The 110746-nt window shown below is 71.5% G+C and carries 107 protein-coding genes and 1 riboswitch (1 of these 108 cut by a window edge); of the genes, 57 read left to right on the forward strand and 50 right to left on the reverse strand.

Going from position 1 to position 110746, the window contains the following annotated elements:
• The coding region (locus ACFYY8_RS34215) for a helix-turn-helix domain-containing protein (protein ID WP_390048243.1) at positions 1 to 386 on the reverse strand (386 nt) is incomplete at its 3' end.
• 110 nt (positions 387 to 496) lie between these two features.
• Between ACFYY8_RS34215 and ACFYY8_RS34220 the strand changes: the two genes are divergently transcribed.
• Both ACFYY8_RS34220 and ACFYY8_RS34225 read left to right on the forward strand, forming a co-directional pair.
• Entirely contained in the window at positions 497 to 1102 is a 606-nt protein-coding gene (locus ACFYY8_RS34220; protein WP_390048245.1) for an energy-coupling factor transporter transmembrane component T family protein, read from the forward strand.
• Positions 1103 to 1168: 66 nt separating this feature from the next.
• Positions 1169 to 2431 carry an MFS transporter gene (locus ACFYY8_RS34225; protein WP_390048559.1) on the forward strand — a complete coding sequence of 421 codons (1263 nt, stop codon included), beginning with the start codon at positions 1169 to 1171 and terminating at the stop codon, positions 2429 to 2431.
• Between the two features lie 53 nt (positions 2432 to 2484).
• On the opposite strand, the gene ACFYY8_RS34230 is transcribed toward ACFYY8_RS34225, so the two are convergent.
• A complete protein-coding gene (locus ACFYY8_RS34230) occupies positions 2485 to 3807 on the reverse strand; it encodes a M16 family metallopeptidase (RefSeq protein WP_390048247.1) in 1323 nt (440 codons plus the stop codon).
• Positions 3804 to 5114 (reverse strand): M16 family metallopeptidase, encoded by a 1311-nt coding sequence (locus ACFYY8_RS34235; RefSeq protein WP_390048249.1) that lies wholly within the window; start codon positions 5112 to 5114, stop codon positions 3804 to 3806. The genes ACFYY8_RS34230 and ACFYY8_RS34235 overlap by 4 nt, the downstream gene beginning before the upstream one ends.
• 255 nt (positions 5115 to 5369) lie before the next feature.
• Between ACFYY8_RS34235 and ACFYY8_RS34240 the strand changes: the two genes are divergently transcribed.
• Entirely contained in the window at positions 5370 to 7646 is a 2277-nt protein-coding gene (locus tag ACFYY8_RS34240; RefSeq protein WP_390048251.1) for an FdhF/YdeP family oxidoreductase, read from the forward strand.
• Here the strand turns inward: ACFYY8_RS34240 and ACFYY8_RS34245 are convergent.
• From ACFYY8_RS34245 to ACFYY8_RS34270, 6 genes are all read right to left on the reverse strand, one after another.
• Positions 7624 to 8367: a L,D-transpeptidase family protein gene (locus ACFYY8_RS34245; RefSeq protein WP_390048253.1), complete on the reverse strand. Its 744-nt coding sequence runs from the start codon at positions 8365 to 8367 to the stop codon at positions 7624 to 7626. The two genes, ACFYY8_RS34240 and ACFYY8_RS34245, sit on opposite strands and share 23 nt — an antisense overlap.
• A 151-nt stretch (positions 8368 to 8518) precedes the next feature.
• On the reverse strand, positions 8519 to 9931 hold the full coding sequence (locus ACFYY8_RS34250) for a choice-of-anchor A family protein (protein ID WP_390048255.1): 1413 nt from the start codon (positions 9929 to 9931) through the stop codon (positions 8519 to 8521).
• A 119-nt stretch (positions 9932 to 10050) separates the two neighbouring features.
• Positions 10051 to 10416, reverse strand: a complete 366-nt coding sequence (locus ACFYY8_RS34255; RefSeq protein ID WP_390048257.1) for a DUF488 domain-containing protein — start codon at positions 10414 to 10416, stop codon at positions 10051 to 10053.
• Positions 10417 to 10668: 252 nt separating this feature from the next.
• Entirely contained in the window at positions 10669 to 13524 is a 2856-nt protein-coding gene (locus ACFYY8_RS34260; RefSeq protein ID WP_390048259.1) for a BTAD domain-containing putative transcriptional regulator, read from the reverse strand.
• A 122-nt stretch (positions 13525 to 13646) separates the two neighbouring features.
• Complete coding sequence (locus ACFYY8_RS34265; protein WP_390048261.1) at positions 13647 to 14663, reverse strand: alpha/beta fold hydrolase; 1017 nt, start codon at positions 14661 to 14663, stop codon at positions 13647 to 13649.
• A 164-nt stretch (positions 14664 to 14827) separates the two neighbouring features.
• Positions 14828 to 15406, reverse strand: a complete 579-nt coding sequence (locus ACFYY8_RS34270) for a TetR/AcrR family transcriptional regulator (RefSeq protein ID WP_390048263.1) — start codon at positions 15404 to 15406, stop codon at positions 14828 to 14830.
• A gap of 110 nt (positions 15407 to 15516) precedes the next feature.
• Here ACFYY8_RS34270 and ACFYY8_RS34275 point away from each other — a divergent pair, with 110 nt between their 5' ends.
• Positions 15517 to 15933 (forward strand): nuclear transport factor 2 family protein, encoded by a 417-nt coding sequence (locus tag ACFYY8_RS34275; RefSeq protein ID WP_390048264.1) that lies wholly within the window; start codon positions 15517 to 15519, stop codon positions 15931 to 15933.
• A gap of 22 nt (positions 15934 to 15955) precedes the next feature.
• On the opposite strand, the gene ACFYY8_RS34280 is transcribed toward ACFYY8_RS34275, so the two are convergent.
• Together ACFYY8_RS34280 and ACFYY8_RS34285 are read right to left on the reverse strand one after the other, a co-directional pair.
• Positions 15956 to 16273, reverse strand: a complete 318-nt coding sequence (locus ACFYY8_RS34280) for a molybdopterin synthase sulfur carrier subunit (protein ID WP_390048266.1) — start codon at positions 16271 to 16273, stop codon at positions 15956 to 15958.
• A gap of 67 nt (positions 16274 to 16340) precedes the next feature.
• The gene (locus ACFYY8_RS34285) at positions 16341 to 17483 is read right to left on the reverse strand and encodes a globin domain-containing protein (RefSeq protein ID WP_390048268.1); all 1143 of its coding nucleotides are present in this window, start codon (positions 17481 to 17483) and stop codon (positions 16341 to 16343) included.
• Positions 17484 to 17953: 470 nt separating this feature from the next.
• On the opposite strand from ACFYY8_RS34285, the gene ACFYY8_RS34290 reads away from it, so the two are divergent.
• Positions 17954 to 18640, forward strand: a complete 687-nt coding sequence (locus tag ACFYY8_RS34290) for a gamma-glutamyl-gamma-aminobutyrate hydrolase family protein (protein ID WP_390048270.1) — start codon at positions 17954 to 17956, stop codon at positions 18638 to 18640.
• Positions 18641 to 18666: 26 nt separating this feature from the next.
• Here ACFYY8_RS34290 and ACFYY8_RS34295 read toward each other — a convergent pair whose 3' ends face one another.
• Positions 18667 to 19284: a class I SAM-dependent methyltransferase gene (locus ACFYY8_RS34295; protein ID WP_390048272.1), complete on the reverse strand. Its 618-nt coding sequence runs from the start codon at positions 19282 to 19284 to the stop codon at positions 18667 to 18669.
• Positions 19285 to 19545: 261 nt separating this feature from the next.
• Between ACFYY8_RS34295 and ACFYY8_RS34300 the strand changes: the two genes are divergently transcribed.
• The 10 genes from ACFYY8_RS34300 (at position 19546) to ACFYY8_RS34345 (ending at position 30865) form a co-directional block, all read left to right on the forward strand.
• Positions 19546 to 19965, forward strand: a complete 420-nt coding sequence (locus ACFYY8_RS34300; RefSeq protein WP_390048274.1) for a hypothetical protein — start codon at positions 19546 to 19548, stop codon at positions 19963 to 19965.
• A gap of 410 nt (positions 19966 to 20375) precedes the next feature.
• Complete coding sequence (locus ACFYY8_RS34305; RefSeq protein WP_390048276.1) at positions 20376 to 20810, forward strand: DoxX family protein; 435 nt, start codon at positions 20376 to 20378, stop codon at positions 20808 to 20810.
• 262 nt (positions 20811 to 21072) lie between these two features.
• Complete coding sequence (locus tag ACFYY8_RS34310; RefSeq protein ID WP_390048278.1) at positions 21073 to 21627, forward strand: CDP-alcohol phosphatidyltransferase family protein; 555 nt, start codon at positions 21073 to 21075, stop codon at positions 21625 to 21627.
• Positions 21628 to 21630: 3 nt separating this feature from the next.
• Positions 21631 to 24132, forward strand: coding sequence for a sugar phosphate nucleotidyltransferase (locus ACFYY8_RS34315; RefSeq protein WP_390048280.1), 2502 nt, complete (start codon positions 21631 to 21633; stop codon positions 24130 to 24132).
• 243 nt (positions 24133 to 24375) lie between these two features.
• Positions 24376 to 24888: an FHA domain-containing protein gene (locus ACFYY8_RS34320; RefSeq protein ID WP_352012556.1), complete on the forward strand. Its 513-nt coding sequence runs from the start codon at positions 24376 to 24378 to the stop codon at positions 24886 to 24888.
• 26 nt (positions 24889 to 24914) lie between these two features.
• Positions 24915 to 25565 carry a MerR family transcriptional regulator gene (locus ACFYY8_RS34325; RefSeq protein WP_390048283.1) on the forward strand — a complete coding sequence of 217 codons (651 nt, stop codon included), beginning with the start codon at positions 24915 to 24917 and terminating at the stop codon, positions 25563 to 25565.
• A 79-nt stretch (positions 25566 to 25644) separates the two neighbouring features.
• Positions 25645 to 26115, forward strand: a complete 471-nt coding sequence (locus ACFYY8_RS34330) for a bifunctional nuclease family protein (RefSeq protein WP_184713884.1) — start codon at positions 25645 to 25647, stop codon at positions 26113 to 26115.
• 144 nt (positions 26116 to 26259) lie between these two features.
• Positions 26260 to 26880, forward strand: a complete 621-nt coding sequence (locus tag ACFYY8_RS34335; protein ID WP_184713883.1) for a MerR family transcriptional regulator — start codon at positions 26260 to 26262, stop codon at positions 26878 to 26880.
• 14 nt (positions 26881 to 26894) lie between these two features.
• Positions 26895 to 26986, forward strand: a riboswitch (glycine riboswitch).
• 159 nt (positions 26987 to 27145) lie between these two features.
• Positions 27146 to 30001 (forward strand): aminomethyl-transferring glycine dehydrogenase, encoded by a 2856-nt coding sequence (gene gcvP / locus ACFYY8_RS34340; RefSeq protein WP_390048285.1) that lies wholly within the window; start codon positions 27146 to 27148, stop codon positions 29999 to 30001.
• 81 nt (positions 30002 to 30082) lie between these two features.
• On the forward strand, positions 30083 to 30865 hold the full coding sequence (locus ACFYY8_RS34345) for a hypothetical protein (protein ID WP_390048287.1): 783 nt from the start codon (positions 30083 to 30085) through the stop codon (positions 30863 to 30865).
• Positions 30866 to 30896: 31 nt separating this feature from the next.
• Here the strand turns inward: ACFYY8_RS34345 and ACFYY8_RS34350 are convergent, their stop codons facing one another.
• Positions 30897 to 31274 (reverse strand): hypothetical protein, encoded by a 378-nt coding sequence (locus ACFYY8_RS34350; RefSeq protein WP_390048289.1) that lies wholly within the window; start codon positions 31272 to 31274, stop codon positions 30897 to 30899.
• 82 nt (positions 31275 to 31356) lie between these two features.
• Here ACFYY8_RS34350 and ACFYY8_RS34355 point away from each other — a divergent pair, with 82 nt between their 5' ends.
• Positions 31357 to 31962 carry an alpha/beta family hydrolase gene (locus ACFYY8_RS34355; protein ID WP_390048291.1) on the forward strand — a complete coding sequence of 202 codons (606 nt, stop codon included), beginning with the start codon at positions 31357 to 31359 and terminating at the stop codon, positions 31960 to 31962.
• 12 nt (positions 31963 to 31974) lie between these two features.
• On the opposite strand, the gene ACFYY8_RS34360 is transcribed toward ACFYY8_RS34355, so the two are convergent.
• Both ACFYY8_RS34360 and ACFYY8_RS34365 read right to left on the reverse strand, forming a co-directional pair.
• Positions 31975 to 32166, reverse strand: a complete 192-nt coding sequence (locus ACFYY8_RS34360; protein WP_352012550.1) for a DUF5999 family protein — start codon at positions 32164 to 32166, stop codon at positions 31975 to 31977.
• 357 nt (positions 32167 to 32523) lie between these two features.
• The gene (locus tag ACFYY8_RS34365; RefSeq protein WP_390048294.1) at positions 32524 to 33129 is read right to left on the reverse strand and encodes a TetR/AcrR family transcriptional regulator C-terminal domain-containing protein; all 606 of its coding nucleotides are present in this window, start codon (positions 33127 to 33129) and stop codon (positions 32524 to 32526) included.
• 160 nt (positions 33130 to 33289) lie between these two features.
• On the opposite strand from ACFYY8_RS34365, the gene ACFYY8_RS34370 reads away from it, so the two are divergent.
• The 3 genes from ACFYY8_RS34370 (at position 33290) to ACFYY8_RS34380 (ending at position 34905) form a co-directional block, all read left to right on the forward strand.
• Positions 33290 to 33691, forward strand: a complete 402-nt coding sequence (locus ACFYY8_RS34370; protein ID WP_390048296.1) for a hypothetical protein — start codon at positions 33290 to 33292, stop codon at positions 33689 to 33691.
• Between the two features lie 255 nt (positions 33692 to 33946).
• Positions 33947 to 34591 carry an NAD(P)H-dependent oxidoreductase gene (locus ACFYY8_RS34375; RefSeq protein ID WP_362781342.1) on the forward strand — a complete coding sequence of 215 codons (645 nt, stop codon included), beginning with the start codon at positions 33947 to 33949 and terminating at the stop codon, positions 34589 to 34591.
• Positions 34588 to 34905, forward strand: coding sequence for a multidrug efflux SMR transporter (locus ACFYY8_RS34380; RefSeq protein WP_352012546.1), 318 nt, complete (start codon positions 34588 to 34590; stop codon positions 34903 to 34905). The genes ACFYY8_RS34375 and ACFYY8_RS34380 overlap by 4 nt, the downstream gene beginning before the upstream one ends.
• A 62-nt stretch (positions 34906 to 34967) precedes the next feature.
• On the opposite strand, the gene ACFYY8_RS34385 is transcribed toward ACFYY8_RS34380, so the two are convergent.
• From ACFYY8_RS34385 to ACFYY8_RS34395, 3 genes are all read right to left on the reverse strand, one after another.
• Complete coding sequence (locus ACFYY8_RS34385) at positions 34968 to 36305, reverse strand: RNA polymerase sigma factor (RefSeq protein WP_390048299.1); 1338 nt, start codon at positions 36303 to 36305, stop codon at positions 34968 to 34970.
• A 185-nt stretch (positions 36306 to 36490) separates the two neighbouring features.
• Positions 36491 to 36892, reverse strand: coding sequence for a hypothetical protein (locus ACFYY8_RS34390; RefSeq protein ID WP_390048301.1), 402 nt, complete (start codon positions 36890 to 36892; stop codon positions 36491 to 36493).
• A 48-nt stretch (positions 36893 to 36940) separates the two neighbouring features.
• Positions 36941 to 38113 (reverse strand): AMP-binding protein, encoded by a 1173-nt coding sequence (locus tag ACFYY8_RS34395; protein WP_390048562.1) that lies wholly within the window; start codon positions 38111 to 38113, stop codon positions 36941 to 36943.
• Between the two features lie 137 nt (positions 38114 to 38250).
• Here ACFYY8_RS34395 and menB point away from each other — a divergent pair, with 137 nt between their 5' ends.
• From menB to clpB, 9 genes are all read left to right on the forward strand, one after another.
• Positions 38251 to 39096, forward strand: a complete 846-nt coding sequence (gene menB, locus ACFYY8_RS34400) for a 1,4-dihydroxy-2-naphthoyl-CoA synthase (protein WP_390048564.1) — start codon at positions 38251 to 38253, stop codon at positions 39094 to 39096.
• 156 nt (positions 39097 to 39252) lie between these two features.
• Positions 39253 to 40908 carry a 2-succinyl-5-enolpyruvyl-6-hydroxy-3-cyclohexene-1-carboxylic-acid synthase gene (gene menD, locus ACFYY8_RS34405; protein WP_390048303.1) on the forward strand — a complete coding sequence of 552 codons (1656 nt, stop codon included), beginning with the start codon at positions 39253 to 39255 and terminating at the stop codon, positions 40906 to 40908.
• A gap of 77 nt (positions 40909 to 40985) precedes the next feature.
• A complete protein-coding gene (locus ACFYY8_RS34410) occupies positions 40986 to 41666 on the forward strand; it encodes a DedA family protein (RefSeq protein WP_390048305.1) in 681 nt (226 codons plus the stop codon).
• 84 nt (positions 41667 to 41750) lie between these two features.
• Entirely contained in the window at positions 41751 to 42221 is a 471-nt protein-coding gene (locus ACFYY8_RS34415; protein ID WP_352012541.1) for a general stress protein, read from the forward strand.
• A gap of 118 nt (positions 42222 to 42339) precedes the next feature.
• A complete protein-coding gene (gene dnaK, locus ACFYY8_RS34420; protein WP_390048308.1) occupies positions 42340 to 44220 on the forward strand; it encodes a molecular chaperone DnaK in 1881 nt (626 codons plus the stop codon).
• Positions 44213 to 44716 (forward strand): nucleotide exchange factor GrpE, encoded by a 504-nt coding sequence (locus ACFYY8_RS34425; protein ID WP_390048310.1) that lies wholly within the window; start codon positions 44213 to 44215, stop codon positions 44714 to 44716. The genes dnaK and ACFYY8_RS34425 overlap by 8 nt, the downstream gene beginning before the upstream one ends.
• Positions 44713 to 45666 carry a DnaJ C-terminal domain-containing protein gene (locus ACFYY8_RS34430; protein WP_390048312.1) on the forward strand — a complete coding sequence of 318 codons (954 nt, stop codon included), beginning with the start codon at positions 44713 to 44715 and terminating at the stop codon, positions 45664 to 45666. Before ACFYY8_RS34425 ends, ACFYY8_RS34430 begins: the two co-directional genes overlap by 4 nt.
• The gene (locus ACFYY8_RS34435; RefSeq protein ID WP_352012537.1) at positions 45666 to 45986 is read left to right on the forward strand and encodes a chaperone modulator CbpM; all 321 of its coding nucleotides are present in this window, start codon (positions 45666 to 45668) and stop codon (positions 45984 to 45986) included. Before ACFYY8_RS34430 ends, ACFYY8_RS34435 begins: the two co-directional genes overlap by 1 nt.
• Entirely contained in the window at positions 45968 to 48601 is a 2634-nt protein-coding gene (gene clpB, locus ACFYY8_RS34440) for an ATP-dependent chaperone ClpB (RefSeq protein ID WP_390048314.1), read from the forward strand. Before ACFYY8_RS34435 ends, clpB begins: the two co-directional genes overlap by 19 nt.
• Positions 48602 to 48646: 45 nt before the next feature.
• Here clpB and ACFYY8_RS34445 read toward each other — a convergent pair whose 3' ends face one another.
• Positions 48647 to 50902: an AAA family ATPase gene (locus ACFYY8_RS34445; protein WP_390048316.1), complete on the reverse strand. Its 2256-nt coding sequence runs from the start codon at positions 50900 to 50902 to the stop codon at positions 48647 to 48649.
• Positions 50903 to 51183: 281 nt separating this feature from the next.
• Between ACFYY8_RS34445 and ACFYY8_RS34450 the strand changes: the two genes are divergently transcribed.
• Positions 51184 to 52506, forward strand: coding sequence for a lanthionine synthetase LanC family protein (locus ACFYY8_RS34450; RefSeq protein WP_390048318.1), 1323 nt, complete (start codon positions 51184 to 51186; stop codon positions 52504 to 52506).
• Between the two features lie 108 nt (positions 52507 to 52614).
• A complete protein-coding gene (locus tag ACFYY8_RS34455; RefSeq protein WP_390048320.1) occupies positions 52615 to 53508 on the forward strand; it encodes a hypothetical protein in 894 nt (297 codons plus the stop codon).
• A 37-nt stretch (positions 53509 to 53545) separates the two neighbouring features.
• On the opposite strand, the gene ACFYY8_RS34460 is transcribed toward ACFYY8_RS34455, so the two are convergent.
• Positions 53546 to 54535 (reverse strand): sulfotransferase family protein, encoded by a 990-nt coding sequence (locus ACFYY8_RS34460; protein WP_390048322.1) that lies wholly within the window; start codon positions 54533 to 54535, stop codon positions 53546 to 53548.
• Positions 54536 to 54640: 105 nt separating this feature from the next.
• Here ACFYY8_RS34460 and ACFYY8_RS34465 point away from each other — a divergent pair, with 105 nt between their 5' ends.
• The 3 genes from ACFYY8_RS34465 (at position 54641) to ACFYY8_RS34475 (ending at position 56260) form a co-directional block, all read left to right on the forward strand.
• Entirely contained in the window at positions 54641 to 55327 is a 687-nt protein-coding gene (locus ACFYY8_RS34465; protein ID WP_390048324.1) for a response regulator, read from the forward strand.
• 63 nt (positions 55328 to 55390) lie between these two features.
• Positions 55391 to 55843: a MarR family winged helix-turn-helix transcriptional regulator gene (locus ACFYY8_RS34470; RefSeq protein WP_390048326.1), complete on the forward strand. Its 453-nt coding sequence runs from the start codon at positions 55391 to 55393 to the stop codon at positions 55841 to 55843.
• Between the two features lie 48 nt (positions 55844 to 55891).
• Positions 55892 to 56260, forward strand: coding sequence for a DUF4440 domain-containing protein (locus ACFYY8_RS34475; protein WP_390048328.1), 369 nt, complete (start codon positions 55892 to 55894; stop codon positions 56258 to 56260).
• An 11-nt stretch (positions 56261 to 56271) separates the two neighbouring features.
• Here the strand turns inward: ACFYY8_RS34475 and ACFYY8_RS34480 are convergent, their stop codons facing one another.
• Positions 56272 to 58221, reverse strand: coding sequence for a DUF6596 domain-containing protein (locus tag ACFYY8_RS34480; protein WP_390048330.1), 1950 nt, complete (start codon positions 58219 to 58221; stop codon positions 56272 to 56274).
• 55 nt (positions 58222 to 58276) lie between these two features.
• A complete protein-coding gene (locus tag ACFYY8_RS34485) occupies positions 58277 to 59935 on the reverse strand; it encodes a penicillin-binding transpeptidase domain-containing protein (protein ID WP_390048332.1) in 1659 nt (552 codons plus the stop codon).
• Positions 59936 to 60344: 409 nt separating this feature from the next.
• Here ACFYY8_RS34485 and ACFYY8_RS34490 point away from each other — a divergent pair, with 409 nt between their 5' ends.
• Complete coding sequence (locus tag ACFYY8_RS34490) at positions 60345 to 60971, forward strand: YigZ family protein (protein ID WP_352012526.1); 627 nt, start codon at positions 60345 to 60347, stop codon at positions 60969 to 60971.
• A 15-nt stretch (positions 60972 to 60986) separates the two neighbouring features.
• On the opposite strand, the gene ACFYY8_RS34495 is transcribed toward ACFYY8_RS34490, so the two are convergent.
• The gene (locus tag ACFYY8_RS34495) at positions 60987 to 62216 is read right to left on the reverse strand and encodes an isochorismate synthase MenF (RefSeq protein WP_390048335.1); all 1230 of its coding nucleotides are present in this window, start codon (positions 62214 to 62216) and stop codon (positions 60987 to 60989) included.
• A 167-nt stretch (positions 62217 to 62383) separates the two neighbouring features.
• Here ACFYY8_RS34495 and ACFYY8_RS34500 point away from each other — a divergent pair, with 167 nt between their 5' ends.
• Complete coding sequence (locus ACFYY8_RS34500; RefSeq protein ID WP_390048337.1) at positions 62384 to 63268, forward strand: GDSL-type esterase/lipase family protein; 885 nt, start codon at positions 62384 to 62386, stop codon at positions 63266 to 63268.
• Positions 63269 to 63374: 106 nt separating this feature from the next.
• Here ACFYY8_RS34500 and ACFYY8_RS34505 read toward each other — a convergent pair whose 3' ends face one another.
• The 4 genes from ACFYY8_RS34505 to ACFYY8_RS34520 are packed head-to-tail and all read right to left on the reverse strand — an operon-like array spanning position 63375 to position 66777.
• A complete protein-coding gene (locus tag ACFYY8_RS34505) occupies positions 63375 to 64583 on the reverse strand; it encodes an MFS transporter (RefSeq protein WP_390048339.1) in 1209 nt (402 codons plus the stop codon).
• 29 nt (positions 64584 to 64612) lie between these two features.
• Entirely contained in the window at positions 64613 to 66232 is a 1620-nt protein-coding gene (locus tag ACFYY8_RS34510) for a DHA2 family efflux MFS transporter permease subunit (protein ID WP_390048341.1), read from the reverse strand.
• Between the two features lie 17 nt (positions 66233 to 66249).
• On the reverse strand, positions 66250 to 66594 hold the full coding sequence (locus ACFYY8_RS34515) for a VOC family protein (protein ID WP_390048343.1): 345 nt from the start codon (positions 66592 to 66594) through the stop codon (positions 66250 to 66252).
• Positions 66595 to 66597: 3 nt separating this feature from the next.
• A complete protein-coding gene (locus ACFYY8_RS34520; RefSeq protein WP_390048346.1) occupies positions 66598 to 66777 on the reverse strand; it encodes a CopG family transcriptional regulator in 180 nt (59 codons plus the stop codon).
• Positions 66778 to 67114: 337 nt separating this feature from the next.
• Between ACFYY8_RS34520 and ACFYY8_RS34525 the strand changes: the two genes are divergently transcribed.
• The gene (locus ACFYY8_RS34525; RefSeq protein WP_390048349.1) at positions 67115 to 67396 is read left to right on the forward strand and encodes a DUF3040 domain-containing protein; all 282 of its coding nucleotides are present in this window, start codon (positions 67115 to 67117) and stop codon (positions 67394 to 67396) included.
• A 34-nt stretch (positions 67397 to 67430) separates the two neighbouring features.
• Here ACFYY8_RS34525 and ACFYY8_RS34530 read toward each other — a convergent pair whose 3' ends face one another.
• Together ACFYY8_RS34530 and ACFYY8_RS34535 are read right to left on the reverse strand one after the other, a co-directional pair.
• Positions 67431 to 69059, reverse strand: a complete 1629-nt coding sequence (locus ACFYY8_RS34530) for a penicillin-binding transpeptidase domain-containing protein (RefSeq protein WP_390048352.1) — start codon at positions 69057 to 69059, stop codon at positions 67431 to 67433.
• Positions 69060 to 69133: 74 nt separating this feature from the next.
• Entirely contained in the window at positions 69134 to 69784 is a 651-nt protein-coding gene (locus ACFYY8_RS34535; protein ID WP_390048354.1) for a lysophospholipid acyltransferase family protein, read from the reverse strand.
• 460 nt (positions 69785 to 70244) lie between these two features.
• Here ACFYY8_RS34535 and ACFYY8_RS34540 point away from each other — a divergent pair, with 460 nt between their 5' ends.
• Genes ACFYY8_RS34540 through ACFYY8_RS34550 form a run of 3 tightly spaced genes read left to right on the forward strand, consistent with a single transcriptional unit; the run spans position 70245 to position 72447 of the window.
• Positions 70245 to 70646, forward strand: a complete 402-nt coding sequence (locus ACFYY8_RS34540) for a GntR family transcriptional regulator (protein ID WP_390048356.1) — start codon at positions 70245 to 70247, stop codon at positions 70644 to 70646.
• The gene (locus tag ACFYY8_RS34545; protein WP_390048358.1) at positions 70643 to 71488 is read left to right on the forward strand and encodes an ABC transporter ATP-binding protein; all 846 of its coding nucleotides are present in this window, start codon (positions 70643 to 70645) and stop codon (positions 71486 to 71488) included. Before ACFYY8_RS34540 ends, ACFYY8_RS34545 begins: the two co-directional genes overlap by 4 nt.
• The gene (locus ACFYY8_RS34550) at positions 71485 to 72447 is read left to right on the forward strand and encodes an ABC transporter permease (RefSeq protein WP_390048360.1); all 963 of its coding nucleotides are present in this window, start codon (positions 71485 to 71487) and stop codon (positions 72445 to 72447) included. The genes ACFYY8_RS34545 and ACFYY8_RS34550 overlap by 4 nt, the downstream gene beginning before the upstream one ends.
• A 19-nt stretch (positions 72448 to 72466) precedes the next feature.
• On the opposite strand, the gene ACFYY8_RS34555 is transcribed toward ACFYY8_RS34550, so the two are convergent.
• Positions 72467 to 73441 (reverse strand): tyrosine-type recombinase/integrase, encoded by a 975-nt coding sequence (locus tag ACFYY8_RS34555; RefSeq protein WP_390048363.1) that lies wholly within the window; start codon positions 73439 to 73441, stop codon positions 72467 to 72469.
• Positions 73442 to 73606: 165 nt separating this feature from the next.
• On the opposite strand from ACFYY8_RS34555, the gene ACFYY8_RS34560 reads away from it, so the two are divergent.
• Positions 73607 to 74587, forward strand: coding sequence for a DUF4037 domain-containing protein (locus ACFYY8_RS34560; RefSeq protein ID WP_390048365.1), 981 nt, complete (start codon positions 73607 to 73609; stop codon positions 74585 to 74587).
• A 110-nt stretch (positions 74588 to 74697) separates the two neighbouring features.
• Complete coding sequence (locus ACFYY8_RS34565) at positions 74698 to 76302, forward strand: ABC-F family ATP-binding cassette domain-containing protein (protein ID WP_390048368.1); 1605 nt, start codon at positions 74698 to 74700, stop codon at positions 76300 to 76302.
• Between the two features lie 5 nt (positions 76303 to 76307).
• Here the strand turns inward: ACFYY8_RS34565 and ACFYY8_RS34570 are convergent, their stop codons facing one another.
• Positions 76308 to 76607, reverse strand: coding sequence for a DUF3817 domain-containing protein (locus ACFYY8_RS34570; protein WP_390048371.1), 300 nt, complete (start codon positions 76605 to 76607; stop codon positions 76308 to 76310).
• Between the two features lie 151 nt (positions 76608 to 76758).
• On the opposite strand from ACFYY8_RS34570, the gene ACFYY8_RS34575 reads away from it, so the two are divergent.
• Positions 76759 to 77586, forward strand: a complete 828-nt coding sequence (locus tag ACFYY8_RS34575) for a MerR family transcriptional regulator (RefSeq protein WP_390048373.1) — start codon at positions 76759 to 76761, stop codon at positions 77584 to 77586.
• Here ACFYY8_RS34575 and map read toward each other — a convergent pair.
• Positions 77573 to 78340, reverse strand: coding sequence for a type I methionyl aminopeptidase (gene map / locus ACFYY8_RS34580; RefSeq protein ID WP_390048375.1), 768 nt, complete (start codon positions 78338 to 78340; stop codon positions 77573 to 77575). The genes ACFYY8_RS34575 and map overlap by 14 nt on opposite strands.
• Positions 78341 to 78402: 62 nt before the next feature.
• Here map and ACFYY8_RS34585 point away from each other — a divergent pair, with 62 nt between their 5' ends.
• Positions 78403 to 78657, forward strand: coding sequence for a helix-turn-helix transcriptional regulator (locus ACFYY8_RS34585; RefSeq protein WP_352012507.1), 255 nt, complete (start codon positions 78403 to 78405; stop codon positions 78655 to 78657).
• Here the strand turns inward: ACFYY8_RS34585 and ACFYY8_RS34590 are convergent.
• The 3 genes from ACFYY8_RS34590 to ACFYY8_RS34600 form a co-directional block, all read right to left on the reverse strand.
• Positions 78654 to 79655 carry a tyrosine-type recombinase/integrase gene (locus ACFYY8_RS34590; RefSeq protein ID WP_390048378.1) on the reverse strand — a complete coding sequence of 334 codons (1002 nt, stop codon included), beginning with the start codon at positions 79653 to 79655 and terminating at the stop codon, positions 78654 to 78656. The genes ACFYY8_RS34585 and ACFYY8_RS34590 overlap by 4 nt on opposite strands.
• 264 nt (positions 79656 to 79919) lie before the next feature.
• Positions 79920 to 80387 carry a hypothetical protein gene (locus ACFYY8_RS34595; RefSeq protein WP_390048380.1) on the reverse strand — a complete coding sequence of 156 codons (468 nt, stop codon included), beginning with the start codon at positions 80385 to 80387 and terminating at the stop codon, positions 79920 to 79922.
• Positions 80388 to 81494: 1107 nt separating this feature from the next.
• Positions 81495 to 82142: a TetR/AcrR family transcriptional regulator gene (locus ACFYY8_RS34600; protein WP_390048382.1), complete on the reverse strand. Its 648-nt coding sequence runs from the start codon at positions 82140 to 82142 to the stop codon at positions 81495 to 81497.
• 81 nt (positions 82143 to 82223) lie between these two features.
• On the opposite strand from ACFYY8_RS34600, the gene ACFYY8_RS34605 reads away from it, so the two are divergent.
• Both ACFYY8_RS34605 and ACFYY8_RS34610 read left to right on the forward strand, forming a co-directional pair.
• Positions 82224 to 83066: an alpha/beta fold hydrolase gene (locus ACFYY8_RS34605; RefSeq protein ID WP_390048384.1), complete on the forward strand. Its 843-nt coding sequence runs from the start codon at positions 82224 to 82226 to the stop codon at positions 83064 to 83066.
• 11 nt (positions 83067 to 83077) lie between these two features.
• On the forward strand, positions 83078 to 84088 hold the full coding sequence (locus ACFYY8_RS34610) for a tyrosine-type recombinase/integrase (protein ID WP_390048566.1): 1011 nt from the start codon (positions 83078 to 83080) through the stop codon (positions 84086 to 84088).
• Here the strand turns inward: ACFYY8_RS34610 and ACFYY8_RS34615 are convergent.
• Complete coding sequence (locus ACFYY8_RS34615; RefSeq protein ID WP_390048386.1) at positions 84056 to 84316, reverse strand: hypothetical protein; 261 nt, start codon at positions 84314 to 84316, stop codon at positions 84056 to 84058. The genes ACFYY8_RS34610 and ACFYY8_RS34615 overlap by 33 nt on opposite strands.
• Before the next feature lie 237 nt (positions 84317 to 84553).
• Here ACFYY8_RS34615 and ACFYY8_RS34620 point away from each other — a divergent pair, with 237 nt between their 5' ends.
• From ACFYY8_RS34620 to ACFYY8_RS34630, 3 genes are read left to right on the forward strand one after another with little or no spacing between them, the layout of a single operon-like run.
• Positions 84554 to 85474: an ABC transporter ATP-binding protein gene (locus ACFYY8_RS34620; RefSeq protein WP_390048388.1), complete on the forward strand. Its 921-nt coding sequence runs from the start codon at positions 84554 to 84556 to the stop codon at positions 85472 to 85474.
• A 16-nt stretch (positions 85475 to 85490) separates the two neighbouring features.
• Entirely contained in the window at positions 85491 to 86234 is a 744-nt protein-coding gene (locus tag ACFYY8_RS34625) for an ABC transporter permease (protein ID WP_390048390.1), read from the forward strand.
• A gap of 7 nt (positions 86235 to 86241) precedes the next feature.
• Positions 86242 to 87045, forward strand: a complete 804-nt coding sequence (locus tag ACFYY8_RS34630) for an ABC transporter permease (protein ID WP_390048392.1) — start codon at positions 86242 to 86244, stop codon at positions 87043 to 87045.
• A gap of 25 nt (positions 87046 to 87070) precedes the next feature.
• Here the strand turns inward: ACFYY8_RS34630 and ACFYY8_RS34635 are convergent, their stop codons facing one another.
• Complete coding sequence (locus tag ACFYY8_RS34635) at positions 87071 to 87388, reverse strand: DUF952 domain-containing protein (protein ID WP_390048394.1); 318 nt, start codon at positions 87386 to 87388, stop codon at positions 87071 to 87073.
• Positions 87389 to 87419: 31 nt separating this feature from the next.
• Positions 87420 to 87746 carry a DMT family transporter gene (locus ACFYY8_RS34640; protein WP_390048396.1) on the reverse strand — a complete coding sequence of 109 codons (327 nt, stop codon included), beginning with the start codon at positions 87744 to 87746 and terminating at the stop codon, positions 87420 to 87422.
• A 117-nt stretch (positions 87747 to 87863) separates the two neighbouring features.
• Between ACFYY8_RS34640 and ACFYY8_RS34645 the strand changes: the two genes are divergently transcribed.
• On the forward strand, positions 87864 to 88847 hold the full coding sequence (locus ACFYY8_RS34645; protein WP_390048398.1) for a radical SAM protein: 984 nt from the start codon (positions 87864 to 87866) through the stop codon (positions 88845 to 88847).
• 45 nt (positions 88848 to 88892) lie between these two features.
• Here ACFYY8_RS34645 and ACFYY8_RS34650 read toward each other — a convergent pair whose 3' ends face one another.
• The 5 genes from ACFYY8_RS34650 to ACFYY8_RS34670 all read right to left on the reverse strand — a co-directional run bounded on the left by ACFYY8_RS34650 (position 88893) and on the right by ACFYY8_RS34670 (position 95370).
• Positions 88893 to 90086 carry an Ig-like domain-containing protein gene (locus ACFYY8_RS34650; RefSeq protein WP_390048568.1) on the reverse strand — a complete coding sequence of 398 codons (1194 nt, stop codon included), beginning with the start codon at positions 90084 to 90086 and terminating at the stop codon, positions 88893 to 88895.
• Between the two features lie 209 nt (positions 90087 to 90295).
• Positions 90296 to 91273 (reverse strand): alpha/beta hydrolase, encoded by a 978-nt coding sequence (locus tag ACFYY8_RS34655; RefSeq protein ID WP_390048400.1) that lies wholly within the window; start codon positions 91271 to 91273, stop codon positions 90296 to 90298.
• Positions 91274 to 91432: 159 nt separating this feature from the next.
• Positions 91433 to 93652: an ATP-dependent RecD-like DNA helicase gene (locus ACFYY8_RS34660; RefSeq protein ID WP_390048401.1), complete on the reverse strand. Its 2220-nt coding sequence runs from the start codon at positions 93650 to 93652 to the stop codon at positions 91433 to 91435.
• 78 nt (positions 93653 to 93730) lie between these two features.
• The gene (locus ACFYY8_RS34665; RefSeq protein WP_390048403.1) at positions 93731 to 94429 is read right to left on the reverse strand and encodes a hypothetical protein; all 699 of its coding nucleotides are present in this window, start codon (positions 94427 to 94429) and stop codon (positions 93731 to 93733) included.
• Positions 94426 to 95370: a DUF5996 family protein gene (locus ACFYY8_RS34670; RefSeq protein ID WP_390048405.1), complete on the reverse strand. Its 945-nt coding sequence runs from the start codon at positions 95368 to 95370 to the stop codon at positions 94426 to 94428. The genes ACFYY8_RS34665 and ACFYY8_RS34670 overlap by 4 nt, the downstream gene beginning before the upstream one ends.
• Before the next feature lie 234 nt (positions 95371 to 95604).
• Here ACFYY8_RS34670 and ACFYY8_RS34675 point away from each other — a divergent pair, with 234 nt between their 5' ends.
• The 3 genes from ACFYY8_RS34675 to ACFYY8_RS34685 all read left to right on the forward strand — a co-directional run bounded on the left by ACFYY8_RS34675 (position 95605) and on the right by ACFYY8_RS34685 (position 98402).
• The gene (locus ACFYY8_RS34675) at positions 95605 to 96960 is read left to right on the forward strand and encodes a serine hydrolase domain-containing protein (RefSeq protein WP_390048407.1); all 1356 of its coding nucleotides are present in this window, start codon (positions 95605 to 95607) and stop codon (positions 96958 to 96960) included.
• A gap of 63 nt (positions 96961 to 97023) precedes the next feature.
• A complete protein-coding gene (locus ACFYY8_RS34680; RefSeq protein WP_352012490.1) occupies positions 97024 to 97638 on the forward strand; it encodes a helix-turn-helix domain-containing protein in 615 nt (204 codons plus the stop codon).
• Entirely contained in the window at positions 97638 to 98402 is a 765-nt protein-coding gene (locus ACFYY8_RS34685; RefSeq protein ID WP_390048409.1) for an SRPBCC domain-containing protein, read from the forward strand. The genes ACFYY8_RS34680 and ACFYY8_RS34685 overlap by 1 nt, the downstream gene beginning before the upstream one ends.
• A 22-nt stretch (positions 98403 to 98424) precedes the next feature.
• Here ACFYY8_RS34685 and ACFYY8_RS34690 read toward each other — a convergent pair whose 3' ends face one another.
• Positions 98425 to 99594, reverse strand: a complete 1170-nt coding sequence (locus tag ACFYY8_RS34690; protein ID WP_390048411.1) for an erythromycin esterase family protein — start codon at positions 99592 to 99594, stop codon at positions 98425 to 98427.
• Between the two features lie 90 nt (positions 99595 to 99684).
• Between ACFYY8_RS34690 and ACFYY8_RS34695 the strand changes: the two genes are divergently transcribed.
• A complete protein-coding gene (locus tag ACFYY8_RS34695) occupies positions 99685 to 100368 on the forward strand; it encodes a MerR family transcriptional regulator (protein WP_390048413.1) in 684 nt (227 codons plus the stop codon).
• A gap of 34 nt (positions 100369 to 100402) precedes the next feature.
• On the opposite strand, the gene ACFYY8_RS34700 is transcribed toward ACFYY8_RS34695, so the two are convergent.
• A complete protein-coding gene (locus ACFYY8_RS34700; protein WP_390048415.1) occupies positions 100403 to 100792 on the reverse strand; it encodes a MerR family transcriptional regulator in 390 nt (129 codons plus the stop codon).
• Between the two features lie 65 nt (positions 100793 to 100857).
• On the opposite strand from ACFYY8_RS34700, the gene ACFYY8_RS34705 reads away from it, so the two are divergent.
• A complete protein-coding gene (locus tag ACFYY8_RS34705; RefSeq protein WP_390048417.1) occupies positions 100858 to 102075 on the forward strand; it encodes an MFS transporter in 1218 nt (405 codons plus the stop codon).
• An 11-nt stretch (positions 102076 to 102086) separates the two neighbouring features.
• Here the strand turns inward: ACFYY8_RS34705 and ACFYY8_RS34710 are convergent, their stop codons facing one another.
• Entirely contained in the window at positions 102087 to 104045 is a 1959-nt protein-coding gene (locus tag ACFYY8_RS34710; RefSeq protein ID WP_390048419.1) for a GTP-binding protein, read from the reverse strand.
• A gap of 380 nt (positions 104046 to 104425) precedes the next feature.
• On the opposite strand from ACFYY8_RS34710, the gene abc-f reads away from it, so the two are divergent.
• Together abc-f and ACFYY8_RS34720 are read left to right on the forward strand one after the other, a co-directional pair.
• Positions 104426 to 106069, forward strand: a complete 1644-nt coding sequence (gene abc-f / locus ACFYY8_RS34715) for a ribosomal protection-like ABC-F family protein (RefSeq protein WP_390048421.1) — start codon at positions 104426 to 104428, stop codon at positions 106067 to 106069.
• 68 nt (positions 106070 to 106137) lie between these two features.
• Positions 106138 to 107091, forward strand: coding sequence for a phosphotransferase (locus ACFYY8_RS34720; RefSeq protein ID WP_390048423.1), 954 nt, complete (start codon positions 106138 to 106140; stop codon positions 107089 to 107091).
• Positions 107092 to 107162: 71 nt separating this feature from the next.
• Here ACFYY8_RS34720 and ACFYY8_RS34725 read toward each other — a convergent pair whose 3' ends face one another.
• From ACFYY8_RS34725 to ACFYY8_RS34740, 4 genes are read right to left on the reverse strand one after another with little or no spacing between them, the layout of a single operon-like run.
• Entirely contained in the window at positions 107163 to 107963 is an 801-nt protein-coding gene (locus ACFYY8_RS34725; RefSeq protein WP_390048425.1) for an amino acid ABC transporter ATP-binding protein, read from the reverse strand.
• Positions 107960 to 108607, reverse strand: coding sequence for an amino acid ABC transporter permease (locus ACFYY8_RS34730; protein ID WP_390048427.1), 648 nt, complete (start codon positions 108605 to 108607; stop codon positions 107960 to 107962). Before ACFYY8_RS34730 ends, ACFYY8_RS34725 begins: the two co-directional genes overlap by 4 nt.
• Positions 108608 to 108630: 23 nt before the next feature.
• A complete protein-coding gene (locus ACFYY8_RS34735) occupies positions 108631 to 109449 on the reverse strand; it encodes a transporter substrate-binding domain-containing protein (RefSeq protein ID WP_390048429.1) in 819 nt (272 codons plus the stop codon).
• A 52-nt stretch (positions 109450 to 109501) separates the two neighbouring features.
• Positions 109502 to 109921 (reverse strand): ArsR/SmtB family transcription factor, encoded by a 420-nt coding sequence (locus ACFYY8_RS34740; RefSeq protein WP_390048431.1) that lies wholly within the window; start codon positions 109919 to 109921, stop codon positions 109502 to 109504.
• A gap of 471 nt (positions 109922 to 110392) precedes the next feature.
• On the opposite strand from ACFYY8_RS34740, the gene ACFYY8_RS34745 reads away from it, so the two are divergent.
• Positions 110393 to 110746, forward strand: the 5' portion of a protein-coding gene (locus ACFYY8_RS34745) for a hypothetical protein (protein WP_390048433.1). 147 nt of this gene lie beyond the right edge of the window; only the first 354 of its 501 coding nucleotides appear in the window; the start codon lies at positions 110393 to 110395; the stop codon falls past the right edge of the window.

A 110746-nucleotide genomic window follows, 5' to 3' on the forward strand; every position in this document is an offset into this window, starting at 1 on the left:
CGGGCGAGTTTGCGCTGCAACCGCAGCAGCCGGGCCTGCTCGGCCTCGCGCAGACCAGGCGCGTGGAGCAGTTCCCCGGTGGACAGGGCGGCCGATACCGCAACCCCCCGGTCCACCCCGATCACCTCACCCGTGCCCGGTCCGGGAATCGGGGCGGGGATCGCGGCGAAGGCGACATGCCAGCGCCCGGCCCTCAGCCAGTCGAACGCGGCGCAGGCCTCGGTGAGCTGACGGCACTGCTCGGCGAACCCCGGAGCGCTTTTCCGGCCCGGCCTCCAATGCCGGTGCTGCTCGACGGCGAGATTCCACACGAACCGGGCATGCCCGCAATGCTCGGCCAGCGCCTGCTCCTGAGCAGGCGTCGGACAGAGCCGGTAGCGGGACACGCCGATCAACCTACCGAACCCCACCGACAAAACCCGGAGATCACCATGCGGCACCGTTCCGCGCTTCCTGCCCGCCCTGAAGGACGGGGCATCCGCGCTGGAAGTGCCTGGTGAACTTGCTCACCGGCGCCTACGTTCCCGGGGACTCGTTCCTGCACCGCCTGCCCGCCGGGGCCAAACTCCTCGGCCTGGCCCTGTCGTGCACCGCGCTCCTGCTGCTGCGCCCGCCCGTGGCGCTGGTGGGGGCGGCGCTCGTCGTGGCGCTGCTGTACGTGCTCTCCGGGGTCGGCGCCACGGCGGCCTGGGCGCAGATCAGGCCGGTCCGCTGGTTCGCCGTGGTCCTGTTCGCCATGCAGTACCTGCTGGACGGCTGGGCGGGGGCGCTGTCGTCCGTGCTCCGCGTCCTGCTCGCCGTCGCGCTGGCCGGGCTGGTCACGCTCACCACACGCACCGCGGTCATGATGGCCACCCTGGAACGCCTGCTGGCCCCCGTCAGGTTCGTCGGCGCCGATCCCTTCCGCCTGTCGCTGCTGCTCTCCCTCACCCTGCGCAGCGTGCCCGTCGTCGCCGGGCTGGCCACCCGGGTCAGGGAGGCGCAGCGCGCCAGGGGCACCGAGTGGAGCGTGCGGGCCTTCGCCGTACCGCTGGTGGTGAGCGCCCTGCGGCACGCCGACACCCTGGGCGAGGCTCTCAGCGCCCGCGGTCTGGACGACTGACCACAGATCTCTATAAAAGCGGAAAAATCCAGATCCTCCTCGGCTATCGTGTGGGCGATCTTGACGGTGACCGTCACCACGCGTCCGGAGGGAAATGTGGCCGAGGGCTTTCCTGACCGTGGATTCAAGGCCTACTGGTCGGCGATCGGAGTCTCGCAGTTCGGCACCGCCGTCAGCATGGTCACCATCCCGCTGGTCGCCGTGCTGACCGTCGGGGCCACGCCGGGGCAGATGACCTGGCTGGTGGTGACGGAGCTCGCGCCCGCGATGCTCGCCGGGGTTCCCGCCGCGGCCTGGGCCGACACGCTGCACCGGCGGTTGCCGCCGCTCATCGGCTGCAACGTCGTCCAGGCGCTGGTCATGGGGGCGATCCCGCTGCTGTGGTGGCTGGGCTCGCTGAACTATCCGGCGCTGCTGGCCCTGGTCGGGGTCTCCTCACTGGTCCGCGGCCTGCAGTCGGCGCTGTCCAGCCCGATCCTGGTGCAGATCGTCCCCAGGGAACACCTCGTCGACGCCAACGGGAAGACGAACGCGACCCGCAGCGTCGCCGACATCGGCGGCCCCGCGGCCGGCGGGATGTTGATGGCGGTCCTCGCCGCCCCCCTGGTCGTCCTGGCCGACGCGTTGTCGTTCCTGCTCTCCGCGGCGCTGCTCACCCGGGTCAGGACGCCGCCCCCCTCCGAGCGGGCCCCGAGGGAGAGATCACGCGGCACCCTCGGTGAGGTCGTACGGCTGGCCCGCGCTCTGGGCCGCCGGTCCGGGGTGCAGGCACTGGCCACCCTGTGCGTCGCCCAGGGGATCATGCAGCCGATCCTCGTCCTGTTCCTGGTGCGGGAACTCGGCCTGGGACCGACGCCGATCGGACTGCTGCTCGGCCTGGGCGCGGTCGGCGGCGTCGGCGGGGGACTCCTGCTGGGCAGGGTCATCGGCCGTCACGGCCCTGGACGGACGCTGGCGCTCGGCACCGCCGTCTCCATGTGCTCCCTGCTCGCACTGCCCTTCTCCGGCCCCGGCGTCTCCGGAGCCGCCGCGGTCGTCCTGTTCGAACTCGCGGGCAGCCTCGGCGGCACCGTCATGGCCGCCACGGTCTACGGAACCCTCCAGAGCGCGGCCAAGGACGGTGAGGTGGCCAAGGTGATGGCGCTGGCGGGCACCTTCCTGCAGGTCGGCGGCCTGGTGGGTTCCTTCGCCGGGGGAGCGCTGGCCACGGTGTTCGGGCTGCGCGCCGCCACAGGGACGGCCGCCGCCCTGATGCCGCTGCTCCTGCTGCCCCAGCTCGTCCGCTGGTACACGGCCCGGTGGCGGATCGACACGGCCACCATCGGTTGAACCTGAGGTCGAACCCACGGTCCCGCCCAGGGCGCTGCGGGACCGTGGATGTGTCACCTGGTCTCGACGGGCATGACCGAGGTGAGGCTCCGCTCGACGCGCTCGGCGTCCCCGAGCAGCACCGCCGTGGCCCGGCCCGGTCCCATGTAGGTCGAGGCCACGCGGTGCACGTCCTCGACCGTGGCCGCGGTGAGCCGTTCGACGCGCCGCGCCAGGTGGTCCAGCCGCAGGCCGAACCCCGCCAGCGTCCCGGCGAACCTGGCCAGCCCGGCCTGGGTGGCCGTGGCGACCTGCAGCGTGCCGATGGCGTACCGCCGGGCCTGCTCGACCTCCTCAGGCTCCGGCGGCAACGTGGCGATCCTGCCCAGCTCGTAGAGGGTCTCGACCAGCGCGGGAGCCGTCACCTCGGTGGAGACGTCGACGGAGAGCATCACGGCGGAACCGCCGAGCGAGTGGTCGACGATCGAACCGGGGCCGTAGGAGTACCCCTTGTCCTCGCGGATGTTCTCCGTCCAGCGGGAGGAGAAGTAACCACCGAAGATCAGGTTGGCCAGCTGCATGGCGGCGCTGTCCGGGTGGTCCCGGCCGGGGGCCGGCAACGCGAACCGTATCGACGACTGGAGCGTGCCCGGCCGGTCGACCAGCAGCAGCGGTCCCGGCACCGGTGACGGGGCGGGCGGCATCGTCACCTTGTGCCCGCTCCCGGCCCACGCCCCGAGCCTGCGCCCGGCCAGTTCGATCGCCTCGTCGGGGTCAAGGTCGCCGACCAGCACCAGGACGGCGCCGTCGGGACGCATCCGCCGCTCGTGCAGGGCGCGCACCTGCTCGGCCTCGACCGCGCCGACCCGCTCAGGATCGGGTGTCTCCACCGCGTACGGATGGGTGCCGTAGACCCGCTTCAGCAGCTCGGCCCTGGCCAGCGCGGGCGGCTGGCTCAGCGTCACCCGGAACCGGTCGGCGAGCCTGTCCCGCTCGACGGAGAACTCATGGTCGGGGTGCCGGGCGTCGCAGAGCGCGTCCGCGAGCACCTCCAGCAGCCGGTCGAGACCGGAGGCCAGGCAGTCTCCGCTGACCAGCCACCTGTCGGGGCTCGCCCCGCAGTCGAGACTGCCGCCGACGGCCTGCGTCTCCTCGGCGATCACAGCGGCCGAGCGGGTCCCCGTGCCGGAGAACAGCGTCTGCGCCAGCAGGGCGCCCTCGGCGATGTCCACCTCCGCCATAGGCACCCAGAGCCGCGCCTCGACCAGCGGCGTGGTACGGCGGGCGATCGCCACCACGGTCAGCCCCGAGGGCAGCACCGCCTCCGCCTGCGGCGGCAGGACCAGAGGAACGGCGGGCTCCAGATCGGGCAGGGGCCGTACGGCCTGGGCGCTCATCGGCCCCTCCCCGCCACGACCTCGACCGAGGCCCGCCGGTCCGGGACCAGCCTGGCGGCGGCCGCGCCGACCTGCTCGGCCGTCACCGAGGACAGCAGCGCGGGCAGCTCGTTGAGCAGCGCCGGATTGCCTCGCTGCAACTCCAGCACGGCCAGCCGTGTCGCCCGGTCGATCATCGTGTCCCCCTCGCGCAGCAGCAGAGCGGTCATCCGCGCCTGGACGCGCGACAGTTCCTCGGGGGCCGGGCCCTCGGCGGCCAGCCGCTCGGTCTCCTCGCCGATGACGTCGAGCGCCTGTTCGGCGGACCCGCCCGCGGGCAGGTTGGCCTGCAGCAGCAGCGCCGTGGGGTCGAGGACGTCGAAGGGGTCGCCCATGAACCCCACGTAGCCGCTGACGCCGGTGGCCAGACGGTCCCCGAGCACGAGCCGGGAGACCAGACGCGAGGAGGCGCCGTCGGTGAGCACCTCGGACAGCACCACGTACGGCAGATAGCCCGTCAGGTCGGAAACCGGGTCGGGCACCCGCCACGCCGCCGCGACCGCGGGGGTCGGCGCCGCCGCGTCCACGTAGGAGTGATGCCGGGCCGCGGTGAGATCGGGCTCCGCCAGAACGGGCGCGGGCGGCGCCGGGCGCGCGGGCACGTCGCCGAAGTGCCGCCTGACGAGCACCTCGGCCTGTTCCACGGAGAAACCACCGGTGACGCACAACACGGCGTTCCCGCAGGCGTAGTACCGGTCGAAGAACTCCTCGGCCTCATCGACCCCGGCCGCGTCCAGGTCGGTGAAGGAGCCGTAGCCGTCGTGCGCGTTGGGGAAGGTGTCGAACATCACAGGGGGGAGCCGCAGCCACGGGAAACCGCCGAAGGGACGGTTGAGGACGTTGACCCGGATCTCCTCCTTGACCACGTCCACCTGGTTGCGCAGGGTCTCCGGGGTGATCCGCGGAGCGCGCATGCGGTCGGCCTCGAGGAACAGCACCCGTTCGAGGGCGTTGGCGGGAACCGTCTGGATGTACCTGGTGTAGTCCAGGTGGGTCGAGCCGTTGAAGGTGCCTCCGGCTCCCTGGATGTGCCGGAAGTGCGCGAGCTTCTCCAGGTTCTCCGACCCCTGGAACATGAGGTGCTCGAACAGGTGGGCGAATCCGGTACGGCCCTGCGGCTCGGACCGGATGCCGGCGCCGTACACGACGGCGACCCCGGTCACGGGGCAGTCCGGCTCGGGGGCGAGCACGACCCGCAGCCCGTTGTCCAGGGTGAGGCGCTCGACCCGGTAGCCGGTGCGCGGCCGGATGAGGTTTGACGTCGGCATTCGCGGCTACCCCCCGACCTCGGGCGCGTGCCCGAAGAGGGGGGTCAAGCCGTCCTGGCCGATCGGTTCTCCCGCTGCCATGGTGTCCTTTCGTGATCGCCGGGCAGATGCCTCCCCAGTCTTCCCAGTCGGAGCCCGGGGCGGAAGTGGCTCCCTGATCACGTCTGGATTGTCCGTTTCCCGGACAGTCGTGCGAGACTTTCGAGAGCGAGGTCCGCCAGCTGCCGGGCGGCACGTGAGGAAAGAAGGTCCGGGATGGTCAGGAAGGCTCCGCGAGAGGACGTCAACGAGGACGGGCTGGAGGTCGGCCCGCCCAAGGAGTGGGCGGCGGGCATCCCCGGGGTGACCCGGTCGCTGCTGACGTCCTATGCCCAGATGGGCGCGGGCCGTACGTTCCTCACCCTGGCCCGTGTCAACCAGAAGGACGGCTTCGACTGCCCCGGCTGCGCCTGGCCGGAGGGCGGGCATCGCAGCCCGGCGGAGTTCTGCGAGAACGGCGCCAAGGCGGTCGCCGAGGAGGCCACGACCCGCAGGGTCACCCGTGACTTCTTCGCCGCCCACACCATCGGAGATTTGGCCCGGCACACCGACTACTGGCTGGGCCAGCAGGGGCGGCTCACCGAGCCGATGTACAAGCCGGAGGGCGCGGACCGCTACGAGCCGATCACCTGGGAGCGGGCCTTCGGCGTCGTCGCCGAGGAACTGCGCGGGCTCGGCGGCCCCGACGAGGCGGTCTTCTACACCTCGGGCCGCACCTCGAACGAGGCGGCGTTCGTCTACCAGCTCCTCGTGCGGCGTTTCGGCACCAACAACCTGCCCGACTGCTCCAACATGTGCCACGAGTCGAGCGGTTCGGCCCTCACCCAGACCCTGGGCATCGGCAAGGGCACGGTCTCACTGGAGGACCTGCACCGCGCCGACCTCGTCTTCGTGGTCGGCCAGAACCCCGGCACCAACCATCCGCGCATGCTGTCGGCTCTGGAACGGGCCAAGCGGAACGGGGCGCGGATCGTCGCGGTCAACCCGCTGCCCGAGGCGGGACTGCTGCGCTTCAAGAACCCGCAGCGCCCCTCGGGGCTGGCAGGGCGCGGCACGACACTGGCCGACCGGTTCCTGCAGATCCGCCTCAACGGTGACCTGGCGCTGTTCAAGGCGCTGTCCCGGCTGCTGCTCGAGGCCGAGGACGCCGCCCCCGGCACGGTGGTCGACCACGCGTTCGTCCAGGAGCACACCCACGGCTTCGAGGAGTGGGCGGCCGACACCCGTGCCCTGGACTGGGCGGAGGTCGAGGAGGCGACCGGGCTCGACCGCGGGGCCGTCGAGGAGACCGCCCGCGACGTGCTCGGCGCGAAGTCGGTGATCGTCTGCTGGGCGATGGGTCTCACCCAGCACAGGAACTCCGTCGCCACCATCAGGGAGGTGGTCAACTTCCTGCTGCTGCGCGGCAACGTCGGCCGCCCCGGGGCGGGGGTCTGCCCGGTCAGGGGCCACTCCAACGTCCAGGGCGACCGGACGATGGGCATCTACGAGAAGCCCTCCGCGGCCTTCCTCGACGCGCTCCACGACGAGTTCGGCTTCGAGCCGCCCCGCGAGCACGGCTTGGACACCGTCGAGGCGATCAGGGCGCTGCGCTCGGGCGAGGCGAAGGTGTTCTTCGCGATGGGCGGCAACTTCGTGGCGGCGACGCCGGACACCGAGGTGACCGAGGCGGCGCTGCGCCGCGCCAGGCTGACCGTGCAGGTCTCCACGAAGCTGAACCGCTCCCACGCCGTCTGCGGCGAGCGGGCGCTGATCCTGCCGACGCTGGGCCGTACCGAACGCGACAACGACCGGTTCGTCACGGTCGAGGACTCCATGGGCATGGTCCACGCCTCCCGGGGCAGGCTCAGGCCCGCCTCGCCGGACCTGCTGCCCGAGGTGGCGATCGTCTGCGGCCTGGCCCGCGAGCTCTTCGAGGACGACCCGCATGTGCCCTGGAAGGAGTTCGAGGCCGACTACGACGCGATCAGGGAGCGCATCGCGCGGGTCGTGCCCGGCTTCGGCGACTTCAACACCCGGGTCCGCGCTCCCGGCGGATTCGCGCTGCCCAACGCGCCCCGCGACGAGCGGCGTTTCCCGACGGCGACGGGCCGGGCCACCTTCACCGTCAACCCGCTTGAGGTGCTGCGGGTCCCCGAGGGACGGCTGCTGCTGCAGACGGTCCGCAGCCACGACCAGTACAACACCACGATCTACGGCATGGACGACCGCTACCGGGGGGTGAGCGGCGGGCGCAGGGTCGTCTTCGTCAACCCGGACGACCTGGCCGAACGCGGCCTGGCGGACGGTGAGACGGTGGACCTGGTGAGCGAGTGGCCGGACGGCGAACGCAGGGCGGAGCGGTTCCGCGTCATCGCCTACCCGACCGCTCGGGGGTGCTGCGCGGCCTACTTCCCCGAGACCAACGTGCTCGTGCCGCTGGACTCCGTCGCGGAGACCTCCAACACCCCGACCTCCAAGAGCGTGGTCGTCAGGCTCGTCCGGCCCGACTGAGCACCGGGCGGCGGACGTGGACCGGCTCCCCCGGGCGGAGCATGCGAAACAGCGGTATGGCGTTGTGCAGCGGCACCCGCACGCACCCGTGGGAGGCGGGACGGCGCGGCACGAGCGTGGAGCCGTGCACGGCGATGCCGCCGTTGAAGTAGACCGGGTAGTACATCGCCCCCAGGGGGCCGGTCGACCAGCCGCGCACCCGCTCGCCGACCGTGAAGTCGCCGGGCGGCGTGTCGGCGAACCCGCAGTGCCCCCGGTCGCAGTAGGACTTGCGCGCACCGGTCGAGACATGACTGACGAGTACGGCCTTGCCGTCCCGCCACACCGTGAGCAGCCGGCGGGTCAGGTCGATCTCCACCCGTGAGGGGCTCCCCTCGGGCACCAGCGGCCTGATTCGCGCGGGGCTGGCCATCGCCCGCCAGGTGGCCGCGTCCACCCGGTCGAGGGCGGGCAGCCCGTTGGCCTTCTGGAAGGCCCACACGGCCATGCGCAGGGCGGAGTCGTACTCGGGACCGGGGGCGCCGGGGGCGAACCCCAGCTCGCGCAGGCGCCTCTTCACCTGGCGGACCTCCTGCAGGGAGACGCCGAAGCGCAGGGCCTGCGGTGGCTTCCCGGCCGCCGCGGGAGGCGTGTCGTCCGCGTGGGCGGGTCCCGTGGACACGAGCGCGGCCGGGGTGAGGGCGGTGAGCACGACCAGAAGACAGCGGCCGACGGTACGCATGGTTCACGCCTGTCCGTTGCCGGGAGCGGATGTTCCCGGTGATCTTCCCGCAACGGCATGGAGTTGACGGGTTTTCCAGTGGTGTTCGTGCCGGGAGGGACGTGGCCCGGCGGGGGGTGCCCGCCGGGCCCGTGGACCTCCCCGTGGACCTCTACGACAGGAAGCGGGAGGTCATCATGCGCAGGAGCGGGCGCTTCTCATGGATCGCCCCGGGACCCCGGCCATGGCACACCGGCCGGTGGCAGCCGGACCAGTGACGGCCGCCGTCGAAGTGGTGCCGGTTGTGGGTCCACACCTTCCCGGCCTGTCCTCCCGTTCCACCCTCCACCGGAGGCTTGGGCGGACGCGGGGTCCGGGTGGGACTCGGCGTGGGCGTGGGCGTCGGGGTCGGAGTAGGGGTCGGGGTCGGAGTGGGCGTTGGCGTTGGTGTCGGCGTGGGCGTGGGCGTGGGAGTAGGTGTCGGGGTGGGCGTGGGAGTAGGGGTCGGGGTCCCGCAGTCGGGAAGGTCCCCGTTGAAGGGGTAGGCGTGGATCTCGTATCCGCCGTTCCCCGTGTGCGTGAGAGAGCCGTTGACGAACAGCCGCCCGTTGAAGCCCGGCATGCTCAGCGTCGTGGTGCTGGCCGGGTCGGCCACCAGGACACTGCCCTGGAAGTTGCCGCTGCCCTGCAGGTTCACCGTGGTCGCGTCGGGGAAGTTCCACAGCGACCGCTCACGCAGCGCGTTCCACGGGTCGGCGTCGGCGATGTCGCCGCTGAAGGTGTTGATCGTACGGCTGGCACCCAGCATGTTGATCAGGACGGTCGCGTTCGCGGGGATGCCCTCGAACACGATGCCCTGCATGGAGCCCCCGGGGCCGGTCAGGTCGAAGTCGACGTTGAAGACCTGGAGCGCGGAGGTGCCGTCACCGGTGAACAGGGTCTGGGCGCCCTGGTTCACCGCGGTCCCCGTCGGCGTGCTCGGAGGGTTGCCGGTCGAGTCGGCGTAGCACCGGCTGGCCTGCTGCAGCGCGGGCACCAGGTCCAGATAGGGAGCCGCCGCGTCCGGGTCCTCGACGAGGGTTCCGGTGACCGTTCCCGTCAGAGGACCCGCGTGCCGTACCACCCCGCCATCGGCTAGGAGGCGCTGGCCCGGGGCGACGGTGACCGATCCGCCGGTGGTCAGGAAGTCGGCCCCGTCGGGGGGCGGCACCCGTGAGCCGACCCCCGCGATGCCCACGTTGTAGGCGGGGGAGGCAGTGGCGTTCTTGTTCTGGTCGAAGTCGCCCAGCACGACCGCCCGGCCCTCGGCCTCGGCCGCGAAGCCCCGGACCAGGAAGTCGCCGCCGACGAAGGTGTTGATGGCGTTGTCACGGCCCGCGAACGGCCCGTTGTTCACCGGGGGGAAGGGGGAGGGGCAGCTACCCGGTACACAGGGGCCCAGGCCGAAGGGCAGCGTCGCGGCCATGACGGCGGGAAGCGCGATGACGCCTCCCACCACGACGGCGAGAACCCCGGCACCTCCCGTCAGCAGCGAAGGGCGGCTGAAAACCCGGCTTTTCCCGGGCCGTCGCATCTTTGGGAGCATGATCGATTCCTTTTTCCGAACGAGTCCTCCTCATCCTGAGCGGGAACATGATCATTTCCGTGATGGAATCCCCCTGGTTGGTCACTGTTTGCGATCTACGGGGAAAAGCAAGGTGAAGATCAGTGCGGGACCGTGGCGAGCAGGTGCCGCAGGTGGTCCCGCAGGACCACGGCGTTGTTGTGCTCGGTGTCCCGCGCCGAGTACAGCAAAGTGACCGGCCCCTTCCTCGCGGCGTCGAGCAACGGCCGTACGGCCTCCGGGTTGGCCTCAAGCTCCCGCAGGTAGCGGTCACGGAACTCGGCGAACCGCTCGGGACGATGCCCGAACCATGTCCTCAGCTCCGGTGAGGGCGCGACGTCGCGTGTCCAGCCGTCGAGCTTGAGGTCCTCCTTGCGCACGCCCCTCGGCCACATCCCGTCCACGAGGAAGACCGCCCCCGTGGCGGGTTCGGGATCGTACGCCCTGCTGATCGTGATACTCCCCATCCTCCGGACCTACCCGCCGCCGGTGCCGTGAAGCCGTACGAGGGGTTATGAGGATTTTGTGAGGGATCTGCCAGAGGAGGTTCCTAGATTCGTCCTCGCCTCACCGAAACGCCTCACCGAGACAAGAAAGACGAGGACGAATGGACATGACCATGTGTGCCGTCACGCGGGGACCGTCGGACCCGGCACGGACGTTCGCCGGACGCGGGGGCGCCGGCCACGGGGACGCGGTGCGGGACGACGGCGTCCGCATCACCTGATCCGGGCCGGGGAGGGGTGGACGGGGGTGTGCGCCCCTCCCCGGTTCTCAGCCTCGGCCAGGCGCAGCCGTACGGCCGCGGCCCGGTCGTCGTCGAGCTCGGCGAAGATCTCCGCGGCCTCCCGCCAGTGCGCCCGCGCCGCCTCGTGGTCGCCGGAGTCGCGCAGGACCTCGCCGAGCAGGTCCAGGATCTCGGCCTCGTCCAGACGGTCGTCGAACTCCCGCATCACCCGCAGCGCCTGCGACAGCAGGGCGGAGGCCTCCTCGTGCCGGCCGAGCCCGGCGTTGGCCGTGCCCAGCACGCGCAAGGCCTCACCCACGCGATAACGGTCACCGAGCTCGGTGTAGCCGTCGAGCGCCGCCCGTGCGCCGGCCAGCGCCTCGTGATGGCGGCCGAGCTCGTTGTCGTTCCTGGCCAGGTCGCTGAGCGTCTCGGCCTCAAGACGCCGGTCGCCGCTCAGCCTGGCGATCTCCAGCGCCCGGCCGTAGCACGACGCGGAGTCGGCGAACCTGCCGAGCCTGAAGTAGGTGGCGCCCATGTTGACCAGGACGTCCCCCTCAAGCCCCGGCTCCCCGATCCGCCGGGCCACCGCCAGCGCCTCCTCGTAGTGCGCGACGGCCTCCTCCGGCCTGCCGAGCAACGCGCTGACCCAGGCCAGGTGGTTGAGGGCGAACCCCTCCTCGTACGGCTCGCCCGCCCGTCCGCTCGCCTCGGCCGCGACGCGGAAGACGGTGGCCCAGGCCTCTCCGGGCACGTGCAGGTCGAGGAAGGAGGCCAGCAACCGGGGAATCCGCCAGGCGGCCTCGTGCCGGTCGAGCGACGCCGCGCGCCGGGCGGCGGCCATCAGGTTGGGCAGTTCCTCCTCGTACCAGTCGACCGCCTCCTCGGGGCCGCCGAAGCTCGGCAGGCTGAGCCCGGGAGGAACCGGCCCGTGTCCCGAGTCCCACACGGCGGGCGGCAGGTGCTCGGCGGCGGCGCGGGCCGCGTGCAGGTACCAGTCGAGCACCCGGCCGAGCGCGGCCTCCCGCTCCCGCCGGTCCTCTCCCTCCCCGGCCCGTTCCGCGGCGTAGTCGCGCAGCAGGTCGTGGAAGTCGTACCGGCCGGGGAAACGGGACCTGAGGAGATGGTCGGCGGTGAGCCGGTCGAGCAGCGGGGTGACCTCCGCCAGGCCCGCGCCCATCAGCGCGGCCGCGGCCCCTGAGCTCACCTCGGGCCCGGGGTGCAGGCCGAGGAGCCGGAACAGCCGTGCCGCGTCCTCCTCAAGCGCGCCGTAGGTCCACGAGAAGACCGTGCGCAGGTCGGTGTGCCCGCCGTCCCCGGCGTCGAGCGCCGACAGCCGGGTCGCCTCGTCCCGCAGGTCGGCGACGAGCCTGCCGAGCGGCACGGCGGGGAAACGCGCCGCGCGCTCGGCGAAGATGCGCAGCGCCAGCGGAAGACGGGCACACCGTTCGACGGCCTCCGCGACCGCCTCCGGCGCGGCGGCGACCCGGTCCCGGCCGAGGACCCCGGCCAGCAGTTCCGTCGCCTCCCGCTCGGACATCTGGTCGAGTACGACGCGCCGCGCGCCGTACTCGACGACGAGGCCGCGCAGCTGGTTGCGGCTGGTGACGACGACCACCCCGCCGGAGCCGGGGATCAGCGGGCGGATCTGCTCGCTGCTGCCCGCGTTGTCGAGCATCAGCAGCGTCCGCCTGCCGCTCAGCAGCGTCCTGAACAGGGCGGAGCGCTCGTCGAGACCGGCGGGAATCCGGCCCGCCGGGGTGCCGAGGGCCCGTAGCAGCGTCTCCAGGGCCTTGGCAGGGTCGACGGGCGGTTCGGGGCCGTAGCCGTGCAGGTCGAGATAGAGCTGCCCGTCGGGGAAGCGGTCGGAGATCCGGTGCGCCCAGTGAACGGCCAGGGCGGTCTTGCCGGACCCCGCGGTCCCCTGGAGGGAGACGATCCTCGGCCCCGTCGTGGGAACGTCCTTCCCGAGCAGCAGGTCGAGCGCGGCCAGCTCGGTCCTGCGGCCGGCGAAACCCGGCGTGTCCGGCCGCAGCTGCCGGGGGACGGGAACGGGGACGGGGGCCTCCTCACGCGGCGCGGCGGCGGGCGCCCGCGGAGAGCGGTCGGGTGACTCACCCGTCAGGATCGCCTGGTAGGCGGCGCGCAACGAGGGGGCGGGATCGACACCGAGTTCCTCGGCCAGCAGCTCACGCAGCGAGTGGTAGGCCTGGATCGCCTCGGCGTGACGCCCGCAGCGATGCAGCGCGAGCATCAGCAGCTCCCAGAACGGCTCCCGCAGCGGGTGGGCACGGGTCAGCTCGCGCAGCGTGGTGACCAGCTCGGCGTGCCCGCCGGTGCGCAGCCCGATCTCCAGGCGCTCCTCCTGCAGGCGCAGCCACTCCTCGGTGAGCGGCCCGACCTCCTGGTCGTGGAGCACGGCCGAGTCCACGTTGGACAACGCCGGGCCCCGCCACAGCCCCGCCGCCTCGGACAACGCCCGCGAGGCCGTGGCCAGGTCGCCCGCGGCGGCGGCCCGGCGCCCGCCCTCCGCCAGGGAGCGCAGCCGCAGCAGGTCCAGGGACCCGGCGTCGACCTCGGCCCGGTAACCGTCGGGAAGGGTACGGATGACCTCACCGGGTTCCAGTTGCCGCCGCAGCCGGTTGACGTAGCTGTGCACGGTCGCCCTGGCCCTGGCGGGGTCGTCCGTCTCCTCCTCCCACAGCCAGGAGACAAGCCGGGAGACCGGGACGGTCTCACCGGGGCGCAGCAGCAGACCGGCCAGCACGACACGCAGCTTGTTGCCGCCGACCGGCACCTCCCGGCCCTGGGAGATTACGGTCAGCGGGCCGAGTACACGAAATCTCACACCATCACCTGTGACGCGGAACCGGACGAGCCCGCCGTCCGGTCCTCGGACGGCGGAGGCGGCGCGCCACACGCTACCGCCGCACGGCCCCACATGCCTCCTCGTACGGCGGGGCCGGCGGCTCAGGCGTCCCGGGCGAGCAGTTCCTTGAGCGCGTCGTCGATGAAGGCGGTGTCCACCGGGTTGAGGCCGCCACCCGCGAAGTGCCCCCACGACCCCGGGATCACCCGCAGTTCGGCCGAGGGCATGTGGGAGACCTCCCACTCGTTGTCCTCCGGCGGGAAGTAGAGATCCTGCCGGCCGGGCATGATGATCGCGGGCATCCTGATCGAGGACAGCGCCTGCTCGGTGCCGCCGGCCCCGGGGGTCTTGCCGATGTCGGCGTTCTGCCAGGTCCACAGCATGGTGAGCAGGTTGTTCGCGTCGCGTTTGACGAACAGCCCCTCCCAGAAGCCGACGAGGAAGTCCTCAAGCGAGCCGTAGTCGAACGGGTCCCGCTCGTAGGTCCTCTCCCGGTAGAACTGCTGGGAGAAGCCCCAGCCCGCGTAGACCCGCGCCAGCGCCCGCAGGCCGGTCCAGGGCTCTTCGGTGTACCAGCCGTGCCTCCAGGCGGAGTCGGCGGTGAGCGCGGCCTTGACCCCCTCAAGGAAGACGATGTTGTGCAGACTGGTCCTGGCCGAGCCGCAGAAGGGCAGGATGCGCCGCACCATCTCGGGATGGCTGACCGCCCACTGGTAGGTCTGGCCCGCTCCCATCGACCAGCCGGTGACCAGCGCGAGACGCTCGATGCCGAACACCTCGGTGACCAGGCGGTACTGCGCCTCGACGTTGTCGTACATCGTCACGTCGGGGAAGCGCGCCCTGTCGTGCGGCGGCGGGGTGTTGCTCGGCGACGACGACAGGCCGTTGCCGAACATGTTCGGGATGATGATGAAGTATCTCGACGGGTCCAGGGCCATGCCCTCGCCGATCAGCCACTCGTTGTCGTAGTGCTGGCCCGAGTACCACGTGGGGTAGACGATCGCGTTGCCCTTGTCGGCGTCGAGCTCGCCGTACGTCTTGTAGGCGAGCTTCGCGCCGGGTAGCGTCGCGCCGTTCTGCAGCCGCACGTCCCCGAGCTCGAACACGTCGTAGTCCATCGTGGCCTCCCTCGCCGACCACCGGTCCCGGCCGTCCCAACCCCCTCATGGTAACCGGGACACTCCGGACAATCAGGAGGCAGGCAGGGATCTGACCTGCCCTTTCCTCACGCCGTACCCGCCCCCGCGCCCACCGCGCCACAAGCCCGCGGCGCGGTCCGGGGTCACCTGGGGCGGAGCCCGTCGAAGACGACGGCGAGGGTACGGCGCCGCAGGTCGGCGTCCCAGCCCGCGTGCAGCGCCCCCTGGCAGAGGGCGGTGAGCAGGGCGAGCACCTCGTCCGGGCGGGCGTCGGCGCGCACCGCCCCGGCCCGCTGCGCGCCGGTGAGGAGCCTGCCGATCTCCTCGCCGAGGAGCCGCAGCGAGTCGGCGATCCCGACGGCGGTCCCGGACTCGGCCAGGAGGGCGACGACCGTCCTCTTGCCCGCGGCCTGCTCGACGATCCCCGCGACGAAGGAGAACAGCGCCGTCGCGGGGTCGGCGCGCTCGGCGAGTTCCCCGGCCTCCGCCGAGAGCCGTGACAACAGGTCCTTCATGATGGCCGCGAGCAGGTCCCGTTTGGCGGGGAAGTGCTTGAAGACCGTGCCGACCGCGACCCCGGCACGGGCGGCGACCTCCTCGGTCGAGGCCGACGGCCCCTTCTCGGCGAAGACCTGTTCGGCGGCGGCCAGGATCCTGGCCCGGTTGCGGCGGGCGTCGGCGCGCAGCCCCCTGACGTCCCCCGGTGGTTTCGGCGTGCTCATCGGGTCGGTGTCCCTCCGGCGTCTCCGGCGTTGACAAAGTGAGTCTCGACTCACCATATTGAAAGTGAGTAGGGACTCATCTTATCCGCCGTAACGGAGGGAGAACCGTCATGTCCGGTCCCCACGAGCTGTTCGAGCGCATGCGGTCGCACTGGTTCGGCCTCGCAGAGGGGGAAGCGGAGGGGGAGGGGGACCTCCTGGCGGACGACGTCGTGCTGGAGATGCCCTTCGCGCCGCCCGGTACCCCGGGGCGCGTCCAGGGGCGTGAGGAGGTGCTGGCCTTCGTCACCCCCCGCAGGGCGGCCCTGCCCGCGCGGCTCGACGGCTTCCGCCTGCTGGCCGTCCACGAGACCGCCGACCCCGAGGTCATCGTCGTCGAGTACGAGCTCACCGGGGTCGCCACCCGTACCGGGCGCCGCGCGAGCCTTCCCTTCGTGGGGGTTCTCAGGGCGCGCGACGGCCGGGTGGCGCTCTGGCGTGAGTATCAGGACACCGCGGGCATCGCGCGGGCCCTCGGAGCGGGCTGACCCCGCGTGGGGAAGGGCGCGCTCAGCGCACCCGGGGCAGAACGGGGAGCAGGTGGACCTCGGCGGCCGGGGGAAGAGCGCAGGCGAGCCCGCCGAGCCCCTTGGCGTTCTCGCCGCAGACGAACACGCTGATGTGACGGCGCATCCGCCCGTGGTCGTCGCGGAGCCTGCGCTCGAGCGACGGGTGGGTACGGCAGAGCGTGTCGAGGGCGGCCCCCAGAGTGGGGCGGCCGCCGTCGCGGTCGGCGACCGCGAAGACGCGAAGCTCGACCATGTCGCCCGCCCAGCGCCCCAGGGCTGAGGGGAACACGAAGGTGACGAGTGTGGCGGACCTGGTCAACGTTCTTCCTTTCCGATGCGGCCTCATGCTGTCACGGCACGGGACGCCGCGTCCCGCGCTCAGCCGGTCAGGTATGGGAGTGGGCGTCCCGGCGTCGTCCCTCCTGGGGGCGGTCCCGGTGGATGTCCGCGGGCGGGACCCCGCCGCGCTGGAGCCTGAGGATCGTCTCCTCGACCATGTCGTCAGGTCCGCAGACGTAGACCTCGTGCCCGGCCCACGGCCGCAGGCGGTCGACGACCTCGGGCAACCGCCCCCGTTCACCGCCGTAGCGGGGCTCGTCGGAGACCACGGGCACCACTTCGAGCCTGGGCACGCGTGAGCGCATCCTCATCAGGTCGGGCAGGTCGTAGAGCTCGCGTGAGGTGCGGGCGCCGTACAGCAGGCGGACACGGGGCGGGGCGGCGTCCGAGGTGATCACGTGTTCCACGATGGCCTTCAGCGGGGCCAGGCCGGTGCCCCCGGCGACGCACAGGACGTCACGTCCGCGCTCTGGCGGCGTCATCGTGCCGCCCGGCGCGCCGAGCGTCACCGTGTCCCCGATCCGGGTGTGCCCGACGAGGGCGGAGGAGACCCAGCCGCCGGGGACGGCCCTGACGTGCAGGCGGACGGTGTTGTCCCGCCTGGGCGCGTTGGCGATGGAGAACGGGCGCCACACCCGCGGCCAGCGCGCGGTCTGCACGTCGACGTGCTGGCCCGGCAGGTACGGCAGTGGTTCGTCGGGCCGCAGGGTTATCACCGCGATGTCCGGGGCGCGCAGTTCGTGACCGATCACCTCGGCGGTCCACCAGGCGGGCGAGGTCCGGGCGTCCTCCTCGGCGGAGGTGATCATGATGTCGGCGGCGGCGGTGTAGGCGGCCAGCCACGCGGCCTCCGTCTCGGGGCTCCACACCTCGGCGGCGAAGCGCCGCACCGTGGCCAGCAGGGCGTTGCCGAGCGTGGTGTAGTGCTCGGGGAGCACGCCGTACCTGCGGTGGCCCCGGCCGAGTTCGCCGAGGAACGACGACAGGCCGTCGGGGCTGTCGAGGCTCCACACGATCCTGGTCAGCGCGCCGAACAGGCGGTCGCGCTGGACGTCCATCGCCGGGGGGAACATGGCCCGCATGTGCGGGTTCTCCGCGAACAGACGGCCGTAGAAATACGCGGCGGCCTTGTCCGCGACGGGTTCGATGACGGCGAAGCTTTCCTTCACGAGACGCGGATTCAAGGACATGGACGGAACCCACCCTAATTGACCGGATCGAATGTCCGATCACGCAGACCTACCTCCTGACGGACCCGGGTGATGAGCGTCCTGCGGCCCCGGCGCACCAGAGCGCTCGAATTTGAGTCTTCCATCACCATGTGAGGCTCACAACGTGTTCTCAGCAATATGGCGGAAATTCAAACTATCTGTAATTGCGAGACTATTTTTGGCGATCGTGCTATAGGGGTGGCCTGGGTAGTCAAAAATCGCATTTATCCGAAGTTTGTTATTTATCCCTTGTGTGGGTTTTTGCCGTGTTGCCTGGTGTGGCCCGTCCCGCCCCCGGCGTGGCGACGGCGCGGTGAGATGACACTGAGACCTTCAAAAGCGTGACATAACCGAAATAGGGTGCGCCATGATGGGGGAGTTGCTGAAGACGGGACGGGTGCCGCCCGGAACGGGGACGCCGCCGTCGCATGGCCCCCTTGGAGTTCCACATGCCCCGACCCCTGATCGGTGTCACCGCTTACCTTGAGGCCGCCCGCTGGGGCGACTGGGTCCGCGAGGCCGTCCTGTCGCCCCCCTCCTACGTGCGCGCGATCGAGAAGGCGGGCGGGATCGCCGTACTGGTCCCGCCGACGAACCCGGCCGCGGCCGGCGACCACGTGCGGCGTCTGTCCGGACTGGTCCTCGCGGGCGGCGGCGCGCTCGACCCCTCCCTGTACGGCGCGGCCCCCGAGGGCCGCGCGGGGGCGCCCCAGCCCCACCGGGACCGGTTCGAACTCGCCCTCGCCCGCGCCGCCGTACGGGAGGGCCTGCCGCTGCTGGCCGTGGCCAGGGGCATGCACGTCCTCAACGTCGCCCAGGGCGGTTCGCTGATCCCGTGGCTCTCCGGCGAGGTCGGTCACGACCGTCACTCCGCCGCGGGCCAGGAGCACCTGATCCAGATCAGCGTCTCAAGCGGCCTGGGCAAGGCGGTCGGCGACCACGCGGAGGTGACCGCGCCGCACCACCAGGCCGTCAAGAGGCTGGGAGAGGGACTGCTCGCCGTCGCGTGGGCCGACGACCAGATCGTCGAGGGGGTCGAGCTTCAGGGGCACCCCTTCTGCGTCGGCGTCCAGTGGCATCCGGAGCGCACCGGCGACAACCGGCTGTTCGAGGCACTGGTCCAGGCGGCGCACTGAGGGTGCCCGGGGGTGTCACAGAGGCGTCACCGGTCGGAGGCGCCGGCGGTGTCGAGGGCCCGGGGCCTGCGCACGTGGTAGACGAAGGCCGGGGGAAGGTTGCCCCAGACGGTCCTGCCGACGACGACCTCCTCGAAGGTCTCGTGCAGACGGCGCCGGAAGCGCTGCGCGGGCCGCATGCGCTTGGCGAAGCTGTAGGCGAAGGTCGTGAAGGCCGTGTGCGGGCTCATGGTGGCCACGACGGCGTCCAGCAGGCGTGTCTGGGTGTCGGCGGAGAAGGCCGCCCAGGGCAGGCCGCTGATGACGGCGTCGGCCTTCTCAAGACCGCGCTCACGCAGCATCTCGGGCAGCCGCGCCGCGTCGCCGACCACCACGTCCACCTTCGGGTGCCGCTCCGACAGGAACGAGGCAAGCGCGGGATTGATCTCCACGGCCAGGTGGTGACCCCTGCCGTTCAGCCGCCGCTGGATCTCCGCGGTGAACGCCCCCGTCCCCGGGCCCAGCTCGACGATCACGGGATCGCCCCGCTGGGGGACCGGGGTGGTCACCGTCTCGGCCAGCCGCCGTGAGCTCGGCGCCACCGCCCCAACGGTTCCCGGGGAGCGTAGCCACTGCCCCAGAAAGAGCGTGGTGTCTTTGGTCATGCTGTGAAGGGTAGAGGCTGAAGCGGGCGGAATGACCCCGTAATCCGATTGATTTTCCTTCCGTCATGAGGATGAGAGGGCCGACCTACCTCAGGAGGAGAGGCGCGGGCGCCGTGAACGGGTTCCGTTCCGGCTCCGTCCCCGGAGCACGGCGAATCCGCCACACGGCGGATCGGCGGGTACCCCTGGAGGCTGACGACCCGGCGGATCCGCGCGGCCACGATGTGTTCCTGAACAGTCATTGCAGGAAGGACACATCTCATGCAGGAGGGCATCACCCGGCCGCTCGCGGCACCGGAGCGCTCCGTCTCCGCGGGCCTGCTGTACGGCCTGCGCGTCCTGGTGACCGCTCAGGCGGTCGGTCTGATCGTCGCGGCCTCCTTCGCGGGCCAGGCCGTACAGGGCGGAGCCGATCTGGCCGAGACCCACGTCATGGTCGGGATGGTGGTGCACCTGATCGCACTGCTGCAGACCGTCGCGGCCGTGCTGTTCTGGCGGCCGGGCCGAGGCGCGGGATGGCCCGCGGCCGCCAGCGCGGGCCTGCTCCTGATCGGCATGGGGCAGCACTTCACCTGGGACCTGCTCGGCACGCACGTGCCCAGCGGGCTCACCCTGTTCGGGCTGACCGTGGCCCTGCTCATTTGGGTCTGGTCGCCCCGCGCCGCGGCCCGCGGCCGCTGAGGCGCGGCGCGGGCGGGGGACCGGGCGAGGACGGCCCCCCGCCCGCGTGCCTCACCCCGATCCCCGGAACCCACGAAGGCCCGGGACGCACGATGGCCGATCCATCTCGTGCGTCCCGGGCCTTCGCCGTGCCGCCAGGGCCGTCCGGAGACGAAGGTCGTTGACAACGACAGTTGCGAATAGTTGGATGTTATGTGGGTCAAGGAACATCCGTGGCTGGGTCCGTCACCCGCCGTCCTTGTCGCCCGTTCGGTGACGATCGAAGTGCTCGTGCTGTGAAAGCACAGTTCCGGCCCCATTTTTGGCGTTTGTGCAGCGCCGTACTATGCCCAAATAGTTCAACGTTCAACCAAACGTCGACCTGTGGGTGCCGGTTCATCAGTGAACTACATCGCAACAGGAGAAAAGTCATGCTGGAGAGAATCGGGCCTTACACCCTTTTGCTCGCCCGGGTCGTCATCGGCATCGTGTTCATCGCGCACGGCCTTCAGAAGCTCCTCAGCAGCGGGATCAACGAGGTCACGGCCGGGTTCACCCACCTCGGCATCCCCCTCGCCGCCGTGGCGGCCCCGGCCGTCGCGGGCAGCGAGGTCCTCTGCGGCCTCGCCTTCATCCTCGGCGCCGCCCTGCCTGTCGCGGGCGTCATCCTCGCCCTCAACATGGTCGGCGCCTACGTCTTCGTCCACGCGGGCAAGGGCTTCTTCTCGCAGCAGGGCGGATTCGAGTACGTCCTGGTCCTGTTCGCCATCTGCCTGGCGATCGGGTTCAGCGGCGGCGGGGCGCTGGCCCTGGACAGGCTGTGGAGGCGTGACCGCTCCCCGGTCGCCGTGGGGGCCGCGAACTGAGCCGTTCCGGCGGGCCGTGACCAGGTCCGCCGAATCCTCCCCGGGTGCGGGACGGGCGACACGCCCGGCCCGCACCCGCGGCACACTCCCCCCACGACCTCGAAGGATCTTCACAAGGTTCATGCCGAAGCTGTGAAGAGGCCTGTAGCGCCCGTCACCTGCGGGATGCCCCGGCGAACGCAGTAGGGTCGGCTTCAGGTACGGGGAGGGAGACATTCGGGTGAATCCGGAAGCATCGGGTGCCGAAGACCGCATTTTGACGGTGCCCAACGCGCTGAGCCTGGCCCGGCTTGTCGGAGTCCCGGTCTTCCTGTGGCTGGTCCTCGGGCCGAAGGCCGACAGCTGGGCCGTGGCACTGCTGATGCTGGCCGGCCTGTCCGACTGGCTCGACGGCAAGATCGCCCGCGCGTGGAACCAGACCAGCAGGCTCGGCCGCCTCCTCGACCCGCTGGCCGACCGCCTCTACATCCTGGCCACCCTCTTCGGCCTGGCCATGCGCGGGATCATCCCCTGGTGGCTGGCCCTGGCGATCCCGCTGCGCGACGTCATGCTGCTGGGCATCCCGCCCGTCCTGCGCCGCCTGGGGTACGGCCCCGCGCTGCCCGTGCACTTCCTCGGCAAGGCCGCGACGGCCAATCTGCTCTACGCCTTCCCTCTGCTCTTCCTCGCCCACCACGACGCCTGGTACGCCGGGCCCGCCCGCATCGTCGGATGGTCGCTCGCGATCTGGGGCACAGGCCTGTACTGGTGGTCCGGGGTGCTCTACTGGGTACAGGTGCGTCAGCTCATACGCGGAGCCGGACGCATTAAGAGGTGATGTGTGAAGGCCGTCGTGATGGCGGGCGGGGAGGGGACTCGGCTGCGGCCGATGACCGCCAACCAGCCCAAGCCACTGCTACCCGTGATCAACCGGCCGATCATGGAACACGTGCTGCGCCTGCTGAGGCGGCACGGGTTCACCGAGACCGTGGTGACCGTGCAGTTCCTGGCGGCGCTGGTCCGCAACTACTTCGGTGACGGCGACGAGCTCGGCATGAGCCTGTACTACGCCACCGAGGACACCCCTCTCGGCACGGCGGGCAGCGTCAAGAACGCCGCGGACAAGCTCAGGGACGAGCCCTTCCTGGTCATCTCCGGCGACGCGCTGACCGACATGGACCTCACCGACATGATCCGCTTCCACCGGGAGAACGGTGCGCTGGTGACCATCGGGCTCAAACGGGTCCCCAACCCGCTGGAGTTCGGCATCGTCATCGTCGACGAGCGGGGCAGGGTCGAGCGCTTCCTGGAGAAGCCGACCTGGGGCCAGGTCTTCTCGGACACCGTCAACACCGGCGTCTACGTGATGGAACCCGAGGTCCTCGACGAGATCGCCGCCGGCGGGGTCGTCGACTGGTCCGCGGACGTCTTCCCCCGCCTGCTGGCGCGCGGCGCCCCGCTGTACGGCTACGTCGCCGACGGTTACTGGGAGGACGTCGGCACCCACGAGAGCTACCTCAGGGCGCAGGCGGACGTGCTCTCCGGGCGGGTGAAGGTGGACATCGACGCCTTCGAGGTCTCCCCGGGCGTCTGGGTGGCCGAGGGGGCCTCGGTCGACGCCGACGCCGTGCTCAAGGGCCCCCTGTACGTCGGCGACTACGCCAAGGTCGAGGCGGGGGCCGAACTGCGCGAGTTCACCGTGCTCGGCAGCAACGTGGTGGTCAGGGAGGGCGCCTTCCTGCACCGCGCCGTCGTCCACGACAACGTCTACGTCGGCCCGAGCGCCCACCTGCGCGGCTGTGTCGTCGGCAAGAACACCGACCTGATGACCGGGGTCAGGATCGAGGAGGGCGCCGTCGTCGGCGACGAGTGCATCATCGAGGCCGAGGCGTACGTCTCCTCGGGCGTCAAGGTCTACCCCTTCAAGACCGTGGAGGCCGGGGCGGTCGTCAACACCAGCGTCATCTGGGAGCCCAGGGGCCAGCGCAGCCTGTTCGGCCCGCGCGGCGTCTCCGGCCTGGTCAACGTGGAGATCACCCCCGAACTGTGCGTACGGCTCGCCAGCGCCTACGCGACCACGCTGAGGAAGGGCGCCTCGGTCATCACCTCCCGGGACTCCTCCCGCGCGGCCAGGGCGCTGAAGCGGGCCGTGATCAGCGCGCTGACCGCCAGCGCGATCAACGTGCTCGACCTGGAGGCGGCCCCGCTGCCCGTCTCACGCTTCCACACCGCCAGGGAGAACGCGGTCGGCGGGATCGCGTTGCGCACCACCCCGGGCGACCCGCAGAGCGTGGACATCGTCTTCATGGACGAGCACGGCGCCGACCTCTCCCAGGGCGCCCAGCGCAAGCTGGAACGGGTCTTCTCCCGCCAGGAGTTCCGCCGCGCCTTCCCCGGGGAGATCGCCGAGCTGAGCTTCCCGGCCAGGGCGATCGAGGACTACACCTACGAGCTGCTGCGCTGCGTGGACATCACCGGGGTGCGCGACGCCGACCTGAAGGTCGTCGTCGACTGCGCGGGCGGCACCTCCTCACTGGTGCTGCCCAGCCTCCTGGGCAGGGTCGGCGTCGAGGTGCTCACCGTCAACAACCGCCTGGACGACGCCTCGCCGACCGAGACCCTCGCCGAGCGCCGCCGGGCCCTGCAACGCCTGTCCGAGCTGGTCGGCTCGGCCAGGGCGGCCTTCGGCGTGCGCTTCGACCCGGTGGGGGAGCGGATCGCGCTCGTCGACGAGACGGGCCAGCTGATCAGCGAGGAGCGCGCCCTGCTGGTCGTGCTCGACCTGGTCGCCGCCGAGCGGCGCGGCGGCAGGGTGGCCCTGCCGGTCACCACGACCCGGGTGGCCGAGCAGGTCTGCCGCTTCCACGGCGTACAGGTCGAGTGGACCTCGACCGCCCTGGACGCGCTGACCACCGCGGCCAGGGCGGAGGGCATGGTCTTCGCCGCGGACGGGCGGGGCGGCTTCGTGGTACCCGAGTTCGGCCCGACGGTCGACGGCCTGGCGGTGTTCCTGCGGCTGCTCGGCCTGGTCGCCAGGACCCGCCTTTCGCTCAGCCAGATCGACGCCAGGATCCCGCAGGCCCGGCTGCTGCGCCGTACGGTCCCCACGCCGTGGGCCGCCAAGGGCGTGGTGATGCGCTCGGTCATCGAGGCCGCCGAGCTGTACCGGATAGACACGACCGACGGGGTGCGCGTCGTGGCGCAGGACGGCAGCTGGGCGCTGGTGCTGCCGGACCCGGCCGAGGCGGTGACCCACCTGTGGGCGGAGGCGGGGGACGTCGACTCGGCGCAGAGCCTGATCGAGCACTGGGCCAGGGTCGTGGAGGGGGCGGCGGCCACCTGAGGTCCCCTGGGACCCCGGTGGGGAGAGCGCGAAAACCCAGCGCGGCGGCATGGACCGGGGCGCCGCCCGGCGGTAACTTTGTCCTCGACCGAACCCGTCTTCGAGCGTCGGACTTGATCTTTCTCGCTATTCGGTGTATGTTGCGGCATTCGCAGTCTGAGCAAATACTTGAGAAGCGATGAAGCGAGGCGCGCGTACCGAGAACCGTTGCCGCGTCCTCGCGGTAGGAGGCCGAGCCGATCGATGCCGAGCGTCTACTGCACGCAGTGCGGTCATGCCAACCCTGAGGACGCCCGTTTCTGTTCACGATGCGGGTCGCCGCTGACCAGGTTCGACTCCCCGGGAGACAGTACGTCGACGATCTCCCTGTCCGGGATCGAGGCCTACGAGGCGGAGACGGGAGAGACGCTTCTCGCCGAGCGGCAGGCCGTCGAGCAGCTGCCTCCGGGCGCCGCGCTGCTCGTCGCCATGCGCGGCCCCAACGCGGGCAGCCGCTTCCTGCTGGACAGCGACCTGACCACGGTCGGCCGTCACCCCGAGAGTGACATCTTCCTGGACGACATCACCGTCTCGCGGCGTCACGTCGAGTTCTACCGGCGCGGCGGAGGGGTGTTCACCGTCCGTGACGTCGGCAGCCTCAACGGCACCTACGTCAACCGCGAGCGGATCGAGGAGGTCCCGCTCTACGGCGGCGACGAGGTGCAGATCGGCAAGTTCCGGCTGGTCTTCCTCACCCGTGGCGCCGCTGGAGGATGATGAGCTCCCAGGCGGCTCGTTCGCACATGAGCATCGGGGAGGTGCTCGCCCTGTTGCAGGGCGAGTTCCCCGACGTCAGCATCTCCAAGATCCGTTTCCTGGAGGGCGAGGGGTTGATCGAGCCGGAGCGCAGTCCCTCCGGCTACCGGAAGTTCAGTTACGCCGACGTCGAGCGGCTGCGTTACATCCTCGGCGAGCAGCGCGACCGTTACCTGCCGCTGCGTGTGATCAAGGACCGGCTCGAGGCCGCGGACCGCGAGGACCGGCCGGTCACCCCTCCGCGGGCCCTTCCCGGCGAGGCGCCGCCGGAGATCCGTCTCACCCGCAAGGAACTGCTCGCCGCCGCCGAGCTCGACGAGGAGACCCTCACCGAGCTTGAGGACTTCGGCCTGCTGGCCGCGGTCGCCCGCCACTACGACGCCGAGGCGCTGGCCGTGGCCCGCAGCGTGGGGGCACTGGCCGCCTTCGGGCTCAGGGCACGCCACCTGCGGGTCGTCAAGGCCGCGGCCGAGCGGGAGGCCACCCTCGTCGAACAGGCCATCGCGCCGTTGCTTCGCCGCCGGGGCCCGGGGGCCATCGACCGGGCCGACGAGGCCGCCAAGGAGATTTCTAGTCTTCTGCTGGAATTGCACGCCTCGCTCCTGCGTTCCGCCGTGCGTGGGGGCTTGGGCCGGTGAGAACCTGACCAGGCACTCGTCCCCTCACGAGTGTTACGTTGAACAAACCGGTCATAATCCAGCGAAGACGGAGCAGCCCGTGTTGCAGATGGAGGTCGTGGGCGTTCGGGTTGAGATGCCCTCAAACCAGCCTATTGTCCTGCTGAAGGAGGCACATGGGGAGCGGTACCTGCCGATCTGGATCGGCATGACCGAGGCGACGGCGATCGCGATGGCCCAGGCCGAAGAGCCGCCGCCCCGGCCACTCACCCATGACCTCTTCCGCGACGTGCTCGACGCGCTCGGCGTCCGGCTGAGCACCGTGAACATCGTCGCACTCCGTGATGGGATCTTCTTCGCCGATCTCGTGTTCTCCAACGGGGTCGAGGTGAGCGCCCGCCCCTCCGACTCCATAGCCCTGGCGTTGCGTACGGGAGCCCGTATCTTCGCCAGTGAGGACATCGTCAGGGAGGCGGGGGTGATCATTCCCGACGACCAGGAGGACGAGGTGGAGAAGTTCAGGGAGTTCCTTGACACGATCACGCCCGAGGACTTCGGTCGCGCGGGGTAGGTATTTCGGTGCATTTACGCTTCACGACGCGCCGGGGAGGGTCGTTGACTGATCTTGGCCCCAGTCCTACGGTGCAAGTGAAACCCGCGGCTGTGCGCAAACCCCCAGATCAGGCCGTGGGATGAGAGAAAGCCGGAGGTCCGCGTGGCGGTCAGCAGCGGCGAGGGTAGAAACGCCGACCAGGATGACCCGGAACGGCGCGGGGAGGCACGTCAGCGTGCGGGCGAAGAGGGCCTGCTGTTCGACGGGCAGCCGGTGAAACTGCCCGCCGACATCGGATACCGCGGTCCCACCGCCTGTGCCGCGGCCGACATCACCTATCGGCAGCTGGACTACTGGGCGCGCACCGGTCTGGTCGAGCCCACGGTCAGGGCCGCCCACGGTTCGGGTTCCCAGCGCCTGTACGGCTTCCGCGACATCCTGGTGCTCAAGGTCGTCAAACGGCTGCTCGACACGGGCGTGTCCCTCCAGCAGATCCGCATCGCCGTCCAGCACCTGCGGGACCGCGGCGTCAACGACCTGGCCCAGATCACCCTCATGAGTGACGGGGTGAGCGTGTACGAGTGCACCTCACCCGACGAGGTCATCGACCTGCTCCAGGGAGGGCAGGGCGTCTTCGGCATAGCCCTCGGCCGCGTCTGGCAGGAGGTGGAGGGCTCCCTGGCCGACCTGCCAGGAGAGCGCGCGGAGTCCGGCCAGAGCCCTTTAGGCGATCACCACGCGGATGAACTGGCCCGTCGTCGCCGGGCTCGCCGCACCGGGTAAGGTTGTCTCGCTGCTGACTCTGCGCGGGAGAGACCCCGGCATGATCGGGGCGCCGAAGGAGCAACCTCCCCGGAATCTCTCAGGCACCCGGTACCGCGCGGGCGAGGCGACTCTGGAAAGCAGGCACGCCCGCCAGGCGCGTCTCACCGACGGGGAAAGCCTTCCACGCACCGGAAGGTGAAGCTCTCAGGTCGCGATGACAGAGGGGGAGATCCGGCATACGCCCGCGCCCAGCGCCGGTCTCCAACGTCTCGGGAGGCTTCCCATGACCGACCTGTCACCGCTCAGCGAGCTGACCCCCCCGCCGTTCGCCACCCGTCACATCGGGCCCGCGGACGCCGACCAGACCCGCATGCTCGAGGCGGTCGGATTCGCCTCGACCGCCGACCTGGTCGCGGTGGCCGTCCCCGAGGCCATCAGGGCGAAGGACAGGCTCAACCTCCCGCCCGCCGCGAGCGAGACGGAGGCCATCGCCGAACTGCGCGCCCTCGCCGGGCGCAACACCGTGCTCACCTCGATGATCGGCCTGGGCTACCACGACACGATCACCCCGGCGGTCATCCGCCGCAACCTCCTGGAGAACCCCGGCTGGTACACCGCCTACACGCCCTACCAGCCCGAGATCTCCCAGGGGCGCCTTGAGGCCCTGCTCAACTTCCAGACGGTCGTCTCCGACATGACCGGTCTCGACGTGGCGGGCGCCTCCCTGCTGGACGAGGCCACCGCCGCCGCCGAGGCGATGACGCTGGCCCGCAGGGCGGTGCGCGGCTCCTCGAACGTGTTCGTCGTCGACGCCGGCTCGCTGCCGCAGACCAAGGCCGTGCTGCGCACCAGGGCCGAGCCGCTCGGCATCGAGCTGGTCGAGAGCGACTTCACCGAGGCCCTTCCCGACTGTTTCGGTGTGCTCGTGCAGTACCCCGGGGCCGACGGCGAGATCAGGGACTTCCGCGCCGTCGCCGAGGCCGCCCACGCGCGCGGCGCCCAGGTGGTGGCCGCCGCCGACCTGCTGGCCCTGACCCTGCTGGCCGCCCCCGGAGAGCTCGGCGCCGACATCGCGATCGGCTCCTCGCAGCGCTTCGGCGTCCCGCTGGGCTTCGGCGGCCCGCACGCCGCCTACATGGCCGTCCGCGACGGCCTGCAGCGGCAGATGCCCGGCCGCCTGGTCGGCGTCTCCCAGGACGCCGACGGCCGGCCCGCCTACCGCCTGGCGCTGCAGACCCGTGAGCAGCACATCCGCAGGGAGAAGGCGACCAGCAACATCTGCACCGCGCAGGTGCTGCTCGCGGTCATCGCGGGCATGTACGCCGTCTACCACGGCCCCGAGGGCCTTCGCAGGATCGCCAGGCGCGTCCACCGGCACGCCGTCGTGCTGGCCGCGGGCCTGCGCCACGGAGGCGTCGAGGTCGTCCACGACGCCTTCTTCGACACCGTGCTCGCCCGGGTGCCCGGCCGTGCCGCCCGGATCGTGGCCGCGGCCCGCGACAACGGCGTCAACCTGCGCCTGGTCGACGCCGACCATGTCGGCGTCACCTGCGACGAGCGGACCGAGCAGCTCCACCTGGAGCAGGTCCTGGCCGCCTTCGAGGTCAGCGGCGCCGTACTGACCGACCTGGACGCCGCGGCGCACGACGCGCTGCCCGAGGGGCTGGCGCGCACCGGCGACTACCTGACCCACCCGGTCTTCCACAGCCACAGGTCGGAGACGGCCATGCTGCGCTACCTGCGCAGGCTCCAGGACAAGGACGTCGCGCTCGACCGGTCGATGATCCCGCTCGGCTCGTGCACCATGAAGCTCAACGCGACCACCGAGATGGAGCCGATCACCTGGCCCGAGTTCGCCGGGCTGCACCCCTACGCCCCCGCGGAACAGGCCGAGGGCTACACGGAGCTGGTGCGGGAGCTTGAGAGCTGGCTGGCCGAGGTCACCGGCTACGACGCGGTCTCCATCCAGCCGAACGCGGGCTCCCAGGGTGAGTTCGCCGGGCTGCTGGCGATCCGCGCCTACCACCACGCCCGCGGCGAGGCCCATCGCGACGTCTGCCTGATCCCCTCCTCCGCGCACGGCACCAACGCCGCCAGCGCGGTCATGGCCGGCATGCGGGTCGTCGTGGTCGCCTGCGACGACAACGGCAACGTGGACCTCGCCGACCTTGACGCCAAGCTCGGCAAGCACCGCGACCGGCTCGCCGCGATCATGGTGACCTACCCCTCGACGCACGGCGTCTACGAGGAGACCATCACCCAGATCTGCGAGCGGGTGCACGAGGCGGGCGGCCAGGTCTACGTCGACGGCGCCAACCTCAACGCCCTGGTCGGCCTGGCCAAGCCGGGCGAGTTCGGGGCGGACGTCTCCCACCTGAACCTGCACAAGACCTTCTGCATCCCGCACGGCGGCGGCGGCCCCGGCGTCGGCCCCGTCGCGGTCCGCGCCCACCTCGCCGGCTACCTGCCCGGTCACCCGCTGCACGACGACTCGCCGGTCGGTCCGGTCTCCGCCGCGCCGTACGGCTCGGCGGGCATCCTGCCCATCTCGTGGGCCTACGTCAGGATGATGGGCGCCGAGGGGCTCAAGGCGGCCACCGAGCAGGCCATCCTGTCGGCCAACTACCTGGCCCGCAGGCTCGCCCCGCACTACCCCGTCCTCTACACCGGCCGGGGCGGCCTGGTCGCCCACGAGTGCATCGTGGACCTGCGCCAGATCACCAAGGAGACCGGCGTGACCGTGGACGACGTGGCCAAGCGCCTGGTCGACTACGGCTTCCACGCTCCCACCATGTCCTTCCCGGTGGCCGGCACGCTGATGATCGAGCCGACCGAGAGCGAGGACCTGGCCGAGCTCGACCGGTTCTGCGAGGCGATGATCGCGATCAGGGGGGAGATCGAGAAGGTCGCCTCCGGCGCCTACGACAGGACCGACAACCCGCTGCGCAACGCCCCGCACACGGCCGCCTGCCTGCTGGCCGACGACTGGGAGCACGCCTACTCGCGGGCCGAGGCGGCCTACCCGCTGCCCTCGGTGCGCGAGGCCAAGTACTGGTCGCCGGTCCGCCGGATCGACCAGGCGTACGGCGACCGCAATCTGGTGTGCGCCTGCCCTCCGCTTGAGGCCTACGAGGACTGATTCGCACCGTTAAGATCCACCTCGTGGACAGGGCTCCGGGCCACCGGGCCCGGGGCGATTCCTTACCCGGAGGGACCCTGCATGCCAGAGGTGGACACCCGACCGCTGGAGACCGCACGGCGGCTGGCCGAGGACGGTGATCTGGACGGCGCCGCGGTGATTCTCGCGGAGCTGGCCGCGGACCCCGAGGGGCCCGACCGCGCGCAGGCGGCGGTCGGGCTGGCGGTGGTGCTCGAGGAACGAGGGGACGCGGCTGACGCCAGGGCGGCGGCCCGCGCCGCGCTGGCCACCGGCCATCCCGAGTTCGCCGGGCAGGCCGCCTGCCTGCTCGCCAGGAGTTTCGAGCGCGACGACCTGCCCGACCAGGCGCGGGCGGCCTGGCAGGCCGCGCTGGGCACCGGGAACGCCGCCTGCGTCCCGCTGGCGCACATGGGCCTCGCCAGGCTCGCCGTGGGCCCCGTGGAGGCGGAGGAGGCACTGAGGGCCGCGCTGGCGACCGGAGAGCCGGAGATCTCCTCCCTCGCCGCCCAGCGGCTGGCCGAGATCCTCCTTGAGGAGGGGGAGGCGGCCGAGGCGGCGGGAGTGCTCGTCGAGGCGCTGTCCGTGCCGGACGTCGCGGAGGCGGCGAGGCTGCGGGTGCTACTCGGCATCGCCCATCTCGAACTGGCCTGCGCCGAGCTCACCGGGGCGGTCGAGGAGGGCGGCGACGCCGAGACCGGGGCGCTGGCCATCGAGCTCCTGGCCCGCACGCTGCCGCTCAGAGGGCGTGACGAGGACGCCGAGAGGGTGTGGCGCTACGGTCTGGACAGCGAGGACGAGGAACTGGCCGAGGAGGTCAGGCTGCGGCGCAACCGGGGCGCCTGAGCCTCCGGTCCGAGTCTCCGGTCTGGGCCCTTCAGTCGCGGTGGCGCAGCCCGCCGAGGGCGTGGGCGATGTTGATCACCACGATGCCGCCCCAGGCGACCAGGATCCCCACGGTCCCGCCCTCGGCGGCGACGGCGGTCAGCGGGATGGCCAGTCCCAGCGAGCCGAGCGCGATCGGGACGGTGCTGTTCCCCTTGCGCCGCGGTACGGGGTGAGGGCCCTGGGGGTGTGGATAGTGCTGGGGGTGATGGCCCGTGGCCTGCAGCTCCGCCCGCACCCTGGCGGCGATCGTCGAGTCGAGGCGTTCGACGAAGGACTCGACGAGCGCGGCCTCGTACTCGGGGCCGAGGTCACGGCGGGCCTCGATGGTCGCCCGTACGTCCTGTCGGATATCGTGATGATCCTGCACCCTGAGATTGTCCGCCCCGCAGCGGGCCCGGACATCAGCCGTTAGGACTAGATCGGTGTCCATCCGGAGTACTGCCTCGTCCGTGGAGATCGGCACCGTTCACGGCCCGGCCGTGGCCGAGATCGACGAGGCGGCCGATCCGCGTTTCCTGCTGGTGCTCACCCACGGCTCGGCCGGGGGAGTGGACGCGCCCGACCTGCTGGCCGTACGGGACGCGGTGACGCCGATCGGCGGGGTGGTCGCCCGGGTGCTCCAGCCGTTCAGGATGCGAGGGGCCAGGGCTCCCGGATCGGCGGTCAGGCAGGACGAGGCCTGGCTGGAACTGGTCGCCGGGCTTCGCGGGCTCCGGCCCGGCCTGCCGCTGGTGCAGGGCGGAAGGAGCAACGGGGCCAGGGTGGCCTGCCGTACGGCCTCGCAGGCGGGGGCGACGGCGGTGGTCGCGCTGGCCTTCCCCCTGCATCCCCCCGGTAAGCCGGAGAGGTCGCGCGCGCAGGAACTGCGCGCGGCGGGGGTCGACGTGCTGGCGGTCAGCGGTGACCGTGACCCGTTTGGAGTCCCCGAGGCGGCGGACACCTCGCGCCTGGTGGTGCTGCCCGGTGAGGGGCACGATCTCAAGAGGCATCCCGACAGGGTGGGCGAGGTGGTCGCGCACTGGCTCGGCGCGAGGATGCGCGCCGCCGCGGAGTGATCGGTCAGGCGATCAGGCGACGCCGGCCAGGGGCCGGTGCGGCTCGATGACCCCGCCGTCGGGCAGGATCTCACCGGTGTCGTCGAACAGCACCACACCGTTGCAGAGCAGACTCCAGCCCTGCTCGGGGTGGGCGACCATCGTACGGGCGGCTTCGCGGTCCAGCGCCTCGGCGGGCGGACAGGACGGCTGGTGCGGGCACATCGGCGTGCCTCCGGATCTCTATCGTCGGCTCGCTGGATCCACATCGGACAGCGGGTGGACACCGTGTCCCCGATGGGAATCCGTTCCCATCGCGTGACGGGTGACGAGCATCTGGTGTGGACATGTGGGTCGTGCGTGCCTCGAACGGGGTGAGGTCCGCACGTTGGTCAAACTCAAGTGTGCGATCTGGATCTCACCCCGGGACATAGCCCGTTAGGACTGTTTGCGAACTCTGGAGAGTGGTCCTTCAGGGCTCTTCCGGAGGTGTGACCTATAGCACAGGATGCCTCATAGCGGACATCTGGCCAAGCGAAACGCGCCATCTGGCAGGTAAAAAAGGATCGGCCTCGCGTTTCTTTACCGTTCAGTCTCCGTTCGCTTTCCGTTGAGCCCCGCCAGCAGGGCGTTCAGCCCGTGCTCGAAGTCGGTGTCGGCCGCCGCGGAGCCTCCGCCGGCCGACGGGGGACGCCACGGTTCGGCGCCGTCCGCCGGGGAGTCGGCCCATCCGGAGCGCTGCACCTCGACCGCGACCGCGCCGAAGACGTAGGCCCGCAGCGTCCGTACCGCCTGCGCCGCGTCGGGCAGTCCGGCGTCGGCGAGCTGCTCGGTCTGCTCCATGAGGGCGATCGCCGCGCGGCCCTTCGGGGGCTTGGTCAGCGCCAGCGCCAGCACCCCGGGATGCTCCCTGAGCGCGTCCCTGCTCGCCCTGCACCACGCCCTTGCGCTGTCCTGCCAGGTGCCCGCGGGCTCGGCGTGGACGGCCGTGACGTGCTCGGCCAGGGCGTCCATGAGGGCGTCCTTGCCGCGCGGCAGATGGTGGTAGATGGCCATGGCCTCGACCTGGAGCGCGTCGCCCAGGCGCCGCATCGTCAGTCGCCGAAGCCCCTGGCTGTCGGCGATGTGCAGGGCGGCCTCGATGATGCGTTCCCTGGAGAGCGGGACGGGTGGTCGCTTGGCGGGCATGGGCCGCATCCTGCCATCGGTGACCTTACTGTGTAAAGGGCGCCGCGCCGTACCATCCGGGGCGGGCCGGTCCCTGAGTGGGTGGTCCGGGGGCCGACGGCGTAGGCTACAGCCGTGATCCGCCGGGAGGTTCCCGGCAACGGGTGAGAGAGGGCAGACGATGGCGTTTTTCCGACCGGGCGTGAGCCGGGAGGCGGAGGTCCGTCACCACGCCGACCAGGAGGTCGGGAAGAGCTTCCCCGAGTTCCTTGAGAAGGCGCGCACGGCCGAGGCCGAACTGCGCCGGGTGCAGGCGGCCGGGGCGTCCCCGGAGGAGCTCAGGGCCGCCGGGCTGGTCTTCGACGCGGCGCTGACCGAGGCGCTGCGCGCGGCCGAGGCGGGCCAGCGGGCGACCTTCGGGCCCAAGGCCTACGACGACAGGATCCGCCGCCGCAAGGGCAGGGCGACCCCCAAGGGGGCGGAGTGGACCGCCGAGGTCAACCGGCTGCGCACCCTGCGCGAGGAGAACCGGCTGACCGGCATCGCCCGCGTCCCGCGGCCGGTGACCACCGTCGTCCGCTGACTCCTCGTGTGAACGGCCTGCCGGGTCGTTCACACACCGGGCGGCTCCGGGACACCGGGGCCGCCTTTCTCATGCCCGGACGCCTCGGCGTGCGGCTTATCAGGGCTCCGGGCGCTTCTCGTCGCGCTGCCGTGTGCGGTGGCGGGCGCCGCCCTCCGTCCGGCCGGGCTCCGGTCAAATGGACATCGTGTCCGCTTATCGCTATGGTGATTAAGCGGACATGACGTCCGCTTTGGGCATTGAGATCGGAGAGCCGTGAGCCGCCTGCTGCACCTGGACGCCAGCGCCCGCCGTGCGTCCTTCTCCCGCACCCTGTCGGGGATCTACGCCGCCGCGTGGCGCGCGGCCAACCCCGAGGGCGGATACACCTACCGTGACCTGGCCGCCGACCCCGTCCCGCACATCGGGCAGGCCTGGACGGAGCTGTGCGACCGTGTCCTGGCCGGTCAGATCACCGACATCGGCCGCTACCACGAGGTGGTGAGCACCCCGGAACAGGCCGAGGCCTGGGCGGTGGTCGAACCGCTGCTCGACGAGCTGGTGGCCGCGGACGTCGTGCTGATCGGCACGCCGATGTACAACTTCTCCATCCCCTCGGCGCTGAAGGCCTGGATCGACCAGGTGACCTTCCCCAAGATGAAGCTCACCGGCCGGACGTTCGTCGTCGCGGGCGCGCGGGGCGGCGCCTACGGTCCCGGCACCCCCAGGGAGCCCTTCGACCACGAGGAACGCTATCTGCGTGACTTCTTCCTCGGGCACTTCGCCGTCGAGGACGTCACGTTCGTCCACGCCGAACTGGTCAACTCCCTGGTGGACCCGGCCCTCGCCGACCGGCGGGCCGTGCACGAGCGGTCCTACGCCGCCGCGCGGGAGCTGGCCGGGAAGCTGGCCGTCCGATGAGCTGGCTGCTGCTCATGGCGGCCGGGCTGGTGGAGATCGCCTGGTCGCAGAGCATCAAGCCGACCGAGGGGTTCACCCGGCCGCTGCCCACGCTGGTCTGTTTCGCGCTGGGGGCGCTGGCGGTGTGGCTGCTGTCGAAGGCCATGCAGCAGGGGCTCCCCGTCGGCACCGCCTACGCCGTCTTCACGGGCATCGGCGCCGTCGGCGCCATCACCCTGGGAATCGTGCTGCACGGCGATCCCGTCGGAGCGGGGCGCGTCGCGGCCCTGGCGTTGATCGTCGGCGGGGTCGTGCTGGCCAGGGCGCTCGCCTGACCCCCGGGCATGCGTGAGGGGCGCCGCGGACCGGTGGTCCACGACGCCCCTCACGGGCGGGTCTAACTGGCCCAGTCGAGCAGCGGGCGGGTGTTGCTCGGGTGGCGCAGCTTCGACAGCGACTCCTTCTCCAGCTGGCGGATGCGCTCGCGCGTCAGGCCCAGGTGCTTGCCGATCTCGTCGAGGGTGTGGGGCTTGCCGTCGACGAGGCCGAAGCGCAGGGCCATGATCTTGGCCTCCCTGGGGGAGAGGTTGCCCAGCACGCCGCGCAGCTGCTCACCCAGCAGCTGACGGTCGACCACCTCGGACGCCTCGGGCGAGTCGACGTCCTCGATGAGGTCGCCGATGGTGGTCTCGCCGTCGTCGCCGATGGTCGCGTTGAGACTGATCGGCTGGCGGCTGGTGCGCAGCAGCTCCTCGATCTGGTCGGGGGTCCTGTCCAGCTCGACCGCCAGCTCCTCCGGGGTGGGCTCACGGCCGAGACGCTGGTGCATGTCGCGCTCGACGCGCGACAGCTTGGAGAGCATCTCCAGCACGTGCACGGGAAGGCGGATGGTGCGCGCGGAGTCGGCGAACCCACGCTGGATGGCCTGGCGGATCCACCACATGGCGTAGGTGGAGAACTTGTAGCCCTTGGTGTAGTCGAACTTCTCGACCGCGCGGATCAGGCCCAGGTTGCCCTCCTGAACCACGTCGAGCAGCGCCATGCCACGGTCGGTGTACTTCTTGGCGACCGAGACGACCAGGCGGAGGTTGGCCTCAAGCATGTGGTCCTTGGCGCGGCGGCCGTCCTCGGCGATCCATTCGAGGTCGTCGCGCATGGCGGCGGGCAGGCCGGGCTCGGCCTCAAGCTTGGACTCGGCGTACAGCCCCGCCTCGATCCGCTTGGCCAGCTCGACCTCCTGGGCGGCGGTGAGCAGGGTGCGCCTGCCGATCGACTTGAGGTAGGTGTGCACCGAGTCGCCCATGACCGAGGACTGGTCGTCCAGGTCCATGGTCTGCTCGGCCTCGAGTTCGGCCTCCTCGGGGGTCCACTCCTCCTCGCCGATCTCCGGCTCGGCCTCGGCGGGGGCCCCGGCGCTCTCGGCCTTCTTGGTGGTGGTCCTGGCGGCCCTGGTGGTGGCCTTGGCGGGCGCGGCCTTCGTCTTGCGGGTGGTCCGGCGCCCGGCGGTCTTCTTGGACGCGCCGGTGAGCGCGGGCTCGTCCTCGGCGGCCAGGACGACGCCGGCCTCGGTGAGCTCCCGCAGGATCGAGCGGCCCTCCGTGGGACTGGTCCCGGTCTCCGCGAAGGCGTGACGCAGCTCCGCGAGCGAAAGGTGACCCTGGACTCGCCCTCGGTCAAGGAGCTTCTCAAGGGGCGTCGGGGCCTCCGATGAGGTCGCCACGGCGGTTTGGGGCATGAGGACACCTCCTCCATCACGGAGTCGTCTGCTTACAGATTGTCGGGTGGGGCGGCCTGCGGGCCGCTCAGCGCACCAGTACCAATAACCCCAGTCAAGAACTTTATGTTCCCGACTTGACGGGGAAAATAAGATGGGCGGATCGTCCCGAGGCGGTCCTTCCCGTCATCAGCCGTGGTCAGAGGCTATTCGGTCCCCTCCACCCGGCTCCCGGAGGGTCCTGCCGGGTCGTCGGCCTCGGGCATGGGGAAGGGGCTCGCCTCCTGCAGGCGCTGCTCGGTCCAGTAGGTCGTGACCGACCCAGGGTCGGGATTGACGTCCCTGGAGACCACGGACCCGTCGTCGGGCACCGATGTAGGCGCCGAGGAGGGCGCGGACGTCGGCTCGGAGCGCGGTGTGTCGTCGTCGGCCCGCGGCTGCGCCGTCTGCTGCGTCGCCGGTGACACGGCGGACCCGGAGCCGGACTCCACGACCCTCCAGATCTTCTCCACCCGGCCGGCGGAGGCGGCGGCCGTCACGGAGACGCCGCCCACGAGGATCACGCCGACGACTCCAGCGGAGACCAACGCCTTGCGGGTGATATGCATGGGGTCGTCCCTTCTGTCGCGGCTGTCTGTTTGACGTGCCGGGTCTCCTCACGGTTCCCGATCACGACCATAACGGAGGGCGGCGAGATTCGGCTTGCCATTGGGCAGAAGTGGTATTTCGGACATCACGACCAGCTCGGCGGGGGCGGCGCAGGCGGGGAGCCGTTCCTTGACGAAGGCCCGCAGATCGGCCAGGGGCGGCGGGTCGGGGGAGACGACGACGGCCACGACACGCTCGCCCCACTCCGGATCGGGGCGGCCGACCACGACGGCGTCGGTGATCGCGGGGTGCTCCGCAACGGCGGCGGCGGCCACGGCGGCGACGACCTTCTCGCCGCCGGTGTTGATGACGTCGTCGCAGCGGCCGAGCACGTGCAGGCCCCCGTCGTCCAGGACGCCGAGGTCGGAGGTGACGAACCAGTCGCCGTCGAGGGCCGAGGCGGTCAGCTCGGGCCGTAGCCGGTAGCCGGAGAACAGCACCGGGCCCGCCACGCGAATCCGCCCGTCGTCGCCAATCTTGAGATCTACATTGTAAAGGGGGGCGCCGTCGTAAACGCACCCGCCGCAGGTCTCGCTCATTCCGTAACTGATCACCACCCGCGCACCCGCGGACCTGGCCTCCTCGACCAGCCCCGGCGGCGGCGCCGCGCCCCCCAGCAGGATCGTGTCGAACACCGACAGGTCGGCGTGCAGCAGCCGCCGCAGCTGCGTCGGAACCAGCGAGACGTGCCGGGCGCCGCTGGAGAGCACCGCCTCGGGGGAGAAGCCCCCGTGCACGATCGGCTCCGTCCCGCCGACCAGCGATCTGACCAGGACCTGAAGCCCCGAGACATGGGAGGGGGGCAGGCAGCAGAGCCAGCGCTCACCGGGCCGGGCGCCGAGACGGCGCAGCGAGGCCGAGGCGGAGGCGCGCAGGGCCGCGGCGGACAGCTGGACTCCCTTCGGCGCCCCGGTCGTGCCGCTGGTGGCGATGACGACGGCCACCTCATCGGGCACCCCCACACCGTGCTCGCGCCGTTCACCGTTGACGTGGGTGGGGCGCAGCGCGTCGAGCGCGGCCCGCAGCGCGGCGGCGGGCAGGGCGGGCGACAGGGGCAGCACCGCGGGGCCGCCGTCGAGCGCGGCGTCGACCGCACTGAACAGCTCCGGTCCCGGCGGCAGCACGAGCGCGTGCAGCTCCCGCCGCCCGCAGGACGACTCCGCGTGCACAGGACCGTTCATCACAGTCGTAAGGTTAGTGCCGGGAAAGCGGACGGCAGCCGGGCGGGTCTCGGCGAGGCGGAAGGGGCGCAGTCATCGTGAGCACGGAGCAGGCGGTGCCGGGCACGGACGAGCGGGCGACGGGCGAGGCCAGGCCCATGCCGGAGAGCGTCCAGGTGCGCGCCGCCGACTGGAGGCGCTCCGGGGACTACGAGGACATCGTCTACGAGACCGCCGAGGGCATCGCGAAGATCACGATCAACCGGCCGGAGCGGCACAACGCCTTCCGTCCGACGACGCTCTTCGAGCTCAGGGACGCCTTCAACGTCGCCCAGGAGGACTCGGAGATCGGTGTGATCATTCTCACCGGCGCGGGCGACCGGGCCTTCTGCTCGGGCGGCGACCAGAAGATCCGCGGTGACGACGGCTACGTCGACAAGTCGACCCCGCACGTGGGCAGGCTGAACGTGCTGGACCTGCAGGTGCAGATCCGCCGCTGCCCCAAGCCGGTCATCGCGATGATCGCCGGCTACGCGATCGGCGGCGGCCACGTGCTGCACGTCTGCTGCGACCTGTCCATCGCCGCGGACAACGCGGTCTTCGGCCAGACCGGGCCCAAGGTCGGCTCCTTCGACGGCGGCTACGGGTCCTGGCTGCTCGCCGAGACCGTCGGCCTGAAGCGGGCCCGTGAGATCTGGTACCTGTGCCGTCAGTACGACGCGGAGACCGCCCTCGGCTGGGGCCTGGTCAACACGGTCGTCCCGCTGGAGCGCCTGGAGGAGGAGACGGTCACCTGGGCCAGGGAGATGCTGGAGAAGTCCCCGCTGGCCCTGCGCATGCTCAAGGGCGCGCTGAACGCGGTCACCGACGGCGCGGCGGGCATGCAGCAGTTCGCCGGCGACGCCACCCTGCTCTTCTACATGAGCGAGGAGGCGCAGGAGGGCCGCGACGCCTTCAAGGAGAAGCGCACCCCCGACTTCGGCAAGTTCCCGCGCAGGCCGTGAGCCGCAGGCGATTCCAGCGATGAGGCGAAACCGGCCCGTCCCCGCAGCGCGCCGCCCCGGCGCGGTGAGGACGGCGCCGGTCCGCCGCCGGCCGTCGTGTCCGTCTTTTCGGGCACGACTTTTCTCAGTACGACGACGACCAGAGGAGGCAGTGCGGTGAATCCCGCCACCGCGCTCGCGACCGTGCTGGTCGACGAACTCGTACGCTGCGGTCTCACCGAGGTGGTGCTCGCACCGGGCTCACGCTCGGCCCCGCTCGCGCTCGCCGCGCACGCCGACAGCCGCGTACGGCTGCACGTGCGCATCGACGAGCGCTCGGCGGCCTTCCTCGCCCTCGGACTGGCCAAGCGCGGCGGCAGGCCGGTCGCGCTGATGTGCACCTCGGGCACCGCCGCGGCGAACTTCCACCCCGCGGTCGTCGAGGCGCACGAGTCCGGGGTGCCGCTGCTGCTGCTCACCGCCGACCGGCCGCCCGAGCTGCGCGACACCGGCGCCAGCCAGACCATCGACCAGATCAAGCTGTACGGCACCGCGGTCCGCTGGTTCAGCGAGGTCGGCGTCCCCGAGGACCGGCCTGGACAGGTCGCCTACTGGCGCTCCCTGGCCTGCCGCGCCTACCAGCGTTCACTCGGCCCGGCCGACCCCGGCCCGGTCCACCTCAACCTCGCCTTCCGCGAGCCGCTCGTCCCGGACGGCGACGTCTCCTGGAGCGAGTCCCTCGAGGGCGACGCCAACGGGCCGTGGGTCCGCGCCAGGGTCGCGCCTCCGGCGGCCGCGCTGCACCTGCCGCCGACCCGCAGGGGCGTGCTCGTCGTCGGGGACGGCGCCGCCAACATGCGCAGATACGTGGCGGCGGCCGGCATGGCCGGATGGCCGGTCCTGTCTGAGCCGAACGGCGGCGCCCGCTACGGCGACCACGCGGTCTCGACCTACCACTTCCTGCTCAGCACCCCCGAGTTCGCCGACCGGCACCGTCCGGACGTGGTGGTCACCCTGGGCCGTCCCGGCCTGTCCAGGCCGCTGCTGAACTGGCTCAGGCACGCCGAGGAGCACATCGTCGTCGCCCCCGACCTGTCCCGCTGGCCCGACCCGACCCGTTCCGCGACCCAGGTGGCGCAGGCGGTCGAGATCCCGGTCGCGGCCGGGGACGACGACTGGCTGCGCTCGTGGCGGCGCGCGGACACGGCGGCCAGGACGGCGATCGACGAGGTGCTCGACGCGGGCGGGCTCAGTGAGCCGCGCCTGGCCAGGGACCTGGCCGAGCAGCTGCCCAACGGGGCGCTGCTGTTCTCCGGCTCGTCCATGCCGATCCGTGACCTCGACCAGGCGATGCGCCCGAGGAGAGGGCTGCGGATCCTGTCCAACCGGGGCGCGGCGGGGATCGACGGCGTGGTGTCCTCCGCGATGGGCGCGGCGCTGGCGCACAACGGCCCCTCCTACGCGCTGATGGGCGACCTGACGTTCCTGCACGACCAGAACGGGCTGATCCTCGGCCCCCGCGAGCCCCGCCCCGACCTGTGCCTGGTCGTGGTGAACAACGACGGGGGCGGGATCTTCTCGCTGCTGCCCCAGGCCGCGCTGCGCGACCCCTTCGAACGGGTCTTCGGCACCTCGCACGGAGTGGACCTGTCCCACGTCGCGGCGGCGACCGGCACGCCGTACACCTTCGTCGGGGAGGCGGAGCAGCTGCCCAAGGCGTTGCGCGGGGAGGGGGTGCGCATCGTCGAGGTCCACACGGACCGGGAGCCGAACGCGGTGCTGCACGCCGTGCTGCGCGACGCGGCCCACACCGCGATCCGCGGCGTCCTGTGAGGGCCCGGCCGCGGCCTCTGTGAGACACCGGGTGAGACCGGGCGGGACCGCGAAGACGACGCAATAGGGTGACGGGCATGCATGTCGACGAGTTGCTCCAGGCGATTCCCGCGGTGTGGATCTACGTCCTGGTCGGTCTGGTGATCGGGATCGAGAGCCTGGGCATTCCGCTGCCCGGCGAGATCGTCCTGGTCAGCTCCGCGCTGCTGGCGGCCAAGGGCGTGGTCGACCCGCTGTGGGTCGGCGTCTGCGCCAGCGTCGGCGCGATCGTCGGCGACTCGATCGGCTACGCCGTCGGGCGCAGGGGCGGAAAGCCGATGTTCGACCGGCTCGGGCGCAGGTTCCCCAAGCACTTCGGGCCGGAGCACATCGGCAGAGCCGAACGATACTTCCACCGCTACGGCATGTGGACGGTCTTCCTCGGCAGGTTCGTCGCGCTGCTGCGCATCCTGGCGGGACCGCTGGCCGGGGCGCTGCGCATGCCGTACTGGAGGTTCCTGGTCGCCAACGTGCTCGGCGGGATCGTCTGGGCGGGCGGGACCACCGCGGTGATCTACTACCTGGGCATGGCCGCCGAGCGGTGGCTGCGGGGCTTCTCCTGGGTCGCGCTGGTCGTCGCGCTGCTGTTCGGCGTCGCGACCACGCTGTTCGTCAAGCGCAGGGCCGCACGGGCGGTGGCCGAGACGGCCGGGGAGCCCGGGGTGGCCGAGGGGGATCCGGAGGCCGGGCAGGCGGGCAGCCCGGTCGGCGCGGGCTGATCTGCTACCAGACCTGGGGATGTGCGCCGGGCCGCGGGCCGGTCACGCTGAGTCGGTACGGACTCACCGTGGAGGGGAGGCGGCATGCTATCCGACCAGACCTTGACCGGCTATGAACCGGTAGCCACCTACGGCCGTTACGAGGAGGCCCAGCGGGCCGTCGACTACCTGTCGGACCAGCGTTTTCCCGTCCAGCACGCGATGATCGTCGGGATGGACCTGCGGATGGTCGAGAAGGTGCTCGGGCGGCTGACCTACCTGCGCGCCGCGGGGATGGGGGCGGCGACCGGTGCCTGGATCGGACTGCTGATCGGCCTGTTCTTCGCGATCTTCACCCCCGGCAGGTTCCCCTGGATCCTGGTCCTGTGGAGCGTGATCTGGGGTGTGGTCGCCGGAGCCATCTTCGGGCTCATCGCCCACGCCTTCACCGGCGGCAGGAGGGACTTCCTCTCGTCGAGCGCCATCGTCGCCAACCGCTACGAGCTGCGGGTGACGACGCCCCAGGCCGCCGAGGCCCGCAGGCTGCTAGAGACCGGCATACCCCAGCACACCTAGGGCGGCGACCGCCCGCGGGGTTCACGCCGGGTCGCGCCTCAGGGGCCCGCCCGTCAGGCCTGAGGACGCGGCCCCGCGCGCCGTACGGCCGTCGCGGGAGGCCCAGAAGGAGATCAGCATGGCTAAGGCAGTCGGGATCGACCTGGGGACGACCAACTCGGTGATCGCCACGATGGAGGGCGACAAGCCCACGGTGATCGCCAACGCCGAGGGGTCACGGACGACCCCGTCGGTCGTCGCCTTCACCGAGGACGGCGAACGCCTGGTCGGGCAGCTGGCCCGCCGCCAGGCGATCCTCAACCCGAAGGGGACGATCTACTCGGCCAAGCGTTTCATCGGACGCCGCTACGACGAGGTCACCACCGAGATGCACGCCGTGTCGTTCGACGTGGTGTCGGGGCCGGACGACGCGGTCCGTTTCGACGTGCGCGGCAAGATGTACGCCCCGGAGGAGATCTCCGCCCTGATCCTGCGCAAGCTCGTCGACGACGCCTCCAAGTTCCTCGGGGAGAAGGTCACCGAGGCGGTCATCACGGTGCCCGCCTACTTCAACGACTCCCAGCGCCAGGCCACCAAGGACGCGGGGAAGATCGCCGGTCTCGAGGTGCTGAGGATCGTCAACGAGCCGACCGCCGCGGCCCTGGCCTACGGGCTTGACCGCAAGGAGAACGAGACGGTGCTCGTCTTCGACCTGGGCGGCGGAACGTTCGACGTCAGCATTCTGACCATCGGGGACGGCGTCGTCGAGGTGCGTTCGACCGCGGGCGACACCCACCTCGGCGGTGACGACTTCGACCGGCGCATCGTCGACTACCTCGCCGACGAGTTCCAGCGGGACACCGGCGTCGACCTGCGCGCCGACCCCCAGGCGCTGCAGCGGCTCTTCGAGGCGGCGGAGAAGGCCAAGGTCGAGCTGTCCTCGGTCTCCCAGACGCAGATCAACCTGCCCTTCATCACGGCCGACGCCTCGGGCCCCAAGCACCTGAACACCACGTTGCGCCGGGCGACGTTCGAGGACATCACCTCCGACCTGCTGGAACGCTGCAAGGGGCCGGTCGAGCAGGCCATGGCCGACGCGCGGCTGAGCACCGGGGACATCGACGAGGTGATCCTGGTCGGCGGATCGACCAGGATGCCCGCCGTACAGGCCCTGGTGCGCAGGATGACCGGGGGCAAGGAACCGAACATGACGGTCAACCCCGACGAGGTCGTCGCGCTCGGCGCGGCGGTGCAGGCGGCCGTCATCAAGGGCGAGCTGAAGGACGTCGTCCTGCTGGACGTGACGCCCCTTTCGCTCGGCATCGAGACCCTCGGCGGCATCATGACGAAGGTCATCGACCGCAACACGACGATCCCGGCCCGCCGTTCCGAGGTGTTCAGCACCGCGGAGGACAACCAGAACGCGGTGGACGTCGTGGTGCTGCAGGGTGAGCGCGAACGCGCCGGGGACAACCGGGTGCTCGGCCGCTTCAGGCTGGAGAACATCAGGCCCGCGCCGCGCGGCGTGCCCCAGGTCGAGGTCACCTTCGACGTCGACGCCAACGGGATCCTGAACGTCTCGGCCAAGGACAAGGACACCGGCGCCGAGCAGCGCATCACCATCAGCGAGAGCTCGACCCTCGACACGGGCGAGGTCGAGCGGATGGTCGCCGACGCCGAACGGCACCGGGAGGAGGACCTGCGGCTGCGGCAGGTCGTGGACGCGCGCAACGAGCTTGACAGCGTCGCCTACCAGGTGGAGCGGCGGCTTTCCGAGCTGGGGGAGGCCGTGCCGGTCCACGAGAAGGCGCGGGCCGAGATGCTCGTCTCCGACGCCAGGGAGACGGTCAGGCAGCAGGAGACACCGATCGACCGGCTGCGCTCGCTGACCGGTGAGCTGCAACAGGTCTACCAGGGCCTGGGCACGGTCTCGGCCTCCGCAGGCCAGAGCGCTCAGGGGGCTCAGGGCGGCGGCCGGGACGACGACGTCATCGACGCGGAGTTCACGACCGATGAGTGAGGCACCCCGCGACGACGAGACCGTGAGGCAGGAGCCCGACGGCCTCCAGGAGCGCGTCACCGAGCTTCAGGACGAGGTGACCGAACTCCAGGACCGGTGGCGGCGCGCCCTGGCCGACCTCGACAACCTGCGCAAACGGGTCAGCCGTGACGCGGCCCGGGTGCGGGAGGAGGAACGGGCCAGGGCGGCGGCCGAATGGCTTCCGGTACTGGACAACCTGGAACGTGCCCTCGAACACGCCGGAAACGACCCCTCCTCCATCGCCGAGGGGCTGCGGGCCATCCACGAGCAGGCGCTCGACGTGCTGGCCCGCCTGGGCTTCCCACGCCGCGACGACACCGGCGCGAGGTTCGACCCCACCAGGCACGAGGCGGTCGGCGTGCTCAGCCAGGAGGGCACACCGGACGGGACCGTCCTGCACGTGGTGCAGCCCGCCTACGGGGACGGTGAACGGCAACTGCGGCCCGCGACGGTCGTCGTCTCCAAGGCGGAATGATGCCGGCAGCCCGGGACTTCTACGAGATCCTCGGCCTGCAGCGCAACGCGAGCCAGGAGGACATCCAGCGCGCCTACCGCAAACTCGCGCGGGCCAACCACCCCGACGTCAACAAGGACCCGGAGGCCGAGGACCGCTTCAAGGACATCTCCGAGGCCTACAGCGTCCTGTCCGACCCCAAGACCCGCCGCCGCTACGACGCGTTCGGCCCCGACTTCCGCCAGGTCCCCGAGGACGTGGACCCCGAGACCTGGGCCCGTGCCGGGGCGGGACGCGCGGGGGCCGGGCGGGGCGGCCGGGGGAGCGGCTGGCCCGGTCAGGGCCCCTCCGGTTTCGGGGAGGGCGTCGACATCGACGACCTGCTGGAGGGACTTTTCTCCGGCAGGGCGGGCGGCGCGGGCAGGGCGGGCCCCGGATGGGGGCCCATCCCCGGCGCCGACCAGGAGGCCGAGCTGGAACTGAGCGTCGAGGACGCCTACCGGGGCGGCCGTAAGTCCCTCACCGTCGGAGGCCGCAGGATCGAGGTCCGCATCCCCGCCGGGGTGACCGACGGCCGGCGGATCCGCCTGGCGGGCCAGGGCGGCAGGGGCGGTGACGGGGCACCCCCCGGAGACCTCTACCTGATCGTCAGGATCGCGCCGCATCCCCGTTACCGGGTCGAGGGACGCGACATCCACGTCCGGCTCCCGATCACGCCCTGGGAGGGGGCGCTCGGCGCGGCCGTCGCCGTCGAGACACCCGGCGGCGAGACCAAGGTCAAGGTGCCGCCGGGCACGTCGAGCGGGCGGCGGCTGCGGCTGCGCGGCCGGGGCATGCCCAGCCCGAGGGAAGGCCCCGGCGACCTGTTCGCCGAGATACAGATCATGGTGCCGCCCCGGCCGACCGACGAGGAGAGGAAGCTGTTCGAGCAACTCGCGGCGGCGTCGGAGTTCGACCCGAGGAGGCGGTGATGCCCTACGCCCTGACCAGGCCACGGCGCCTGGACATCGAGTCGTTCGCCCGCCTGACCGGCACGCATCCCGACCTGGTGCGCCGCCTGGTCGTCCTCGGCGTGCTCGACGCGCAGCGGGACGCGGCGGGGGAGCTGTGGTTCCCGCTCTCCCAGCTGCCGGCCATGGCCAGGGTCCAGCGGCTGCGCGCCGGGTTCGCCCTCAACTACGCGGCCCTCGGCCTGGTGGTCGACCTTCTGGACCGCATCGCCGAGCTGGAGAGCGCCGCGCGTGGGCGCTCCCGCACCCCGGGAGGACCGAAGTGGACGTCAACCAGCTGACGCAGAAGTCGCAGGAGGCGCTGCACGACGCGCAGACCAAGGCCCTGCGCCACGGGCACGCCGACGTCGACGGCGAGCACCTGCTGCAGGCGCTGCTCGACCAGCCGGACGGGCTGATCCCACGGCTGCTCCTGAACGCCTCCGTCGACACCGACCGGCTCGGCGCCGACCTGGAGGCGGCGCTGAACCGGATGCCGAGGGTCAGCGGGCCGGGCGTCGAACCCGGCCAGGTCCGGGTGACCCAGCGCCTGTCCCGGCTGCTGGAGACGGCCAAGAGGGAGGCCGACCGGCTCAAGGACGAGTACGTCTCCGTCGAGCACCTGCTCGTCTCCCTGATCGAGGAGGGCGAGACGACGCCCGCCGGGCGGCTGCTGCGCCAGCAGGGACTGACCAGGGACTCCTTCCTGCAGGCGCTCACCGCCATCCGCGGAAACCAGCGCGTCACCTCGGCGATGCCCGAGGTCGCCTACGAGGCGCTGACCAAGTACGGGCGGGACCTGGTGGCCGACGCCGCCGCGGGCAGGCTCGACCCGGTCATCGGGCGCGACGCCGAGATCCGCCGCGTCATCCAGATCCTGTCCCGCAAGAGCAAGAACAACCCGGTGCTGGTCGGCGACCCCGGAGTCGGCAAGACCGCCATCGTCGAGGGACTCGCCCAGCGGATCAGCAACGGTGACGTGCCCGAGGGACTGCGGGACAAGGTGGTCTTCAGCCTCGACATGGGCTCCCTGGTCGCCGGGGCGAAGTACCGGGGGGAGTTCGAGGAACGGCTCAAGGCCGTGCTCACCGAGGTGGTGGCAGCAGAGGGCCGCATCCTGCTGTTCGTCGACGAACTGCACACGGTCGTCGGGGCGGGCGCGGCAGAGGGCGCCATGGACGCGGGCAACATGCTCAAGCCCATGCTGGCCCGCGGCGAGCTGCACATGATCGGCGCGACGACGCTGGAGGAGTACCGCAAGCACATCGAGAAGGACGCCGCCCTGGAACGCCGCTTCCAGCCCGTCACGGTCGACGAGCCCTCCGTCGAGGACGCCGTCTCGATCCTGCGTGGCCTGCGCGAACGGCTGGAGGTCTTCCACGGGGTGACGATCCAGGACGCCGCCCTGGTGGCCGCCGTGGTGCTGAGCCACCGCTACATCTCCGACCGTTTCCTGCCGGACAAGGCCATCGACCTGGTCGACGAGGCCTGCGCGATGCTCAGAACCGAGATCGACTCGATGCCCGCCGAGCTCGACGAGCTCACCCGCAGGGTGATGCGCCTGGAGATCGAGGAGGCCGCGCTGGGCAAGGAGGAGGACCAGCAGAGCCTGGCCCGCCTCGACGAGCTGCGCAGGGAGTTGTCCGACCTGCGCGCGGAGGCCGACGCCATGCGCGCCCAGTGGGAGGCCGAACGGCACGCGCTGCGCGGCGTCCAGGGATTGCGTGAGGAACTGGAGAACGTGCGCGCCGAGGCGGAGCGGGCCGAGCGTGACTACGACCTCAACCGTGCCGCCGAGCTGCGGCACGGCAGACTGCCCGAGCTGGAACGGCGGCTGAAGGCCGAGGAGGAACGCCTGCGCAGCAAGCAGGGGGTCTCCAGGCTGCTGCGCGAGGTGGTCACCGAGGAGGAGATCGCACTGATCGTCTCCAGGTGGACGGGAATCCCGGTGAGCCGCCTGCAGGAGGGCGAGCGCGAGAAGCTCCTGCACCTGGACGACGTCCTGCACGAGCGGGTGATCGGCCAGGACGAGGCCGTGCAGACGGTCTCCGACGCCATCATCAGGGCCCGCGCGGGGATCAAGGACCCGCGCCGCCCGATCGGGTCGTTCATCTTCCTCGGACCGACCGGGGTGGGCAAGACCGAGCTGGCCAAGGCGCTGGCCGCGGCGCTGTTCGACACCGAGGACAACATGATCCGCATCGACATGAGCGAGTACCAGGAGCGGCACACGGTCAGCCGCCTCGTCGGAGCCCCGCCCGGTTACGTGGGCTACGAGGAGGGCGGCCAGCTCACCGAGGCCGTGCGGCGCAAGCCGTACTCGGTGGTGCTCTTCGACGAGATCGAGAAGGCGCACCCCGACGTGTTCAACACGCTGCTGCAGGTCCTCGACGACGGGCGGCTCACCGACGCGCAGGGCAGGACCGTCGACTTCCGCAACACCGTGCTGATCATGACCTCCAACATCGGCTCGGTCTACCTGCTTGAGGGCGTCACCTCGAGCGGGGAGATCAAGCAGGACGCCCAGGAACTGGTCATGGCGGACCTGCGTTCGCACTTCCGTCCCGAGTTCCTCAACCGCGTCGACGACATCGTGATCTTCAAGCCGCTCACCGAGGAGGAGATCGAGCGCATCGTGGGCCTGATGTTCGGCGACCTGCGCGCGCGGCTCGGCGAACGGGGCATCCTGCTGGAGGTGTCCGAGGACGCCACCGGATACATCGCCGAACGAGGCTACGACCCCGTGTACGGCGCCCGCCCGCTGAGGCGCTTCATCGCCAAGGAGGTCGAGACCCGCATCGGGCGCGCCCTGCTGCTCGGCGACGCGCACGAGGGAGCGGTGATCCGGGTCGGCATGGCCGAGGGGGAGCTCGTGGTCACCGTCGCCCAGGAGACCGAGACGGCCAAGGTGGCCTGAAGCTCACCGGCCAACCATCGGTGGCGAAGGCTTGAGGAGCACCGGCTAGGGGCCGCCCCTGCCGAGGGTGAGCCTGGTCAGCTCGACACGCGAGTGGATGTCCAGCTTGCGGAAGATCTGACGCAGGTGGAAGGCGACGGTGTGCTCGCTGATGAACATCTGCTCGGCGGCCTGGCGGTTGGTCAGCCCCTCGGAGACGAGGCCGCAGACGGCCAGCTCGGTGCCGGTCAGGCTGTCCCAGCCGGAGACGGGGTGGTCGGTGGTGACCCAGTGGCGGCGGCGTTCTCCGAGGGCGCGCAGCCTGCCGCGCACCCGGGCCGCGTCGCGCAGCGCCCCCACCTCGTCGTAGCGGGACAGCGCGTCGTCGAGGGCCCGCACCGCCAGGTCGCGGCAGCCGCCGTCGGAGCCGAGCAGCACCCCGAGGTCCTCGGCGGCCGAGGCGCGGGCCCACGGGTCGGTGTGCTCGTCCACGGCGCGGCCGAGCGCCTGCCGGTCGCGTTCACGCAGGCCTCGGGCGTGGACCGCGGAGATCGCGGGGTTGGGCAGGCCGGGGTTGCGGCGGGCGACGTTCTCGGCGGCGCCGACCACGGCGTCGGCCCTGCGTGTGTCGTCGACGGCCATGGCCACCCGCACCAGCCAGGCGGCGGCGGCCGGTTCGCTGGTCAGTGCCCCGGTGTGCCGGGGCAGCGCGTCGTAGACCCGGCCGAGGGAGCTCATCCCGCCCGCGGCCCCGTCCAGGGCCTCGCTGATGCGGCCCGCCGCCAGTTCCGAGCGCAGCCGCGTGTACGGCGGCGCGTCCCGCGCTCCTCGCGCCAGCTCGCTCTCCAGGCATCTGATCGCCCTGGGCAGGTCTCCCGCCCGCAGTGACGCGGTGCCGAGCACGGACAGGGCGGAGGAGGTCAGGGACGGCACGCGCAGGGCCTCGGCGGCGGTCAGGCCGGTCTCCGCCCGTGCGATCGCGCTGCCGAACCGCCCGGCGGCCAGGTCGAGGCGGGCGCGCAGCAGCGGGATCTCCACGGCCCACTCGGGGTGGCGGGCCGCCTGCGCCTCCGCGTCGGCCGTGACGGCCTCGGCCTCATCGAGCAGACACAGGTCGATGAGCATCGTGGCCAGTACGGCCCTGGGCCCGGGGTGGTGGCCGGTGCCCGGCCGCTCCACGGCCTCGCGGGCCAGGTCCAGGCCGTGGGAGAGCCTGCCCTCGTCCCAGGCCAGCAGGGCGGGCAGCATCAGCGTCTCGGCGTTCGCGCCGCCGTTCACCCGGTGCCGCCCGGCGACCGGTACGGCCCGTTCGATCTGGCCGTGCAGCGCCCGCCGTATGGGGGCGGGGACCGTCTCGACGACCGAGCGCCACAGCAGTTCGTGCCGGAAGGTCAGTTCCTCCGGGGTGGCGACGAGCACGCCCGCGGCCAGGGCCTCCTCAAGGGCGGGCAACAGGGCGGCGGGAGTCTCGCCGAGCATCTCGGCGGCGTAGGCGGGGGAGAAGGACCGGCCGAGTACGGCCGCCGCCTCCAGCAGGTGCCTGGTCCTGGTGCTGACCTCCTCAAGGCGCCGCCGTACCGCGGTGTGCACGCGGCGGGGCAGCGTGGGGCCGGTCAGCCTGGCGAGACCGCCCTCGACCTTGACCGCGTCCTCCTCGCGCAGCCCGGTGAGCAGTTCGACGAGCAGGAACGGGTTTCCCCCCGCCTGCGCCGCCAGGGCCGTCAGCTCCTCGTCCGGCGGCGCCCCGAGCGTGTCGGCGATCACCTGGGCCACCGCCCGCCCGCGCAGGGGGCGCAGCGTGACCGTCGCGGCCCCCTCGCGCCGCAGCAGGCCGAACAGGCGGGCGTCGTCGGTGCCCTCCACGGGACGGCGGGCCAGCAGCCAGGTCAGGGGGCGGCCGGTCAGCTGGGCGGGCAGCGCGCGCAGCGCCATGAGTGTGGCGGGGTCGGCCCAGTGCAGGTCGTCGAGGGTCACCAGCAGCGGCCCCCGCTCCGCGCGCCGTTCGAGCGCGCCCCGCACCTGACCGGCCAGCCACATCAGCAGGCTCGGCCCGTCGGGCATGGCGTTCCTGGTGACGGCGGCGGAGGAGGGGGACTCGTCGAGGGCGGACAGCAGCGGCCCCAGCGGGGTCAGCCTGCCCAGCATGTCGGCCCTTCCTGAGGCGACGGCCGTCCCCAGGCCGGAGGCGGCGGCGCCCGCCTCGGCGAGCAGGAGGCTCTTGCCCGTTCCCGGCTCGCCTTCGACGAGGATCACGTTGCCCGGGGCTCCCGCGGTCTCCAGCAGCCGCAGGACCGTCGCCCACTCAGGGGCCCGGCCGCGCATCGTCCTGTCCGAGATCCGAGATCATATAGGCGATTTTCTACCCAATGTCCACTTCCATCATGCCCCTGGGTGGCGAAACGGCTCGTCAAGAGAGGTTCAGGGTTGGGAGTGGACGGGTGTGATCGCCCGGTTACCGCATATCGCCTCCGGTGCGTGAACGCGCGTAGTAGCCTGCCTTCGAGACCCGGGTAAACGTCATCCACCTCGCATGTTCCGGTATTACCTATTGATCCTGTAGGAAAAGGGGGTAAACTGGTGGTCCCCCGCACGAAGGAGCCGCCATGAGCCCGGAACCTGGGACGGAGAGCCCCCTGCGCGCGGCGACCGAGGCCGCGAGATGGATCCGCTCCGCGGCGGTCGACGACGAGCGGGGACGGCACTGGAAGGCGAACCCCGACCCACGGGGCAAGGCCGCCCTGACCGGCCATCCGCTCTCGCTCTACTCGGGTGCGGCGGGTATCGTCCTGTTCTTCCTCGAACTGGCCGCGGCGACCGGCGACGAGGGCTACCTCGACGACGCCAGGGCGGGCGCCCGCTACCTCGCGGCCACCTGGCGCGAGCAGGCAGACCTGTCCCTGCACCACGGCCTGGCGGGGGTGATGTTCACCCTGGCGGAGGCGGGATGGGCCGTCGGGGAGGAGGCCTTCGAGGCCGAGGCGGTCGCGGTCGCCGACCACGTCGTGCGCAGCGCCCGTTCGATCGACGGGGGCCTCGGCTGGACGGGCGACCCGGCCCAGCGCGGCGACGGCGGCGTCATCCTGGCCCTGCTGCACGCCTCCGGCATCCTGGGCGTCCCCGCCTACCAGGAGGTCGCCGTCGAGGCGGGCAGCCGCATCGCCGAGCTCGCCGTACCCGGCCATCGCTTCGGTCACGGCGCGTGCGGCGACCTGCCGCTGGACGCCGTCACGCCCGGCTTCCTGTCCGGCACCGCGGGCACCGCCTTCCTGCTGGCCCGTCTCTACGGCCTGACCGGGCAGACCCGCTTCCTCAGCGCGGCGCGCAGGGGGGCCGACTTCGTCCGCGCGGTGAGTGCCGTGAGCGAGCGGTGCGCTCTGGTCCCGCACCACATCCCGCAGGGCCGCGACCTGCACTACCTCGGCTTCTGCTCGGGTTCGGCGGGCGTGGCGCGGATGTTCTACGAGCTGTACCGGGTCGCGGGCGACGCCGGGGACCTCGACTGGGTCGAGCGGCTGGCCAGGGGCATCGTCCGCAGCGGCGTCCCCGGCCGCCAGACCGAGGGCTACTGGAACGTGGCCTGCCAGTGCTGCGGCACCGCGGGCCTGGTCGAGCTGTTCGTCGGCCTCTGGGCGGCGACAGGCCGCCCCGCCCACCTGGAGTTCGCCTGCGAGCTCGGTGACAACCTCATCGGCAGGGCCGCCGGGCACGACGAGCGCGGATCGCGCTGGTACCAGGCCTACCGCAGGTTACGCCCCTGGGAGGTCACCGCGGACACCGGTTACATGATCGGGGCGGCGGGCATCGGGGCGGCGCTGCTCCACCTGGACGCGACCGCGCGCCCCGAGGAGGTGCGCAGGCTCCTGCTGCCGCCGGACAACCCCTTCCCCGCCATCCCGTTCCCGGCGGCGACGCTCCGCAGACCCTGACCGTCTCACCGACCTGTGCCTCGTGACCGTCAAGGGACGGCCAAAACTCGTGACCATGATTGGTGATTCCCCGTGAGCGCTGCCGAAGCCCTGCCTAGCGTCGATGACGTGCTGACATTCGACGACCTCCTTCCCGACCTCGCCCGCTCGACCGTGGCCGTCGAACCGCCCCGGGCGGCACCGGGCCACTGGGCGGGCGCCCCCAGCGCGGTCGCCGCCGACGGGCTGATCTACCTGGCCTACCGGCTGCGCAGACCGGTCGGCGAGGGACGCGGCTACGCGGTCGTCGTCGCCAGGTCCCACGACGGAGAACGTTTCGAGACCCTGGTCACGATCACCCAGCAGGAGATGGACACCGAGTCGCTGGAACGTCCCACACTGGTGCGCACCCCGCAGGGCCGCTGGCGGCTCTACCTCAGCTGCGCCACCCACGGCACCAAGCACTGGCGGGTCGAGGTGCTCGAAGCGGACGACCCCGCCGGGTTCGACCCCGCGGTACGCCAGGTCGTGCTGCCCGGCGACCCCAAGACCGGCGTCAAGGATCCCGTCATCGTACGGCGCGGCGGCCTGTGGCACCTGTGGGCCTCCTGCCACCCGCTGACCGACCCCGACGAGGCCGACCGCATGGTGAGCGACTACGCGACCAGCGTGGACGGGATCGAGTGGACCTGGCAGGGCACGGCGCTCAGCGGAAGGCCGGGGATGTGGGACGCCCGCGGCGCCCGGATCTCGGCCGTCCGTTTCGTGGGCGAACGGGTCGTGGCCCTGTACGACGGCCGGGCCTCGGCGCTGGAGAACTACGAGGAGCGCACGGGGGTGGCGACCGGCACCGACCCGGCGGAGCTGACCCCCCAGGGCACCGGCCCGGCCGCGTTCTCCCCGCACGCCGGCGGTGGCCTGCGCTATGTGAACGTCGTGGACCTGCCGGACGGCGGGCGGCGGCTCTACTACGAGTACACCCGTGCGGACGGTGCCCACGAACTGCGCACCGAACTACGCTGAGCGGCGGGTTCCCGGGGCTCTCCCGGGAACCCGGCACTCACACCTGCGGGCGCCCGTTCCTGGCCTGGCGCTGGCCGTCGGGACGGGTGCCGACCAGGCCGCCGGAGCGCTCACGGGGCAGCAGCCAGTCGCTGAAGTCCTCCCCGGTCACCCGTTGCAGCAGCGCCACATCCTCGGCGAAGTGGCCGATCAGCCGCTCGCGCTGCTCCCAGGTCAGCGGACGCCGGGCGCGGGCGCGCTGCTGCAGGCGCCGTTCGAGGGGGTCGGTGAGGGCGCCGCTGATCCGGGGCGGCAGGAACCGGCCGACCGCGGTCCCGGTGCGGAGCACCCTCGACAGAGCCCGGTGGGTGCGGGTCGGCTCGGGGTGCGCGGTCACGTTCTCCCTGGGCACCTCGGTGATGAGCCCGGGTTCGACCCCCAGGAAACGGCAGATCCGGTCGAGGGTGGCGACGGGCCTGTCGACCAGGTCCCGGTACCGGAAGATCAGTACCTGCTCGCGGGGGAACAGCGTGAACAGGTGCTCGAGCTGCTCGCCGTACCGGCCGAGCGCGAGGTAGTGCCAGAACGGCGCCCAGCCCGCCGCGATCCTGCGCTCCTCCTCGGCGCAGGCCTCGACCACGTCGCCGACCGGCTCAAGCCCGGCCGACCACAGGTGCGTCCAGTTGGAGTGCGCCCGCTCGACCGGGTCGCGCAGCGCCGCGATCAGCCGGACGCCGGGGATGGTCTTCCTGATGCGCCGCTGGGCGGCCCGGTCGTAGAGGTAGAACGGGGTCGACTCCCCTCTGGGCACCCCGGTCGGCGCCTGTGCGAACAGCGCCTCGTAGTCCTCACGCCGCCAGAGGTGCTCACGGTAGGTCTGGGCGTCGCCCGGCCCGCCCCTGGTGGGCGGCGGGCCGTCGCTGAGGAAGAACTTCGGTTCCTTCACGGAGGAGAGGAAGAGCCCGGGATGACGGGACAGCGCGGCGTGCAGGGCCGTCGTCCCGGACTTGGGGGCGCCGATCGTGAGGAAGTCTGGCAGCGGCATCATATTACCCCTAATTCCTACTTATTTTATGGTAAATATAGTCCTTCCTGGGGCGAAGACAAGCGCCCGGGTGGTCCGGGGGAGGCCTGGTTGGCTAGCCTGACCGCCATGACGACCCCCTCGCAGCCCTGGACGGTCGGCGTGCTCATCGCCGACGACGACCCGCTGGTGCGCGCGGGCCTGTCGATGATGCTGCGCGGAGCCTCCGACATCCGGGTGGTCGCCGAGGCCGGTGACGGCACCGAGGTGCTGCCCCTGGTCGCCCGGCACGCTCCCGACGTCGTCCTGATGGACATCAGGATGCCCGTCATGGACGGTCTGAGCGCGACCGAGGCACTGCGGGCCAGGGCGGGGGCGCCCGAGGTCGTCGTCCTGACCACCTTCGACGCCGACGAGCACGTGCTGCGCGCGCTGCGTGCCGGAGCCGCGGGCTTCCTGCTGAAGGACACCCCGCCGGAGGAGATCGTGGCCGCGGTGCGCCAGGTGGCCAGAGGCCTGCCCGTGCTGTCCCCGGCGGTGACCAGGCGTCTCATCGCCCGGGTCGCCGACACCGGCCGCGACCGGCACCGTGCCCGGGCCCTGGAACGCCTCACGACGCTGAACGACCGCGAGCGCGAGGTCGCCCTCGCTCTCGCCGGAGGCAGGTCGAACGCCGAGATCGGGGCGCTGCTGCACCTCAGCGTCCCCACGGTCAAGACCCACGTCTCCGGCGTCCTGGCCAAGCTCGGCCTCAACAACCGGGTCCAGATCGCGTTGCTCGTGCACGACGCGGGACTGCTCGACGACCGGGAGTGAGAGGCGGCCGCCGTACGCCCGGCCGTCATGACGGTGAAACGGCCGGGCGGCTAGCATGACCGCATGGAACCCCGGCACATGCGGCTCGTGCTCGGCGGGGGCTCCCTGGTCAGCCAGGTCGGCCGTGATCTGCGCGCGGCGACCGAGGCCCAGCTGACGCCCTTCGACGTCACCACCCAGCAGGCCGCTGTCCTGCTGCACGCCGCGCGGCACGAGAGCAGCCCGAACCAGCTCGCCGCGCAGCTCGGCACCGACACCGCGGGCATGACCAGGCTGCTCGACCGCCTGGAGGCCAAGGGCCTCATCCTGCGGAGCCCCCGTCTGGGTGATCGCAGGTCCGTCGTCATCGAGCTCACCGGGGAGGGACGGGAGCTGGTTCCCCGCCTGATGCCGGTCTTCCGGCACATCGCCCACAGGCTCCTGGAGGGCTTCTCCGACGATGAGGTCGAGCAGCTGCTGGCGCTGCTGCAGCGGATGCTCGGCAACCTCGGCGGCCCGGCCACGGCCAATCAGTGAATCTACTTTGTAAAGGGCACAGGCCCGTACAGGGAAGGAAGGGAAGCAGTGGCACACGAGGCCGTCTGGGCGGTCATCACCGCGATGTACGAGGCCTACCTGCGCGGTGACCGGCCGGGGATCGACCGGCTCCTGCATCCCGAGGCGACCATCTGGGACTCGGCGGAGCAGGTGCTGATCACCAGCAGGGAGCAACTGGACAAGGTCCGTGACGCCCGCCCGCAGGACGGTCCCGCCGAGACGGGGCTACACGTCCACGACGAGGTCGTCGACGTGTGGGGCGACACGGCGCTGGCCAGATACCTGCTGCGCGTGGACTTCGCGCGGGGCGCCCCGGAGGTCGTGCGGACCACCGCCGTGCTGCGGCGCTCCGGTGACGAGTGGCGCATCGTGCACCTGCACGAGAACGCGCTCTGACCTCGCCCGGGTCATCTGGGCCTGAGCCGGCGCAGCGTGTAGCCCTCACCCGAGGGATCGAGTGACCGGGTCGCCCGCTTGAAGAGATACTCGGCCCGTTCGTAGGACAGCCGCCCGCGTCCCGTCTCCGGGCACAGGTCCGCCGGAGCGGGCCGCCTGGACGGCCCGGGTCTGCGGTCGGCGAGGAACAGCGGGCCGTGGGCCCTGCCGGCCACCAGGCGGGGCAGCAGCCGCGCCGTCCCCGAGCGCCAGCCGATCCAGACGCCGCCCGAGAGCGCCCGGCGATCCTCCAGGTCCAGGTCCTCGACGTTCAGCGCCAGTACGGCCCGCACTCCGGCGGCCGACTCGTGCAGCAGCCGCCACAGGGTCAGCTCCCGCACGGGCAGGTCGTCGCGCCCCCAGAGCGCCGCCAGCCGCGCCGGGTCGATCATCTCGGCGGGCGGCCCGGTCTCGGCGCGCCGGTCGAGGAGGGCGGACAGGTCTCCCAGCGAGGCCCAGGCGCAGAAGGAGCGGACGGCGGAGCGGTGCCGGTTCCACGTCCTGGCGGCGGAGCCGCCCCAGGCCGTCTCGAACACCCGCGCCACGTGTTCCGGGGTCATCGAGGTGAGCGGGACGCGCTCGCCCAGGGCCAGGCACAGCCGCCGCAGCGTCTGCCCGTAGGAGCGCGAGGTTCCCGAGTCCAGGTCCTCACGCGCCAGGAAGCCCCGTACGGCCTGGCCGAGCGTGGGACCGTCCGTGCCGGGGAGCGCGAACCCCTCCGCCCGGCGGAGCAGGAAGTCCCGTTCGGCGGCGTTGCCGGTGAGACGGGCGGCCCGTTCGAACTCCAGCCGCGCCTCCTCGTACCGTCCCAGCCTGGCCAGCAGATCGCCCCTCACCCCGGGCAGGAGGTGGTAGTCGCGCAGCGCGGGATCCCCGGTGAGTGACTCGACCAGGTCGAGCCCGGCCTGCGGGCCGTGGGCCATCCCCACCGCCACGGCCTGGTTGAGCCGCACGACCGGGGTGGGCAGCAGCAGGGCCAGCGCCTCGTACAGACCCGCGATCCGCGCCCAGTCGGTCTCCTCGGCGCTCGCCGCCTGCGCGTGGCACACGGCGACCGCGGCCTGCAGCACGTACGGCCCCGGCGTGCCGCCCGCCTGCCTGGCCCGTAGCATCGCGGCGAAGCCACGGTGGATGAGCAACCGGTCCCAGCGCCCCCGGTTCTGCTCGTGCAGCTGGACGGGCTCACCGGAGGGGCCGGTACGCGCGGCCTCGCGGGAGGCCTGGATCTCCATCAGGGCGACCAGCCCGTGCACCTCCGCCTCGTACGGCGCCAGCTCGGCCAGCAGCCTGCCCAGGCGCAGCGCCTCAAGGCAGAGCGCGGGACGCGTCAGGTCGTCCCCCGAGGTCGCCGAGTATCCCTCGTTGAAGATCAGGTAGACGACCTCCAGCACCGAGGCCAGCCGCCCGGCCAGCTCGGGGCCCCGCGGCAGCTCGAACGGCACCCGCGCCTCGGCGAGGACGCGTTTGGCCTCGGCGACACGGCGGGCGATCGACCGCTCGTCGGTCAGGAAGGCCCGTGCGATCTCGGCGGTCGTCAGGCCGCCGATGAGCCGGAGGGTCAGCGCCACCCGCGCCTCGGTCGCCAGGATCGGATGGCAGGAGACGAACATCAGCCGCAGCACGTCGTCTCGCTCGGGGTCCGGCGGCTGGTTCGCCTCCCGGGTGAGGCGTTCGTCGCCGAGTTCGAGGCGCCGCGCGCGCCGGATGTGGTCGACGGCGCGGCGTTTGGCGACGGCCGTCAGCCAGGCGCCCGGGTTGTCGGGAACACCGGAGTCCGGCCATTGTTCGAGCGCGGAGACGAGCGCGTCCTGGGCCAGCTCCTCGGCGAGGCCGACGTCGTGCACCAGCCTGGTGAGACCGGCGACGATCTTCGCCGATTCGAGTTTCCAGACCGCGTCGACCGTGCGATGGACGTCCGTCACGGCATCGATGACAGCATCCGTCACCCCGGCTCGCAAACCGGCGAGCGCTGGAGGGCTACCGCAGGGCGTTCAGGAAGCGGGCCGCGACCGGGGCGGCCGTCGCTCCGCCGCCGCCGCCGTTCTGGACGAAGGCCGCGAAGGCCAGGGAGCCGCGGTAGCCGATGAACCAGGCGTGGGAGCGGCCTCCGGCGACCTCGGCGGTGCCGGTCTTGCCCGCGGTGCCGGGGGGCAGGCCCGCCGCCGCGGCGGTGCCCTGGGTGACGACGGCGCCCATCATGTCCCGCAGTTGCGCGGCCACCTCGTCTCCGATCGGCACCTCGGGCGGTGAGTCGGCAGGGGGCCGTTCGGTCATGACCGCCGGTTTCCACACGCCGGTCGCGGCGGCCGCGGCGACCTCGGCCATGCACAGCGGACTGGCCTGCACCGAGTTCTGCCCGATGGCGTCGGAGCCGAGCTCGTTCATGTCGGTGTGCGGCCTGATCCGGCAGGAGCTGAGGCCGGGCTTCTCCCTGAAGCCGAACCGGTCGGCGGCCTCGGCCCGCAGGCCGCCGTCCCGCAGCCGTTCGTAGGACTGCTGGACGAAGGTGGTGTTGCAGGACAGGGCGAAGGCCGTGGTGAGAGGGAGGACTCCGCGGTCGGCCGGTTCGGCGTTCGTGAAGCGCCTGGCGTTGGGGATGGTGTAGGCGGCGGGGCAGGGGACCGGGGACTGGGAGGTCAGCCCGGTGCGCAGCAGCGCGGCGGCGGTCACCACCTTGAACGTCGAACCGGGCGGGTAGAGGCCGTTGAAGGCGCCCTTGCCGCCCAGGGTGTCGGCCACCGCCCGCACCTGGCGGGTGCGCAGGTCGATCGCCACGAGGGCGGCGGGCGCCTGCAGGCCGTCCAGGGAGCGGGCCGCGGCGCTCTGCACATCGCGGGAGATCGTGGTGCGGGTGGCCTCATCCCGTTTGGAGGGGGAGGCCAGCAGTACCCGTCCCGAGGGGAGTTCCCGCAGCTTCAGCTCGGTCGTGGCGCCGTCCAGCCCGGTGAAGTAGTCACCCGCCCTGCTGCCCGCGGGGAACGGCAGGCCCTCGCGGGTGAGCGTGGCCGGTCGTCTGACCTTGGTCTCGGTGAGCCGCAGGCTCTTTCCCTCGCCGAGTGAGGGGTGCATCGTCTGCGGGGTCCAGCGGACGCGCCAGAGGCCCGCGTGCCGTACCAGGTGCAGCGCGGAGGAGAACGGCCACGGTCCGAGGCCGGTGATCTGCCGTACCCCCCGGAAGGGCACCTCGGCTTCGAGCGCGCTGCGCCGCCGCGGCGTCTCCGGGGTCAGGGACGGCGGCGCGGCGATCCGCAGCTCGGCGTCGAAGCGTCGGTGTCGCTCGGCGAAGTCGGCGGGGGGAGCCGAGACGAGGCCGGCCATCGCGGCCAGGTCCCCGGCCTGCCAGGCGGCGAGGTACCTCACCGCGACCTCCTGCGGGTCCCCGGCCTGAGCAGTGGCCTGAGCAGTGGCCGGGGTGGTGGCCGGGGTGGCGGCCTGAACGGCGGCCGGGGGCGCGACGGGCGGGGACGACGACGGCGCGGGGGTCTCGGCCGGCTCGAAGACGAAGGTCCCGTTGGCCCTCGGAGTCGGCGTGGGCGACGGGGAGCCGCCGCCCGTGACGATCAGCGCCCCGTACACGCCGAACCCGGCGATCGCGAGCGCCAGGGCGATCAGGGCGAGGACCAACCGGCCGCGCATGTCCTCCTCCGGAGGTCTCGACGGGGGCACGCGAACGTCCGGAAATGGCCTCGTCCACCGTCCGTACGGCTGCGCGCCCCTGATTGTGCACCATATAGTGTGAAATTCATAATCCTGGAACGTGCTGAATATCGCCGTGGACGAAACAGCTGGGATACGCGGCCAAATTCCCTTACATCAAGCTTTCTCCGGGAAATTCAGACATCTGCTAGTAAGAGATGGCGTTTCCCCAGTTCATGGAAAGGCGCGCGGGAAATCGGGAACCTGACAAGCGGAGTTCCCGCGCCTAGCCCCGATGGTGTGACCGTCCGTGACAGGGCCGGAACGCCCTCGGGCTTCGAGCCGGCCAGTCGGGGCGTGGGTCGGGGGCGCCACGAATCTACTTTGTAAAGGGGAGTAGCCTGAGGGAATGGCCCAGCCGTACCTGACCCCGGAGGGCGTCACCGAGCACGAGATCGAGATCAAGCGGTCACGGTTCATCTGCGCCCTCGCCCCCGTCCGCTCCGAGGAGGAGGCGCGCGCCTTCGTCGCGGCCCGTAAGGGGCTCTACGCCGACGCGACCCACAACTGCTCGGCCTACGCGGTCGGGGGAGAGCTGGGCGCCCGCAGGGCCGACGACGACGGCGAGCCCGGCGGCACCGCGGGCACCCCGATGCTGGAGACCCTGCTGCGCCGGGGGATGGGCGACGTGGTCGCGGTGGTCACCCGTTACTTCGGCGGGGTGAAACTGGGGGCGGGCGGCCTGGTCAGGGCGTACGGCTCCGCGGTCGGCAAGACCCTGGACCTGGCGCCGCTGGCCGAGATGGTCCCGGCGAGGGTGATGACGGTGACCGTCGACCACGTCCGCGCCGGGCGCCTGGAGAACGACCTGCGCGCCTCGCCGTACGAGGTCAGGCAGGTCGGTTACGGCGCGGAGGTCTCCTTCCAGGTCGCGGTGCGTGAGCGTGACCTGGCGGCCTTCCCCGACTGGGTCGCCACCCTGACCTCGGGCGGCGCCGAGGTCGAGCGGGGTGAGGCGATCCACCTGCGGGCCTGACTCCGGCCCGGGTGGTCAGCCCTCCAGGGCGTACTGCATCACCCGGAACTTGGCCTGGGCCTCGGCCAGTTCGGCGGCGGGGACGGAGTCGCCCATGATGCCGCAGCCGGCGAACAGGCGGGCGCGGGAGCCGTCGACGCGCGCGCACCGCAGCGCGATGCCCCACTCTCCGTCGCCCTGGGCGTCGATCCAGCCGACCGGGCCCGCGTAGCCGCCCCGGTCCATGCCCTCAAGCTCGCGGATGACCTCCAGGGCCGTGCGTGTCGGCGTGCCGCCGACGGCGGCCGTCGGGTGCATGGCGGCGACCACGTCCAGCACCGAGGCGCCCGCCGACAGGCGGCCGGTCACCGGGCTCGCCAGATGCTGGACGTTCGGCAGCACCAGCAGCTCGGGTTCGGCGGGCACGTTCAGCTCCGAGCACAGCGGGGCCAGGGCGGCCCGGACGGAGTCGACGGCACAGGTGTGTTCGTGACGGTCCTTACCCGAGGCGCGCAGCGCGGCGCCGCGCCGTCTGTCGTCGGCCTCGTCGGCACCCCGCGGGGTCGTGCCCGCGAGCACCAGTGACTCGACGGTCTCGCCGGTGCGCCTGACCAGGAGTTCGGGGGTCGCGCCGACCAGGCCGTCGCAGGAGAAGGCGTAGCAGTCCGGGTAGCGGCCGGTCAGGCGGGCCAGCAGCACGCGCACGTCGATCGCCCGTTCCGCGACGGCGGTCAGGTCGCGGGCGAGCACGGCTTTCTCCAGACGGCCGGACCTGATCCGCGCCACGGCCCTGGCCACGGCGTGCTCCCACTCGGGGGCGGTCAGGCTGCCGTCGCCGTACCGGATCCTGCCGGGGTCGCGCGGTGTCGTGACCAGGTCGAGCGGCTCCCCGCCGACGGTGGTCAGCCAGGCGCGGCCCGCGCGGCGGGCCAGGACGATCCTGGGAACGACGAGGACGGAGCCGGGGGAGTCCTCGTCGAAGGTGAAGGAGCCGAAGGCGACCGGTCCCGAGCCGGGGGCGCCGACGCCGTCGTCCACATGGGCCTCGCCGAGGGTCGCCGCCAGCCAGTCGCGGGCCCAGCCGAACCGTCCGGGACCGGGAGGGATCTCGGCCCGCGCGGCCTCTCCCCAGGCGACCAGGCCTTCGCCGCGCCTGATCCAGGCGTACGGCGCGGCCTCGGGGAGCCGGGAGAGCAGATCGACGGGATCGTCGACGGGGGTGGTTCTCACCACGAGGGGGCGGGTCAGTCCGAGCGCGACACTCACCCGGAACACTCTATTCCGCGCTCCGGCCGCGCCCGGAGCCCGGTCCCTCGCCCGGCCGGGGCGCCACGCTCCGTCAAGAAATCCGAAAGCGGCCGGTCGGCGGCGGGCGGCCCGGTGTCCTGCGGTGATACATCCGAAGCACTGGTGATCTCTCAGGCGGAGGTGTCATGCCCGGCAGGACTGTGATCGTGCTCACGGCGGCGGTGGCGTTCACGGCCCCGTGGGCCGCCTGCCCGGCTGAGGCCTCGGCCTCCGAGTCTTCGGCCTCGGACGCGCGGAGGCCGTGGCATCCCACGGTGATGGCGGCGCTCGGCGACTCGATCAGTGCTGGCTTCAACGCCTGCGGCTGGTACGTCTCCTGCCCTTCCCGGTCCTGGTCGACCGGCGACGACGTGGGTGTCCAGAGCCACTACATGCGTCTGCTCGACCTGAACGCGGGGCCCGCGCCCGGGAGTGAGGTGAACCTCGCGGTGCCGGGGACGACCAGCGCGGGCCTGGCCGCCCAGGTCGACCGGGCGGTCGCGCGGCGGGCCGACTATGTGACGGTGCTGGTCGGCGCGCAGGACGCCTGTACCGCGCAGGAACGGCTGATGACCCCGGTCTCCGTCTACGAGCGGCGGGTGGCCGGGGCGCTGGCCGCCTTCAAGCGGTCCAGGCCCGGCGGCAGGGTGTTCCTGGCGAGTGTGCCCGATCTGAAGCGGTTGTGGCGGGTCGGCAGGGACAACCTGGTGGCGCGTGGTTTCTGGGCGATCGGCAGGATCTGCCCCACGATGCTGGCCAAGGCGTCCTCCGACGCCCCGGCCGACCGGGCTCGCCGAGACCGGGTGCGTGCCCGGGTGGCCGCCTACAACGCCGCCCTGGCCAGGGTCTGCGCGGCGTACGGCCCGGCCTGCAGGTTCGACGGCAACGCCCTGTTCGACTGCCCGTTCACCCTGGACCAGGTCAGCAAGTGGGACTTCTTCCACCCGAACGCGGTGGGGCAGCGGCTGATCGCGCAGCGGACCTACCCGGTGGTCCGTGACTGGTTCGAGCAGCCGGAGCTTCAGCCCTGACCGGCCGAAGGGAAAAATCTACATTGTAAAGGAGCCTGGTCGAGAAGGTTTAACATGAAGACAATGTCAACCCCTCCGCCGAGGACGTGGAGGCCTGGCCGGGGATTCACCTGCGAGGCAGCAGTACGGCGGCCGCGCACATCACGCCGGCGGCGGCGAAAAGTGACGTGCGGGTGCTGGTCCAGGTCGCCGTGAGGCCGCCGAGGAGGATGAACAGGGGCTGGGTGACCGTCGTGGCGAACGACCACAGGGTGGCCACGCGGGCCATCAGGTGGTCGGGGGTCTGCGACTGCCGGTATCCGGCCATGGTGCTGTTCGCCGTACCGGCGAACAGCAGGACCATGCCGAACCCGAAGCCGCACATCAGCAGTCCGGGTGTGCCGGGGAGCGCCGCCGGGATGAGGAGGTACCAGGGGCCGCGCAGCATGCCGGCCCACCACAGGGCGCGTACGGCTCCCAGCCGGGTCACGAGTTTCGGTGCGAGTCTGGCGCCGAGGAACCCGCCCAGTGACGGCACTCCCATCAGCAGTCCGTACTGCCAGGCGTCGAAGCGCAGGTCGCGAAGGTAGAACACGGCGCTCACCGAGGCCGCCATCGAGCTGGCGCCCGCGAAGGTCACCCAGCTGATCAGGATCGGCCGGAGTGTCGGGTGTCCCCAGGCGAAGCGCCATCCGGCGAACAGGTCCGCACGTCGTGACGAGCGTTCGTCGCGCGTGGGCGGGGCCGGTTCCGGGGCGCGCAGGGTCTTGACCGCTGCCGCGCTGACCAGGAAGGACAGGGCGTCGACGGCCAGGGAGCCGGCCGCGGTGAGGAGGCCGATGAGGGCGCCGCCCAGTGAGGGGCCCGCTGAGACGCCGAGCCAGCGCGTCGACTCCAGGCGGCTGTTGGCCTCGATCAGCTGTCGTGCCGAGACCAGTGCTTTGAGGTGGGCCTGGGCGGCGGCGGTGAACGCGATCTGGCACGCGGCGTTGATCACGGCGATCACGCCCAGTTGCGCGAAGGTGAGAAGGCCCGTGACCGCCGTGATCGGGACGCTCGCCAGGCAGGCGAATCTGATGACGTCGGCTGTGATCATTATTGGGCGTTTGTGTCTGAACTCGATGTGGTCGCCGAGGGGGAACGCCAGCAGTGCGGTGGTGATCGCGGTCAGTGCCGACAGCAGCGCGACCTGGAAGGTGGAGGCTCCGACGACGGTTACGGCGACGACGGGCAGTGCCACCATGCCGACGGCCGATCCGAGCTGGCTGACGGCCAGGCCTGTCCAGAGCCACTGGAAGTCGGCGTGGCCTCGGAGGCTTGTCTGGGGGGAAGTCACTCTGCCGCATTATGTCGTGGCGATCCGCTTCAGGTGGCCGGCCGGCCGCCGGTGGTTTCGGGGACGCCGGGCCGGTGGCCGGCGGGGCGGCGTCGTCGCGTCAGGACGCAGGAGAGGGCGCCGAGTGCGATCACGGCGATGGGCAGTGCCAGGGTCGGCCGCATCGCGTGGACGAATCCGTGCTCGAACACCGACTCCGCCGTCCGGTGAATGTGTTCTGCGAGGTCCGCCGGTGTTCCCGGGGGCGGCCTCAGTGCCGCGCCGGTCTGTCCGGCGCCGACTTCCAGGCCGTTTTCTGCGGCGTTGTCGAAGCCGGCCAGGAACCGGTCGCGGACGTCGGCGGGAAGGTCGGCCGCCCGTTTGGCGGCCTCGGTGTGGAGTGAGGCGGCGAGGCGGTTCTGCAGTACGGCGCCGACCGCGGCGCTGCCGCAGATCGTGCCGATCTGCCGGATCGTGTTCAGCACCCCGGAGGCGGCTCCGGCCAGTCCGGGTTCCACGTTGCGCAGCGCGATCGTGACCATCGGGCCGAACACGCAGCCGATGCCGGCCCCGGCCACGATCAGGGCCGGTTGGAACTCCCACCCTGTACGGCCGACGTCGATGATCCAGGCGAGCCAGGTCATGCCGGCCGCGAACAGGGTCAGGCCGCCCGTCAGGATGTACGCGCCGCCGATCCGGTCCGACATCCGGCCCGCGACCGGTGACAGGATCGCCGATACCACCATCGCCGGTGCCATCACCAGGCCGGCCGTGAAGGCGCTGAGGTTCAGCACCGACTGCAGGTAGATCATCACCGGCAGGAACAGGCCGATCATGCCGACCTGGACGGTCGCGGACACGAAGCTCATGACGGCGTAGCCGCGGTCGCGGAAGAGCGCGAAGGGCAGCAGTGGTTCGTCGCCCTGTCGGCTGCGCTGGTGGATCAGGAACGCCGTCAGTGACAGCGCGGCGCCGCCCAGCAACGCCTGGATTCCGGTGCCCCAGTCGTATCGTTCACCTTCGGTGAGGGCGAAGGTCAGGCAGAGCAGTGTCGCCGTGGCGAGTATGACGCCTGGCATGTCCAGTCTGCGGTGGGCGCCGTGCCGGACGTCGGGTACGAGGGTGAGGGCCATCGCGAGGACGACGGCGCCGATCGGGACGTTCACGAAGAAGATCCAGCGCCAGTCGGTCGTGCTGACGAGGAATCCGCCGAGTGTGGGGCCTGCGATGGTGGCCACGCCGGCGACCGCGCCCCAGACGCCGAGCGCCGCGCCGCGGCGCTCGGCGGGGAACGTGCCGATGATGATGGTCATCGTCTGCGGCACCAGCGCCGCGGCGCCCAGCCCTTGTACGGCGCGGGCGGTGATGAGCTGGGCCGGGTCCTGGGCGAGTCCGCAGAGTACGGACGCCACGGTGAACAGGGCGACGCCTCCGACGAACATGGCGCGTGGCCCGCGTACGTCGCCCAGGCGCCCGGAGGTGATCAGTAGCGCGGCGAGGACGAGGACGTAGACGTTGATCACCCACAGCATCTCGTCGAGTGACGCGTGCAGTTTGCCGATCATGCTGGGGATGGCGACGTTGACGACGGTGATGTCCAGCAGCGTCATGAAGAATCCGAGGCTGAGGGTCAGCAGTACCGCCCATGGGTTGCCGCGCCATCTGCTCATCCGTGTCTCCCGGGCTGTCAGCTCTTGGCGGGGGCCTGCAGGCTCCACAGCCGCCCGTCGGGGTCGCGGACGGTCATCTCCCGGGTCCCGTAGTGGGTGTCCTCGAACGGGGTGACCACCTCGACGGCCGGGTCGGTGTGGAGGAGGTTCTCGTCGGTCACCTTCAGGGCGAGCTGTACTCCGGGTTCGCGGTTCTCGGGGATTTCGACGGCGACGAGATAGGGGCCTTCGCCGTTGCGGAAAACGCCGGAGCCGTCGCCGGTGGAGATCTCCAGTTCGAAACCCAGTGTCTGGAGGAACCTCGCGGTCCTTCCCCAGTTGTGGGTCTCCAGGAACACCGCCTCAAGTCCTTGGGTCGTCATGTGTCATGACTCCTTCTGTGGTGATTGCCGTTGTTGCCCGTGGGTGTCGTCGAGGTAGGCGCGCAAGGCGTCGGCGACCAGTGCGGACAGGGACATGCCCTGCTCGATCGCGTGGTGCTTGACCTGTCTGATCAGCCCTGTCGGGAGGTACACGTTGAACTGCTTGACTTCCGTGTCACCCATGACGCCGATGCTAGCATCCTAGCAAGCTAGTCCGCACGCCCGATTGTGCCGACCGCGACCGTCGAGGCGGTCGCGAGGACCTGTTCACAGAACGGGGGCGTCATACGTCCATGGGGTCACCGGGCTTGGCCCGGCGGTTCCCCGGGGCTCGCGGAAAGCGCTCGCCGGGCCATGGAAAGGACCGCCGCGGGGATGGTGTTCGCCCACGTCGCGGGCCGCGGGGAACACAGGTGGCGGGGGTGGAAAGAAGCGGTAAATCGCCGCCATGTAAATGGATAACGATCTTCATGATTGGGCAGGAAACCGGCACACGCCTTGCGTCCCGGGGAGGTACGGCATGGCCTGGTCGCAAGACGAGGAGCGAATGCTGCTGCAGATCGAGCGTCACCTCACCGACGAGGACCCACGCTTGGCAGCTCGGTTGGAGTCGTTCAACGAGCGTGTCCAGCGTAAGGAGGGCCGCCGCAGGCGCCGTGTGCGCGGGGAGGGCGGCCCGGCCAGGGGTCCGCGCGGGACGACGGTCGTCATCGTGGTCAGCTGGATGCTGATCGCGATCCTGATCGCCATGCTGCTCGTCCTGGTGTTGCGTCACGAGGCCGCGGCGGCGCTCCCCCTCTGAGGACCCGGCGGGCTCGGACGGGGACCGGGGCCCCTCAGCCCAGCGCGCGCAGGAAGGTCGCCGCCACCGGGGCCGCGACCGCTCCGCCCCCGGTGCCCTCCTCGACGATCACCGCGAAGGCCAGGTCGCCGCGGAAGCCCATGAACCAGGCGTGGGTCTTGAGGTCGTCCTGCGGGCCGTACTCGGCGGTTCCGGTCTTGCCGCGGGTGCCCGCGGGCAGGCCGGCGTCCTTGGCCGTTCCCTTGGTGACGACCGCGGACATCATCTTGTGCATGTCCTGCAGGACTCCGGAGGGCAGTTCCTGGGGTTCGGCCTTCTGCTCGAGCGCGGGGACCAGGGTGGGCGGCCGCCAGGTGCCGTCGGCCAGGGCCGCGGCGGCGGAGGCCATCACCAGGGGGCTGGCGGTGATGCGGCCCTGGCCGAAGGACTCGGCGGCGAGTTCTGCGTCGCTCTGCGCCCTGGGGAAGCTTCCCTTGGTCGCGGGGACGCCGATGGTGAGCGGTTTGTTGAAGCCGAACAGCTCCGCGGCCCGCAGCAGTTTGTCGGCGCCGAGCCGCTCCTTGGCCAGGGGGGCGAAGGTGGTGTTGCAGGAGTAGGCGAAGGCGTCGGAGAGGGTGACCGCCCCGTAGCCCGCGTGGTGGGAGTTGCGGATGGGCAGGCCGCCGACGTTGACGTCCTTGGGGCAGGTGACGTCCTCGCCGGGGGTCATCCCCGAGGCGAGCAGGCCGACGGCGGTGACGGCCTTGAAGGTGGAGCCGGGCGGGTAGTTGCCGTCGAGGGCGCGGTTGAAGCCGCCCTGGTTGTTGACCACGGCGAGGATCTCGCCGGAGGAGGGTTTGATCGCCACCAGTGACGCGGTCTGCTTGAGGTCGCGTACGGAGTCGGCCGCGGCGCGCTGGACCCGCAGGTCGAGGCTGGTCTTCACTTCCTTGCCGTCGTGTCCCTCGATCGTGTCGAGGGTCTTGACGGTCTTGCCGGGCCCGACGATCTGAATCTCGGTGGCGGGGGTGCCCGCCAGGCTCCGCTGGAAGGTCTGCTGCAGCCCGCCCCTGCCGATCGGGTCACCCGCCTGGTATGGCGCGCCGAGGGTTTTGACGTCCTTGGCGGTCGCCTTGTCGAGGTAGCCGACGAGTTGCTGGACCGAGCCGCCGGCGTCGCCGGTGTCGATGCGTTCGCCGCCCGCGGCGGTGATCCGGGCGCGCTGCGGCCATTTCGTCTTCAGGGCGAAGGCGGAGCCGTCGGCCAGGCGGGGGTGGAAGGCGGCGGGGGACCACTTGACCCGCCAGTTGCGGTCGACGACCGCCAGGGGGAGGGTGCCGGTGTAGTCCCACTGGCCGATGTCGCGCAGGCGCAGGGTGGCGGTGTAGGCGGCCTCCCCGGTGCCGTCGCCGGTCTCGCGGACGGAGTCGAGGCGGATGGAGACCGACTCGGCCGCGAGGTTCCTGCGCATGTCCTCGTAGGTCTTGGCGAGCGAGGGGGCGGGGGTGCCCGTCTCGGCGCGCATGGCGGCGAGGTCGCCCGTCTGCCAGGCCGTCACGAAGCGCTGCGCGGTTTCCTGGGGGGTGCCTCTGGTGTGCAGGAACCACCAGGCCCCGGCCCCCGCCGCCCCCGCGGTGAGCACGACGGCTGCCGACGTGATCGCGATCGTCCTGCCTTTCGGCACTTGACTACCCCCCAGTTTTCCGTGCCTGAAGGTCGCAGCCTAGCGCGAACGCCCCGAATTGTGACGACAAATAGTCAATTGTCCTTACTGCGGCTGGGGGCGTATCCCGATGCGCGTTCCTGGCCGGACAGGACGTGGATCGCGTCCATGATCTCATCGGTCACCCGGCGGCGGTCACGGGCGTCGGTGTGCGAACCGGTGAAGGTCAGGGGCGCCCCGATCCGGATGCCGACCCTGCCGAACCGGGGCACGCCGGTGCCGATCGGCAGGACCTTGTCCGTGCCCTTCATCGCCACCGGGATGACCGGGGCGCCGGTGGCCAGGGCGAGCCAGGCGACTCCGATCTTGCCGCGGTAGAGGCGGCCGTCGGGGGAGCGGGTGCCCTCGGGGTAGATGCCGAAGAGCTCCCCGTCCTTGAGCACCTTGGCGGCGGCGTCCAGCATGTCCTGCGCGGCGGTCGGGCTCTGCCGGTCGATGGGGAGCTGCCCGGTGGCCCGCATCCAGGCGGCGGTGACGGGGTTGCCGGTGAAGTACTCGGCCTTGGCGACGAAACGCACCTGGCGGGGCAGTACCAGCGGCAGGAAGGTGGAGTCCACCACGGACAGGTGGTTGGAGGCCAGAATCGCCGGGCCCGTGTCCGGTACGTGTTCGGCCCCGGTGACCGTGGTCGGCCACATCAGGTGCAGGAAAGGAGCGCTGACGATCTTGGTCAGGCGATAGAGCACGGGCTCTCCTCATCAGATGGGATCACCACACTAGGCGGTGTCCCGGTGGCCCGCCGGTGTGTGTACCCGAACAGGCGACGTCTTCATGTTTGTAGTCTCCCTCCAAAGCCGGGGGCCCCGTACGAGAGGAAACCGCAAAACGAACGCCCCGTGGGAGCGGACTCCCACGGGGCGGAACGTTGAGCCGATGTGGCGGTCGCCTCCTCGGCGAGAGGCACAACACGGCTCCAGCCGAACGGTATTCCGTGAAGGCGGTAATTTGCGGCCCGGGGGACACAAACCACATCGGCACGATCACTCTAACGGACGCCGGACGGTGGTTATTCCGTAACGGGCCCGGCGTGTCAGGTCGGCCTCGGTGCGGGCCCGTGTGCGGGCCGTGCGCGGAGCGCGGGTGTGAGGCCGGGTTGACAGCGGACGACCGGCTCCAACACCCTTTCACTAATCGAATAGTGAAAGGGTGTTTTCGTTGATCGAGTTCGTCCTGGACCGGGGTTCGGGCGTGGCGACGTACCTGCAGCTCGTTCACCAGGTGAAGCAGGCGCTCCGGCTCGGCGTGCTCCGCCCCGGAGACCAGTTGCCGACCGCCCGCGAGGTGGTCGAGAGCCTGGCCATCAATCCCAACACCGTGCTCAAGGCCTACCGGGAGCTGGAGCGCGACGGCCTGGTCGAGGGACGGCCGGGGATGGGGACGTTCGTCCGGCAGGGCGTCGCGGGTGCGACGCTCGCCGAGCACACCCGGCTGCGGCGCGCCCTGGAGGCGTGGGTGGCCGAGGCCCGCGCGGCGGGACTCGACCAGGAGGATCTCCGGGCGTTGTTCGCCGTGGTCCTGACCGACGCCGCGAAGGAGGGCGTGGCATGAGTCCCGTTCTGGAGGCGACCGGGCTGGGCGTCCGCTATCGCCGTACGTGGGCGTTGCGCGACTGCTCGCTGTCGTTGCCCGCGGGGCGGGTGGCGGCTCTCGTCGGACCCAACGGGGCGGGCAAGACCACGCTCATGCACGCGGCCGTCGGGTTGCTGCGGCCCAGGCTGGGAGGCGTCCGCGTGGCCGGCACGGCGGCGTTCGTGGCGCAGGACAAACCGCTGTACGACGGCTTCACCGTCGCCGACATGCTCACCTTCGGCCGCCGGACGAACGCCCACTGGGACCAGGCCGCCGCCACCGCCCGGCTCGCCGGGCTGGGCATACCGCTGGAACGGAAGGTGAGCGGGCTGTCAGGCGGGCAGCGGGCGCAGGTGGCGGTCACGATGGCCCTGGCCGGCCGGCCGGACCTGCTCATCCTGGACGAACCCCTGGCCAACCTCGACCCGCTGGCCCGCCACGACGTGATGCGCTCGATCATGGCGGAAGTGGCCGACCGGGAGCTGACCGTGCTGCTGTCCTCGCACGTCGTCTCCGACCTGGAGGAGACGTGCGACTGGCTGATCGTGCTGAACGGGGGACGGCTGCAGGTCAGCGGTGACATCGAGGAACTGCTCCAGGAACACCTCGTGCTCACCGGGCCGCGGGAGGCCACGACGGCGGGGGTAAGGGTGGTGAGCGAGAGCCGTACCGGCAGGCAGGCCGGCATGCTGGTCAGGGGGCCGCTCCCGCCCGACCCGCGCTGGCGGGCACGCCACCCCGGGCTGGAGGAGCTCGTCATGGGCTACCTGCGCAGCCCCGAGTCGGCGGCCCTGCCGCGGCCGGCGGGGGTGGGCGCGTGATCTGGGTGACCTGGCGCCAGCACCGGGCGCAGATCCTCGTGACGGCGGGCTTCCTGGCGCTGCTGGGACTCCTGCTGCTGGGCTCGGCCGTCGAGGCGGGCCGGTACGCGGCCGAGCACGCCCCGGTGGGCTGCCCGGGGTCCGAGGTGGCGTGCGGAGAGCTGACGGTGGCGCTCGGACGGCGCTACGACGCGGTCTACACGATCTTCGGGTGGATGCCGCTGGTGGCCCCCGCGCTGATCGGGGCGTTCTGGGGTGCGCCGCTGCTCGGCCGCGAGTACGAGCGCGGCACCCACCGGCTGGCCTGGACCCAGTCGGTGCCGGTACGGCGGTGGCTGCTGGTCAAACTGTCGGTCCTGGGCGCGACGGTCACGGCCGGGGGGCTGCTGCTGTCGCTCATGGTGAGCCTGTGGCGGCCGGTGTTCAGGAAGGGGGTCGACTCCACCTTCGGCAACATCGGCGTGTTCAACATGGTCGGGGTACAGCCCGGGGTGTGGTGGCTGTACGCGTTCATGCTCGGCGTCGCGGCCGGCGCCCTGTTCCGGCGGACGCTGCCCGCGATGGCGCTGGTCGTGGCGGGGGTGACGGTGACGATGTTCACGCTGTTCCAGCTGAGCGACCACTACGCGGAACCCGCGCGCGCCGAGCTGTCCGGCGACGTGCTGCTCGCCGACCCTGACGCCCGGCTGGTGGACGCCGCCTGGGTGGAGCCGTCGGGCAGGGAGGTCACCGAGCCGTCGGTCGGCGGCTGCCCGCACCGGGCGGACATAGGACGGAGCGGCAGGAACGCCAGAACGTGGGAGGCGTGCCTGTTCGGCAAGGGGTACCGGTACGCGGTGTACTACCACCCGCCGTCCAGGTTCTGGCGCTTCCAGTGGACCGAGGCGGGCATCCTGACGCTCGCGTCGGTGGCTCTCGGCGGGCTGGCCGTACGCCGCACTCTGCGCAAGCCCGGCTGACGGACCGGCCGCCCGCGGGTCACAGCGGTTTGGCGGGGGGAAGGGTGATCCTGTCGACCGCCTCACGGCGGCGCCGTTCGGGGCGCCGGTCGTAACGGGCCGTGGTGGCGGGGGAGGAGTGGCCCACGAGGGCCTGGGCGGTGGCCAGGTCGACGCCCGCGTCGAGCAGCTCCCCGATGAAGGTGCGCCGGAAGTCGTGCGGGGTGCGGGCGGAGGCCCCGGCCTGGGCCAGCCGTCTGGCCAGGATGTCGGCGATGGCCTGCCCCGTCATGGGGGCGGGCCCGGTCCCGGTGGTCCTGAGCGAGCCGTACCGGCCGATGGGGCAGAACAGCGCCCCGGCGGGACGCCCCCGTACGGCCAGCCACCGCTCCAGCCTGCCGACGGCCTCGGACGTCAGGTAGACCAGCCGTTCCTTGTCGCGCTTGCCGCGCACCCGCAGGGAACGGGCCCCGGGGTCGTAGTCGTCCAGGGCCATCGCGGCGATCTCGGCGCGCCTGCAGCCGGTGGAGTACAGCACGGCGAGCAGGGCGGCATCGCGCGTCCCGGCGGGGGAGGGGTCGTCGTCGCAGGCGGCCAGGGCTGCGCCGACGACCTCGGGGGGAACGTGCCTGCCCGCGGGAAGACGGGTGTGCTCGACGGTGGGCAGGTCGGCGGCACGCTGGTACTCCTCGGCGGTCATCTGGCCCAGACGCCAGGCCTCGCGCAGCACCCTGCGCAGCGCGACGAGGTGTTTGTTGACGTAGGCGGCCGACCAGCCGCGTTCGGTCATCAGGGTGCGCAGCCGCACGGTGTGCTCGTAACGCAGCAGGTGCCAGGGCTGGCCCTCGCCGCTGACGGCCTGCCCGCCGGAGACGAGACCGGCCAGGCGGTCCAGGCAGCCGCGCATGGCGCGGCGGGACTCGGAGCTGGTCAGGGAGTCGAGGTAGGCCCGGTAGGGATCGCGGGCGGGTTCGACGACGGGCCCGGAGGGCTCGGGCAGCACGGGCACGCTCACCCGGAGACCCTATCGAACTCCGAAAATCTACATTGTAAAGCCGCTGGATCGGATGCCTCACCCCACCCCCACGAAAAATCATCACCGAGGAAGGAGGCCGCCGCCTTCCGGAGGGGAGAAAACCCGGTGCGCTAGGCGGTTCCGGCAGGCAGAGTGAATGGAGTGATGTCCAGTTTTGTCCCTGGTCTGCAGTTTTCACGTGACTTCTACACGCAGGAGGTACGGCCCGTCATCGCCGACGTCGCGCACAGCGCGGCGTTGATCGGACCGGGCTCGGAGGTGCTGGCGTTCGACACCGAGCGTTCGGCCGCCCGTGGCTGGGGGCCGCGGGTGGTGGTGTTCGTTTCTGAGGGGTCGGTGGGTGGGGTCACCGCGTCGCTGGCCGAGGCGTTGCCCCGGGCGTTCGGTGGTTATCCGGTCGTGGTGGGGGGTGAGGGCGGGGTCCGGGTGGTGGAGCCCTCGGTGTGGTTGTCGGGCAGGTTGGGGTTCGATCCGCTGGCCGGGGTCGGGGTGCTGGATTGGTTGTCGGTTCCCTGGCAGCGGCTGGCGGAGGTCACCCGGGGTGAGGTTTTCCACGATGGCCTGGGGGTTCTGGAGCGGGTTCGTTCGGTGTTGCGCTGGTATCCGGCTGATCTGGAGCGTTATGTGCTGGCGTGTCAGTGGCGGCGGGTGGCGCGGCTGGAGTCTTTTCCCCGGAGGTGCGGGGAGACGGGCGACGATCTGGGGTCGGCGGTGTTCACGGCGTCACTGGTGGGTGAGCTGATGCGGTTGGTGTTGCTGATGCGGCGCCGGTATCCGCCGTATGCGAAGTGGGTGGGGGGTGCGTTCGCGCGGCTTTCCGGTACGGCGGAGCTGGGTGAGGTGTTGTCGGCGGCGGTGGGGGCGGGGGATTGGCGGGTTCGGGAGCGGTGTTTGGGGGAGGCGGTCGAGCGGGTGTCGGTGTTGCACGGGCGGCTGGGGTTGGGGTCTGCGGTGCGGGGTGGTGGTGCGTTGGGGTTCGCTGAGGCGTTGGCCGGTGGGGTGGTCGATCCGGTGGTGAGGGGGTTTCCGTTGACGGGGTCGGTGGATCAGCTGGGTGGTTGCGCGGAGTTGCTTGAGGATCCGGGGTGGTGCCGGGTGGCGGTGGGGGCCGTATTGGGGTTGTGAGGGTGTGGGGGGTGGCGGTTATGGTGGGGGGATGTTCGCCCGGATTTCTTAGCTGAGGACTCGCTTCCACGTCAGGAGTGTGTCCTTTTCGCTATCCGGAGCGTTTTTTCATGATTACTGTCTGTGGTGTCGGTGTGCGGGCCGGTGCGCGGCTGCTGCTGTCCGATGTCTCCTTCTCGGTGTCTCCTGGTGACCGGATCGGCTTGGTGGGCCGTAACGGTGCGGGCAAGACGACGTTGTTGTCGGTTCTGGCGGGGCTGTCGGAGCCGGCCGAGGGGGCGGTCACCCGTACGGGGCCGGTGGGGTTCCTCTCGCAGGACTCGCGGGCCGCTGATCAGTCGGTCTCGGTCACCGATCGGATTCTGTCGGCTCGTGGCCTGGATGTGGTTTCGCGTCGTCTCGGGGAGGCTGAGCGGGCGATGGCCGGGGCGCAGGGGCCGGCGTTGGAGCGGGCGATGGCTCGTTACGCGCGGGCGGAGGCGGAGTTCCAGGCGGGCGGCGGGTACGCGGCGGAGGCGGAGGCGGCTCGGGTGGCGGCCGGTCTGGGGTTGCCTGAGCGGGTGCTGTCGGAGTCGTTGGGGGCGTTGTCGGGTGGGCAGCGGCGCCGGGTCGAGCTGGCGCGGATCCTGTTCGGGGGGTATGGCGGGGGCACGTTGCTGCTGGATGAGCCGACGAATCATCTGGACGTCGACGCGCTGGCGTGGCTGCGGGCCTTCCTGGTGGGGTATCGGGGTGGGCTGTTGGTGATCAGTCATGACACGGCGTTGCTGGCCGGGGTGGTCAACCGGGTCTTCCATGTGGATGCCGGGCGGGGGGCGGTCGAGGTGCACAACACGGGGTGGGCGGCGTATCTGGCGCAGCGTGAGGCGGATGAGCGGCGGCGTGTGCGGGAGAGGGTGAACGCTGAGCGTAAGGCGGCGTCGTTGCACGCGCAGGCGGATCGGATGAAGGCGCGGTCGGCGACCTCGGTGGTGGCCAGGAGTATGGCGCGGCGGGCGGATCGGATGCTGGCCGGTCTTGAGCCGGTGCGGCGTGCGGAGAGGGTGGCGAGGATTCGGCTGCCGGAGCCTGAGCCGTGTGGGCGGGTGCCGTTGGGTGCGGTGGGCCTGTCGAAGTCCTATGGCGGTCGCCGGGTGCTGGACGGGGTTGATCTGGCGGTGGATCGGGGTGCCCGGCTGGTGGTGCTGGGTCTCAACGGTGCGGGCAAGACGACGTTGTTGCGTGTGCTGGCGGGCCGGGAGGAGCCGGATGGTGGCCGGGTGGTGCGTGGCCAGGGGTTGCGGCTGGGGTATTTCGCGCAGGAGCACGACACCGTCCGTGGGGATCGTACGGTGCGGCAGAACCTGGTGGAGGTGGCGCCGCATCTGACGGACGGTGAGGTGCGGGGGGTGTTGGGGGCGTTTCTGTTCCGGGGGGACGACGTCGACAAGCCGGCCGGGGTGTTGTCGGGTGGGGAGCGGACGCGTCTGGTGTTGGCGGGGTTGGTGCATTCGGGGGCGAATGTGTTGCTGCTGGATGAGCCGACGAACAATCTTGATCCGGCGTCGCGGGGTGAGGTGCTGGCGGCGGTGGGTTCCTATCCGGGGGCGATCGTGATGGTCACCCATGATGAGGGGGCCGTCGAGGCGTTGCGGCCGGATCGTGTCCTGTTGTTGCCGGAGGCGGATGAGGATCTGTGGGGTGAGGAGTATCGAGGGCTGGTCGCTCTGTCGTGAGGGGGTTACACGGTGGCGGTGTGGCGGGTGAGCATGCGTCGTTCGAACCACAGGGAGGTGAAGGGTGGGATGGCGCAGGCCAGGCCGAGGGCCGTGGTGGGGATGCTCCAGCGGGCGGTGCGGGCCGCGGCGATGACTCCGGCGACGTAGAGGACGAACAGTGCGCCGTGGATGGGGCCGAACACTCTGACGCCGAGGTCGCCGGTGGCGGCGATGTATTTGAAGTACATCCCGATGAGGAGTCCGGCCCATGAGCACGCTTCGGCGATGGCGACGTATCGGAACAGGCGGAGCGGGGTGGGCACGGTGGGGGACCTCTCCCTCGGGGACCGGGAACGGGGGGTGGGGTTGGTCCTCACCTTAGGGGTGGTGGGTGGTGGTCCTGTTTCCGGGCTGTCCGCGGTGTCTTTCGGCTGGTGGGGCGTTTGTGGGTGGTGGGGGCGGCATGCTGGAGGGGTGGATGTGGATGAGGGGCTGCTGCCGATCGGGCAGTTCGCGAGGTTGTGCCGGTTGAGTGTCAAGCAGTTGCGGCATTACGCGGATCTGGGGTTGCTGGTTCCGGCGTGGATCGATCCTGACAGTGGTTACCGGTATTACCGGGCGGCGCAGGCCAGGCAGGCGTTGTCGATCGGGTTGTTGCGGTCGTTGGATGTGCCGTTGAGCGCTGTCGGTGAGGTGTTGTCGGGGGTGTCGGTGGCTGAGGTGCTGGGGCGGGTGCGTGATGAGTTGGAGGCGGAGCTGGCGCGGCGGAGCCGTACGTTGGCGACGTTGGAGCGGTTGTTGGTGTCGGGGGTGCCGCCGGTTGAGGTGACGGTGGAGCGGCGGGGGCCCAGTCAGGTGGTGTTGGTGCGTGATGAGGCGGTTTCGCCGCAGGACATCGCTCGGGCGACGGGGGCGTGTGTGGCGTTGTTGGTGCGTGCTGTTCGGGAGGGTGGGTTGGAGGATGGGCTGCGGTTGACGGGTTTGTTTCCGGTGGAGATGGGGGAGCCGATTCCGGTGGTGGTTGCGGCGGAGTTCGGGGGGCCTGCTCCGCGGGGGACGCGGCCGTACATTCTGCCGGGTGGGGTGTTCGCGGGGGCGGTGCATGTGGGGCCGTATGACCAGATTGATTTGACCGCGCATGCTGTGCTGGCGTGGTGTGCTGAGCGGGGTCATACGCCGGATGGGCCGATTCGGGAGGTTTATCTGTCGGATCCGGCGCGGACTTCGCCGGATCGGTTGCGTACCCGGGTGATGGTCAGGTTGGGGGAGCGGGGTCTTCCGGAGGATCTCATGGCAGGGTGAGGATGCGGGGGCCGTCGTCGGTGATGGCGACGGTGTGTTCGACGTGGACGGCTTGGCTGCCGTCCACGCTGGTCAGGGCCCAGCCGTCGGGGGCGGTGAGGTAGGTGTCGTGGCCTCCGGCCATGAACATGGGTTCGATGGCGAGGACGAGGCCGGGGCGGAGGGTCATTCCGCGGCCTGGGCGGCCGTGGTTGGCGACGTGTGGGTCTTCGTGCATGGCGCGGCCGACGCCGTGGCCTCCGAAGTCGGTGGGGATGCCGTATCCGGCTTGGCGGCCGACGGTGGCGACGGCGTGGCCGATGTCGCCCATTCGGCCGCCGGGTGTGCAGGCGGTGATGGCGTCGGCGAGGGCGGTTTCGGCGTCGTTGATGAGTTTCAGGTCTTGGGGGTCGGCCGGGCCGACGGTGAGGCTGATCGCGGCGTCGGCGGCCCAGCCGTCGAGGTAGGCGCCGCAGTCGATGCTGAGCAGGTCGCCGGGGCGTAGCCGGTAGTGGTCGGGGATGCCGTGTACGAGGACGTCGTTGACGGAGGTGCAGATGACGGCGGGGAAGGGGGTGGGGGCGAAGTGCGGTTTGTAGTGGAGGAAGGCGGGTTTGGCGCCGGCTGCCGAGATGACGGTGGCGGCGGTCTCGTTGAGTTCGAGGAGGGTGGTTCCGGGGGTTGCCTGGTCGCGTGCCGCTTGTAGTGCGTTGGCGACGACGCGTCCGGCTTCGCGCATCGCTTCCAGTTCTGCCGTTGTTTTGATCTCGACCACGTGTCACCTTCCGGTCCAATACTTATACCGGTATTGTTATCACGTTTGCTAAGCTTCCGCACATGGTGCGACCCCCACTGACCGAACTCGACCACGAACGCGGCCACCGCCTGGGCGCCCTGCTGCGCCAGGCCCGCGGCACCCGCAGCATGACGGAGGTGGCCGCCGCCGCCGGACTGTCCGCGGAAACCCTCCGCAAGATCGAAACCGGCAGGGTCCCCACCCCCGCCTTCTTCACCATCGCCGCCCTCGCCCAGACCCTGAACATCTCCATGGACGTCCTCGCCGAGGTCTGCACCGCCGAACGCGCCGCCTAAACCCCGCCCGCCCCCGAAACCCCCCGCTCCCGCAACAACGGATGAGCCCGCATCGCCACCTCCAGCTCACCCGGCAACTCATCCCGGTAACGCCCCAGCGTCGCCAGATCACCGTGCCCCAGCACCCGCCGCACCGCGTCCATGTCCACCGCGTCGGCCAGCAGATGCGTCGCCGTCGTATGCCGCAACCCATGCGGCGTCACCGAACGCCGCCGATCCGGATCGACCCGCCGCTGCACCCGGTCGATCACCGCCTGGACATCCCCCCGCGCCAGCCGCCTGCCCCGCCACGACAACAGCAACGCCTTGTCCTGAACCCCCCGCAGAACCTCACCCCGCCACGACAGATACGCCTCAAGCACCCGCGCCACATCACCCGGCAACGGCACATCACGCGTCTTACCGCCCTTACCGAAGATCCGCCAGTAACGCACCCCGTCGTTGGTGTAGAAATCCTCCACATCCGCCCGCACCAACTCCGAAACCCGCGGCCCCATCGTCGACAGCAACAACACGATCAACGCATCCCGCAACTCCGTCCGCTGATCACGCCGCCGCGCCCGCCCCGCCTCCTCAACCGGCCCGTCACCCAACTCCCGCGCCGCCCCGACCAACCCCTGAGCCTGCTCCCGCGTCAACGCCCGCCGCTGCGGCCGCAACCCGCCACGCTCCTTGGCCGAAACCGTCACCAACGTCATCGGATTGACCTGCACCCACCCCGCCAGCGACGCGTGCTTGAACAACGCGGAAACCGACCGCCGAAACCTCGCCTGCGACGAAGCCGACTGCACCCCGCCCCCCTGACCGGGATCGGCCCGCCGCCCATCGGGCTTACGCGCGAACGCCAGCAGAACCGCATCGACGTCCTCACCGGTCAGATCATCGAGAACCGTCTCCTCACCCGCCAACCCCACGAACGTCGCCACATCACGCGCGTAAACCTCCGCCGTCGCCGGAGACAACGCCCCCGTCAACGTCTTGGCCCGCACCAACTCCACATACCGATCGGCCGACTCCCGCACCGTGAGGCGATTCAGACCCGCTGGCCGCATGACTCCCCGGACACCCTTCCTCGACGATCAGCCCGGCCGCACCCGCCCCAGACCACCCCGCCTGGCACACAGACCGCCACCGGACACCACCGCGGGCACCCCACACCCACACGGGGGAGAGGGGGGAAACCAGCCGACGACGCGCAGCGAACCGCCGACCACGCCCACCCGCCCAACGTAGACGATCACACCCGCCCACGGGCGGACAAGTCACATGTAAGGGCGAGCGGCCGCGACCAACCCGGGAACCGCACCGGCCGTACTGACCGCGACCGCCGACGGGGGAGTGCGCTCCCGCACATCCTCAGCCCGGATCGCCATCACCGCCGGAGGACTCCCCAGATCACCGTAACGAGCCGCGACCGCCACCGTCACCGCCCTGCCCACGTCGGCCACCACATCCTTGACCCGCCCGCACCCGCCGCTCACCGACAGATGACCCAGCAACGCCGCGAACCGCAACTCCTCGACCACCGGCCCAACCCCGGCCTCACGCTCCGCCGACACCCTCGGCGGATCAAGCCAGAACACCGCGCCGTGCAGAAAACCCGCATACGACACCGCACCCCGGCCCGGCTCCCGCACCGCGTCGGCGAGCAGCCGCCCGAACTCCGCCAGATCGGCGTCCGGCGGCAAATCCGTGGTCACCAGCAACGGCACAATCAGCGAATCAAGCATCGGCGAACACCCCTCCTGAGAGTCGGCTCATCGTAGAACCCGGCACCGACAATTCCAGGAGCCCACCGCGGCCAAGAGGTAAAACCCAACCGCCGGACGACGTTTCAGGAAAAACCCCCGGGGCGGAAACCGCGGGCCGGCCACGAGCCCCTGAGGAGGGCGCCCCGCCGGGCGACGACCCCCGGCATGCCGGAGACCCCACCCCACAAAATCGGCGCGGACCGGCAAAAAACCCGGCAGCCGACAAACTCCTCAAGCCTTTCCCCGGCAAGGGCGAAAACACCACCCGCCCTCCACACACAAAACCACAAAAACGACTCCAAGGCCTTCGACCAACGCATCACCAACGAATTCCGCACTAACGGCGGACGCGTCGGCGGGCCTTTCGAGGGAGCGCACCCCCCTGTCGCCCACCGCGGCCCCGGAAATCCCGAACTCACCCGCCCCGGCCGCCTGCCCGGCACAGGGCGGAAACCGCTCGCCGTCACCTCGACCGGGAGGCGTCCCCTCGCCGACCCAGCGCCACCGCGCCGTCACACCGGGTGGGGGCCGGGGAAGGGCAGGCGGACCGGTCGCGTTCCGGCGGATCCGCCAGGCCGGGCCCTTGCAGGGGAGCGCCGGGCCCTCGTCGTCCCGTGTTCTCCGCGGGTGGGGAGTCGTGAGGACGGTGCTCCCGTCCTGGGCCGGTATTTCCTATACCAAACAGAATTGGGTTTCTGTTTGGTATCACGATTTTTCCGGACAAAGTGGGTGAGGTGGTGGGGCCAGGGGACGCCGGGGCGGTACGCCGGGTTCGGCGGTCCGCCGCCGTCCGGGACCGTCCGGGGCCGGACGGATGTCCTCGGCGTCCGCATCCGGCCGCTCGCCGGAAGCTCGCCGCGTCTGGAGGCCGCGGACGTGCCGGGCGCTCCGGCTCCCCGTTTTTCATGATCGATTTTCCGGCGGCGGTGTTCTCGTGCGCGGCCGGTGTGCGCTGCCCGGCGCTCGGCCGTTCCGGTGTGGGGGTGTTCGCCGTGCGGGACTCCTGGGCCGGTGTTCGTCTCGTGGGTGTCTCCGCGGGTTTTCCGGGGCTCTCCGATGGTTTTGATGCATAATTTTACTTATGCATCACTTGTGACCGCCCTCCTCCACCGCCGCCTGCCCCTGTTCTGCGGGGGTCGCGGGCCGCGGGAACAGGCGGTCGAGCCCGCCGTGCAGGATCGCGGTGGCCTCCTGCGGGGTGTGTTGCCCGGCGAGGACGGCGATGCCCAGTCCGGCGGCGGTCGCCAGCAGGGTGACGGCCTCGGTGCGCGGGTCGAGGCCGGGTGCGAGGTCTCCGTCGTCGCGGGCCTGGGTCAGCCGGCGGGTGACGAAGGTCTCCATGGCGTCGGGCGCGTTCAGGAAGGGGTGGGCGGCGAGTGTCTCGTCGGTGACGGCCAGGACGGCGTAGGAGGTGTAGGCCAGGTGGAAGGCGCGGCTGCGTTCGTCGGTGGGGACGGCTTCGGCGAGGACGGCCTCCACGACGTCGCGTGGCCGGTGGGCGTCGGTGAGTCTGGTGCGCAGGCGTTGGGCCATCTCTTCGGCGAGCCGGTTCAGGGTGGTGTGCATGAGGTGTTGTTTGGTCTCGAAGTAGTGCTGGACCAGGCGGAGGGAGACGCCGGCCTCCGCGGCGACGGCGCGCATGGTGACGGCGTGCAGTCCTGATCGGGTCATGACGCGCAGGACGGCTTCGGTGATGTCGTGGCGGCGGGTTTCGCGGTTGTCGGTCCGGTTCACGGGTGCTTCCTGGTGGACGTGGCCTCGCGGTGTTGATACAACCGTACCGTATACGTGTGTATCAATTTTCTGGGAGGGCGTGTGGACGGCGGTACCCGTGCCGGGATCGGGCGGTTTCGCGACGAGCGGGCCGAGCGGAGGTTCCGGGCCGCGTACGAGGTGGCGATGGGGTTGTGGCCGCCGCACGAGGTGTTCGACGTGGAGACCTCCTTCGGGACGACGCGGGTCTACCGGTGCGGGCCGCGGGGCGGGGAGCCGGTGGTGCTGCTGCACGGGCACGGCGCGAACGCCTCCATGTGGTATCGGCAGGCCGCCGGGGTGGGGTGTCGTCGTCCGGTGTACGCGGTGGAGACGATCGACGATCCGGGGGGTGGGGTGCAGCGGCGGGCGGTGACGGGGTCCGGGGACTCGGCGGCCTGGCTTGAGGAGGTTCTGGCCGGGCTGGGGCTGGAGCGGGTGCATCTGGCGGGGTTGTCCTACGGTGGCTGGCTGGCGCTCAACCAGGCCGTGTACGGGGATCGGCGGCTGGCGTCGGTGACGTTGCTCGATCCGGGTGGGCTGGAGCGGGTGCCGCTTCGGTTCATGGTGACGTTGCTGGTGGCGTTGTTCGCGATGGCCGCTCCCCCGTCGTGGCGGCGGGCGCTGTACCGGGTGGTGGCGGAGTGGGCGCTGGTGGGGCGGCCGGAGATCATGGCGCCGGTCGTGGCCGGGGCGCGGGGGTTTCGGCCGGATCGCAGTCCGGCGCGGCGGTTCGGTGACGAGGAGCTGGCGCGGCGGTTGCTTCCCGTGGTGCACGCGGAGGTGGTGCCGGGTGTGGGGCACGCGGTCGCGCTCGAGGCGCCGGAGCTGGTCAACGATCGTCTTGTGGCGTTCGCGGATCGGTGTCGCGGCGGGTGGGGGCCGCTCCCCCGGGCCGATGCATAATCGCCTGTGTGATGGACGGTTGTGGTCTGCGGGAGGTCGCCGGGGAGTTCCTGCTGTCGTTGCGGGCCAAGAAGCTCTCCCCCAGTACGGTCGCCGGTTACGACAGTGATCTGCGGATCGTGGCGGAGCTGGCCGCGCGGCGTGCGGGGGTTCCGGTTGAGGATCTGCGGGTGGAGGCGTTGACGGCGCGGCTGGTCAGGGGGGCGTTCGCTGATTTCGCCGGGTCGCGTTCCGCGGCCAGTGTGAACCGGGCGTGGAGTGCGTGGAATCGGTTTCTGACGTTCTGTGTGGCGGAGGGGGTGCTGGAGGGTAATCCGATGGCGGCGGTGCCGCGGCCGAAGCAGCCGGCGAAGGCGCCCAAGCCGTTGCTGGGTGATGGGTCGGCGTCGGTGACGTTGCTTGAGCGGGTGGCGGCGGGGGCGCGTAAGGCGCGTGATCCGTGGGTGGAGCGTGATCTGGTGGTGCTGGCGCTGGCGTTGGTCACGGGGATGCGTTCGGCTGAGTTGCTGGGGCTGACGATGGGGTCGTTCGGCGGTCCCGCGGGTGAGCGGCGGGTTCAGGTGGTGGGTAAGGGCGGCAGGACGCGGTCGTTGCCGATCGAGGAGCCGGTCGAGGTGCTGGCCGACCGGTATGTGCGCAGCCGGTTGGAGCGGTTCGGGCTTGGGGGGTTGCCGCCTTCGGCGGTGTTTCTGGTCGACACGCGTAATGAGCCGTTGCGGCGGGGTGGTCTGCAGTATTTGGTGCGGCAGTGTTATCGGTACGCGGGGGTGCACGATCGGGTGCAGCGGGGGACGTTGGTGCACGCGTTGCGGCATGAGTTCGCGACGCGGCTGGCGGAGCGGGGGGCCTCGGCGCATGAGTTGATGGAGTTGCTGGGGCATTCGTCGATCGTGACGGGTCAGGCGTATGTGGCTTCGACGGCCCGTGAGGTGCGCCGGGCGGCGGGGGTGAATCCGGCTTATGGGGTGATCGGCCGGTTGGCGGGGTCGTCAGGGGGTGTGGATCTTCCTGACGAGGCGTGAGGCGGCGCGATGGCTGAGGCCGGTTTCTCCTCGGACGAGGATGACGGCCTGGTCGAACTGGCCGGTGGCTTTGAGGTGCAGGACCTGTTCGATGAGGGCGGGGCCGAGTCCGCCGCCGATGAGGTGGTTGCGGGGGCGCTGGGTGAGTCGTACGGCGAGCACGATGAGGCCGATGATCACCAGGGCGGCGAGGGCCGCGAGGAGGATGACGGCGGCCGTGTTGACCATGGGGTGATCCTTGCGGGTGTGGGGGCCGGGTGGTGAACGCCGTACCCGGTGTGTCGTCTCGTATGCCGTCCGGGACGGGTGTTCTGTGTTCGTGCCCGTCCCGGTGGGGGCGGTGGTCGGCGGGTGGGCGGGGCCGGTCCGCGGGGTGGGTCTCCCCCGGTGTCGTGTGCCGTGGTGCCGGCGGGCGGGGGTGTCCGGCGGGCGGAAAGTGTCGCCGGTCTCTGTTACGTTCCGGGCGTGTCTGGAGAGCCTCTGATCCGCGCGCGCGGGCTTGTCAAACGGTTCGGTGACTTCGTCGCGGTCGACGGGATCGATCTGGAGGTGGAGCGGGGTGAGGCGTTCGGGTTCCTGGGCCCGAACGGGGCGGGTAAGTCTTCGACGATGCGGATGATCGGCTGTGTGTCGATGCCGTCCTCGGGTGAGTTGCGGATTCTGGGGATGGATCCGGTGCGGGACGGGGCGCGGATCAGGGGGCGGCTGGGGGTGTGTCCGCAGCTGGACAATCTTGATCCGGATCTGAGTGTGCGGGAGAACCTGACGACGTACGCGCGGTATTTCGGGATGTCGCGGGCGAGGGCGCGGGAGCGGGCGGAGGAGTTGCTGGATTTCGTGCGGTTGCGGGATCGGGCCTCCAGCAGGGTCGAGCCGTTGTCGGGGGGGATGAAGCGGCGGCTGACGATCGCGCGGGCGATGGTGAACGATCCTGATCTGGTGTTGCTGGACGAGCCGACGACGGGGCTTGATCCGCAGGCGCGGCATCTGTTGTGGGAGCGGTTGTTCCGGTTGCGGCAGCGGGGTACGACGCTGGTGCTGACGACGCATTACATGGATGAGGCCGAGCAGTTGTGTGATCGGCTGGTGGTGATGGACGGGGGGCGGATCGTCGCGGAGGGGTCGCCGCGTTCGCTGATCGGGACGTACTGCGCGCCGGAGGTGGTGGAGTTGCGTTTTCCCGAGGGGGTGGAGGTGGCGGGTGGGCTCGCGGGGATCGGGCGGGTCGATCCGTTGCCGGATCGGGTGCTGTTGTACACGGGTGATGGGGACGCGGCGGTGGCGGAGGTGCGGCGGCGGGGGTTGGTGCCGTCGAGTGTGCTGGTGCGGCGTTCCTCGCTTGAGGATGTGTTTCTGCAGTTGACGGGCCGGACGTTGGTGGATTGAGGTGGTTCGTCCGGCGGTGGCGGTGCTTGAGCGGCATCTGTGTCTGTATCGGAGGGTGTGGCGGGCGTCGGTGTTCTCGTCGTTCGTGGTGCCGGTGCTGTTCCTGGTGAGTTTCGGGGTGGGGGTCGGCCGGTATGTGGGCGAGGTCGGCGGGGTGGGGTATCTGGCGTGGATCGTGCCGGGGGTGATGGCTTCGACGGCGTTCCAGATGGCGGTGGGTGATTCGACGTATCCGGTGCTGGGTGACTTCAAGTGGGTGCGGGGGTTTCACGCGATGCGGGCCACCCCGGTCGGGGTGCGGGACATGGTGGCGGGTGGCCTGCTGTATGTGTTGCTGCGGGTGGAGAGCGCGGTCGTGGTGTTCCTGGCGGTGGCGGGGATGTTCGGGGCGTTGCGTTCGCCGTGGGCGGTGGTGACGCCGGTGGTGGCGGCGTTGCTGGCGGTGGCGGTCGCGGCGCCGGTGACGGGGTTCTCGGCGAGCATCGATCACGACAGTTATTTCGCGTTGTTGTTCAGGTTCGTGATGATTCCTTCGGCGTTGTTCGGCGGGGTGTTCTTCCCGGTGGAGCAGCTGCCGCCGGTGGTGCGTCCGCTGGCGTACGCGTCGCCGTTGTGGCATGGGGTGGAGTTGTGCAGGGCGGCGACGCTGGGGGTGGCTCCGCCGTGGCCGGTGGGGTGGCATGTGGGGGTTCTGCTGGTCTTCGCGGGGGCCGGTGTGGTGTGGGCGGTTTCGGCGTTCGGCAGACGGTTGAGGGACTGAGGCGGTCATGGTTTCTGCGGTGCTGGCCGTCCGGGTCTCTCCGGCCCGGGTGGGGGCGGTGGCCGGGCGCAACGTGGGGGCGTTGCGGTCGGGTCCGGCGTATTGGCTGGTGCTGGCGTCGGGGTTCTTCGAGCCGGTGCTGTATCTGCTGTCGATCGGTGTGGGGGTCGGGGCGCTGGTCGGTGAGCTGCGGCTGGGCGACGGGCGGACGGTGGGTTACGCGGTGTTCGTGGCGCCGGCGATGCTGGCGGTCTCGGCGATGTCGGGGGCGTTGTCGGAGACGACGTTCAACTTCTTCTTCAAGATGAGGTACGCCAAGACGTTCGAGGCGATTCTGGCGACGCCGGTGCGGCCGTTGGAGGTGGCGCTGGGTGAGCTGGCGTGGGCGCTGGCGCGCAGCGCGCTCTACACGGGGGCGTTCCTGGTGGTGATGACGGCGATGGGGCTGACGCGGGCCGGGTGGGCGCTGGCGGCTTTTCCCGCGGCGTTGCTGGTGGGGCTGGCGTTCGGTGCGGTGGGGATGGCCGTCAGCACGGTGATGCGGGGCTGGCAGGACTTCGATCTGGTGAGTACGGGCCAGTTCGCGTTGTTCCTGTTCTCCGGGACGTTCTCGCCGGTCGGGGACTATCCCCCGGTGTTGCGGGCGGTGGTCGAGGCGGCGCCGTTGTTCCACGCGGTGGAGTTGGTGCGGGGGCTGGCGTCGGGGTCGCCCGGCTGGGGGCTGGCGGGGCACGCGGCGTATCTGCTGGTGATGACGGCGGCGGGGTTGTGGGTGGCGGCGCGGCGGCTGGAGCGGGTGCTGTGCCGGTGACCGCAGGCCGGTGGCCGGGTGGCGGTCAGGCGGGGGTGTAGGGGGTGGCGGAGACGACGGCGGTGAGGGGCAGCGGGCCGTAGATGTGGGGGAAGGTCTCGGCCGAGTCGGCGGGGGTCTCCAGGCGGACGTCGAGGCCGGTCGGGTCGATGGTCAGGACGAGCAGGGGCTGGGTGACGTCGCGGTAGAAGCGGCCGGCGACGCCGTCGAGCTGGGTGTGGTCGGCGCAGGCGTGGATGAAGCCTTCCTGTTCGAGGGTGCGGCCCAGGGTGGAGACGCGGTACTCCCCCTGGGGCTGGGCGGCGTCCCAGTCGGCGGCCAGGGCCAGGTGCAGGATGGTCATCGGGCGGGCCTTTCCTGTGAGGGGGGCGGGGTCAGTGGGCGCTGCCGGCGAGGTTGATCAGGACCACTCCCCCGATGATGAGGGCGATGCCGCCGGCTTTGACGGGGGTGAGGCTCTCGCCGAGGAAGAGCGTGCCGATGACGGCGATGGCGGCGGTGCCCGCGCCGGACCAGACGGCGTAGGCGGTGCCGATCTCCAGCTGGCGTTTGAGGGCCTGGCCGAGCAGGACGAACGCGGTGGCGTATCCGGTGACGACGAGCAGTGCCCATCCTTTGTGGGTGAAGCCGTCGCTGAACTTCAGGGCGGTGGTCGCCGTGATCTCGGCGATGATGGCTCCCGCCAGGAGCAGCCACGCCATGGGTCACTCTCCCGAATTCTGCTTACATCCCCTCCGAAACCGGCATGACCGTACCATTTCTGGCGGGGTTGGGGGCCGGAATCCCGGTGCGGCGGTTTCACTTGCGAGGGGTGTCGAATGCGTGTTCCACTGAGCGGCATGCGTTGGGAGGCTCCCGCCCTGTTGCCCGAGCCCGCCGGGGGTGGGCCGCGGATCGCGCGTTCGGCGGTGACCCGGGTGCACGGCGCGGTGACCTGTTACGAGGTGCAGGCCCGTACGGCGCTCGAGAGGAGCGGGCAGGGGTGGACGGTGAGTCCCTACCAGGGGTGTGCCGGGGGGTGTCGTTACTGTTCGGCGCGGCACGGTCATCGCCGGCTCGGGCTGGACGGCGGTGCCGGGTTCGACTCGCGGATCGTGGTGCGCACCAACATCGTGCGGCGGTTGCGGGCGGAGCTGGTCTCCCGGTGGGACGGTGAGCATGTCGCCGTCGGGATGGCGGGTGACTGTTATCAGGAGGTCGAGGAGGTCTACCGGCTGATGCCGGGGGTGGTGGCGGCGTTGCGTGAGGCGGGGGCGCCGTTCACGGTGCACACCAAGGGGACGTTGATCCTGCGGGACGCCGATCTGCTGGCGGGGGCGCCGGGGGCGGGGGTGGTGGTCTCGATCGCGTTCGTCGACGACCGGGTGCGGCGTGGGGTGGAGCCGGGGGTGCCGGACGCGCAGCGGCGGCTGGAGCTGGTGGAGGAGCTGAACGGGCGGGGGGTGCCCAGCGGGGTGGAGATGGCGCCGATCCTGCCGTTGCTGACCGACTCCCCCGACCAGATCTCCGCGACGGTGCGGCGGGTGGCGGCGGCGGGGGCGGTCAGCCTGACGCCGCGGGTGCTGCGGCTGCCGCCGGGGGCGCGGGAGTGGTACATGGCGTGGGTGGGTGAGCACCATCCGGGGCTGGTGGCCCGGTACGGGGAGTTGTACGCCGCGGGGGCGGAGGCCGATCCGGTGTACGTGCGGGCGGTGGTGGGGCAGGTGCTGCAGGTGGCCGCCCGTTACGGTCTGAGCCCGACGAGGCCGGAGCAGCCGTTGCCGCTGGCGCTTCCCGCGCCGACGCAGATCAGCCTGTTGTGAGGGGGCCGCGCCGTGGCGGCGCGGCCTCATCGTGCGGGCGGGTGGTCAGGCCTTGAGGGCGCTGCCCTTGCGCCACTCCTTGAACGGCATCTGCCAAAAGCCCCAGCCGTTGTTCCACTCCAGTTGCCGGGTGGTGCCGGTGATGGTGATCACGTCGCCGCGCTGGACCTGGTCGTAGAACCATTTGGCCTGGTCGGGGCGGGCGTTGACGCAGCCGTGGCTGACGTTCTGGCGGCCCTGGGCCCAGACGTTGTTGAGGGCGTGGACGTATTCGCCGCTGTTGGAGAAGCGCACCGCGTGGTTGATCATCAGGTCGTAGTAGCCGGGGTCGCCCTTCTTGCGGCCGGGGGAGATCATCCGTTCGGGGTTGGCCTTGCCCATGGTCAGGTGGACGCCGCTGGTGGTGGTGTACTCGCGGGTGTCGCCCTTGCCGGCGCTGATCAGCATGGTCTGCACGACCTTGCCGTCGCGTCTGACGATCATCTTGTGCTTGCGGGTGTCGACGACGGCGATCTGGGCGGCGCCGATGCGGATGACCTTGGTGAGGTCCTTGACGCCGTACATGTCCTTGCCGCCGCGGACGCCCTTGATGCGGGCGGTGAAGGTGATCTTCTGGTGGGCGGGCCAGTACTTGGCGGTGCGGTAGATCACGGTGGTGTCGTTGATCCACCGCCAGGCGCCGGGGACGGGTTTCTCCGCCTTGACCTCCAGGGCCTTCTCCACGGCGGCCTTGTTGGCGACCTGCTGGTTGAAGGTGACGATGATCGGCGCCCCCACGCCGACCTTCTCGCCCTTGATGGCCGGGGTGACGTCGGAGACGGCCAGTTCGACCTTCGGTTTGAGTGTGGTGAAGGTGCTGGTGGCGGTGGTGCCGTCCACGGTGCGGACGGAGACGTCGTAGGTGCTGGAGGGTTCCATGGGCACGGTGGAGGTCCACTTGGTGCGCTGGGCGTCGAAGTCGCCTTCGAGTTTGTGGCTGCCGCTTCGCACGGTGACCTCCTCCAGGGCGCCGCCGGCGGCGGTGACGACGACCTTGCGGTCGGGCCGTACGGCGGCGCCGCCCTGGGCGGGGCTGATCCTGATGGTGGGGGCGGCGGGTGTGGGGGCGGCCGTTTCGCCGCCGGGGGTGCCGGCGGCGCCGGGTGTCGCCGCGGGGGTGCCGCCGGAGCAGGAGGTGGCCAGCATGGCGGCGGCCAGGCCCAGTGCGGCCAGCGGTTTCCTCAGGTCACGGCGTTCCATGTTCAGCACAGCTCTCTCCCCCAACCGCAAAGTGCGTCTAAAAACTCTAATAGGTGACGCTGGAGCACTATGCACGGTTCGTGAGAGTTGAATCACATTTAGGTTACTTTCGGTGACGGGTGGGCGGCCGTTCCGGCCGATCCGTGCCTCACCCGGGCGGGTGAGGCACGATGTTCACCGAATGTTCGTGAGAAGGTTCACAGAACCGTTCAGGCGTCCGCCCTCGGGGCGGCGGGGGTCCCGGCCGGGTGGAAGGCGCGGCGCAGGGCGTACATCAGGTCGTCCTGCATCCGGCGGGAGACCTGGGCGTCGGGGACCCAGGAGCAGCCGTGGAAGGTTCCCGGGTACATGTGCAGGCCGACCGGGACCCCGGCCTGCACGAGCTTGGCGGCGTAGGCCAGGCCCTCGTCGCGCAGCGGGTCGAACTCGCACACCACCACGTACGCCGGAGGCAGGCCCGACAGGTCCTCGGCCCGGGCCGGGGCGGCGTAGATCGGGACGTCGTCGCCGCCGGGCCGGTGGGCCCGGCCGAGGTAGTAGTCCCAGCTGATCTCGGCCTTGTCGCGGCTCCAGCCGGGGGTGTCGACGAAGGCGCGCATGGAGGGGGTGTCCAGGCGGTCGTCGAGTTCGGGGATGCCGAGGTACTGCAGGCACAGCGCGGGGCCGCCGCGGTCCCTGGCCAGCAGCGCGACCGCGGCCGACAGGCCGCCGCCCGCGCTCTCTCCGCCCACGGCGATCCGCGCCGGGTCGACGCCGAGCTCCGCGGCGTTCTCGGCGGTCCACACCAGTGCGGCGTAGCAGTCCTCGACGCCGGCGGGGTAGGGGTCCTGCGGGGCGAGCCGGTAGTCGACGGAGACCGACACGACGCCCATGGTCTCGGCCAGGGAGGCCAGCAGCGCGTCGCCCATCTCGATCTGGCCCACGATGAAGCCGCCGCCGTGGATGAAGACCATCGCCGGGGCGGGTTCGGCCGAGCGCTCGCGCGGGGCGTACAGGCGTACCCGTACCGGCCCGCCGGGGCCGGGGATGTGCCGGTCCTCGACCGTCACGGTGTCGGGGAAGCCGCCGGGCATCGAGCTGAAGAACTCCTTGAGGACCCGCCGGGAGGTCACCGTGTCACGAAGGTCGTGCTCGGGCAGCAGGTCGGCGGTGAACGGAGCGAGCTCGGGGTCGAATCCGTAGGGCATCAGGGGGCTCTCCTCAGATCGGGTCGGCCCCATGATGCCCGGCGCCGGCGCGGCCGGGCCGCGCGCGGGCGGTGATCGGACACGCACGCGCATGAACGGATGCGTGACGTCCAAGTCACCGTCCGCCGGAGCGGGCCGGCCGGCCGCGCCGGCGCCGGGTCAGGGTGAGCGCAGGCGGTGGGTGAGGCTGGTGTGGCGGCGTCCGGCGCCGCGGGTGCGCACCGCCTGGGCCAGGGCGCGGCGGGAGCCGACGATGACGACGAGTCTCTTGGCGCGGGTGATCGCGGTGTAGAGCAGGTTGCGCTGCAGCATCATCCAGGCGCTGGTGGCCAGCGGGATGACCACCGCGGGGTATTCGCTGCCCTGGGAGCGGTGGATGGAGACCGCGTAGGCGTGGGCGAGTTCGTCGAGTTCGTCGAAGGCGTACTCGACGTTCTCGTCCTCGTCGGTGAGCACGGTCAGCCTGTGGTCGTCGGGCCTGATGTCGACCACGGTGCCGACGGTGCCGTTGAACACCCCGGCGGCGCCCTTGTCGTAGTTGTTGCGCAGCTGGGTGACCTTGTCGCCGACCCGGAAGACGCGCCCGCCGTAGCGGCGTTCCGGCATTCCCTCCCTGGAGGGGGTCAGGGCCTCCTGCAGCACGGTGTTGAGGTTGCCCGCCCCGGCGGCGCCCCGGTGCATCGGCGCCAGGACCTGCACGTCGCGGCGCGGGTTGAGGCCGAACTTGCGGGGGATGCGGCTGGCCACCACGTCGACCGTCAGCGCCGCGATCTCCTCGGGTTCGTCGCAGGGGAACAGGAAGAAGTCCTTCATGCCCTCCAGGGCCGGGGGCAGGCCGGTGTTGACGCGGTGGGCGTTGGTGACCACGCCCGACTCCTGGGCCTGGCGGAAGATGTGCGTCAGCCGTACGCGGGGGATCCGCTCCTCGGCGGCCAGCAGGTCGCGCAGCACCTCGCCGGCGCCGACGGAGGGCAGCTGGTCGACGTCGCCGACGAACAGCAGGTGGGTGCCGGGGGCGACGGCCTTGACCAGTTTGTTGGCCAGCAGCAGGTCCAGCATGGAGGACTCGTCGACCACGACGAGGTCGGCGTCCAGGGGGTTGTCGCGGTCGAAGGTGGCCTCGCCGCCGGGGCGCAGCTGCAGCAGCCGGTGCACGGTGGTCGCCTCGTGGCCGGTCAGCTCCGACAGGCGTTTGGCGGCCCTGCCGGTGGGGGCGGCCAGGATGACCCTGGCCTTCTTGGCGCGGGCCAGGGTGACGATGGAGCGGACGGTGAAGCTCTTGCCGCAGCCGGGGCCGCCGGTCAGCACCGCGACCTTCTCGCTCAGCGCCAGCCGTACGGCCTGGGCCTGCTCTTCGGCCAGGTCGGCGCCGGTCTGTTTGCGCAGCCAGGTCAGGGCGGTGTCCCACTCGACGGTCTTGAAGGCCTCCAGCCGGTCGTGGCCGGAGTTCAGCAGGGCGCGCAGCGCGCCGGCCAGGGACAGTTCGGCGCGGTGGAAGGGGACGAGGTAGACGGCGGGGACGGTGGTGTCGCCGGCCGGGATCTCCTCGCGGACCACGCCCTCCTCGGCGACGAGTTCCTCCAGGCACTGGACGGTCAGCTCCGCGGGGACCTGGAGGATCTTGACGGCGTCGGCGACGAGGTTGGGGGCGGGCAGGTAGCAGTGGCCGTCGTCGGCGGCCTGGGACAGGGTGTAGCGCAGCCCGGCCTTGACGCGTTCGGGGCTGTCGTGCGGGATGCCGACGGCCTGGGCGATGGTGTCGGCGGTCTTGAAGCCGATCCCCCACACGTCGTCGGCCAGCCGGTACGGCTGGCTCCTGACGACGGTGATGGAGGCCTCGCCGTACTGCTTGAAGATCCGCACGGCGATGGAGGTGGTCACCCCGACGCCCTGCAGGAAGATCATCACCTCTTTGATGATCTTCTGTTCCTCCCAGGCGGCGGCGATCATCTTGGTTCGTTTGGGGCCGAGGCCGGGGACCTCGACCAGTCGTTCGGGGACGGTCTCGATGATGTCGAGGGTGTCGGTCCCGAAGTGGGCGACGATCCGCTCGGCCATCTTCGGCCCGATGCCCTTGATCAGGCCGGAGCCCAGGTAGCGCTGGATGCCCTGCACGGTGGCGGGCAGCACGGTGGCGTAGGACCACACCTCGAACTGCCTGCCGTAGCGGGGGTGGGTGCTCCAGCGGCCGGTCAGGCGCAGCGACTCCCCCGGCTGGGCGCCCAGCAGCGGCCCGACGACGGTCAGCAGGTCGTCTCCCGACCGTTCGGTGGCGACCCTGGCGATGGTGTAGCCGGTCTCCTCGTTGGCGTAGGTGATCCGTTCGAGGACTCCGGAGATGCTGGTGCCGGGGGGTGCGGAACCGTCCTCGCGTGCCACCGGTGACCTCCCTGCCGAATGTCGCCCCCAGCGTAGGAGTGACGCGGTCGATCGGCAATCTCGGTTCCGGGTGGCGTCTCACCGGGGGGTGAGGGTCCTGCCGATCCGGTCGAACAGGGGTTGCAGGCCGTCCTTGTCGGTGCTGAGGGTCAGGATGCAGGTCCTGCCCGAGGAGGAGGAGCGGGTGTAGTACTGGGTGCCTTTGATGTCGATGCCGCGGGAGGGCAGCCGGTAGACCACCCGTACGGCGGTGCCGTCCTCGATCGGGACCTCGCCCGCCTGGGAGATCGTGGCGCCGAGCTGTCCCAGCTGTCGTCTGACGTCGGCGACGATCTGGTCGGCGGGCACGTCCGGGCTCTCCTGGCAGAAGGCGTTGAGGTTGGTGGCGAACCGGTTGGGGGAGGTCGCGGCGGAGGCGCGGTCGGAGGCCCAGACCGCCTTGTTGGCCACCAGCGGGCGCAGGCTTCGTCTGGCCTGTTCCAGGGCCTCGCCGGACAGGCCGAGGGCGGTGAGGCTCTTGTCGAGGTCGTCCCTGGACAGGTCGAGGGCGGCCCAGTCCTGCGGGAGGGCGAGGGTGAGCCCGTTGGCGGGGCCGCCGACGCGTTTGAAGCCCTGCGGCACGGTGCCGGGCGGTACGGCGGGCCGCGCCGTCGTGGGCGCCGTCGTGGGTGTCGCCGTGGGTGTCGCCGTGGCCGGAGCGGTGGGGGGCGCCGGGGTCGCGGCGAGCGCCCCGCAGGCCGCGACCCAGACGGCCACCCAGGCGGACGGCCGCGTCACGGCTCCTCCTCCAGGAGGGTGTCGGTGACGCCGGGCGGGCTGATGAGCAGCGCCCCGTTCCAGTCCGCGCGGCGGGCGCCCGCCTGGTAGGCGCTGTCGAGGAAGTCGAGCACGGTGGCCACCGGGTCGTCGTGGGCGCGCGCGTCGTCGTAGCGCAGGACCGCCAGGTGGCTGCCCCGCTGCGGCAGCCAGGCCGCCTGCTCGGGCCGCAGCGGTTCCCCGGCCAGGCCCTCGGGTTCGGGGGCGGTGTAGGAGTAGAAGGCGGGCCAGGGCATCGCCTCGTCGCCGAACCAGAAGCCGCTGCTGATCACCTCGCGGGAGTAGGCCTCCCTGGTGACGGGGTCGGCCTGGGGCTGGGGGCCGGCCGGGCGGCCGGAGAAGCGGGTCACGGCGATGTCGAAGGTGTGCCAGAAGTGGTGGACCGGGCTGACCTTGCCGCAGAAGCCCGCCGCGAAGCGGTCCAGCACCAGGCCGACCTGGGTCAGGACGCGCCAGTAGCGGTTGACCAGCGCCGGGTCGTAGTCGGCGTGCTTGGCGTCCCGGGCGAAGGGGGTGGCGTCGGTGAGGCCGAACGGTTCGGCCTCGATGCGGGTGCCGACGCCCAGGTCCTCCAGCACCTCGAACAGGGTCCGGTAGAAGGAGGCGACCGAGTGGCCGACGAGACTGAACGTCACGCCGCGTCCGTCCAGGCGGTTGACGGCCAGGGTGTGGGCGACGAAGTCGAAGTCGATCGTGAAGACCGGAGCGCCGCCGAACCCTCCGGAGGGGCGGGTGGTGATGCCCCGCCCGGTCAGGTGGAAGGGCACGTTCCACCAGTGGTTGTGGCGGGTGCTCTCGGCGAGCCGTACCTTGCCGACGATCTGGGTGAACCGGTGCAGGGTCTCCTTGGTGCTCTCCCACTCCTGCAGTGGCATGGCGGGAAACCACTCCGTCGTGTCCATCGCTGCCCCCTCGGCGCGGGACCGGCCGGTCCCGCATCCCTCTCAGCCATCACACTAAAAGTAGTCATATCATGACTTATAGTGATCATAGGATGGGGAGGGGTCCCCGGCCGCCCCGCGGACGGCCTGGAGGCGGCCCGGGGACGGTCACCGCGGGCCCGTTCTCGCGGGTGCCGCCGCGGCGCCCGGGCACTAGCCTGAGCACACACGTCGTGTCGGGGAGGTATCAGTCTGATGTCGCCGCTTCTGGAGAGTACGGCTCGGGCGCTGCTGCGCAGGGTCGCGGTCGAGCAGGCCGAGTCGCGGCTGCCGTCCCTGGCGGCGGCCGTGGTGCGCGACGGGAGCCCGGCCTGGTTCGGCTCGCGCGGCCTGGTGGGCGAGCGGGCCCCCTCCCGCGACACCCAGTACCGGATCGGCTCGATCACCAAGAGCATGGTGGCCGTCGTGGTCATGCGGCTGCGCGACGAGGGCCGCGTCGACCTGCTCGACCCGATCGGCAAGCACGTGCCGGGCACGCCCGTCGGGGAGGTGACCGTCGCGCAGCTGCTCTCGCACACCGGCGGGCTGACCGCCGAGCCTCCGGGACAGTGGTGGGAGCGCACCCCGGGTGTGCCGGTCGAGGAGCTCGTCGCCCGTCTCGGCCCGGAGACCTCCCGTCACCGGCCCGGCCGCCGTTTCCACTACTCCAACCTCGGTTTCGCCCTGCTGGGCGAGCTCGTCGCCAGGCAGCGGGGGACGGACTGGGCGCGGGCCGTGCGCGCGGAGGTGCTGGAGCCGCTGGGGATGAACCGGACCACCACCCGGCCGAGCGCCCCGCACGCCCACGGCTACGCCGTCCACCCGTGGGCCGACGTCCTGCTGCCCGAGCCCGAGCACGACGCGCTCGCCATGGCCCCGGCGGGGCAGTTCTGGTCCACCGCCGCCGACCTGGCCCGGTGGGCGGCGTTCGTCGCCGGGGACACCGGCGGTGTGCTGGACCCGGCGACGGTCGCCGAGATGCGCGAGCCCGCGATCGTCGACGACGGCGACGCCTGGACCGGCGGGTTCGGGCTGGGCCTGCAGCTGGCCCGCGCGGGCGGGCGCCGCCTGGCCGGGCACACCGGCTCCATGCCGGGCTTCCTGGCCACCGTGTGGGCCGACCCGGGCGACCGCACCGGGGTGCTGTTCCTGACCAACTCCACCTCGGGGATGAGCCGTACGTTCCTGGGCGAGATGCTGGCCATCCTGGACGAGCACGAGCCGCGCATGCCCGCCGAGTGGCGGCCTTCGGCGGCCGAGGCGGGCCTGCTGGAGCTGACGGGGCCGTGGTACTGGGGGCCGAGCGCCTACGCGCTGCGGCTGCTGCCCGACCGGGGCCTGTCGCTGGCCCCGATCGGCGCCGCGGGGCGGGCCTCGCGCTTCGTCGCCCAGGACGACGGGACCTGGCTCGGCCTGGACGGCTACTACGCCGGGGAGCGGCTCAGCGTGGTGCGCGGCGCCGACGGGTCGGTCAGCCACCTCGACCTCAACACCTTCGTGTTCACCCGCACCCCCTACGACCCGGCGGCCGAGGTGCCCGGCGGGGTCGACGAGGGAGGCTGGCGGGGCTGACGGGCCCCGCCGTACGGCCGCCGGCGCTTTGACGGCAAATATTGTCGGTGAGAGGGTTGGGGCATGCTGGAAGTGGCGGTGATCGAGGACCCGGCGGCGGCCGAGGCGTCCCTTGACCCGGTGCGGGGGCGTCTGCTGGCGGAGCTGTCGCAGCCGGCGTCGGCCACGATGCTGGCCGCCCGGCTGGGCCTGCCCCGGCAGAAGGTCAACTACCATCTGCGGGCCCTGGAGCGGCACGGGCTGATCGAGCTGGTCGAGGAGCGCCGCAAGGGCAACATGACCGAGCGGGTGATGCGGGCGACGGCGGCCTCCTACGTCATCTCCCCGCTGGCGCTGGCAGCGGTGCAGCCCGACCCGGACCGCTCCCCCGACGCGTTGTCGGCCCGCTGGCTGCTGGCGGTCGCCGCCCGGCTGGTCCGTGAGGTCGGCGAGCTCATCGGCGGCGCGGCCCAGGCCCGTAAACGGCTGGCGACCCTGACCATCGACGGCCACGTCCGTTTCGCCTCGGCGGCCCAGCGCGCCGCCTTCGCCGAGGAGCTCGCCGCCGCCGTCGGCGCCCTCGTCGGCAAGTACCACGACGAGGACGCCCCCGGCGGGCGTGAGCACCGGCTCATCGTCGCCGTCCACCCCAGTCCCGACTCCCGGGCCCCGGGGGCGCCGGGCCGTAAGGAGCCGTGATGGGCCACGAGTTCGAGGTGCGCAGGCAGGTCGAGCTGGCGGCCGACCCCGAGGAGGTCTGGCAGGCCATCGCCACCGGGCCCGGGGTCGACTCCTGGTTCATGGGGCGCAGCCGGATCGAACCCCGGCAGGGCGGTTCGACGCGGCTGACCGTCGGCGGCGCCGTCGAGGAGGCGACCATCACCTCCTGGGAGCCGCCCGGCCGGTTCGCCTACCGCACCGGCCGGGGCGAGGACGGGACGTTCATGGCGTTCGAGTGGCTCGTCGAGGGCCGCGACAGGGGCTCCACCGTGCTCAGGCTGGTGCACGAGGGCTTCCTGGAGGGCGACTGGGAGAGCGAGTACGAGGCCATGCAGTCCGGCTGGGACATGTACCTGCACACCCTGGCCGCCTACCTGAGGCACTTCCCCGGCCTCAGGGGCACGCCGGTCTCGGCGCTCAAGGTGGGGGCCGCAGGCCCCGAGCGGGCGTGGGCCGCCCTGACCGGCGCGCTCGGGCTGCCCGCCACGGCTGCCGTGGGTGAGCCGGTGAGCGTCGCCCCCGAGGGGCTCGCGCCGATCGAGGGCGTGCTCGACTACGCCGACCCGTTCTCCTGCCTGGGGGTGCGCACCGGCGACGCGCTGTACCGGTTCCTCCACTCGGGGGAACGCAGGGGCGACGCGGTGTTCCTGGCCCACCACGTCTACTCCGGCGACGCGGGCGCCGAGGAGCTGGAGCGGGCCTGGCAGGCCTGGCTGGAACGGCTGTTCCCGCCCCGGCCCTGAGGCGCGGGAGGGCCGGAGGGGGTCAGACGGGGGTGGGGGTGACCCGCCTGAGGAAGACGACGCCGTCGATCGTGCCGAGGCGGGCCGGGTCCAGCGGGAAGTAGGCGAAGTCGCGGGAACGGCGCGGGAGGGAGCCGGTGACGGTTTCGGCCAGGCGGCGGGCGTCCAGGAGGCAGCGTTCCCACGGGAGCGCGGACAGGGCGCCCTCGACGGTGTCCGGCGGCGGGGCGTCGTCGCCGACCGTGCCGAAGGCCGAGGCCAGGAAGGCGTACCGGTCGCCCAGGCGCGCCGCGGTGATCGCCCCCGCGCCCCACCACCGCAGCGTCTGCCCGCCGAACGGCATCAGGCTTTCGCCGCGCTGCAGGTGGAGGTTGCTGGCGTAGACCAGGGCCGGGCCGTGCTCGGCGACGGCGCTCAGGTTGGCGGCCATCATCGCGTCCCGCAGCGCCGACAGGCGGCCCCAGCGGTGCGGGGAGTCGTCGGCCATTGCGTGGTGGTAGCGCAGCAGGCCGACGGCGGTGCGCCCGTACAGCTCCGCACGCCACCTGTCGCGGGGGTTCAGCCGCGGGGCCTGCGTCTCCAGCAGCGCCACCAGGTCGTCGGCGATCACGCGCAGCCGCAGGGCCTCGGCGGAGCGGCCGATCGACAGGGAGGGGTCCATGGCCGTGGCCTCGTCGGACCACCGCTCGTCCGGGCCCAGCAGTTCCTCAAGGGTCTCGCGGGTCACGACCGTACGGGCAGGCGGGCCCTCCAGCAGGTCGTACAGGGCGGTGAGGGCCTGGCGCGGGCTCGCCGCCCAGTACTCCAGGGGGCCGTCGAACCCGAAGAAGCGAAGCTTGTCGTCGTGTTCCTCGTTGTGGGAGCGCATCCAGCGCACGAGTTCGCGGTTGGCCTCCAGGGCGCCGAAGCCGTGGCTGAAGCCGCGCCGCATGACGTCGTCGAGGGTGCCCTCGCCCGTCGTGACGTGGTCGTCGACCAGCAGGCCCATGAGGCAGTCGCTCTCGACGGCGAAGGCGCGGTAGCCCTCGTGCTCGGCCAGGTGCCGGAAGATCTCGTTGCGGGCGCGGCCCAGTTCCTCCACCAGGTGCCTGGCCTCGCCCAGGCCGAGCAGCAGGGGGCGGGCGGGAAGCGAGCGAAGCAGGGCCGAGACACCCGCGCCGTCGAGCGGCCAGGCGGTTTCCTTGATGTCCATTCCCTCAACGGTATCGTTGAACATCCGGTGTAGACTTTCCGCGAAGAATCCGGTGTTCGTCTTGGCGAACCTTCAAACGGTGGTGTGTTCATGAGGCCGGTCGACCTGGCGCGTGAGCACGGCCTGTCCGCTCAGGCGGTCAGGAACTACGAGCAGGACGGCGTGCTGCCCGCCGCCGGGCGCACCGTTCACGGCTACCGCGTCTACACGCCGCTGCACGCGCGGGCGTTGCGCGCCTTCCTCGCCCTTGTGCCCGGGCACGGCCACCGGACGGCGACGTCGGTGATGCGGGCGGTCAACCGGGGCGCGCTCGAGGAGGCGCTGCGGCTGCTCGACGACAGTCACGCCCAGTCGCTTGAGGACCGCCGCACCCTCCAGGCGGTCGAGGTCGCGCTCGGTGACCTGGTGCCCGTGCCGCAGGAGCGCGGCGACACCTTCATCGGCCCTCTGGCCGGCAGGCTCGGCGTGCGCCCGGCCACGCTGCGCAAGTGGGAGAAGGCCGGGCTGGTACGGCCGCGCCGCGACCCGAAGACGGGTTACCGGGTGTACGGCGCGGCCGAGGTGCGCGATGTGCGGCTGGCCCACCAGCTCAGGAGGGGCGGCTACCCGCTGGAGCGGATCGCCCCGCTGATCGCCCAGGTCCGTGCCGCGGGGGGTGTCGTCCCGCTGGAGTCGGCCCTGGGTGAGTGGCGGGCGCGGTTGGCGGCCCGGGGCCGCGCCATGCTCGCGGGCGCCGCGGCCCTGGACGCCTACCTCCGCGACCTCGAACCCTGACGCGCCCGCGGAGGCCGCGTCCTCGGCGGGCTGTTCAGCTCCGCGTGGCGGCGCCCGGGTCGTCCTGGGTGAGGCGCACCGTGTCGAGGTAGTCGGCGATGGCGTCCCGGTTACGGGTCAGGGACTGGATGCGCTCGGTCATCCGGTCGCGCTCGTGCTCCAGTGTGGCGATCATCTCCGGGGTCGCGTCGGTGAAGTGGATGATCCTGGGCCTGTCCAGGCAGGGCAGGATCTGCTTGATGATCCGGGTCGGCAGCCCCGCGTCCAGCAGGCCCCTGATCTGCATGACCCGGTCCACCAGGCGCTCGTCGTAGGCGCGGTAGCCGTTGGCGCAGCGGTCGGGCAGGATCAGCCCCTGCTCCTCGTAGTAACGCAGCAGCCTGCGGGGCGTGCCGGTGCGCTCCGCCAGCTCTCCGATCCGCATGTGCCCTACCTCACACCCTGTCACGTTGACCTTCACATCAATGTGATGGTTTGAACATACGCAACGTGCGAAACCACACCACACGATCAGCCGAGCCCGTCGCGGGAACCGGCGATCAGAGACTACCCCTGCCCGCTCTGGCCGCGTTGGCCACGGCCGCCTTCGTCACCGTCCTGACCGAGGCCCTGCCCGCGGGTGTGCTGCCCGCGATGGGCGCCGACCTCGGGGTCGGCGAGTCCGCGATGGGACAGGCGGTGACGATCTACGCGATCGGTACGGCGGTCGCGGCGATCCCCCTCATCGCGGCCACGGCCGGATGGCGGCGCAAACGCCTGTTGCTGACCGGGGTCGCGGGCTTCGCCGTCGCCAACACGGTCACCGCCGCCTCGCCGTACTTCGCGCTGAGCCTGGCGGGCCGGTTCGTCGCCGGGGTGGCCGCGGGCCTGGTGTGGGCGCTGCTGGCGGGCTACGCCGGCCACCTCGCGCCCGCCCACCTGCGGGGCAAGGCCATCGCGGTCGTCATGACCGGCATCCCGCTCGCCCTGTCCCTGGGCGTGCCCGCGGGAACCTTCCTGGGCGGCTCCCTCGGCTGGCGGGCCACCTTCTCCGCGATCACCGTGATCGCCGCCGTCCTGCTGGCGTGGATCGCCGTCGCGGTCCCCGACCGGCCGGGACGGCGGCACCGGGACCGGCACCCGATCCTGGCGACCCTCAGGATCGCCGGCGTGGCGCCGATCCTGTTCGTGACGCTGGTCATGGTGCTGGCCCACACCGTCCTCTACACCTACATCGCCACCTTCCTGCGGCGGTCCGGCATGGGCGGCTCGGTCGATCTCGTGCTGCTGGTCTTCGGCGCCGCCTCCATGGTGAGCATCTGGATCGTCGGCGCCCACATCGACCGCAGGCCCCGGCTCCTCATCGTCGCGGCGAGCGTCCTGTTCTCCGTGGCGGCGGCCGTCCTGGCCGTGCGGGGCGCCGATCCCGCGCTGGTCTACCCGGCGGTGACGCTGTGGGGGCTCGGCTTCGGCGGCGCCCCGACCCTGCTGCAGACCGCCGTGGCCGTGGCGGCGGGCCAGGCGGCCGACACCGCGCAGGCCCTGCTCGTCACCCTGTGGAACGCGGCCATGGCGGCGGGCGGGGTCGCCGGGGCGGTCCTGCTCGGACTGCTCGGCCCCGGCTCCTTCCCGTGGAGCGTCCTGGCCCTGCTGGTTCCGGTGCTGGCCGTCGTGATCGGCGCCCGCACCGGCGGCTTCCCCGCCGCGCGGCAGGGCGCGCCCCGCTGAGGGCGCCCGGCTCACCTGCCCGCGAGATGACGCAGGTAGGCCTCCCGGTCGAGCGGGTCGCCGCCGGAGCGCTCACGCGCGGGCGGGCGCCCGCTCACCGGCCGGTCCCCGCCGGGGGCCGACCACCACACCCCCTCACCGTGCGAGAGCCCGGGCAGCTCACGCTGGAACACGTGGACGGACCCGGCCGGGATCTCCCCCTTCACCGACCAGGCCGCGTCCCGGGCCGCCGACCCGTGCAGCCGTGCCCCGAGCGCGGCCAGCCGGGCGGTGACCGGGCCGAGCGCCTCGGCGGGGATCTCCAGCTCGAAGGAGTGACACGGCTCGTAGACCCGGGTCCCGGCCAGGCGCAGCGCGCCCATGAGGACCAGCGGGGTCAGGCCGCGGAAGTCCGCCGCCGTGCTGACCGGCCCGCCGAAGCCGCTGTGGGTCAGGGTGACGGCGCAGTCGGTGACCGGCCAGCCGTACAGGCCCTGCCCCAGGGTCTCGTGCACGCTCTCCTCGATCGCCCGGTCGAAGGCGGCGGGAAGCGCGCCCAGCTCGACCTCGCGCCGAAACGTCACCCCGGAACCCGGCGCGCCCGGCTCGACCCGCAGCCCGACCGTCGCCCAGAAGTCGGGCACCCCGCGCCGGTGGTTCATCTCCTCGAAGAGCGCCCCGGTCCCCGCGGGCCGCTCGGTGTACACCGGCGTCGAGGGCTCGAAGACGGCCCCCACCCCGAACTCCCGCTCCAGCCTCGCCGCGATGACCTCCTTCTGCACCTCCCCGTACAGCAGTAGCGAGGTCGCCCCGTCCGGGGTGACGCGCGCCTGGATCAGCGGGTCCTCATCCGCCAGGCGCACCAGCGCGGCGCGCAGCCGGGCCGCCTGGTGCCGTTGCGGCGGCCGCACGAGCGTCTCCAGGCTCGGCGGCGGGAAGCAGGCGCCGTCGGAGCCGGGCGGCGGCGGGCCGATCCGGTCGCCGACACGGACACCCGACAGTCCGCGCACCCTGGCGATGTCGCCCGCCCTGACCGGCCCGCCGCCGGGGGAGGCCGCGCCGGGCGCGACGACCCGCAGGGCGGTGATCTGCTCGGTGCGCTCGGCCGTACCGCCGCCCGGCTCGCGGCGCCGGTAGGTGACGCGCTCGCGGGCGCGCAGCTCACCCGAGCGCAGCCGCAGGTAGGCGACCCGCTCCCCCGAGGGCCCCGGCTCGATCGCGAAGACCGTCCCCTGCGCCCGGCCGCCCGCCGCGGGCGGCACCGGCAGGTAGCGGCGGATCCCCTCGACGAGGTCGCCGACGCCCTGGCCGCCCAGCGCCGACCCGAAGAACACCGGGTACAGCACCGCCGCCGCGCTCTGCCCGGCCACCGCCGCCTCAAGCCGCGCCGCCCCGGGGGTGCGGCCCGCGACGAGGTCGCCGAGCAGCCTCTCGTCGTGCTCGGCGAGGATCTCCGCCGCCCGCGCGTCGTGCGGCGGCAGAGGCCTCACCCGCACGCCCGCCGTACCGGCGCCCTCGACCGACGCCATGGGCAGCAGGTACGGCCACAGCGTGCGGCGCATCCGCTCGAGCAGCTCCTCCGGGCGGGCGCCGGGGCGGTCGACCTTGTTGACGAAGATCAGGGTGGGCAGCCGCAGCCCGCGCAGGACGCGCATCAGGACCCGGGTGTGCGCCTGCACCCCCTCGACGGCCGACAGCAGCAGCACCGCGCCGTCGAGCACGCCGAGCGCACGCTCGACCTCGGCGACGAAGTCCGCGTGCCCCGGCGTGTCGATCAGGTTGACCTGCAGGTCACCGACCCGGAAGGGGGCGACCGCGGAACGGATGGTGATGCCGCGGCTGCGCTCGATGTCGCCGCTGTCGGTCTGGGTGCTTCCCTCGTCGACGCTGCCCAGGCGCCCGATGGCCCCGGTGTCGAAGAGGAGACGTTCGGTCAGGCTGGTCTTACCGGCGTCCACATGGGCGAGAAGACCGATGTTCACGGTGGGCATGCTTGGAGAAGTCCTCGAAAACTCTCGTCCGGAAAAGGGGCTGAGATGTTCCGAAGACTCGCCGCATTGCTTTCTCCCCGATCGGTGTGCCGGACCGCCTCATGATGCCACCCGGGCGTCCGGGACGCGCAACCGGATTTCCGGCCTCCGGAGGGCGGGGGTGCGGGCGTCGGGACCTGCGCGCCTGCGGCCTCACCTCGGCGATCTCACCACGGCGGGCAAGGGTCCCGGCGCACGTCACGGCACATATGAATTGAGGCGAGGTGATTCGTCTTGTTATGGTGAAGGCATGGCTTTCCTCTTCTTCGTCTGAGTCCGGGCACGGCCGACGCCGCCGTCTTCGCCGCCCGTGGACCCTTCGCATACTCAGGGAAAGTCATATGCGCGACCGCGCCCATACCGTCACGCCTGCCGCCGTGGCACAGCTGTCCGTCAAGAACGTCACCAAGTCCTATGGCACCCGGACCGTCCTCGACCAGGTCTCCTTCACCGTCCGGCCGGGCGAGAAGGCCGCCGTCGTCGGTGAGAACGGCTCCGGCAAGTCCACCCTGCTGCGGTTGCTCGCCGCAGCGGAGACGCCGGACACCGGGGAGGTCACCGTCGCCTTCCCGGGCGGCGTCGGTCACCTCGCCCAGACCCTCGGCCTCGACACGGCCCGCACCGTGCAGGACGCCGTCGACCTCGCCCTGACCGAACTGCGCGACATGGAACGAGGGCTCCGCGCCGCGGAGGAGTCCCTCGCCGACGCGTCGCACGAGCAGCTCGCCGCGTACGGCGAACTGCTCGTCGCATACGAGCGACGCGGCGGATACGCGGCGGACGCCCGGGTGGACGCCGCGATGCACGGGCTCGGCCTCGCCCGGATCGCCCGGCGGCGCCCGCTCGGCTCGCTGTCCGGTGGCGAGCGGTCCCGGCTCGCGCTCGCCTGCGTCCTGGCCGCCGCCCCCGAACTGCTGCTCCTGGACGAACCGACGAACCACCTCGACGCGGCTGCCGTGCACTGGCTGGAGGAGCACCTGCGCGCGCACCGCGGCACCGTCGTCGCGGTCACCCACGACCGGGGCTTCCTGGAGCGCATCGCCACCACGATCCTTGAGGTCGACCGGGACGAGCACGCCGTGCACCGGTACGGCGACGGCTGGGCCGGCTACCGCGCCGCGAAGGCCGCCGCCCGGCGTGGCGCGCAGCAGCGGTACACGGACTGGGCGCAGGAGGTGGCCCGCGCGGAGGAACTGCTCAAGGCCGCGGGCAGAAGGCTGGCCACCACCGGCCGCGACCCGAGGCAGGGCTTCGGCAAGTACCGCCGCTCCAGCGAGGCGAAGCTCGGCGGGCAGGTGCGTTCGGTGCGGGAGCGCCTGGACTGGCTGCGGCGCAACCCGGTGGCGGAGCCGCCGGTACCGCTCCGGTTCACCACGGCGCCGCCGCCGGCAGCCGGCGGCCCGGCTCAGGGCCCCCTCGCCGAGCTCGACGACGTGCGGGTCGGGGAACGGCTGTGTCTGGACGGGCTCCTGGCGATCGAACCCGGAGGGCGCCTCCTCGTCACGGGTGCGAATGGCGCGGGCAAGTCGACGCTGCTTCGCGTCCTGGCGGGTGACCTGCAGCCGGACGCGGGCACGGCGCGCCGCCCTGCCCGGATCGGCTACCTCGCCCAGGAACCGCCCGAGCCCGCCACGCGGCTGCCGCTGCTCGCCGCGTTCGCCGCGGCACGGCCCGGGCCGCCGGACGAGCACGCCGAACGGCTCCTGTCCCTGGGCCTGTTCCGGGAGGAGGACCTGCACGTCCCGGTCACCGCCCTGTCCGCGGGGCAGCGGCGACGGTTGCAGATCGCGACCCTGGTGACCCGGCCCGCGGACCTCCTCGTCCTCGACGAGCCGACCAACCACATCGCACTCGACCTGGTCGAGGACCTTCAGGCCGCGCTCGCGACGTACCCGGGGGCGGTGGTCGCGGTCTCGCACGACCGCGGCTTCCAGGCGCGCTTCGAAGCCGAGCGGCTGGAACTGCACGCCGGCCGCAGACGCTGACCCGGTCCCGGCCTGCCTCGCCCCGAATCACCTGACACCCATCGACGCGCCGAAACAAGGGACTCCTCATGACCACCTTCCTGACGCCGCAGCAGCGCGCCGACCGCACCGCCGCCGCCGTCGAGGCGGCCGTCACGGCCGGGCGCGGGCTCGGCCTGACCGTCACCGGCCCCACGGTGCTCCACGACGTCTTCTCGGTCGTCGTCCACCTGGCGCCCTCCCCGGTCGTGGCCCGGGTTCCCACCGTCCTGCCCCGCCCCGACGACCTGGCCGCCCTCGCGCGCCGCCAGCGGGACGAACTGGATGTCACACGGTGGCTGGCCGACCAGGCGATCCCCGTGATCGCGCCCAGCCCGCTCGTGCCGCGCGAACCCGTGCGACGCGGCGGGTTCTCGATGACGTTCTGGACGTTCGTCGAGAAAGCCCGGGACAAGGAACCCGACTACGCGGCGAACGCCGAGAGCGTCGCCGACCTGCACGCGGCACTGCGCGCCTACCCGGGCCGCCGCCTGGAGTTCCTGTCCGCCGCCGACCCCCGGTTCATCACCGACGGCCTCGCCCTGCTCGACCGGCATCCCGGCCTGATCGGAGCGGCCGAACTCGGCCGGGCCCGCCGCGAATGGCGGCTCCTCGAACCCCTCGTACGCTCACGCCGCGCCTTCGAGGCCCGGTTCCCCGGCGTCGACCTCCAGCCCATCCACGGCGACTCCCCGCCCGCGAACATCTTCAACGCGGTGGACGGCGACCTCTACGCCGACTTCGAGCTGGTCACGCTGGGGCCCGTCGAGTGGGACCTGGCCGTTCTGGGACCCGAGTACGAGGCCGCCTACAACCGGGGCGCCCGGCGTAACGGCATGAGACCGCTCAACGAGGAGGTCCTCGCCTTCGTCAACGCCCTGGGCATGCTGCGGGTCATCGCCACCCTCACGCTGGTCCCGCAACTGCCCGAGCTGATGGGCTACCTCGAACCCGCCGTCGACCATTGGCGCACGACACCCTTCGCCGGCGGCGTGAACGGCTGACACCGGGCCGGTCGCCGTTCAGCGCCAGGGTCGCCCTCTCGATCGCCCGGTGGACGGTGTGTGTTCCTCCGTCACCCTGCTTTCCCAAGGCCGGGACGGGGCCCGCCGTCCTCGGACATGAGACGCAGGAACGATCTCGCGCGGGCGGTCGCGGGGGCGCCGAAGAAGACGTTCGGACACTGCTCCTCAAGGATGCGGCCGGCGTCCATGAACACCACCCGGTCGGCGACCTCCCTGGCGAAGGGGATCTCGTGGGTGATGACGACCGTGGTCATGCCGCAGGCCGCCAGGCTCCGGATGGTCTGCAGCACCTCCGCGCCCAGCTCCGGGTCCAGGGCGGAGGTCGGCTCGTCGAGGAGGACGACCTCCGGCTCCATGGCCAGCGCCCTGGCGATGGCGACCCGCTGCCGCTGCCCCCCGGACAGCCGCGCAGGGTACTCGTCACGCTTGTCGTCCAGGCCGACGTGGGCCAGCAGACGCTCGCCCATCTCGACGGCGTAGGAGCGGGGCAGACGCCGTACCGAGATCGGGCCCTCGACGACGTTCTGCAGGACGGTCATGTGCGGGAAGAGGTTGAGGTGCTGGAACACCATGGCCGTCCGGGCGCGGATGTCACGGACCAGGCGCCTCCTCGAACGGCTCTGCCCCCGCGCCGGATAGCTCAGCGTCGTGCCGTGCACGGTGACGCTGCCCGCGTCGGGCTCGTCGAGCAGGTTCAGGCAGCGGATGAGGGCCGTCTTGCCCGACCCGGACGGCCCCATGATCACCACGACCTCACCGCTGTACACGGTCAGGTCCACGCCCCTGAGCACCTCCAGACCACCGAAGCGCTTGTGCAGCCCCCGCACGTCGATGGCGACGCTCCCGCTCATGCGTAGGCCCTCCCCAGCCGTCGTTCCAGCGCTTCCTGCCCTGCGGAGAGAACGGTGTTGATCAGCCAGTAGACGGCGCCCGCGAGCGTGAACGCCTCGACGTAGCGGAAGGAGGAGCTGCCCGCGGTCTCCGCGACGCGCGTCAGCTCGACCACCGTGATCACCGAGGCGAGGGAGGTGTCCTTCATCAGCGAGATGAACCGGCCGCCGATCGCGGGGGTGGCCACCCGCAGCGCCTGCGGCAGGACGACCCGGCGCAGGGCCAGGCCGTGGGACATCCCCATCGAACCCGCCGCGTCCCACTGGCCGTCGTCGACGGCCAGGACGCCGCCGCGCAGGTTCTCGCTCAGGTAGGCGCCCGCGTAGAGGCTGAAGGTCAGGATCGCCGACGGGACGGGCGGCAGCCTCACGCCGAGCTGGGGAAGCCCGAAGTACACGAGCATGAGCTGGACGAGCGGCGGCGTGCCGCGGAACACCGAGACGTAGACGATCGCGGCCACCCTGAGCGGCCGGCGCCGGGAGAGCCTGGCCAGTGTGACGAGGCCGCCCAGCACGAGGCCGAACACGAACGACACCACACCGAGTAACAGCGTGACGGCCACACCGGTGAGCAGGCCGGGCATCGGCAGGGAGAGCAGGTCCATCGAGCGCGTTCCCTTCTGGGTGTTCAGCCGGTCCGGCCGGCCGGTGTCCCGCGGAGTTCGGCCGCCATGTCGAGGCCGCCGAGCCGGCGGCGGGAGATGGTCGTGAGCGTGCCGTCGCCGATCATGTCGCCGACCGCCCCGTCGACGGCCCGCAGGAGGGCCGGGGAGTGCCTGTCGAAGGACATGGACAGGGCGCAGACGCGCAGCGGCGGGCCGGCGGCGGTCACCGCAAGCCCGTTTCTCGTGGCCAGGTAGACGCCCTGGAACCAGGAGACCAGCGCGGCGTCGGCCCGCCCGTACGCCAGGTCCGTCAGGCCGAGGATCGCGTTGCGGTAGGTCCTGACCTCGGCGCCGGGGACACGGGTTCGGGCGAAGTCGGCCTGTATGGTGCCCTCGGAGACGGCGATCCTCCTGCCGGCCAGGTCGCCGGGCCCGGTGATGGAGGTATCGCCCTTCCGGACGAAGACCGCGATGCGGTTGACGGCGTAGGGGCGGGAGAAGGCGACCTGCCTGCCGCGTTCGGCGGTGGCCGTCTGCCCGGCGACGACGATGTCAAAGCGGTCCGCGACCACTCCTCCGACGAGGTTGGCGAAGTCGGTCCCGACGAACTCCACTCTGCTGACGCCGAGCCGCCTGGCCACCTCCCGCGCCACGTCCACGTCGTAGCCCGCCGGACGGCCGCCCTCGTCGAGGAAGTTCCACGGCGGATTGGTCTCGGTGAGGGCGACCCGCAGCACACCCGCCGCGCGCACCCGCTCCAGCGTGTCCCCGCCCCCGGCTTCCGAGCACGCCGCCGCCGGCAGGCACGCCAGGGCCGTCAGGAGGGCGGTGAGGCCTCTCATCGGCGCGGCGACAGGGCGTGCGGATCGGCGCAGTGGTCGTCGTGGCGCGAGGTCATGAGGCCTGCTCCGGAGGCCGGTGTCCGCGGGCCGTGTCCAGGGCGTGGCCGACGTGGGACAAGCCGAGGTCCAGCAGCATCCGGACGTGGGAGTCGTCGAGGCGGTGGTAGGCCATGCGCCCGGACCGGCGCACCCGCACGACGTGACAGGCGCGCAGCAGGCGCAGCGTGTGGGAGACCGCCGACTCGCTGTGGCCGCACGCCGCGGCGATGTCGCACACGCACATCTCCCCGCCCTCGAGCAGCGCGATGATCACCCGCAACCGCCCCGGGTCGGACAGCAGCGCGAAGACCCCGGCGAGTTCCTCGATCGACTCCGCCCCCGGCATCGCCTCGGCGACCGTGCCGACCCGATCCGGATCGACCATGCGCACCGCGCAGCCCTCGTCCGCGGAGACATATGAAGCTCTGCTCATATGAAAAAGCGTAGATATCGCTTTCATCCAACGCCATATTTCGTTCCGGATGAATTTCCTGGCGATATGGCCAGGTGGGCGAACAATAGATTTTGTCGGCAATTATCCCTGTTTTGACATAGTGTTTCGACTGCGATTTTGCGGATGTTATATGGCGAAAAAGGCCGGCAATGTCGTGTTTCGTGGCCAACCTTCGATTGACCGCCTCCGTCGCGTCAGGGTCTCACATGAAAAAGGCTGCTATGCCCCCTTAAAAGACCGGGTGGTGGCCGCCTTCCCGGCCGAAGCCGGCGCTCCGGGTACGGCGCTTCCGCCGCGCCGTACCCGGAAAATCTCCACGTGGGGGGAGACGTGATGTCAGTGATCGCCCCTAACAGACCGCGCGAATAAGGCTTGGGTCGGAGGGCGCAAGTGGCTACGTGCCTCGGCTGCCGATCATCATCGTGACCGGGCTTGACCTACGCTGAGCCGATGACCGACAACGGCGCACCCACGAGAAGCTCGGGCGCTGACGCGAGACTGCCCGCGACCGTGCGCATCGCCGGGGTCGTGTTGAGAAGGATGGAGAGCCCTCCATCGCCGGCCTGCTGGACCGGTTACTTCCCGGAGCCGACAGGCGCGGTCGAGACCGGGATGAGTCTGGTGATCGAGCCGGCCGCCCCGCCGGAAGAGGCCACCCTCCATGTGGCCCACGACGTCGTGAGCCACTTCGATGTCTTCGTCGACCAGGCTTTGGAGTACTGCCGCACCCGACTCCGGGAATCGCACTTCGGACTCACAACCGAGGAACTGAGCTGGCTCGACCTTCCGGAGCTGCCGCTGGCG

The sequence above is a fragment of the Streptosporangium sp. NPDC001559 genome, assembly GCF_042893955.1.
Lineage (GTDB): Bacteria > Actinomycetota > Actinomycetes > Streptosporangiales > Streptosporangiaceae > Streptosporangium.

Bases quoted from the DNA above. Each gene is read 5' to 3' on its own strand.
- ACFYY8_RS34230 (WP_390048247.1), bottom strand. From the start codon at position 3,807: ATGAGCGCCCAGGCCGTACGGCCCCTGCCCGATCTGGAGCCCGCCGTT.
- ACFYY8_RS34235 (WP_390048249.1), bottom strand. From the start codon at position 5,114: ATGCCGACGTCAAACCTCATCCGGCCGCGCACCGGCTACCGGGTCGAG.
- ACFYY8_RS34240 (WP_390048251.1), top strand. From the start codon at position 5,370: ATGGTCAGGAAGGCTCCGCGAGAGGACGTCAACGAGGACGGGCTGGAG.
- ACFYY8_RS34245 (WP_390048253.1), bottom strand. From the start codon at position 8,367: ATGCGTACCGTCGGCCGCTGTCTTCTGGTCGTGCTCACCGCCCTCACC.
- ACFYY8_RS34250 (WP_390048255.1), bottom strand. From the start codon at position 9,931: ATGCTCCCAAAGATGCGACGGCCCGGGAAAAGCCGGGTTTTCAGCCGC.
- ACFYY8_RS34255 (WP_390048257.1), bottom strand. From the start codon at position 10,416: ATGGGGAGTATCACGATCAGCAGGGCGTACGATCCCGAACCCGCCACG.
- ACFYY8_RS34265 (WP_390048261.1), bottom strand. From the start codon at position 14,663: ATGGACTACGACGTGTTCGAGCTCGGGGACGTGCGGCTGCAGAACGGC.
- ACFYY8_RS34270 (WP_390048263.1), bottom strand. From the start codon at position 15,406: ATGAGCACGCCGAAACCACCGGGGGACGTCAGGGGGCTGCGCGCCGAC.
- ACFYY8_RS34275 (WP_390048264.1), top strand. From the start codon at position 15,517: ATGTCCGGTCCCCACGAGCTGTTCGAGCGCATGCGGTCGCACTGGTTC.
- ACFYY8_RS34285 (WP_390048268.1), bottom strand. From the start codon at position 17,483: ATGTCCTTGAATCCGCGTCTCGTGAAGGAAAGCTTCGCCGTCATCGAA.
- ACFYY8_RS34290 (WP_390048270.1), top strand. From the start codon at position 17,954: ATGCCCCGACCCCTGATCGGTGTCACCGCTTACCTTGAGGCCGCCCGC.
- ACFYY8_RS34295 (WP_390048272.1), bottom strand. From the start codon at position 19,284: ATGACCAAAGACACCACGCTCTTTCTGGGGCAGTGGCTACGCTCCCCG.
- ACFYY8_RS34300 (WP_390048274.1), top strand. From the start codon at position 19,546: ATGCAGGAGGGCATCACCCGGCCGCTCGCGGCACCGGAGCGCTCCGTC.
- ACFYY8_RS34305 (WP_390048276.1), top strand. From the start codon at position 20,376: ATGCTGGAGAGAATCGGGCCTTACACCCTTTTGCTCGCCCGGGTCGTC.
- ACFYY8_RS34320 (WP_352012556.1), top strand. From the start codon at position 24,376: ATGCCGAGCGTCTACTGCACGCAGTGCGGTCATGCCAACCCTGAGGAC.
- ACFYY8_RS34325 (WP_390048283.1), top strand. From the start codon at position 24,915: ATGAGCATCGGGGAGGTGCTCGCCCTGTTGCAGGGCGAGTTCCCCGAC.
- gcvP (WP_390048285.1), top strand. From the start codon at position 27,146: ATGACCGACCTGTCACCGCTCAGCGAGCTGACCCCCCCGCCGTTCGCC.
- ACFYY8_RS34345 (WP_390048287.1), top strand. From the start codon at position 30,083: ATGCCAGAGGTGGACACCCGACCGCTGGAGACCGCACGGCGGCTGGCC.
- ACFYY8_RS34360 (WP_352012550.1), bottom strand. From the start codon at position 32,166: ATGTGCCCGCACCAGCCGTCCTGTCCGCCCGCCGAGGCGCTGGACCGC.
- ACFYY8_RS34365 (WP_390048294.1), bottom strand. From the start codon at position 33,129: ATGCCCGCCAAGCGACCACCCGTCCCGCTCTCCAGGGAACGCATCATC.
- ACFYY8_RS34370 (WP_390048296.1), top strand. From the start codon at position 33,290: ATGGCGTTTTTCCGACCGGGCGTGAGCCGGGAGGCGGAGGTCCGTCAC.
- ACFYY8_RS34380 (WP_352012546.1), top strand. From the start codon at position 34,588: ATGAGCTGGCTGCTGCTCATGGCGGCCGGGCTGGTGGAGATCGCCTGG.
- ACFYY8_RS34385 (WP_390048299.1), bottom strand. From the start codon at position 36,305: ATGCCCCAAACCGCCGTGGCGACCTCATCGGAGGCCCCGACGCCCCTT.
- ACFYY8_RS34390 (WP_390048301.1), bottom strand. From the start codon at position 36,892: ATGCATATCACCCGCAAGGCGTTGGTCTCCGCTGGAGTCGTCGGCGTG.
- ACFYY8_RS34395 (WP_390048562.1), bottom strand. From the start codon at position 38,113: ATGAACGGTCCTGTGCACGCGGAGTCGTCCTGCGGGCGGCGGGAGCTG.
- menB (WP_390048564.1), top strand. From the start codon at position 38,251: ATGCCGGAGAGCGTCCAGGTGCGCGCCGCCGACTGGAGGCGCTCCGGG.
- ACFYY8_RS34410 (WP_390048305.1), top strand. From the start codon at position 40,986: ATGCATGTCGACGAGTTGCTCCAGGCGATTCCCGCGGTGTGGATCTAC.
- ACFYY8_RS34415 (WP_352012541.1), top strand. From the start codon at position 41,751: ATGCTATCCGACCAGACCTTGACCGGCTATGAACCGGTAGCCACCTAC.
- dnaK (WP_390048308.1), top strand. From the start codon at position 42,340: ATGGCTAAGGCAGTCGGGATCGACCTGGGGACGACCAACTCGGTGATC.
- ACFYY8_RS34425 (WP_390048310.1), top strand. From the start codon at position 44,213: ATGAGTGAGGCACCCCGCGACGACGAGACCGTGAGGCAGGAGCCCGAC.
- ACFYY8_RS34430 (WP_390048312.1), top strand. From the start codon at position 44,713: ATGATGCCGGCAGCCCGGGACTTCTACGAGATCCTCGGCCTGCAGCGC.
- ACFYY8_RS34435 (WP_352012537.1), top strand. From the start codon at position 45,666: ATGCCCTACGCCCTGACCAGGCCACGGCGCCTGGACATCGAGTCGTTC.
- ACFYY8_RS34445 (WP_390048316.1), bottom strand. From the start codon at position 50,902: ATGCGCGGCCGGGCCCCTGAGTGGGCGACGGTCCTGCGGCTGCTGGAG.
- ACFYY8_RS34450 (WP_390048318.1), top strand. From the start codon at position 51,184: ATGAGCCCGGAACCTGGGACGGAGAGCCCCCTGCGCGCGGCGACCGAG.
- ACFYY8_RS34460 (WP_390048322.1), bottom strand. From the start codon at position 54,535: ATGATGCCGCTGCCAGACTTCCTCACGATCGGCGCCCCCAAGTCCGGG.
- ACFYY8_RS34465 (WP_390048324.1), top strand. From the start codon at position 54,641: ATGACGACCCCCTCGCAGCCCTGGACGGTCGGCGTGCTCATCGCCGAC.
- ACFYY8_RS34470 (WP_390048326.1), top strand. From the start codon at position 55,391: ATGGAACCCCGGCACATGCGGCTCGTGCTCGGCGGGGGCTCCCTGGTC.
- ACFYY8_RS34485 (WP_390048332.1), bottom strand. From the start codon at position 59,935: ATGCGCGGCCGGTTGGTCCTCGCCCTGATCGCCCTGGCGCTCGCGATC.
- ACFYY8_RS34490 (WP_352012526.1), top strand. From the start codon at position 60,345: ATGGCCCAGCCGTACCTGACCCCGGAGGGCGTCACCGAGCACGAGATC.
- ACFYY8_RS34500 (WP_390048337.1), top strand. From the start codon at position 62,384: ATGCCCGGCAGGACTGTGATCGTGCTCACGGCGGCGGTGGCGTTCACG.
- ACFYY8_RS34510 (WP_390048341.1), bottom strand. From the start codon at position 66,232: ATGAGCAGATGGCGCGGCAACCCATGGGCGGTACTGCTGACCCTCAGC.
- ACFYY8_RS34515 (WP_390048343.1), bottom strand. From the start codon at position 66,594: ATGACGACCCAAGGACTTGAGGCGGTGTTCCTGGAGACCCACAACTGG.
- ACFYY8_RS34520 (WP_390048346.1), bottom strand. From the start codon at position 66,777: ATGGGTGACACGGAAGTCAAGCAGTTCAACGTGTACCTCCCGACAGGG.
- ACFYY8_RS34525 (WP_390048349.1), top strand. From the start codon at position 67,115: ATGGCCTGGTCGCAAGACGAGGAGCGAATGCTGCTGCAGATCGAGCGT.
- ACFYY8_RS34545 (WP_390048358.1), top strand. From the start codon at position 70,643: ATGAGTCCCGTTCTGGAGGCGACCGGGCTGGGCGTCCGCTATCGCCGT.
- ACFYY8_RS34560 (WP_390048365.1), top strand. From the start codon at position 73,607: ATGTCCAGTTTTGTCCCTGGTCTGCAGTTTTCACGTGACTTCTACACG.
- ACFYY8_RS34565 (WP_390048368.1), top strand. From the start codon at position 74,698: ATGATTACTGTCTGTGGTGTCGGTGTGCGGGCCGGTGCGCGGCTGCTG.
- ACFYY8_RS34585 (WP_352012507.1), top strand. From the start codon at position 78,403: ATGGTGCGACCCCCACTGACCGAACTCGACCACGAACGCGGCCACCGC.
- ACFYY8_RS34595 (WP_390048380.1), bottom strand. From the start codon at position 80,387: ATGCTTGATTCGCTGATTGTGCCGTTGCTGGTGACCACGGATTTGCCG.
- ACFYY8_RS34610 (WP_390048566.1), top strand. From the start codon at position 83,078: ATGGACGGTTGTGGTCTGCGGGAGGTCGCCGGGGAGTTCCTGCTGTCG.
- ACFYY8_RS34615 (WP_390048386.1), bottom strand. From the start codon at position 84,316: ATGGTCAACACGGCCGCCGTCATCCTCCTCGCGGCCCTCGCCGCCCTG.
- ACFYY8_RS34630 (WP_390048392.1), top strand. From the start codon at position 86,242: ATGGTTTCTGCGGTGCTGGCCGTCCGGGTCTCTCCGGCCCGGGTGGGG.
- ACFYY8_RS34635 (WP_390048394.1), bottom strand. From the start codon at position 87,388: ATGACCATCCTGCACCTGGCCCTGGCCGCCGACTGGGACGCCGCCCAG.
- ACFYY8_RS34640 (WP_390048396.1), bottom strand. From the start codon at position 87,746: ATGGCGTGGCTGCTCCTGGCGGGAGCCATCATCGCCGAGATCACGGCG.
- ACFYY8_RS34645 (WP_390048398.1), top strand. From the start codon at position 87,864: ATGCGTGTTCCACTGAGCGGCATGCGTTGGGAGGCTCCCGCCCTGTTG.
- ACFYY8_RS34650 (WP_390048568.1), bottom strand. From the start codon at position 90,086: ATGGAACGCCGTGACCTGAGGAAACCGCTGGCCGCACTGGGCCTGGCC.
- ACFYY8_RS34655 (WP_390048400.1), bottom strand. From the start codon at position 91,273: ATGCCCTACGGATTCGACCCCGAGCTCGCTCCGTTCACCGCCGACCTG.
- ACFYY8_RS34670 (WP_390048405.1), bottom strand. From the start codon at position 95,370: ATGGACACGACGGAGTGGTTTCCCGCCATGCCACTGCAGGAGTGGGAG.
- ACFYY8_RS34675 (WP_390048407.1), top strand. From the start codon at position 95,605: ATGTCGCCGCTTCTGGAGAGTACGGCTCGGGCGCTGCTGCGCAGGGTC.
- ACFYY8_RS34680 (WP_352012490.1), top strand. From the start codon at position 97,024: ATGCTGGAAGTGGCGGTGATCGAGGACCCGGCGGCGGCCGAGGCGTCC.
- ACFYY8_RS34685 (WP_390048409.1), top strand. From the start codon at position 97,638: ATGGGCCACGAGTTCGAGGTGCGCAGGCAGGTCGAGCTGGCGGCCGAC.
- ACFYY8_RS34690 (WP_390048411.1), bottom strand. From the start codon at position 99,594: ATGGACATCAAGGAAACCGCCTGGCCGCTCGACGGCGCGGGTGTCTCG.
- ACFYY8_RS34695 (WP_390048413.1), top strand. From the start codon at position 99,685: ATGAGGCCGGTCGACCTGGCGCGTGAGCACGGCCTGTCCGCTCAGGCG.
- ACFYY8_RS34700 (WP_390048415.1), bottom strand. From the start codon at position 100,792: ATGCGGATCGGAGAGCTGGCGGAGCGCACCGGCACGCCCCGCAGGCTG.
- ACFYY8_RS34710 (WP_390048419.1), bottom strand. From the start codon at position 104,045: ATGCCCACCGTGAACATCGGTCTTCTCGCCCATGTGGACGCCGGTAAG.
- abc-f (WP_390048421.1), top strand. From the start codon at position 104,426: ATGCGCGACCGCGCCCATACCGTCACGCCTGCCGCCGTGGCACAGCTG.
- ACFYY8_RS34720 (WP_390048423.1), top strand. From the start codon at position 106,138: ATGACCACCTTCCTGACGCCGCAGCAGCGCGCCGACCGCACCGCCGCC.
- ACFYY8_RS34725 (WP_390048425.1), bottom strand. From the start codon at position 107,963: ATGAGCGGGAGCGTCGCCATCGACGTGCGGGGGCTGCACAAGCGCTTC.
- ACFYY8_RS34730 (WP_390048427.1), bottom strand. From the start codon at position 108,607: ATGGACCTGCTCTCCCTGCCGATGCCCGGCCTGCTCACCGGTGTGGCC.
- ACFYY8_RS34735 (WP_390048429.1), bottom strand. From the start codon at position 109,449: ATGAGAGGCCTCACCGCCCTCCTGACGGCCCTGGCGTGCCTGCCGGCG.
- ACFYY8_RS34740 (WP_390048431.1), bottom strand. From the start codon at position 109,921: ATGAGCAGAGCTTCATATGTCTCCGCGGACGAGGGCTGCGCGGTGCGC.